A 115343-nucleotide genomic window follows, 5' to 3' on the forward strand; every position below is an offset into this window, starting at 1 on the left:
GTTATGCGTCAATTGTCTATATTGATTCAGACAATTGACTATATGGAGGTGGACTTGGAAAACGACCTGAAAGCCCTGCTGAGCCTCAGCGGCGGTGTGGTGTCCGGACTGCATGTCGGGGAGCAGATCGAAGAGGGGTTGTCCGCCGGGGTGATCGACCGGATCAAGAAAGCCCTTGGCATCCCCGACCGGCAGCTCTCGGCGACGCTCGGGCTGAGTTCACGGACCATGACGCGGCTCCGGAAGAGCAAACGCCGGCTCCCGCTTCCGGTGGGTGACCGCCTGTACCGGCTGGCGCGGACCTTCACGCTCGCCCTGGATGTCCTGGAAGATGCTGACCGCGCACGGGAATGGCTGCACACCCCGCAGATCGGGCTGAACCACCGTATTCCGCTGGAGGTGCTCGCAACGGAAGCGGGTGCGCGTGAAGTGGAGGATCTGCTCCGCCGCATCGACCTCGGAGTGCTCGCATGACCATCGCGTGGCGGCTGGTCAAGGCTCGCCACCAGGCCGGGGCATTCTCCGGAGAAGGTGCGCGCATCGTCGGGGGGCGCTGGAACCATCCCGGGACGAGGGTTGTGTATGCATCGGAGAGTCTTGCGCTTGCTGCGCTCGAGACCTTCGTGCACCTCGGCCATGCCGCCGTCGCGATCCGGTTCGTTGCCTTCCGCATCACCATCCCCGACGCCGTCAACGTAGAACACGTGGCCCCACGCGCGCTTCCGCGCCGCTGGCGGTCCGAACCACCCCTTCCCGAGAGCATGGACCTTGGCACGCGATGGGTCGACTCAGGCCGGAGCGCGTGCTTCCGTGTGCCCTCCGTGGTCATTCCGCGCGAGTCCAACCTCATACTGAACCCCGCTCACCCCGACTTCAAACGGATCACCATCGATCCGCCCGAAGCATTCACCTTCGATCCGCGGCTCTGGAAGAACACCGGAGCAGCCTCAGCTTAACCCTTTGGAGAACAGGTTCTCCCTGGCCTGACGGGGCGTTGAGAAGGGGAGGACCTTCGGATCGACCAGCCGCTCATAGTCGGGATACGCCATTCGCACCATGTCGCGGTGTGAGCCGGCGTTGAAGGCGATCTCTTCATCCTCCGTGAGTGGTGGCGATACGATGACGTCCATGCTGAACAGGTTGCCGAAGGGCGGCATGGCTCCCACCTCGCACTCGGGGAAGAGCGCATTGAGCTCCGATTCACTCGCCAGCCGGAGATCCGGCTGCTCGATGAGCTCACGCAGCAACGGAAGGTCGATCATCTCGCTCGCGGGAAGGACCGCGAGGAAGTACACCCCGTGCGTTGCCAGCACCACGGTCTTGGCCACTTCCCGGAACGGCAGGTGGGCCGATACTGCCACCTCGCGTGCAGTGAACGCCGGCGAGTGATGGATATGGACGTACTTGATGTGGTGGCTGTCCAGGAATTCGGTGAGTCGCTTCTGTATCATCGCTGCCTCCATGTGATGGTGAGGGGAATCCGCTCAACATGGCCGGCTCCGAAAGGGGGGTCGGACGGTATGGCACGACGCAATGAACGACTCGGGGCGCTGCCCCGGGAGGGATCGCGGAAGAAAGTACGAACGCCCGATGACAAGCGCAAATGGCAAGGGGGTATGACTGACGCAGGATGATCCCCGCACCCGATCTTGAAAATGGCGAATATGTGCTGGAAATGGCACGTTTTGCCCATCCCGAGAGATTTAACTTGACTTCCTCCCCCCGCCTTTGTACCCTTGAACTGCTTCCAGCGTGGCCCGACCTCCAGACGTTCCGCTCGCGATAAGGTCAGCACGCAGTCCCGACGGATGTTCCGGCTTCACCACATCTTCGTACATGCCCTGGCGGAAGAGATCTTCCGCCGTCAATGCACACACAGCCAAAGTTGTCGCCTGCCCGTGGCGACGTGTTCACTGTATCATGTGAGGAGGTTGGTTCATGAGGACAAAGATACAAAGCAGGGAAGAGCGCCGTCAGGCGATCCAGAAGGAGATCGAGGCGATCTCGACAGATATCGAACGCGTCCGGCTGCTCGTCACCGATGTCGTTCGCAATGTTGAATGCAGCCCGGAGATCCATCCGGAGCAGAATCTGGCCCATGCCGCAGCACCCCGGACCCCATCCGCCAATTAGTTGACCTGAGTTGCACTCCTTTCCTGCCGCCCGTACCAGGGGATCGACGGCAGGAAGCTGAAGCATCACGATACCGCAGACCGTTTCCAGCCGCCCGGCTCCCCGGCGGAGGCGCGGCATTGCGTTTGCTTTACCGCCTTCCGTTTGGTACCTTTTATCATGCCTGTATCCATCCACGTCCTCACTTCGAAAGGGCTCCCCATGAAGGTGTTGCGCATTCTCGGAATCTCCATCCTGTGTCTTGCTCTCGGCCTCGCTAGTGCCTTCGCACAGCCCAAGAAGCGCATCGCCGTGTCCCGTTTCGACGATGGCGCGCACTATCACGGATGCGGCACAGGCATCTCTGACATGCTCGCGACCGCCCTGGTGAAGTCCGGCAAGTTCATCGTGATCGAGCGCAAAGACCTCGACAAGGTTCTGGAAGAACAGCGACTCGGAGCATCGGGCGTCATCACGGCCGAGACTGCTCCTGCCATGGGCAAGGTGCTTGGGGTGGATCTGATCGTTGTCGGCAGCGTCTCGGAACTCGGGACCAAGAAGTCCGACATCGGCGGCGGTGCTTCGCTCTTCGGCGTCGGCATCTCCTCCAAGGGCGCGCGCGCCGTGGTGGATATCCGCCTGGTGAACACCACGACCGGCGAGATCATGGCGGCGGAATCGGAAGAAGGGACGGAGAGTTCGATCGGGTTCCATGGCCGGTATGAGGACATCAACTTCAGCGATATGAATGCCTGGGACGATACGGACCTCGGCAAGGCCGCCCGCGAAGCCATCAACGGTTGCGTCGAACTGATCATCGAGAACATGGCGTCGATCCCGTGGTCCGGCCGCGTCATCAAGGCGAATCCGGACGGAACGGTCCTGATCAAGCCGGGGTCGGAAGGGAATGTGAACGTCGGCGATGAGTTTGACGTGTTCCAGGCAGGCGAGGAGATCAAGGATCCCGATACCGGGCTTTCCATGGGCAGCGAAGAGACGAAGGTGGCGCGGATCAAGGTGACCGGACAGATGCTGAATGGCAAAGCGGCAAAGGCGAGCGTCGTGTCGGGTACGGGCATCAAGACCGGCGACATCGTCCGCCAACCGGCGGAATAACCACCGCAGGGGAGCTGGAGACGCCGGCCCTACTGCAGGAAACCGGTGTCTCCCGATCCCTGGCGGATGATCACAGGTGCATCTCCCGTCAGATCCAACACCGTGGATTGCTCGGCAACGAGCGGTCCGGCATCGAGGATCAATTCCACACTGTTGCGATACGTTGCGATCAGCTCTGCCGAGTCGCGCAGCACCGTCCCGCCTTCACCGGTGGCACTGGTGCTGAGGATCGGATGGCCGAGTTCGCGCACGATACCGAGTGTGGTGGGACTGTCCGGGACGCGGATCCCGACGGTCTTCCGTTTCGAAAGAAGGAGTTTGGGGAGGTTCTTCATCCGTGCCGCCGGCAGGATGAACGTGTAGGGCCCCGGGATCAGATGCTTCATGATCTTGAAGGCCGCGTTGTCCACCGTCGCATACTCGCTGATGTGCGTGAGGTCGGAACAGACGAAGCTGAACGGCCTGTCCGTGCGCTGTTTCTTGATCAGGTAGATGCGCTCGATCGCGGACTTATTCAACACGCTGCACCCCAGTCCGTAGACGGTATCTGTAGGATAGACCACGATACCGCCAGCAGTGAGGATCTCGGCCGCTTTGCGTATCGCACGCGGCTCCGGATTGTTCGTGTGGACGGTGAGTATCATGATTCGAAAAAAGTAACAAGAATAGTGAAGAATGGCAACTGAAGCAAGATGGCTCGTTACATTGGTCGGCCGCCCGAATGTGGGGAAGTCGACCCTGTTCAATCGTCTCCTCGGGCGCCGTCATGCGATCGTTGACGATCAGCCGGGCGTGACGCGCGACCGGCACTACAGCGATACCGAGTGGGCCGGGAAACATTTCACCCTGGTGGATACCGGAGGCTTCGTCCCCGATTCCGTCGACACGATGGAGTCGGCCATCCGCGAACAAGCACAGCTCGCGATCGAACAGGCAAACCTGATCCTGTTCATTGTCGATGCCGAGGCCGGCGTTGTCCCCGCCGAACGCGAGATCGCGGAGATCCTGCGGAAGACGGACAAGCAGGTCATGCTCATCGCGAACAAGAGTGACGGCGACAAGAAGGAATACGGCGCCTCGGAGTTCTATGAACTGGGCCTCGGCGATCCCATCCCCATTTCCGCTCTGATCGGGCGCAAGATCGGCGATCTCCTCGACCTCATTACGAAGGACATGCCCACCAGCGATGGCACCGACGGCGATACGCGACTGAAGATCGCCGTCATCGGCAAACCGAACGCGGGCAAGTCGTCGCTCGTGAATGCCCTGCTGCAGGAAGAACGCCACATCGTAACGGACATCCCGGGGACCACCCGGGACCCGATCGATGCCATCCTGAAGCACTACGGGGAAGAGATCGTCCTCATCGATACCGCCGGCCTCCGCCGGAAGAGCAAGGTCAAGGAGTCCGTTGAACTGTACAGCGCACTCCGCACGATCAAAGCCATCGAACGGTGCGACGTGGCCATCATCCTGGTGGATGCACAGGATGGTGTCGAACATCAGGACCTGCGGATCATCGAAACGGCGATGGAGAAGCGGACGCCGGCGATCATCGCGGTGAACAAGTGGGACCTCGTGGAGAAGGACGACCGCACCGCGGCAGCCTACGAAAAGGCGATCCGCGAACGCCTCCGCATCTATGATTTCCTCCCGATCATGTTCGTCTCCGCACTCTCCAAGCAGCGCATCTATAAACTGATCGAGATGGCGAAGGAAGTGCGTGCGGAAGCACAGAAACGCATCTCCACGAGCCAGCTCAACGACCGGCTGCTCCCGGAAGTGACGGCACACCCGCCGCGCAGCAGGTCCGGGAAAGAGATCAAGATCAAGTTCATCACCCAGGTGAAGTCCGAACCTCCCGTGTTCGCGTTCTTCGCCAACGAACCGCAGCTGATCGAGGATTCCTACATCCGCTTCCTCGAGAACCGGCTGCGCGAGCAATTTGGCTTCACCGGCGTACCTCTCGTGATCTCTCTGAAGAAGAAATGACCCTCCCGCAACGCACGATCGTCGTGGTCGGGGGACTCGCGGCAGGTCCGAGTGCGGCAAGCAAAGCCGCGCGCACGGACCCGGATGCCCGCGTGGTCCTGCTGGAGCAGTCGGACACGATCTCCTACGGGATCTGCGAGCTGCCGTACTACGTCGGTGGCATCGTGCGTGCGGAAGACCTTGTCGTCCATACCGCGGAAAGCCTGAAGCGCGAGAAGGGCGTTGACGTCCTCCTGCATCACCGCGTCGAGGAGATCCGGACCGGCAACCGCCGCCTCATGGTGCGCGATATCAACGCGGGGAAGGCCGTGGAGATCGGTTACGACCGGTTGATCCTGGCAACCGGTGCAACGCCACGGCGGCTGGGGCTCGAGGGTGAAGATGGCGCGAATGTCTTCCACATCCGCTCGCTCGACAGCGCACACCAGCTCCGTCACTTCGTGGACGGCGCGCGGCCGCGCACGGCAGTGATCATCGGCGCAGGATTTGTCGGCGTCGAGATGGCCGAGGCTCTCCGTGAACGGCAGATCGATGTGACCCTCCTCGAGCGCGGGGAACTGCCGCTTGCCGGGATGGCACCGCAAGCCCGCGCTGCCATGCGCGATGTCCTCGTGAAACATGGCGTGCGGTTCTGCGGGAACGAATCGCCCGTCGCATTGGGGTCGCAGGATGGGAAGCGCGTGACCCATGTGCTCACGCCGCATGGTACGTATCCCGCTGAGGTGGTGGTTGTCGCAACAGGGGTCGTCCCGAACGTCGGCCTGGCCCGGCACGCGGGGATCACCATCGGCAGGTACGGCGGCATCCTCGCCGATCAGTGGCAGAAAACATCGGCGCACAATATCTATGCAGCGGGCGACTGCTGCGAGGTCCGCAATGTCGTGACGAACGGATGGTGTTACGTTCCGCTTGCCACGATCGCAAGCCGGGCAGGGTGGGTGGCGGGAACGAATGCAGCGGGAGGGCGGGCAAAGTTCGCCGGCGCACTCCGCGCGACGGCGGTCAAGGTATTCGACCATGAGGCCGTGCGCATCGGCCTGACGGAGGACGAAGCGAAGGGCGCGGGATTCATGCCTGTTGCGCAGACGGTGACCACGCCGTCGCGCGTTGGTATGATGCCGGGTGCATCGAAACTCACCGTGACGTTGATCGCCGATCGTTCATCCGGCCGCTTGCTGGGCGGGACGCTCTACGGGAAAGAAGGCGCCGTCCACCGGAGCCACGCTCTTGCCGTTGCTTTGCACCAGAAATTGACCGTGGATGCGTTCCGCGAGACCGACCTTGCGTACGCCCCGACGTTCAGTCCGCTGTGGGACCCGTTGCTTGTTGCTGCCAATGCTCTCTCCCGGGAGCTCCAATCCTCAGGACGCTCATGACCAACCTTACCATCATCGATCATCCGCTCATCAAGCGCGACGTTGCGATCCTCCGGGATGCAACAGCGTCGAACCATACGTTCCGTACCACCCTCAGGCGCATCTCCTCGATCATGGCCTTCACCGTCACGCATGACCTCCGCGTCCGGAAGACCAGAGTCCGCACTCCTCTGGAAGAGACGACCGGCTATGTGCTGGCCGACGATATCGTGATCGTACCCGTCCTGCGTGCCGGACTGGGGCTCATTGACGGGTTCCTGGACGTGTTGCCGGAGGCGCGTGTGGGGCATGTCGGGCTCTACCGGAACGAGCGGACGCTCGAGCCGGTGGATTACTACTCCAAATTCCCTCAAGGGCTTGCGAAAAGCCTCGTCATCCTCCTGGATCCCATGCTGGCAACGGGGGGGAGCGCATCGGCGGCCATCACGTTCCTGAAACGCCGTGGTGCACGGCGGATCCGCTTCGCCGCCCTCGTCGCCGCACCGGTCGGGGTGAAGCGCGTGGCCGCCAACCATCCCGATGTTTCGATGTATGCCGCGGTCCTCGACCGCAAGCTGAACGACCGGGGGTATATCCTGCCCGGACTCGGTGACGCGGGCGACCGGCTGTTCGGCACGGAATGACACCACTCCGGGGGCATCCGGCCCCCGGCCCTGTTCCCGTGTATCTTCCTTGACTCTCGCACACCGGCATCCTATATTTTTGAAGGTACGCTCCGCCTGAACTTCCGTTCCGGGCGGGCTGTTCTTGAAGATAGAACCCCCGTGTGTCCGCGGATGGGCGAACCGGGCCAGGAGCCATGAACAACCCCAAGTACAAAAAGAAGCTCGATGACCTGCTGGCGTTGTGCCAGAAGACCCTGCCGCGGCTTGATGAGAACCTGATCCGGCGGGCGTTCGACTTCGGCTTCAATGCCCATCGCCATGATATCCGCGCCTCGGGCGAGCCCTTCTTCGACCACCCCTTCGCCGTCGCCAAGATCGTTGCCAAAGAGATCCCGCTCGATGACGTCTCCGTCGCCGCGGCGCTTCTCCATGACGTGGCCGAAGATACCGAATACACCGTTGCCGACATCCGCGAGGAGTTCGGCGGCACGGTGGCGGACATTGTGGACGGCGCGACGAAGATCTCCGACATCTTCAAGAGCCACGATGTGACCCAGGCGGAGAGCTACCGGAAGATGTTGCTCTCCATGGTCAACGACATCCGCGTCATGCTCGTGAAGTTCGCGGACCGCCTGCACAATATGCGGACCCTGGAATATCTGCCGGTCGAAAAGCAGCGGCGGCTCGCCAAAGAGACCCTTGATATCTACGCCCCCTTCGCCCATCGGTTCGGCCTCGCGAACATCAAGTGGGAACTCGAGGACCTGTCGTTCAAGCATCTCCACCGCGAAGCGTACGACCAGATCGCCCGCGACCTGAAGTCGCGGCGCAGGGAGCGCGAGCACTACATCCGGAAATTCTCCCAGCCGATCGAGAAGCGCCTCAAAGATGAGGGGTTCAAGTTCGAGATCAGCGGGCGACCGAAGCATATCTTCAGCATCTATAACAAGATGATGAAGCGGAACAAGCCGCTGGAAGAGGTGTACGACCTCTTCGCGGTCCGCATCATCCTGGACACCGCGGAGCCCAACGATTGTTTTGCGGTGTATGGTACGGTGGCCGATATCTATATTCCCAACCCCGAACGGTTCAAGAACTACATCTCGGTACCGAAGAAGAACGGCTACCAGTCCATCCATACCACCGTGGTCGGGCCGGAAGGCAAGATGGTCGAGGTCCAGATCCGCACCCTGAAGATGCACGAAGTGGCGGAGAAGGGCGTCGCGGCGCACTGGATGTACAAGGAACACCCGGGGAATGTGGACCCCGAGATCGCGAACTGGGTGAGCTGGGTGCGCGAGATCTTCGAGAACGCCGCCGAGGGAACGGTCCCCACGCAGCAGTTGATGGAGAGCTTCAAGCTCAACCTGTATCAGGACGAGATCTACGTCTTCACGCCGAAAGGCGATCTGCGGATCCTGCCCAGCGGGTCGACCCCGATCGATTTTGCCTATGAGATCCATTCCAAGGTCGGTGACCACTGTATCGCCGCGAAGGTGAATGGCCGGATCGTACCGCTCGATACGCACCTCAAGAGCGGGGACCAGGTCGAGATCCTGACATCGAAGAACCAGACGCCGAACCCCGACTGGGAACAGTCGGTCGTGACGCACAAGGCGAAGGCGCACATCCGCCGGTGGATCAAGGATGAACAGCGCAAGGCGATGGATGAGGGGAAGGAGACGTGGGAGCGGCGGCTGAAGCGGGCGAAGGTCGCGATCAATGACGATGACCTCCTGCGGTTCGTGCGCGAGAAGAAGATGGAGAACACCTCCGCGTTCTACCTCGGGATCCACGAGGGAAAGATCGACCCGGACGAGGTGATCGCGCTGTATCAGGACGAGCAGAAGCACCCGCAGCCGACCGGAGTGGAAGAGGCGCGGATCGACGGGCTGTTCAACCGGTTCATCACCACCGCCCGTGGCGGGAGCGGGGGCATCGTGCTCGACGGCACGCGCGACAATTTCATGCACAACTACGCGAAGTGCTGCCAGCCGATCCCGGGCGACGAGGTCGTGGGCTTTGTGACCACCGGTGAGGGGATCAAGATCCACCGGAAGTCGTGCCACAATGTGCGTTCGATGATCAATGCGCACAGCAACCGGATCGTGGATGTGCAATGGCCCGGAGACAATACCGTGTTGTTCGTGGCTGGCGTGCGGGTGTCCGGCGACGACAGGCCTGCGATGTTGAACGACCTGACCCATGCGATCTCCACCTACAAGAACACGAACATCCGGAGCGTCAATATCGAGACGGCGGATGGGCTGTTCCAGGGCGCGTTCATCCTCAATGTCGAAAATACGGACCATCTCATGCGCATCATTGAGAAGCTCAGGAAGGTGCCGGGGGTGAGGACCATCGATCGGTTCGAGGAGTAGCCGGGATGGCCGGAGAACCGGGGCGGGTGCTGGCGCTGGACTACGGGGCGAAGCGTGTCGGTGTTGCCATGAGCGACCCCCTGCGTATCCTCGCGAGCGGTGTGGGTACATGGGCCAACGATGCCGGCCTGCTGACGGCCATCGCGAAGCACGTGCAGGATGAGATGGTCGTGCTCATCGTTGTCGGCATGCCCTATGCGCCCGACGGCGGCAAGGGCGCAAAGGCACGCGAAGTGGAGGCGTTCATGGAGCGCCTGCGGGGGGTGGTGCAGGTGCCGTTGACCACATGGGACGAGAGTTACACCAGCGTGGAAGCGCATCAGGCCTTCCGCGATGGGGGGATGAAGAAGAAGCAACGGCGCGACCGTGCGGCGGTGGACACCATGGCGGCCCGGATCCTGCTTCAGCAGTTCCTTGATGCGCAGCCCGCGCGTCAGGGGTGACCGCACCAGCCGATCGATCACTACATTCTGGAACACCGTTGTCACTACCTGAGACCGAAACTCCCGCACCGCAGTCGTCACGGCCGGCCGCATTTCTGAAGGCGGCATGGGGGTGGGTGCGCACGCACAAGTTCAAGACCCTTCTGCTCCTCATTGCGGCATTCGTCGTCTATGTCATCCTCAGCATCCCGTACTTCGGGGTTCTCTCGTTGGGCAATACGAACCCCGACGAGACCGCGTTGATGCGGCAACGGCTTGCGGAGGCAGAGGATGATGGCAGGCCGTTGAAGATCACCCGGACGTGGATCCCCATCGGGAAGATCCCGAAGTATGTCCTGGACTGCATCGTCGTTGCCGAAGATGGGACATTCTATGAGCACGGGGGTATCGACTGGTTCGAGATCCAGGAGTCGCTGGAGAAGAACCTGGAAGAGGGGAGAGCGGCACGTGGAGCGAGCACGATCACCCAGCAGCTCGCGAAGAACCTCTTCCTCTCCACGTCGAAGGACCCGCTCCGGAAACTGCGCGAGGTGATCATCACCGTCATGATGGAACGGACGCTGGAGAAGCGGCGTATCCTGGAACTGTATGTGAACCTGATCGAATGGGGGCGCGGTGTCTTCGGGATCGAGGCCGCGGCGCGCACCTACTTCGGAAAATCCGCGTCCGCGCTCACGCTGGATGAGGCTGCACGCCTCGCCGCGGTCATCCCGAGTCCGCTCCGTCACCGTCCGGACACCGACTCGCGGTACGTTCTGCGCAGAAAAGCGATCGTCCTCGGGCGCCTCACGGCCCGCCGACAGGTCCCTGTCCTTGAACAGGAGGAGGAGCCGGCACTCCCGGCCGAACAGGTACTCCCGGATCGCGATACCGGCGCTTCTCCGGCTCCGGGAGCGGAACCGTCCGCGCCTCCGGCCCCGATCGAGGAGCCGGAGGCGCCACCGGATACCAGTGGAACAGACCAGGGCATGTGAGATGGACTACAAGGATGTGAACGCGCTGATCGAGGAAGGCGAGGGGTTCGAGGTGGAGTTCAAGCGTAAGTTCTCCACTCCCGAGAAGATCGCCCGCGCCCTGATCGCCTTCGCGAATACCCGGGGAGGGCATATCCTGTTCGGGGTGGACGACGACGGTTCGATCGTCGGTGTGGAGAGCGAGAAGAGTGAGGTGGACCTCATCCGCGAGGCGGGACTGCATTTTTGTGTGCCGGAGATCGAACCGGGGATCGATATCGTGGCCTTCAGCGGCCTGGATGTGGTGGTGGCAACCATTGCGGAGAGCGACCAGAAACCGCACTACTATGCCGGGGAGGCCAATGGCTTCCCGAATGGCGAGGGAACCAGGGTCTATATCCGGGTCAACGATAAGACGGTGATGGCCAGTAAGGAAGTGGTGAAGATCCTCAAGAATGAGCGGCCGGATGCTCCCGCCATCAAGATCGAGATAGGGGAGAACGAAAAGAGGCTGTTCAAGTACCTGGACGAGAACGAGCGGATCACGTCAAAGGAGTTCTTAAAGCTTGTGAATATCTCCCAGCACCGGGCTTCCAGGATCCTGGTGGGGTTGGTCCGGGCCGGGGTGGTCAGGATCCATACCCTGGAGAAGACGGATTTCTTCACCCTGGCGTACGATGTGACGAAGTAGGGGGTGTCTGTTGGAGAACCCGGACCATTTCGAACACCGCGATCCCGTACGCAACGGCGACGTTCAGGGACTGCTTGGCGCCGAACATGGGAATCTCGATCGCCATGTCGGCGGCCTCGACCAGTGCTGGAGATATTCCGGTTAACTCGTTGCCTATCAACAAACAAAGTGGGAATTCCTCGGGTTGTACCGAGGTGTGCGGGCGGCTTCCATCAGTCTGTTCCACGAGACAGATCCTCACTCCTTCTCCCTTCAACCTTGCGATGGCTTCCAGAGGGTCCTTCGCGTAGGACCAGGGAACCGTGTCGGTAGCCCCCAGAGCCGTCTTACTGATCTCCTTCCGGGGAGGGTAGGGTGTAAAACCCGTCAGAATGACCTCCTTCACCCTGGCGCCGTCCGAGGTCCGGAATATGGAACCGACGTTGTACATGCTCCGGATGTTATCCAGGAGCACGTAGATGGGGAACCTGGGAGCACGCTGGATCTCATCGCCGGCGAGCCGGTGGGCGGAGATCTGGTCGTGACTGAGCTTTTTCAGGGGAGGCTGCATAGGTGGGTCAAGATACGGCTTTCCACCGAGGATTTCAAAGAAGTTGCCGCTTGGATCCTATTTTCGTATATTCTTTTCTCACGAGAAATCGATCAAGTGACTGAACGCCGGTTGGTAATCGCAATAGATGGCCCTGCCGCTTCCGGGAAGAGCACGACGGCACGATTGGCCGCCGGTCGGCTGGGGTACATACATGTGGACACGGGGGCGATGTACCGTGCGGTGACCCTCAAGGTCCTGCGCGCGGGCATCGTGCCGGAGGATGCTTCCTCCATTGCGGAGTTGCTGCCCGGGACGCATGTGCAGTTGATACAGTCGTCGCAGGGTCTGCGCATCCTGCTCGATGGTGAGGACGTTTCGGAAGCCATCCGGACGCCTGCCGTGACCCGTGCCGTGAGCGCGGTGAGCAGTCAGCGCCTCGTGCGCGAAGCGATGGTGCGCGAGCAGCGTCTGATGGGCAAGGATGGCGGGATCGTGCTGGAAGGGCGTGACATCGGGACGGTGGTCTTTCCCGATGCCGACCTCAAGTTCTTCATGGTGGCAGGCATCAACGCGCGGGCACAGCGCAGGCAGGAAGAACTCGCCGTGCGCGGTGAACACATCGCTCTCGATGTTCTCGAAACCGAGATCGCCGAGAGGGATGCACGTGATGCATCGCGGGCCGAGTCGCCGCTGCGTCGTGCGGATGATGCCATCGATATCGATACCTCGGACATGTCGATCGAGGAGCAGGTTGCGTTCGTGGTGAAGACGGTGGAAGCCCGCAGGGGCGGAGGAGAGGGACGATGAAGGTGACGATCGACGGCAGTGCGGGATTCTGTTGGGGTGTCGTCCGCACGATCGATATCGCAGAAGAAGAGATGAAGGCCGGTGATGCGCTGTACTCGCTCGGGCCGGTGATCCACAATCCGATGGAGATCGAGCGGCTGCGGGAAAAGGGCCTTGCGACGATCACGCATGCCGACCTCGCCTCGTTGGCGGGCAAGAAAGTATTGATCCGGGCGCACGGCGAACCGCCGTCGACGTACCGCGAGGCGAAGAAGCAGGGCGTGACGCTCATCGATGCCACCTGTCCGGTGGTGACGAAAGTGCAGGAGCGGATCCGCAAGTTCCATGACAATGGCTATCAGATCGTGATCTTCGGCAAGAAGGACCACGCTGAAGTGATCGGGTTGCTGGGCCATACGAACAATGAAGCCATCGTCGTGAAGTCGGTGGCCGAAGCGGAAAAGGTGGATGCCGGGAAGAAAACGGTGCTCTTCTCGCAGACCACCATGGACAAGGCGACGTTCTATGAGATCGCCGGTGTCCTGAAGAAGAGGAATCCAGGAATTCGTCGTCGGCACGTTCGAAGAGTCGGCGATCGATTTCCACGCGAAGGACACCATCTGCGGCCAGGTGTCGGGGCGCGACAAGAAACTGAGGGAGTTCGCCGCGTCGCAGGACGTCATGATCTTTGTGGCGGGGCGCGACTCGTCGAACGGCAAGGTGCTGTACGATATTTGCAGAGAAGCGAACCCGCGCTCGTATTTCATCGAACAGGCGGGGGAGCTGCAGGCGTCCTGGTTCCGCGGCGTGGCCACGGTCGGGATCAGCGGTGCAACATCGACGCCGCACTGGCTGATGAGCAGGGTCAAGGACGCCATCGAAGGAATTGAGCGGTAACGAACGTCATCATTAAACCAATAACCACTAACTCAATGCTCTTCCTGCTGCGGGGCAATGCAGGGCCGACCTGATGACGACGGCCCGGGCAACCACAGCAGGAACGTCCCGCCTCCATACGGGACAGTATGTCGCACAATAGGAGGATGAATGGCAGGATTCACAAAAGGCGCGCAGACATCTTTGGATGAGCGTGACTATAGCGAGGCCCAGTACGACGAGATGCTCAAGTTGTACGAGGGAACGCTCGGCAAGATCAATGAAGGGGAGATCATCAAAGGCCGGATCGTAACGATCGGCGATAACGAAGTGTCGGTCGACATCGGGTTCAAGTCGGAAGGCGTCGTTCCCCTTGCAGAATTCTCCCGCCCTGACGAGCTCAAGGTCGGAGAAGAGATCGAAGTATTCCTGGAAAGCGTTGAGAACAAGGAAGGGCAGCTTGTCCTCTCACGCAAACGCGCCGACTTCATGCGCGTGTGGGAACGGGTCACGAAGGCATTCGACACCGGCGAAGTGCTGCAGGGCCGCTGCGTGCGGCGCATCAAGGGTGGTATCGTGGTGGATCTGATGAGCATCGACGCATTCCTGCCGGGCTCGCAGATCGACGTTCGCCCGGTACGCGACTTCGATGTCTACATTGGCAAGACCATGGACTTCCGCGTGGTGAAGATCAATCACCCGTCCGAGAACGTCGTCGTCAGCCACAAGGTCCTCGTTGAGGAAGAGATGGCCGGCCAGCGCAAGGCGATCATCGAAAGCCTCGAGAAGGGCCAGATCCTCGAAGGGTCCGTCAAGGCCATCACCGATTTCGGCGTGTTCGTCGACCTCGGCGGCGTGGACGGCCTCGTGCACATTACGGACCTCTCCTGGGGCCGTATCAATCATCCGTCGGAGATCGTCAAGCTCGACCAGACGATCAACGTCGTGGTGCTCGACTTCGATCAGGAAAAGAAACGCATCTCCCTGGGCTACAAGCAGCTCCAGCCCCATCCGTGGGAGAATATCCAGGACAAGTACCCGGTCGGGACGAAGGTCACCGGCAAGGTCGTGTCACTCGCCGACTACGGTGCATTCGTGGAGATCGAGAAGGGCATCGAAGGCCTGATCCACATCTCCGAAATGAGCTGGACGCAGCACATCAAGCATCCGTCGCAGGTCGTGTCGATGGGCCAGATGGTCGATGCGGTCATCCTCAGCCTCGACAAGGACGCCAAGAAGCTGTCGCTCGGCATCAAGCAGCTCGAGCCGGATCCGTGGCTCACGCTCATGCAGAAGTATCCGGTGGGTTCGCGCCACAAGGGCATCGTGCGCAACCTGACGAACTTCGGCGTGTTCGTGGAACTCGAGCAGGGCGTGGATGGCCTCGTGCACATCTCCGACCTGTCGTGGACGAAGAAGGTCCGCCATCCGGGCGAGATCGTGAAGAAGGGCGACGAGATCGAGGTCATCATCCTCGGTGTGGACGTCGACCAGCGCCGCATCTCGCTCGGCCACAAGCAGATCGAGGACAATCCCTGGGACCGTTTCGGCGACAACTACAAGGTCGGGACCGAAGTGGAAGGGAAGATCGTCCGGATCATCGAGAAGGGCGTCATCGTCGAACTGCCCCTGGGCGTCGACGGCTTCGTGCCGATCTCGCAGCTTGCGTTGGGCCAGATCAAGAACATCGCCGATAAGTTCAAGGTCGGTGATGCGCTTCCCCTGAAGGTCGTCGAATTCGACAAGGACTCCAAGAAGATCGTCCTGTCGGCCGCCGAATTCCTGAAGGGCAAGGAAGGCAAGGTGGTGACGGATTACATGGCGGCCCACAAGCTGCCGACGCACACCGTCGCCGACCTGGCTACGATCACGGGCCAGACCCCGACGGGCGATACGTCGATCCCGCAGGGTAACTGATCCATCTGAGGTCTCTCGTTACGGCGCCACGGCGCAGGTGATGGAACCCCATCCCTGCGCCTGCGTGCCTGTCGCGGGAGCGACCGTAGAACAAGGAACACAGAAGTTGTGAACTGGGGTTGAAGGCTGTATCACGCCATCAACCCCTTTCTTTTGATACCATGGCCAGAGTCGCACTCCATACCCTCGGCTGTAAACTCAACTTCGCAGAGACCTCGACGCTCGGCGGTCAGTTCCTCGACCGCGGCTTCGACGTCGTGTCGTTCAGCGAGGCCGCGGACGTCTATGTCCTGAACACCTGCAGCGTCACCGAACGGGCCGACCGTGAATGCCGGCAGCTCATCCGTCGCGCACTCCGCCGCTCCCCCGGCGCCGTCGTGGTGGTCACGGGCTGCTACGCGCAGCTCGCACCCGAAGAGATCGCATCGATCGACGGGGTGGATTATGTGCTCGGCACGCGTGAGAAGTCGTCGATCTTCGATCATGTGCATGCGATGGAAAAGCAGGCAGCGCCGCAACTGCATGTCTCCGATGTGAGGGAAGACAATGATTTCGGTGCGGCGATGTCCGGCCCCGCCGCCGACCGCACGCGAGCGTTCCTCAAGGTGCAGGACGGCTGCGATTACACATGTTCGTATTGCACCATCCCGCTGGCGCGCGGCGCGAGCCGGAGCCAGGACGTGGACGCATGCGTCACGCAGGCACACACCCTTGTCGATCAGGGATACAAAGAGATCGTGCTCACCGGCGTGAACGTCGGCGACTACGGACGGAAGATCGGATCGAGCCTGCTGGCCTTGCTGCAGGAACTGGTGACGGTGGAGGGGCTGCACCGGATACGCATCAGCTCCATCGAACCCAACCTTCTCACCGACGACATTCTGTCGTTTGTAGCGGACCACCCGCAGGTGTGCCGCCATTTCCACATCCCGCTGCAGAGCGGGAGCGATACCGTGTTGCGGAGGATGCGCCGGAGATATGCCGCGGAGATGTACGCCGGACTTGTGCGCCGCGTCCGGGAGCGGTTCCCCGATGCCGGGATCGGTGTGGATGTGATCACCGGGTTCCCCGGTGAGACGGATGCAGAGTTTGGAGAGACGCACCGGCTGCTCGCCGACCTTCCGGTGTCGTACCTGCACGTCTTCACCTATTCGGAACGGCCGAACACGCCGGCGGCGGAGATCCCCGACCGTGTTGCGCCTGCTGTGCGCGCGCAGCGCAATGAAAGTCTCCGGATCCTCGGCGACCGGAAGCGGATGCTCTTTGCGGAACGACATGTGGGGCAGACCCTCGAGGTGCTCGCCGAGAGTACCGTGCACGATGGGGTGCGTTCAGGATTCACCGGGTCGTTTCTCCGCGTCGGGTTCCCCGCGGACGCCGCGCAGGAGAACCAACTCGTGCGGATACGCGTTACAGGAATGACGGGAGACCATTGCACCGGGATCGTGGCCGGTGAAGGAAGGCAGCAATGAAGATCATCGGGACACAGGAAGGCAGTATCGCAGGCGAAGCGGGCATCCTTCCGGGCGACGAGCTGCTGGAGATCAATGGCCAGCGCGTACAGGACAATCTCGACGTGCGCTTCTACGAGGGTGATGAGGCCCTCGAACTGAAGGTCGCCCGCGATGGGGAGGTGCTGCTCTTCGACATCGAGAAGGATGACGGGGAGGCGTTGGGGCTCGAATTCGAAGAGATGAAGATCCTCTCGTGCGGGAACGACTGCATCTTCTGTTTCGTGGACCAGAACCCGAAGGGGTTGCGGAACCAGTTGTACTTCCGCGACGGCGACTACCGGCTCTCGTTCATGTATGGCAACTACACCACCATGACCAACGCCGGGCCGGCGATCCTGCGGCGCATCATCACGCAGCGCCTCTCGCCGCAGTACATCTCCGTGCATGCCACCGACCTTCCGACGCGCATCCGCCTCATGGGGCTCAAGAAGGACGACCACATCCTTGAGAAGATCGGGGTGCTGCATGACAATGGCATCGCCATGCACACGCAGATCGTGCTCTGTCCGGGGATCAATGATGGCGCGGTGCTGGAAAAGACCGTGGAGGATCTGTGGCAGTACCATGAGCATATCGTGTCGCTCGCCGTGGTGCCCGTGGGCCTCACCGACCACCGGTTCGGGTTGACGGAACTCAGGCGCGTGGACAGGCCGTATGCGCGGAAGCTGCTCGACAGCATCGAAGCCTGGCAGGCGCGGTTCCGGAAGGCGTGCGGCCGCGGATTTCTCTACGCCTCGGATGAATTCTACATCGTTGCCGGACGGCCGTTGCCGGCGGCGAAGGCGTACGACGGCTTCCCGCAGTACGAGAACGGCGTGGGGATGACCCGCACGTTCCTGACGAAGTTTCATGCCGCGGCCCGGCGGCTTCCCGCGGCGTTGCCGAAACGGCGGACACTGACGTTGGTGACGGGCCGGCTGGCTGCAGGGTTCATGGAAGAAGAGGTCGTCCCGGCGTTGAAAAAGGTGAAGAACCTGAAGGTGGAACTGGTCGTTGCAAGGAACACCCTGTATGGGAAGAGCGTGACCGTATCTGGACTTCTCTCGGGGAAATGTGTATATTCTGCTGTACGGAGGAAGGGAGCCGGGCACCTGGTCCTTCTTCCTCCGGACATTCTCAATGCGGACGGGTTGTTCCTCGATGATATGTCCGTTCCGCAGCTTGAACGATCGCTCAACGCCCCGGTCCACGTCTTCGACGGCAGGTGGGGCAGCGTGATGCGGTCACTCTCTCAGAACAGCAGGAGCTGACGCCCGCGGGCTTTGGTACTGGTTTCATAAACAAAGGAGCCTGAAGATGGTGCGCATGTGCTGGGCGTTCGTTGCTGGCCTGTTCCTCGTTGTTCCCCTTGTTGCCGGTGAGCCGGAGAGTCTGACACGCTATGAAGCGCGGTTGGACCTTCTCTCCGCGGTTCCCCATACCCCCATGCTTCAGGATCAAGCGGCCGCTCCTTCGAAGAAGTCCGTCGGCCTTGCGGCGATCTATTCGCTGTTGCTGCCGGGCATGGGTGAGTTGTATGCGGAAGGCTTCTCCAGCGGCAAGTACTTTCTCATCGCCGAAGGGGTGCTCTGGCTCGGCTACGCCGCCGTGGAGATCCACGGCAACGGCCTGCGCGATGATGCCCGATCGTATGCCGTCGCCCATGCGGGTGTGGATGTTGGCGGAAAGGATGACGACTTTTTTGTGGACCTCGGCAACTTCATGACGGTTGAGGAATACAATGAGAAGCGTCTGCGCGACAGGGAATTGGAGCGGGTCTATGACCCGGCCGCGGGCTATAGCTGGCGGTGGGATGCCGACGCGTCGCGCCTGTCGTACAAGGACCAGCGCATCGCGAGCGAGAACATGTACAACAACCGCAAGTTCGTCGGCATCGCGATCCTGGTGAACCACATCGTCAGTGCGATCAATGCCGCCCGGTGCGCCATCGCGCACAACAGGGCTCAGGACGATGCGTTGGGAGAGCTGCATCTGTCGTCGCGGGTGATGGGCGATGCCCTCCGTCCGCATGGCGTTGCTGTCACCATCGCACATTCATTCTAAGGGTACCGGGATCGCGGTTGCAGAGGTGTCCCGCACGCGGGCACCTCTGCAGTAGACCACTCCTGCAGATCCTGGCATCCTGGAATCACCACAATGCGCACGTTAAAACTCGTACTCGAATACGACGGGACCGACTTCGTTGGCTGGCAGAGCCAGCAGAACGGACGGGCAGTGCAGGACGAGGTCGACCGGGCACTGCGGCAGATCACGGGTGAAGAGATCCGGATCACCGGTGCGGGGCGCACGGATGCCGGGGTGCATGCGCGCGGCCAGGTGGCGAGCTTTCGGACGGTCACGGTGCTGACGTGCGAGAAGATCCGCGCGGCACTCAATGGCCTCCTTCCCGAAGATGTCTGCGTGCACGCCGTTGACGATGTCGCCGATTCCTTCCACGCACGGTTCGATGCCATCCGGCGCGAGTACAGCTACACGATCCGATTCTCTCCCACAGCCCTTGAGCGGCGGACCGCCTGGTTCGTCAAGTATCCGCTCAGCAAAGAACTTCTCCGCGTTGCCGCGACAGCCCCGATCGGGACGCATGACTTCACCTCGTTCTGCAAGAACGAGGCAGAGGTGGAGAACCGCGTGTGTGCCATCGTCCGTTCCGAATGGGAAGAGCGCCCCGGTGGCATGGTGTATCATGTAGCGGCCGACCGGTTCGTGCACGGCATGGTGCGGACGCTTGTTGGCACCATGGTGGACATCGCGCGCGGGTATTTCCCGCCTGACGCGTTCCAGAAGATCATGGACAAGCGCGACCGGAAAGCAGGCGGGACGACGGCTCCGGCGCACGGACTGGTGTTGGAGAGGGTAGTGTACCCCTGACCGTCCACCGTTGAAACCTGGACCCTGTCATGCTTACGTAGGGGCGGTGCATGCACCGCCTACACTGACGTCTGCCCTGCACCGCCCGCACCGCCCCTACGTTGACCTTGAGACCAGTTTGTGGCGGCCCCTGCCTTGCACCGCCCCCGCCTCGGAAAACCGAGCCGTCGTGTTGTCACACGCCCCGGACTGCGACGCCCCCGCGTCTGCGTCCTCCCCGTCATCCACATCTCATGGATCCGCATGCTCTCCAAGGTCCTCTCCGGCTCCACGTATGGCGTTTCGGCCTACATTGTAGAGGTCGAGACACACCTCGAAAAGGGCCTCCCCGGGTTCGCCATCGTCGGGCTGCCGGATAATGCCATACGCGAAAGCCGGGAACGGATCAGCGCAGCCATCCGGAACAGCGGCTTTGAATTTCCCCTCCGGCGCATCACCATGAACCTCGCACCGGCTGATATTCGCAAGGAAGGGTCTGCCTTCGACGTGCCCATGGCCATCGGCATTCTCGCCGCGACCGGACAGGTTGAGGCGAACGTCCTTCAGGACTATGTGATGCTCGGGGAGGTGGCGCTGGATGGCACCCTGCGGCCGGTCCATGGCGTGCTCCCGATCGCACTGGAGACCCGGCGCATGGGGATCCGTGGCATGCTCCTGCCGCGGGAGAACGGCAAAGAGGCAGCCATGGTCTCAGGTGTTGCCGTGTACCCGGTTTCTTCCCTGAAGGAGATCGCGGAATTCCTGAACGCAGACCATGCCCGGCTTGCACCGCTCAGCCTGGACATCAACAGCCTGTTCGGACAGGATCAGGGTTATCTTGCCGACTTCGCGGACGTGAAGGGACAGGAAACAGTTAAACGAGCACTTGAAGTGGCGGCTGCAGGTGCTCATAATATTATACTTATCGGCCCGCCGGGTTCGGGGAAGACCATGCTCGCCAAACGGCTTCCGAGCATCCTCCCACCTATGACCTTTGACGAAGCGCTGGAAACCACCAAGATCCACTCTGTGGCGGGGATCCTTCCTCCTGAAGCCGCGATCGTTGGTACGAGGCCCTTCCGTGCTCCGCATCATACGATCTCGGATGCTGCTCTGGTTGGTGGGGGCATGGTGCCACGCCCCGGTGAGATCTCGCTGGCCCACCACGGGGTGCTCTTCCTTGATGAGCTCCCGGAGTTCGCGCGGAACGCCCTGGAGGTGCTCCGGCAGCCTCTGGAGGATGGCGCGGTGACCATCAGCCGGACGCGCCTGTCGGTCTCGTACCCGGCCAATTTCATGCTCGTCTGTGCGATGAATCCGTGTCCGTGCGGCCACTACGGCGACCCGAACAAGGAGTGTGCGTGCCAGGCCGGGAGCGTGCAGAAGTACATGATGCGCGTGTCCGGCCCGCTGATGGACCGTATCGATCTGCACATCGAAGTGCCGGCGGTGAAGTACCGGGAGCTCGCGAGCAGGGAGAGTGGCGAGCCGTCGGGGAGAGTCCGCGAACGAGTGACGCTGGCCCGCGAGGCGCAGGCACGGCGTTTCGATGGGCATTCCGGGTTGTTCGCGAACGCTGATATGCAGTCCAGGGAGATCCGGCAGTTCTGCCGCATCGATGACGCAGGCGAGGAACTGCTGAAATTGGCGATACAAAGCTCGGCCTCTCTGCCCGAGCTTACGACCGGATCCTGAAGGTCGCTCGGACCATCGCCGACCTCGGGTGCAGCGAAGCGATCCTGCCGGAACACATCGGCGAAGCGATACAGTACAGATCGCTCGACAGGACGCTGCTATGAACAAACTCCGCGAGCAGCCCACAACGTGTCGGAATGGACCGGACCGCGGAACTACCGGCGGGAACTGAAGTTGTACACGCCACTGCCGACAGCATAGACCTCTGTCTGATCGCGCCTGCCAAGATACCTCACACCAGGTGCCATCGCTGCTTGCACACCGCTCTCAAGGACTGTCGCTGAGGCGTCAACCGGTACGTGCACTTCCGCTTCTGCGCCGACCGGGACTTCCACCTCAAGTGTGAAGTCCGTTCCCTGCCGGTGCCATGCGGACCGGATGCGTCCCCTCACAGTTTCGATGCTGACGCGCACCCACGACAGCGGATCGGTCACGGTTGGCTTCACCATGAATCTGCGATAACCGGCTCCCACCGGTTGTATGCCGCCGAAGCGCGAGTACAACGTTGCCGATGCGCCGCTGAACATGGCGTGATTGTGCGAGTTCATTCCTCCCACGGGATCCCACTGTTCCCAGGTGGTCGTGGCGCCAAGTCGGACCTGATGACCGAACCCGGGGTAGGTGTCATTCGTGAAGACCCGCACCGCCAGATCGCCATACCCGTGATCGCACAGGACATCGCCGATGATCTCCGTGCCGGTGATGCCGGTGTCGAGATGGCCGTCATTGTCCACGACGATCGTCCGCGCCAGATGATCTGCGATCTTCTCCCTGCGGTCGGGTGGCGCGATGTGCAACGCCAGTGGGAGGATGTCCTCGGTCTGCGAACCGTTGCCATAGGTGTCCTGGTCAGGATGGAAGAACGCGGCGTTGTATGCGAGACGGATCGCCTCGGCCAATGCACGATACGCTGCCGCACCCGATGTGTCGCCCAGCACCGACGCAGCGTTCGCCACGGCATCCGCGCATTGGAAGAACACGGCAGTGTTCACCGGAGCCACGTTGCTGAAATACGATTCCCATGTCCCCTTGTTCGGTGCGCACAAGTCGCCATAGCCTCCACGATAGATCAGATCGGGAGTGCGCCGTGCGATGGTATCCACGTATGCCCGCATCGTGGCATAGTTCTCACGGAGGATGGCGGTGTCCCCATAGCACCGGAACAAACGCCATGGCAGCAGCACCTGATCTCCGTCCCAATCCGGATTGCCATACACACCCCGGCTGTTCCTGAGCCAGGTGCGGTAGTAGCGGTACATGGGGAAGAGATACATCGCGGCGTCTTCGTAGACGCGGGAATCCATGGAGCATGGTGTCCGTTCGTTCCGCATCGGACAGTCGGTGGGGAAGGACATGAAATTGCTCACCATGCTCCACCGGAAATTCTGCGCCACCCGGTTGAGCATCGTGTCCGAACACGTGAACGAGCCCTCGTTGCCGAAGTCGGCGTGCACCACGCGGCCTTCGACCATTGCAGCCGTTGGTTTGTTGCGTGGCCCGGTGATCTCCACATACCGAAAGCCGTGGTAGGTGAACCGTGGTTCGTAGCTTTCCGTCCCCTCGCCCTTGAAGACGTAGATGTCCGTTGCTCGTGCGATGCGATTGGTCCAGGGGTCGATCATGCCCGTGGAATCGATCAGTTCGCTGTAGTGCAACCGCACGGTGTCGCCCCGCTGTCCCTGCATGTGAATGCGTACCCAGCCGGCGAAATTCTGCCCCATGTCGGCAACGAACACGCCCGGCCGGGGTTCGGTGATGCTGACAGGCGTGATGGTCCGTATAACGCGGAGGGGAGGGAGCGTGTTGGCGACGAGGCGTCCACCCGGTGGCATGGCCACCACGACCGGTGTCCACGACCGGTCATCGAAGCCAAACGTGGTCCAGCCGTCCGGGTCCTTGCGGGCATCGTAGGTCTCACCGCTGTAGATGCCGCATGATGTGATCGGGCTTTCATGGGAACGCCACTGCCCGTCCGAGATGATCTCCTGGTACGAGCCATCCGCGAGATCGATGCAGATCTGGACGATGAACTGTTTGGAGCCTTCCCATTTCCAGCCCCACCTGGAATAGGAGGAATCGTATCCACCACCGAGCATGAGGCCCACAGCATTGCCGTGTTGCCTCAGGACCGCAGTTACATCATGGCTATCGTAGAAATTGAGGCGATCGTAGTGGGAGTTGGGCGGGGCCAGCACCTGATCGCCCACCTTGTGCCCGTTCAGATACAGTTCATGCCATCCCAGGCCGTAGACATACGCGGTAGCGCGCACGACCCTTGCGGGCAGGGAGAACTCGCGCCGGAAGAGAGGTGCGGCTGCGGTTTCCGCGGGCGCAGCCGAGATCCATCGGGCATGCCAGTCCGATGGATCCAGCAAACCCACCTGCCACCATCCCGGTTCGCTCCATGCCGACGGCCGGCCGGCCTCGTCCCACACGCGGACCTGCCAGAAGCACCGTGTGCCTGAGGAGAGCGGCAGACCCGCGTACATCACATCCGTGGAGTTCTCCGAAGACATTTTTCCGCTGTCCCAGAGGTCTCCGATACCACTCCGGAGTGAACTCTGGTCCCGGCTGACCAGTACCTGATATGCGCTCTGCCGCGTGCCGCGCTGCTCCGATCTCAGGACCCATCCGAGCACCGGCTTCGGGTGATCAACGGCAATGGGGTTGACGGCGTGGTCGCAGGAGAGTCTGGCGACCCGAAGGGGAGAGGGCGCGGTGGCCGCGCCGGCCGGGGCGGCCATGACCAGACAGCACAGCGCGACGGCAAGCGAACCACGTCGGTGTATCGATTTCATATGGGTCCTGAGTAACAGCGAAGTGCCTGAGGAACAGCCCGGTGGGGATCCCGGACGATCGTTCCATGAAAGTAGAGAAAGGGGGAGAGAGATACAACGGCGCCCCGGCGCGCCTCTTGACAATGCGGGTGGATGAACCTACCTTTTTTACTCCTGTCCTGAACGGTCAATAATTGTAAGGCGTGATCCATGCTGTACACTATCCCTGCGGTTGTCCTGGCGGTCGGGTTGTTCGTCGGCATCAACCTGGCCTACATGGCCGGGCTCAAGGTGCGCAACTACCGGATCAAGCATGACCCTGCATTCGAACCAGGCGGCCTGGGGCCACTCGAAGGGGCGCTGCTGGGGCTGTTTTCTGCTGCTCCTCGCATTCACCGTCAATCAGTCGGCAACGGATTTTGCACGTCACCGGGACCTGCTCGTGACCGAGAGCAATGCCATCGAAACGGCGATCTGGCGGGCGGATCTGTACCCCGATTCATTGCGGGCGTTGTTCCGCGCAGACTTCAAGGAGTATATCGAGACGAGGGTTGCCTATTACGAAGCGCAGACGGATGAGGACCTGATCAGAGCCGCGCGTCAGCAGGCTGACGCGATGGCGGGCAGGATCTGGCGCCGCGCGGCGGAGGCCGCACGCTCGAGCGGGGAGTCGCTGCGGTCCAGCCAGATGCTTCCCGCGATCAATGCCGTGATCGATGCGGAGGCACGGCGTGAGGATGCGCGCAGGGGACACGTCCCCGATCCGATCCTCGCCTTGCTTTTCGTGCTGTGCTTTGCCGGCAGCTTCATCGTGGGGTATGCGAACAAGTCAAGGAAGATCGACTGGGTCGTGCTCCTGAGCTATTCGCTGATGACCGTCATGACCGTGTACATCATCCTGGACCTCGACCGCCCGCGGCGCGGGCTCATCGAGACCAGTGCTGCACATCAGAACTTGTTGTCGATCTACGAAGAACTCGAAGGGTCCGGCCGCTAGAGCGGCCGATGGCGTCGCGCTGGAAGAGGTGGTGGACCAACGAAGTGAGTTCTGGCGCAGGCGATCCGTTTTTCGTTGACAAAACGTACCACTCGGGGTATATTGCGTTGCAGATGCCCGTCCTGTATCTGTTGTGAATCTTCAGCAACGGTTGGGGTTACTCACGCGGAGTCCGGGGTGTGTCGCGAATGTGCACCCCACAAACCATCACTCCGATCTGTTGGAGACGATGCCCTCCGCTGTGTCTGTCCGGCCACATCCCATCGATCCACGCACATCGAAACTCCAGCAAGGAAGTAGCACGTCATGGCCGATCCCACCCAGAAGACCCTCCTCCTTGTCGAGGACGAAGTCCTCATTGCACAGGCCGAGCGGTTGGCGCTTGAGGGCTATGGCTACAGAGTCCTGATCGCGGGCACCGGTGAGAAGGCGATCGAGATGGTACGGGTAACTTCCGGTATCGATCTTGTCCTCATGGACATCGACCTTGGACCGGGGATCGATGGCACAGAGGCTGCTGCCCGCATTCTGAAGGACCACGACCTGCCGGTCGTCTTCCTTTCCTCGCATACGGAACCTGTCGTCGTGGAGAAGGTGGAACGGATCACCTCCTACGGGTATGTCGTCAAAGACTCAAGCTACGTTGTCCTCAACGCGTCGATCCGTATGGCGTTCCGGCTCTTCGAGGCAAATCGTGCGGTCCGGCTCTCCCACGAGACCTACAAAGGGATGATCAACAGCGTGACAGAAGCGATCTATGTGCAGGACGAGAGGGGCGTGTTCCTCGATATCAATGAACGATCGATGGACTTCTATGGTATTCCCGAGCACACAGGTCATCGGTCGCACACCGGACTTCCTTGCCGCGCCCGGCATGAACGACCTCGCCCAGCTCCCGGCCATCCATGCGCGGGCGTTCCATGGCGAACCACAGACGATCGAGTTCTGGGGCCGAAGGGCCGATGGTACCGCATTCCCGAAAGAAGTGACGCTCTCTCCCGGGACCTACTTCGGCCAGAAGGTCGTCATCGCGGTTGCGCGCGATGTCACGGGGCGTAAGGAGCGCGAACAGGAACTCCGCGCGACGGCCCAGCTCCTCCGGGAGCGCGAAGCATATTTGAAAGCGATCATCGAGAATTCGCTCGGCAGCATCTGGGCGATCGACCGGGAGTACAACATCCTGTACGTCAATGAACTCTTCGCCCGGGAATATCTCAAGACATTCGGTGTGCAACTCCGGGTCGGTGTGAATATCCTCGAGCTCTTGCCTGCCCCGTTGCGCGAGACCTGGAGGCAACGCTATGAACGGGCGATCAACAACGAGCATTTCGTCTTCGAAGATAAGGTCGAATTCGGGGGCGCAGGGATCTACATCGAGGTGGCCGTCAATCCGATCGTTGTCGATGGCCAGGTCGTCGGCGCGTCATTCTACGGCAGCGACATTACCGGGCAGACGCTGGCAAAGGGGCGTCTCCGTCACGAGACCCGGCTCCGTGAATTGCTGATCGAGCTTTCGACAGGTTTCATCAATCAGCCGTTGCACACGCTCGGCGCCACGATACAGGGTTCTCTTGCGAAGCTGGGGGAGTTTGTGGGCGCTGATCGCGCCTATGTGTTCGGATTCGATCGTGCCGCCTATTCCGGCAACAATACCTTCGAATGGTGCAGAGAGGGGATCACCCCCCAGATCGGCATACTGCAGCAGGTGCCGTTCAGCGTGGTCGATCCCTGGGTGCAGGCCCTTGACCGTGGCGAGATCGTGCATGTGCCGTTCGCCACGGACCTCCCGCCGGGCAGCCAGAGGGATCTCCTTGCGTCACAGGACATCAAGAGTCTCCTGAATATCCCGCTGATGAGGGGGGGCGCGTGCATCGGCTTCGTGGGTTTTGATTCGGTGCGGACGCCTCATACGTACTCCCGGGACGAGCAGATGCTCCTGCATGTCTATGCGGAGATGCTGGTGAACGTTCTGGATCGGCAGGACGCGGGAAGATCCTGCGCGAGAGCGAGGAGAAGCACCACAGCCTCTTCTCGCTCCTCCGGCTGATGAGTGATACGATGCCGGATATGCTCTGGGCAAAGGACCTGGACAAGCGATACATCTTCGCCAACACCGCCGTCTGCAAGCATCTTCTGAATGCGAAAGATACCTCCGAACCGATCGGCAAGACCGACATGTTCTTTGCGCTGCGTGAGCGGGCAAGCCATCCCAGGATGATCCCACCTGGCATACCTTTGGCGAGCTCTGCGCCGATTCCGACACGGTCACACTGAACAATATGAAGGAGATGCAATTCAACGAATACGGCAATGTCAAGGGGATCTTCCTGTATCTGGATGTCCACAAGGCACCACTGCTCAATGATGAAGGAACCCTCATCGGTGTGGTGGGGTCGGCACGGGACATCACGGCGCGCAAGCGTGCGGAAAAGCGGATCGATCAGCAATTGGCCGAGAACGTTGCTGATCAAAGAGGTCCATCATAGGATCAGGAACAACATCACCTCGATCGCCAGTCTGCTCACGATGCAATCCCGCTCGGTGACCGATCCGGCTGCGATCGCCATCCTGCAGGACGCGATCGCCCGCGTCAGCACGATGCGGGTCCTCTATGAGAAACTGCTCAACAGCACTGACCACGTTGCTGCGTCCGTGAAGCCGTTCGTGGAAGGGCTCGTCGGCGCGGCTGCCGCACTCTTCCCCGATGATCAGAGGATCAGGATCGCCACCCGGATCGACGATTTCGACCTCGGCTCAAAACAGCTCTTCCCGTTCAGGATCATCATCACCGAACTGCTGACCAATGCCTTGAAATATGCCTTCCGTGGGACGCGATGGCGGTGAGATCCTTATCCGTATCACGCGGGATGTCGGCCTGGTGACGCTCACCATGACGGACGATGGCATCGGCCTTCCCGGAGTCGCCGATCGCCCCGCGTCGGAAGGGTTCGGACTCTTCCTCGTCAACGTCCTCAGCGAGCAACTGGGAGGGAAGTTCGTCATGGAAAGCGGTGGAGGGGACGAAAGCGTGCTGACATTCAGCTGTTGACCACGAGATGCCTCCCGGCGTGTGCGGGAATCAAAATCCCACGAGCGGTGTTCTCGATACAACGGGGATCCCGCATCAACCGGATGCCCCGGAGAGGAACCCCGGGGGGTGGAAGACGGAGGGGCGGGGATGGTGCAGCAGGGGCCACACGGATCAGCAGGGAGGGAAGCACCGATGCTCATCGTTCGGGATGTGTTCACGGCAAAACCCGGTCAGGCGACCAAGCTCGCCCGGTTGTTCAGCAAAGTCTTCGGGAATGAACCCCAGGCGCGGGTCATGACCGATCTGATAGGGCCGTACAACACCGTCGTGCTCGAAATGACGGTGAAGGACCTTTCCGAGTTCGAGCGGCACATGGAGGAGTACCGGACAGGGAAGATGAACCCGACCATGGACCCGAAGGTCGCCGAGGAGATGTCCAATTACACCGAGATGTGGCAGACCGGGAGGCGGGAGGTGTTCCAGCTGCTGGAGTAGTTGCATGCGTTGCTTTCCCTCCTGGTAACCCGTAGATTCCTTCAGTATCCTGCCGTTCGCGGATCACCGGTGCCCCGTGAACGGCAGGATGAACGTATCCTCCATGTCCCCCGTCACCATGTCATCGCCATCCGTCGCGGAATACAGATCCCGCATCAACCGGGTGCTGCACTACGTCGAGCAGCACATCGCCGATGATCTTTCCCTCAGCGTGCTCGCGCGCGAATCCTGTTTCTCGCCGTTCCACTTTCATCGTGTCTTCCAATCGATCGTCGGCGAAACGCCCCTGAGCTTTGTGAAGCGTGTGCGCATTGAACGCGCAGCATCACTGCTCCTGGTGAGCCCGTCACGGTCCATCACCCAGATCGGTCTTGCATGCGGGTTCCCGTCGCCGGCCGCGTTCTCGCGCTCATTTCGCGAGCGGTTCGGTACGTCACCGCGTGCGTTCCGGACGAATCGCAAGAACTGCACAATCGATGGCAAGAACGGCAAAGACGCGGCCGAAGCCAATGCGTATCTTGCTCCTGTCGCCAACATCAGACAGGAGAGGCCTATGAATGTCACGGTGAAAGACGCACCATTGCGTCACGTTGCATACGTCGCCAACCTCGAGGGGTACGGCACGGAAGCGATCGGTAGGGCGTGGGATCGGCTCTGTTCCTGGGCCGGACCGCTCGGATTGCTTGATCGGGGTGAGATGATAGGTGTTTCATTCGACGACCCGGAGATCACACCGGTGAACAAGTGTCGCTACTATGCGTGTGTCTCGATCCCTGCAGACCTCGACCCGCCAGGAGACATCGGCGTGATGGATCTGCCGGGCGGAAGGCATGCCGTTGCACCCTTCGATGGGACGGCCGCGGAGATCCAGGGGGCGTACAAGGAACTCTATGAGGGGTGGCTTCCGCAGAGCGGGTTCGAGCCGTCCGATTCGCCCTGCTTCGAGATCTACCATTCGACTCCGGATGATGACCCCGAGGGGCATTTCGTGATGGACATCTGCATGCCTCTTCAAACCCTGGGGGGAGCGGACGATGAGAACGATAGATCTGAAGTTGAAGGTGAAGCCCTACTACACCCAGCGTCGTGGGATTGTATCCATCATCGATGTCCCTGCATTCACCTTTCTCATGGTGGATGGGGAGGGTGATCCGAACACGTCGCCCGCGTTCAGCGAGGCGTGCGAACTCCTTTTCTCGCTGTCGTACACGCTCAAGTTCATGTTGAAGTTGGACAAGAAGACGTATGACTATCCCGTGATGGGGCTCGAAGGGTTGTGGTGGACGAAGGATATGGCGCAGTTCTCACTCGACCGCAAGGACCTCTGGGAGTGGACGGTGATGATCCTCCAGCCGGAGGTCATCACGCCGGCGTTGCATGCCGAGGCTGTGGTGAAATTACGGAAGAAGAAGCCCCTTGCGTCGATTGGCCGGGAGCGGCTGGAGGCCTTCGAAGAAGGGAAGAGCGCTCAGATCCTTCACGTCGGCCCGTTCAGCACCGAAGGTCCGACGGTCGCGCAGCTGCACGACCATATTGCCCATGAAGGACTGCGCCTGCGCGGCAAGCACCATGAGATCTACTTCGGCGATCCGCGGCGTACCGCCCCGGAGAAATTGAAGACGATCATCCGCCAACCCGTGGTGTGACCTGGAATTTACGGGTGCACCGCCGTCTATAACGCCAGCCCCGCAAGGAATGTGAGCCGGTTCGGAGCGGGGCCGATCGCCGGAACAACACCGTTCGGCGTCAACGTGTCGATCAACCGCGGAAGAAGTGTTGCGAGGCGGGTCAGCGCAGCGTCATCGGTCAGGCCCGTCTGCATGGCGATGCCCTGCACCGCTGTTTCACCGAGACCCGTCCGGATCTGTTCCTTTGTCGCCGTATTGGCACCGGTGCCTATCCACGACCCCATGAGCTCGCCGAGCCCGGCTTCGTTGAACTGCGCTACGACACCGGCCAGCCCACCCGGGTGCCTGCCGATCATGTCCATGATGGCATTGTAGAGTGCGACCTGTGATGCGCCGCCACCCAATACCTGCCACGTGAGACTGTCGAGGAAACCCATTGCGATCCCTTTATGGCCGGTTGCGGCCTCAACCATCATAGTATTCGTCTGCTCGCCTCTGAATCGAACAACCTGTCCGAAGTCCGATCGGGCGATAGGAATACGCTTGCCAAAGTCGTGCCACGGTCCGGACGAGCGTGATCGTTCTTTTCACCTGTGATTCAAGGTGATTGCGGGGTGGCCTCATGTCGCGGCCGCGATGCTCACGGGTGTCTCACGACATACCGTGGAGCCGCGAGAGGCAGAGGGCGTCCCGGGGCCGGTGGGTTCTCCTGATCCGTTTGGATATTCGTACCCTCCATCGTATCTTTGTGAACCTCGTTCGTTGGTCCTGGTTATCCACGCCCTGGGCGGCCAGGTCATCATCACTGCCTGAGAGGTTACCCCATGCATACCATCCTCGGCTCTGGCGGAGCCATTGGCACCGAACTCGCCCGGGCCCTTGCGGACCATAAGAAGAGTGTACGGCTTGTGAGCCGTAACCCGAAGTCCGTGAATCCCTCCGATGAACTCTGTCAGGCCGACCTTCTGGATCCGGCGCAGGTGGACCGGGCAGTGAAGGGGAGCGAGGTGTGCTATCTCACGATCGGGTTGCAGTATGCGGCGTCGGTCTGGAAGGTTCAATGGCCCGCCCTGATGACGAATGTGATCGATGCCAGCGCGCGGTACGGTGCGAAACTGGTCTTCTTCAGCAACGTGTATTCGATCGGCGGCGATAACGTCAGGAGGATCACGGAGGATTCGCCCGTCAGCCCGACAAGCCGGAAAGGCGAGATCCGTGCGGGGGTCGAGCGGATGCTGCTTGATGCGGCTGACAAGGGGCGCGTGCGGGCGATCATTGCACGGGCACCCGACTTCTACGGTCCGGTGAAGCATACCAGTGCGCTGATGATCATGGTGTACAGCAATCTGGCCGCCGGAAAAAAGGCCCAATGGTTCTGCAATGCCAACGTCGTGCACACGATGGGATATACGCCTGAGCTTGCGCTCGGAACGGCACTCCTGGGTATCTCGGATGATACCTACAACCAGATCTGGAACCTGCCTGTGGACTCCGGGGTGCTGACCGGCAAGCAATGGGTGGCGTTGTTTGCCCGAACACCTCAAGGCCGAGCCAGCATTACAGGTCATCCCTGCGTGGGGAGTACGGGCCCTCGGACTCTTCATGCCTGTCCTCAGAGAGAGTGCGGAGATGCTGTACCAGTATGACCGCGAGTACGTGGTGGATTCGTCGAAGTTCAACAAGCGGTTCGGGTATGTGCCGAGGACGAATGAAGAAGGAGTGCGCGAAACGCTGCGGCGCCTCGGGCATCAGCTCTGATAGCACTCCCCGGGATATTCCACAGCGTTCGCGTGCGCGCTCATCGGAGGCCACGTCCACGCTCATGGCCGGGGACTTGAATATCAGATAAAAATGTCTGATATTGACAGCGTGAACCTTTGCCCGGAGGTGGCCCATGCACCCGTCCCTTGTTGACCGATCCCGCGCGGTTCTCCGCGCGCTGCTTCCGCCGCCCCAGTGGAAGCTTCCGGTGATCCTTTCCCTCGGCGTCCTGTGCGGCATCGGGCTGTTCGTGCTCCATACATCGAACGCGACGTCCTACCTCTCCAGCGATCCCGTCACCTGCGTGAATTGCCACGTGATGTCGCCCCAGTACGCAACGTGGCAGCACAGCAGTCACGGGAGATTCGCCACATGCGTCGACTGCCACGTGCCGCACGACAATGTCTTCCGCACCTACGCCTTCAAGGCCCAGGATGGGATGAGGCACGCCTACGTGTTCACATTCCGGCTCGAACCCCAGGTCATCCAGATACGTGAAGCAGGCAAGACCGTCGTGCAGGAAAATTGCATCCGATGCCACGAGCATCTCCTTGACCGCGTGGCAGTCGGTACCGTGACCTTCGATGGTTCCCGTCATGGCCAGGGCTTGCTGTGCTGGAGCTGTCACAGGGAGACCCCCCACGGCACCGTGAACAGCCTCGCCTCCGCGCCGTACGCACGGGTGCCCCGATTGTCGCCTGTCGTCCCGCCATGGCTTGTAGGCGGCGCAGGGCAGGAGAGGAAATGAAATGATGTCATTGATCCATTCATGGAGGTAGATATGTCGACGCTCAGGGATTTGGTCAGAATGAAGCCATGGACGGGCTGGGTGTTGTTCGCGGCCACGGTGGCCGTCGTGTTCCTTGCGGGACTGTTCGGTGCTTCGATCATCGAGCGCCGCGCTGAACAGGGGATCCAACTCCAGCCGGTCCGCGCCATCCCCGAGTGGGAACCGAGGAACAGCGTCTGGGGCGAGAACTATCCGCGCGAATATGAATCCTACATCGCCACGCGGGACACGGGGTTCTCGAGCAAATACGGAGGGTCACGGATGCGTGATATCCTTGCCGAGGACCCCCGGCCGGTGATCCTCTGGGCCGGGTACGCGTTCTCACGCGACTACAACCAGGCGCGGGGACACTACTATGCCATCGACGACATCCGCAAGACGCTCAGGACCGGAGTTCCTCAGCCGGCCACCTGTTGGACCTGCAAGAGCACCGATGTTCCGCGCGTCATGAGCAGGATGGGGGCCGCGGCGTTTTATAAGTCGTCATGGGCAGACCTTGGCCCGGAGATCGTGAACCACATCGGCTGCCAGGACTGTCACGACCCGAAGACCATGAATCTCCGGATCACGCGGCCTGCCCTCGCCGAGGCATTCCAACGGCAGGGAAAGAGTATCGAGGAGGCGACGCACCAGGAAATGCGTTCGCTCGTGTGCGCACAGTGCCATGTCGAGTACTACTTCAAGGGGAAGACGGAGAAGTATCTGACCTTCCCATGGGACAAAGGGTTCTCGCCAGATGCGATGGAGGCATACTACGACTCCATCGGCCATGTGGATTTCATCCATGCCCTGAGCCGCACTCCTGTGCTGAAGGCCCAGCATCCGGACTACGAGTTGTTCCGTACGGGGATCCATGCGCAGCGCGGGATCTCCTGCGCCGATTGCCATATGCCGTACAAGAGTGAAGGGGGCGTGAAATTCTCCAACCACTGGATGCGGAGCCCACTGGCAAATATCGCCGGCTCCTGCCAGGTATGCCACCGCGAGTCGGAAGAGGAACTCACACGCAACGTCAATGATCGGCAAGACCGTGTCCGGGAACTCCTGATGCTCGCCGAGGATGCGCTGGTGCGGTCGCACCTGGAGGCCGAGTATGCATGGAAGAAAGGCGCCACGGAGGATGAGATGAAGCCCGTCCTCACGCTGATCCGTCATGCCCAGTGGCGGTGGGACTGGGTGGCCGCCGCCAACGGTATGGGATTCCATTCGCCGGCGGAGGCGTTGCGGGCACTCGGGACCTCCATCCAGAAGGCGCAGGAAGCTCACGCAGAACTCGTGCGCATTCTTGCCCGCCGGGGAGTGCTCGAACCTTTTGCCCTTCCCGATGTTGCGACCAAGGAGAAGGCCCAACGGTACATCGGTCTGGATATCGCCGGGGCACGGGCAGAAAAGGACGCGTTCGAGAAGAACGTCCTCCCCGTCTGGGACGCACGGGCACGTGAACGCGAAGCGGGGTATACCGGAGAGAGGTAGGGGAACGAGGACGATCCCCGCGCAGAGTGCCCGAACACACGAAGGCCCGCCCCGCAGAGCGGGACGGGCCTCGTTGCTTACGGTACCTGACGACGTCCTATTTCATCAAGCCCTTCAGCAAAGACATACCTTGCGACATGAGGTCACCCTGCGGCAAGGCACCGTTCGGCGTCAGCTTGTCGATGACCTGGGGGAGGACCTTCGACAACTGCGACACGACATCGTCCTTCGACAGTCCGGCCTGCTGGGCGATCTGTCCGATGGCGTTGGCGCCGAGACCCTTCTGCAGCTGCGCGGGGGTGACGGGCATGTTGGCACCCGTGCCGACCCACGAGTTGATGATGTCACCCAATCCCGCACCCGAGAACTGCTGTACGAGTCCTGCGATGCCGCCTTCCTGGCTGCTGAGGACCTTCATGACTGCGCTAATGAGAGCGTCCTGGGATTTGCCGCCGCCGAGGACCTGATTGGTGATCGAATCGAGAAGACCCATGGTCGTTCCTTCCAAAGAGATATCTGTGTGTATTGATTGAGTTCGGCGAGGACGCCGCCATGTGGGCGGCGCCCCACCGGCACATCTTACTTCACGCGGAAGAACTCGATGCGGCGGTTCTTCGCGCGGCCTTCCGGCGTACCGTTGTCTTCGATCGGGTGCTCTGCACCGAGGCCCTTCACGCCGATACGGGAGGCAGCAATGCCCTTGGCCACGAGCCACGCCTTCACGGCTTCGGCACGGCGCAGCGACAGCTTCTTGTTCGCGGCCGCCTTGCCGACGTTGTCCGTATAGCCGCGGATCTCGACAGCGATCTCCGCATTGTTGGCCAGCACGTCGTACGCCTGGTTCAGGGTCGCTTCGGATTGTCCTTCAATGACCGCCTTCGACGTCTGGAAGACGATGCCCTCGAGCACGATGGCCTTGCCGACTTCCACCGTCGGGACCACCGGCTTCGGAACATCGTCACCGGCAACGAGCGGATTCGAGCCGCGGGCAACTTCCGCGCCGTCGTTCACCGTGCCGCCATCCGTGTCAGCCTTCATCGGGTTGGTCTTGTGCGTGCGAACCTCAGCAGCGTCGTTGAGGCCATCGCCATCAGTATCGGCTTTCAGCGGATCGGTCTTCGTCGTGCGGACTTCTTCGGCATCGCTCAACCCATCGCCATCCGTGTCAGCCTTCAACGGATCGGTGCGCAGCGACGCAACTTCCTCGCCGTCGCTCAGGCCGTCACGGTCTGTGTCCTTCTCCACCGGGGAGGTGCGATACGTGATCACTTCCTCGCCGTCCTTCAGGCCATCGCCATCCGTATCGGCCGTGGTCGGACCGGTCTTGTACTTCACGACCTCTTCATAGTCGTTCAGCCCATCGCCATCGGTGTCGGCCAGGTCGATCGAGGTGCCGATGCGTTTCTCGTATCCGTTGGTCAGGCCGTCGCCGTCATTGTCGTCGTCATCGCTCGAACCGAGATAGTAGGCGAGACCGACACGTGCGGTCGGATACCAATCCGTTCCCAGCATGTTGTTGCTGCCCGTGGGCAGGAACTCTGTGGTGTTGTCCAGGATGCGTGCCCCGACCTCGGCCGACAGGGTGGCGGTCTTCGACAGCGCGAACTCGGCACCGACCCCGATCGGGACGTGGACGGAATGGAATGTGCCGTCGTTCGGGACTCCTGCGTCGCCTTCCGCTGTGCGCTCATAGTAGAACCCGCCGATGCCGGCATAGGCATACGGTGAGAAGGTGCTGCCAGGGGAGAAGTGCACCCACCCGATGACGTCCGCGGCGAGTCCGCTTGCCTTGATCGTTGAATGCTTCAGGACGAGATCCGCCGCATTGATCTTTCCGTTCTCCGAGCTCAGGGTCACATACTCACCCATGACGCCGAGGGAGAAGTGCCGGGTGATGTGGTGGCGGATGAAGATATCGCCGCCGATCGAGATCTTGCGCTGATCGAGATCATTGATCCACATGTTCGCTGCACCATGGAGTCCGATCGCCGTACGGCCGACCTGGTTGAAATCGCCGGGGCGCGGCGGAAGTGCTTCCTGCGACATCGCAACGTGCGTAGCGATGAGCAGAAGGAGTGAGAATCCGAATCGTTTCATGAAGAAGCTCCGTCGTGGTTGAGAAGTGTGTTGAGAGCTATTGCGAAGACCGTGCCAACGTCTCCATCCTGGAAAGCAACTGCAAATCCCCTGTCAGATACCCTCTGCGCAAGGAATCGTGACCGCACATCCTGTCACGCGCCGCCTCCTGTCCACGGTATGTCGTGGAGCCATGATGTGCTGTGGAGGTCTCGCGGGGAAGCGAAAGGCCCGTCCCGCGTTCACGGGACGGGCCTTGTTGCATGCATCTCCCGACCATGTTCGGGATCACCCTGCGCCACCGTGATCACCCGGTGGTGCGGAGGTTACTTCACGCGGAAGAACTCGATGCGGCGGTTCTTCGCGCGGCCTTCCGGCGTACCGTTGTCCTCGATCGGGTTCTCGGCACCCATGCCTTTGACGCCGATGCGGGAGGCAGCGATGCCCTTTGCGACGAGCCAAGCCTTCACGGCTTCTGCACGGCGCTGCGACAGCTTCTGGTTCGCGGCGGCCTTACCGACGTTGTCCGTGTAGCCGCGGATCTCCACGGCGATCTCCGGATTGTTGGCCAGCACGTCGTATGCCTGATTCAAGGTTGCTTCGGACTGCCCTTCGATGACCGCCTTCGATGTCTGGAAGACGATGCCTTCGAGCACGATCGCCTTGCCGACTTCCACCGTCGGCGCTGCCGCCTTCGGGACATCGTCTGCCGGGTCGAGCGGGTTGGAGGCGCGGGTGATCTCCGCACCGTCGTTCACGGTACCGGCATCGGTGTCGGCCTTGAGCGGATTGGTCTTGTGCGTGCGGAGTTCGGCCGCATCATTGAGGCCGTCGCCGTCCGTATCGGCCTTCAGCGGATCGGTCTTCGTCGTGCGGGCTTCTTCGGTGTCGGTCAGGCCATCGGCATCCGTATCGGCCTTCAACGGATCGGTCCGCAGCGACGCAACTTCCTCGCCGTCGCTCAGGCCGTCACGGTCCGTGTCCTTCTCCATCGGGGAAGTGCGATACGTGATCACTTCGTCCCCGTCCTTCAGGCCGTCCTCGTCCGTGTCGGCGGCGAGCGGCTTGGTCTTGTACTTCACGATCTCTTCGTAGTCATTCAGTCCGTCACCGTCCGTGTCCGCTTTGTCCATCGACGTACCGATGCTCTTCTCGTAACCGTTCGTCAGTCCGTCCCCGTCGTTATCGTCATCGTCACTGCTGCCGATGTACAGGGCAACACCAACGCGCGCGGTGGGATACCAGTCCATGCCGAGCGGGGGCTTCTTGCCGCCATCCGTGAGGAAGTCGGTCTTCTTGTCCATGATGCGCGCGCCGAGCTCGAAGTTGAATGCGCCGGCCTTCGAGAAGGCCCACTCGCCGCCGATGCCGACCGGGATGTGGATGGTGTGCTGGGTCTCGTTGTTCGGCACACCGGCTTCGCCTTCGGCGGTGCGCTCGTACCAGAACTGGCCGACGCCGGCATACAGGTACGGGGAGAACGTGCTGCCGGGACTGAAGTGCAGCCAGCCCATGACATCAGCGCTCCATCCTTCGGCCCTGATGAAGGAGTGGCTCAGAGCAACATCCGTCGGGACGATCGTGCTGTTCTTTGCCTTCAGCTTCGAATATTCGCCCATCACACCGAGAGAGAAGACGCGGGTGATGTGGTGACGGAGGAACAGGTCTGCTCCGCCCGTGACCTCTCGCTTGTCAAAGTTGTTCATCCACAGGTTCGCTCCACCATGGAAACCGACGGCCGTACGGCCGACGCGGTTGAACTTGCCGGGGGCCTGGGGGAGGACCTCCTGCGCCATCGCGGTATGTGCCGCGAGCAGCACCAGGAGTGAGTAGACGAGTTTTTTCATGTATGTACTCCGTCAATAGTGGAGAAAGTAGTGTGAATGGAGGACCGGGTGACCGGTGCCAACCGCATCATGGGCCGATCGGTGTTCCGTACATGTTCCCACGAAGCCAGGATTCGTCAGCGGGGAACGGTCGTTGAAGCATGGATCACCGGGGAAGGTTATACACCCTCTTGCGAATGGCATGCCAGAGTCACGCGGGTGGAGAACAGGAGTGCTAATCCCCTGCCGAATAACGCTTTAGTATGGTGGGAAGTTCCGCCAAAGCATTGGGAACAAGAGAAACCAGCCGTGATATATCGTGGGTCCACGATATACAGCGGTGGATTCGTGGTGGGAGGAAGAAGATCAGCCGGACCGTGGCCCTGTAGTGAACCCGGCTCTTCCCCTGGAGATCCCCAATTTTTTCATCCGGCTCCGCAGGGTGGCCGGTTTCAATCCCAGCCTCGCCGCCGCCCCATCAGGCCCCTCAATGACCCCTCCGCACTCTTCGAGGGTCTGCAAAAGATGGCGGCGTGCGACCTCGTCAAAGCTCGCCGACCTGTCCTCGCGGGACCGCACCGTTTCCACGAGTCCGAAGTGACTTGCCTCAAGCGTCGTGCCCTCACACACGATCATAGCGCGTTCGACGACATTCGCAAGTTCGCGCACATTGCCCGGCCAGCTGTACGTACTGAGCGCGCGGGCCGCGTCGGGATCGATCGATGTGATCGTGCGGTTCGTGCGGCGCGAGAACGTACTGAGGAAGTGGCGAGCAAGCAGGGGAACATCGTCCGTGCGTTCCCGGAGCGGTGGGACCCTCAGCGGGAAGACGTTCAGGCGGAAGAGAAGGTCCTCGCGGAACGTGCCTTTCTTCACTTCCTCCAGCAGGTTGCGATTCGTTGCCGCGATCACCCGGACGTTCACGGTGATCGCATCCGTTCCGCCGACCCGTTCGAATGTTTGCTCCTGCAGCACGCGCAGCAGCGTTGCCTGTGCGGGGAGCGGGAGTTCTCCGATCTCGTCGAGGAAGACCGTTCCGCCATCGGCGAGCTCGAAGCGGCCGATACGTTTGGCGAGGGCTCCCGTGAACGCGCCCTTTTCATGGCCGAACAATTCGCTCTCCACGAGTCCGGAAGGGAGCGCGGCACAGTTCACCGTGACCAGCATCGCATCCTTCCGGCTGCTCAGGCGGTGGATCTCCCGTGCGATGAGTTCCTTGCCTGTTCCTGTCTCTCCCGCGATCAGCACGGTCGTGTCCGTGACGGCCACTTTCCCGAGATCACGCATGAGCGCATTCATCGAAGGTGAAGACCATACGATCGCGGCACCGGGGAGGTTCGTTTGCAGCGCCTCCTGGAGTGAGTGGTTCTCCGATTCGAGCCGTGAAATGCGCTCTTCGGCACGCTTCTGTTCGCGAAGGTCGCGCCCGAGGAAGACCACGCCGTGAATGACATGCTCGCCGGCCCCCAGCGGCGACCGCGTGAAGCTCACGGGGATCATTACGCCATTCTGTGCGCGGCAGTGCCGCTCCACCGGTATGCCGTTCCCTCCCGATGCCGGGGGAACCGTCGGTTCATCCGGCAGCAGGAAGGTGATGGGCTTGCCGATCAGGTCCGGCGTGGCATATCCGGTCAACACCGATGCGGCACGGTTCACAGCACTGATGGTCCCCTCCGCCGAGGTGACGATCAGCATGTCCGCCATCGCGTCGAGGATGTTCTCGATGTAATCTTTGGATGCCGTCATCGCCTGGATGAGAAGCACCGCATCATTCGACGTCTGTGCCTTCCGCTGGATCTCCACCATCCACGGGGTCACATCTTCAATGGTCAGGACCAGCAGGGGATCACCGATGCCCGGGCCCGGAAGAATGCGCACATCCACGTACAGCGGCTCCGCCCCGGCACTGTGGCGCGCGATCGATCGCACGGTGCATGACCGGCGCACTCCCTGTGCGATGTGCAGGATCTCCTCTTCCGATCCCACGAGCTCCGGGAAGCCTTCACGCACATCGCTCCCCGGCACAACAGAGGAGGGGTCTGCCGCGAGGCCGGCTGCATGGGCCGAGATCTCCCGGATGCAGAAGTGCGTGTCGAACATCACGAACTCCGGTGACCCTCGTGTGAGCAGGTGGTCAGGTGACAATGCCATGACCGGTGTCCGTCAGGAAGTGGTGGGCGAGTGCAACGAACGCACCATCGACCCCGTCGCCGGTGCGTGCCGACGTATGGAACGTATGGAGCACCGCGTCCAGGTCGCGGAGCGATGCGGGGACGAGAACGTCCCGGTCATGGTCGAGATCGGACTTGTTCAGTGCGAGGAGAATGACGCCGTTCGGATTGATACGGAGGAAGTGGCGCGCATGACGGTCCAGCGCTTCGATGGTCTGTGGGCGCGTCACATCGCCGACAATGATGGCTCCCCGCGCACCTTTCAGGTATGCCGATGCGATCTCGCCGAATGACTCTCCACCCTCGAGGTCCCACAGCACGAGCTGGATGCCGTCGGGGTGTGCGTCTGCGTTCTCACAGGGTGGCACGTGCTTCCGGCTGATCTTGACGCCCACGGTGGTCAGATAGGCATCGTCGAACGAGCGGTCCACGAACCTGCGGATGAGGCTGGTCTTACCGACCGACATTTCGCCTATGATGCAGACCTTCGCGAGCATCATGGGGTCGGGCCGGAAGAAGGTGGAATGAGCGTGAACACCACGCACCTGTTCAGACTGTCCGCATACTGCACTTCAGTACCGGCCGGTGCCGCGCCGGCACCGGTGCTCACGAGGCGGCCGGCGGCGATGCCGCGGACGACCAATGCCGATGCTACGGCCTGCGCTCGCGACAGGGCGATCTTCTCCTTCGACCCGGGATCGCCGGCACTGTCGCTGTGGCCCGTGATCCGGACATGGATCCATGGCGCGCGTTGCATCAGGGCCGTCAACGACTCGATGGTCTGCATTGCTTCCGGCGTAAGTTCCGCCGATGCCCGGGAGAACAGGACCCTGTCCGCAACCGCTGGTGCGCCTGGCTGCAGCCGGTTCGTGATCTCACGAAGTCCGGGCAGCGAGGCGTATGCTTCGACGACACGCAGGGCGGTGGGTGCATCCGGGACCTGGCCACTGAGCGTCAGGGCACCGTCGCGATAGACGGCTTCGATGAGGACTCCGGGGATCCGGTTCAGTGCTGCTGCGATCCCTTCCGCCTGTGCGCCCGCCAGCTCCGGGAAGGGGGGTGGAGGTGGGAGCTCGATCTCATGTGTCATCGGTCCGCCCTGGGTGTATCGGCTGAGGAACTCCGTGATCGCCGAACGCCGGTAGGCATTCTCGGCATTCCCCTGGACGTGGATGTGTCCCTGCTCCACGCGCAGGGAAATGTTCCTCGATGTACCCGGGAATGCCCCTCCAAGAGCTGCACGCAGCCTGGCCTCCAGGTCCCGGTCCTGGCCGGTCCGGTACATCCATATGCCGGCCGGGATGAGCGCAGCGAGGAGAATGATCGCACCGATCCACAGCACTCCTGTGGGGGCCTTCCGTCGTGATGCCGTACCTGCCGGCAGAGGATGTTCCACGATCGACCGGAGCAGATCGACGACGTGCACGGGGATGCTCCCGGTGTCGCCGGAGAACGATTCCGGTGAGAATCCTTTGAGCTGGATGATCTCGGAGAGCGTGGTGCGGAGCCGTGAACGCACCGCGTCATCGGGGACGCCACGCACGACGGCCGCAAGATAGCAATAGCCCGCAACTTCAAGGATAAGGGTCGATTCGCCGTAGGAGATCTGATCCAGCTCCTGTGGCCGCCCCGGAGTTTGCATGGAATCGTTGAACAGGCTTCGGATCGCGGTGAGCATGCCCGAGAGCAGATCCGGATCGAGCAGGGGGATCTGGGGGCCTGTGCCTGTGCCATGACGAGTCCGGATGAGGCATGGATGAGAAATGCCGCATCGATATGCACGGGAACGGATTCGCGGAGAAGGAGTTCGGCCTCGGAGACGCCCGTCAGGCGTGCGCGGATCTTCCGCGTCAGCGAGCGGACACTGAGCCGGGATTCGATCCGCTCGTTCATCTGGCGGACGAGTGAAGCGAGGGTCTCCGAGACGTACTTTGAGATCGTGCTGCCGATGACCGGGTACAGAGCGTCGATCATGGCATCGCGTTCCCCGCGTACGGTCTCCTTGATCGCTGAACTCACGAGCGGCGCAAGGTCAGCGGAAGCCTGATCGGGTTCGACCGCATAGTAACGTGCGATCGCCTGCGTGCTGGTGGGGGCAAGGGCCGTTGCCAGTGCCGTGGCGCTGATCCGTGTGTTCTCGCGGATCGCGCGCTCCAGGACGGGCACGAGCGCGTTGAGGAGTGCCAACCGGAGTGGGGCATCCTCGCGTCCTGCCACATCCGCGAGGAGGGGTTCTATCAGCCGGGCAAGTTCCGCGGGATCATGGAGCTGGCGCCTGAGAGCGTCAAGATCGCCGGCGAGTTCGCGGAGAGACAGGGCTTCCGGGGCAAGGAGAAGCTCCCGGAGTTGATCATATTCTGTGGAAAGGGGGGGCACCCTTACGACCCTTCGCCCGGACGCATGGCATTGCTGAACTCTTCGAGCACAGCATCATTGCGCAGCTTCAGGGCCACCTCCTGCAGCAGTTCAGCGAGTCGCTCACGCGCCACGGTGGTATCGCGCAGGGCCGTGATGTTCCGCTCGAGCTCGCCCGCTAACTGTTCGCGGGTCGTCCGGAGGTCGTTCTGGAATTTCGTGCGTAGCGCAGCCAGTTCCTGGCGGTGGTCCTCCTGGACCGACGCTAATTCGCGCACCTTTGTCGCGAGCGCATCTTCGAGGTCCGCCCGGTTCTGCTGCATGGTCTTGGAAAGCCGTGCAACCTCGGCATTGATCTGCGAACGGATCTCGTCGAGATGCGTCGTCGTGTCGTCCTGGTGCCTGCGCAGGTCCGCCGCGAGCCGGTCATGGCGCTGGTCCATATCGCGCTTCTGCGGGCCCATGATGATGTCGCGGATCTGGTCAATATGATCCGGGTTGCGTTGCACTTCGTCGTTCGTCGGCTTTACCATGATGCCTCTCCCTTCAGGCGGAAAACTTGTCTGGATGCGAAAGCGGAATTCGCGAATATCAGCGGTCTATAATTGTAGAGAAAAACCACGATAGTATCAAGCATCGCCGGAGCTGTGCGTCACCTTATCCGGGAAATCCCCCCATTCCGGGCCACATCGACCGGTTCTGGAATCTGACCACCGGAATATGTACCTTGTGCGGGCAAAACGAACATATTCTTCATTCAACCGAGGTGAAGCGCATGCATGAAGTGACCCTTATCCCGGGAGACGGCATCGGGCCCAGTATCGCGGACGCGACCGTCCGGATCATCGAAGCCACGGGCGTGAAGATCCAGTGGGAAAAGGTGGAAGCGGGGATGGCGGGCATCGACAAGTACAAAGACCCGTTGCCGAAGCATGTCATCGACTCGATCGCGCGGACCCGGTGTGCACTGAAGGGCCCCTGACCACCCCGGTGGGGTCAGGGTTCCGGAGCGTCAACGTTGCCCTCAGAAAAGAGTTCGACCTGTATGCCAACGTCCGCCCCGCGCACACCTTCGAGGGGGTCCGTTCCCAGCATGAAGATCTGGATATCGTGACGGTCCGCGAGAACACCGAAGAGTTCTATGCCGGCATCGAACACTATATCGATCCGCAGCGGAGCGCGGCAGAGACGATCGGGATCGTGACACGCTCCGGGTCGGCGCGCATCCTCCGCTATGCCTATGAGTATGCCCGCAAGTACGGACGTAAGAAGGTCACCACGGTCCATAAGGCGAACATCCTGAAGTACACCGGCGGCCTCTTCCTCGATGTCTCACGCGAGATCGCGAGCGAGTATCCGGAGATCGAATCGAACGACCGCATCGTCGACAACATGGCGATGCAGATGGTGATGAACCCGCATCAGTTCGATGTGATCGTGACGACGAACCTGTTCGGCGACATCCTGTCCGATCTTGCCTCCGGACTCGTCGGAGGGTTGGGTCTCGCTCCCGGCGCGAACATCGGCTACACGGCATCGATCTTCGAGGCGGTCCATGGCAGCGCGCCGGATATCGCCGGAAAGAACATCGCGAACCCGTGCGCACTCGTGCTGGCGGGCGTGATGATGCTCCGTCACCTGAATGAGGCCACTGCCGCGGACCGGATCGAGAAGGCCGTGCGCGCCGTGGTCAAGGAAGGGAAGAATGTGACGCGGGATCTGAACCCCACGCAGCCCGTGGGCACGATCGCGATGGCCGATGCGATCATTGCGGAGATGGGTGCGTAAGGACATCGCCGTCAGGTGAGGCCCGGCGTACCGGAACGGATACGGCCTGCTGAACGGAAGGAAGGATCGCTCCTGCGTCACCGACGATGACGGTGGTCATCGTCGCCGGGTCCAGAAAGGTCCGTGCCACCCGCAAGACATCCTCGCGCGTCACCGCGCGCAGCCGCGAGAGATACGTCACGAAAGTATCTGCGGGCATATCATACAACTCCCGCACCTGCAGGGCCAGGGCCACCTGACCCGATGTTTCGAATGCCAGAGCGTACGCCCCGGCAAGGCTGTCGACAGCGAACCGGTGTTCATCTTCCGTGATCCCGCTCTCCCGCATCCTCTCCAGTTCGCCGAGGATCTCGCGTACGGCTTCTTCCGTCTTCTCGGTGTGGAATGCCCCGCCCGCGATGAACGGCCCTTCCGATCTGTAGGCCTGAAACGCTGACCATGCTCCGTACGTCAGCCCGCGTTTCTCCCGGAGGTTCGCATTGAGCCGGCTGTTGAACTGTCCGCCGAGGATCCTGTTCAGCACCAACGCCGCCTGATAGTCGGGCGCGTTCCTCCGGAGCGCGATCGCCCCCATCCTGATCTCCGACTGCACCGCGCCGGGCCGGTCCACGATCAGAACGTCGGGAGGGCGGGTGGAGAGCGCAGGGAAGGGCGGCACCTCCGTCTTCGCCGGGTTCAACCAGTCACCGAATTCCCTGGTGATGATGGACTCGAGCCGCGTCATCGAGAGATCGCCAACGCAGGCCACGAGCAGGTTTCCGGGAGCGATATGCGCGGACTTGAACGATGCGACATCCTCCGTCCCGATCCGCTGCAGGGAGAGTTCATTCCCCTCGGACTCGGTGCCGTACGGATGGATGTCACCGTAGATGGTCCTGTAGAAGACCGAACTTGCGATGTGCGACGGCCGGTCCTTCTGCTGGAGGAACGATGTGATCCGCTGTTTCCTGAGCCGGTCGACTTCCGTTGCAGGGTACGATGCATTCCTGAGAATGTCCGCCATCACGCCGGCCATCGCTTCGAGATGCGTCGTGAGCGTGGAGACGGAGAAGACCGTTCCGTCGTGCGTCACACTGGCCTGATAGTACGCCCCGGCGAAGTCGAACGCTTCCGCGATCGCGGCAAGCATGCGGGTGGGTGTGCCCGCGTCCAGCGCATCGCCCGCGAGTGTCGCGAGCCCTGCCTTGCCGGCCGGGTCGGCATTCGCCCCGGACCGGAAGACAAAGGAGAGATGGACCAGTGGGAGGGCGGTCCGTTCGACCAGGAGGAGGCGGATGCCGTTCCGGAGACGCGCTTCCTGAATGACCGGTATCATGCGCGCCCGTCCTTCTGCGGTACAACGGTGAGTGTGACCGCGGGGTGCGAGAGGACGCGATCCGCGCAGAGCCGTACCTCTTCCGGTGTGATGCCCAGGTATCGTTCGGGATAGGTGTTCAGCAACTGCGCCGACCCGCCCAGTGTATGATACGTTGCCATCGCATCGGCACGGTGCAGCATGCCGGAGAGCCCGTGGATGTGCTGGGAGAGGTTCATCGTGATGGACTTCTCGACCTCGCGTTGCTCCGGGCCATGGGCGAGGATCTCGTGAACAACGGCCATGGCCGACGCACGCACGTCGTCGATGGTGTGGCCGGTCCGCGGCGTGATCTGGATGACCAGGCGGCCGGTGCGTTCAAGGCCGTGGTGATAGGTGATCACCGACTGCGCGCATTGCTGATCCACGACCAGCGACCTGTACAAGCGCGAGTTCTTTCCGGAACTGAGGACATCGGTGAAGACATCGAGAAGGATATCCTCGCGCGTGTTCCAGGGGGCGCCATGCCATGCCATGTAGAGGCGGGGGAGCTGCACCGCATCCGGCAGTTCGATCGTGCGTGGCGATGCGAGCACGCCGGGCCCGATCGCCGGCCGCGGCGGTTCGCCATGCGATGGTATCGGACCGAAATATCGCTCGATCATTGCGCGGGCCTGTTCGGCCTGGAAATTACCTGCCAGCACCAGGCATGCGTTGTCCGGTGCGTAGTACGTGTGAAAGAAGGCCCGCACGTCGTCAAGGCTGGCGGCAGCAAGGTCGTCCATCGATCCGATCACCGGCCAGTGATGGGGATACCCGGGCGGATACAGTGCCGCCATCAGTGTTTCGTGCGCAAGCCCGTACGGCTGGTTCTCGTAGCTCTGCCGCCGTTCGTTCCGCACGACATCACGCTGGTTGTCGAGCTTCTCCTGGGAGAGTGCAGGCAACAGGGCACCCATCCTGTCCGATTCAAGAAAAAGCGCGAGCTCGAGCTGGTCGGCCGGCACGAGTTCGTAATAGTTCGTCCGGTCCTCATTGGTGGAACCGTTTACCTGTCCACCCACCGCCTGCAGCCGGTGGAAGTGCTCACCGTCCGGAACATGCTCCGACCCTTTGAACATCATATGTTCGAAGAGGTGGGCGAGGCCGGTGTGTCCGGGAGATTCGTTCTTGGATCCGACGTGATACATCACTTCGACGGCGACCACCGGGACGGAAGGATCGGGATGGAGAATGACGTGCAGTCCGTTGGAAAGGCGGTATTCGGTTATCGGGAGGTCGACGCGCAGTGTCTGCATGGCGCAATATCGCACTTTGTGGCGCGAAAAGCCACAATTGCATCTTTCTCCGAACAACCGTTTCTTAGAGAATGATCCAGGTGACGTTCATGCATCGTCGCAGTGCCGCCATGCTCCTCTGCGTGGCATCGTTCCTTGGAGGATGTTCGAACTGGTATGATACGGGAACGACGCCTCGCTCGGCGGGATACCGGCCGGGGTATCCGTCGTTCGACGTGGAATGCGTGCCCCAGGTGACGGAAGGGCGATCCGGGTTGGACGTGCATCTCCGTACGGTCACCCCGACCCTCACGTTCCTGAAGGTCGAGGGCGGATTCTCGGCGCGGCTGCTGGTCCAGGTCCGGGTGATGGAACTGGACGGTGAGACCCAGGTGGCGGAAGCCGCCTGGCCGGAAACGTTGACCGTAGCCAGTTATCCCGAGACCCAGTCTCATCCGCCGCTGCACATCCGCAGATTTGTCCCCGTCGCGGCGGGGGAGTACAGGGTCAGGGTACAGATCGAAGACCTTGCGACCGGGAAGACCGGAGACCGTGTGCCCTCGGTGGTGGTGCCGCGGGTGATCGAAGGTGATCCATCCCTCGGTGGTCTCGTGTTGTCCCGGCGTGTCGCAGGGGGAGACCTCGAACCGGTGGTCGGGTTTCATTTGCCTGCTTCGCGTGAGACGCTGTTCGCGAGCGCTCCGGCGATCAATGTACCCACAGGGACGCCGCTCCGGGTAGAGTACACGATATGCCGTTACGTGACCGATACGCTCCGCGCGACCGCGCCGTATCTGTTCATGCCGACGATGACCGCGATGGAGCGGAAGCGGATCTTTCCGCAGAGCATCGACACGGTTCTGGTCGCGCGGGAGACCAGGAACCTCGGTGCGGATGGACGTGTTCTTGATGACCCGCTTCCGCCTCTTGGCCGCGGCGTGTATCAGATGGCGCTGTATGTCCGGGGGCCAGGGCAGGACACCACGGAGGCGTCGGCCGCAGGCGCGATCAAGTATTTTGCAGTTGTCGGCCCCTCGTTTCCGCGGCCGGTGCTCGTGAAGGACCTGGTCGATGCATCAGGATATCTCGCGTACAGGCACGAACAGGCGGCATTGGACACCCTGCGCGACCAGGAGGAATTGCGTACTGCCTTCGATCGGTTCTGGTTGTCGATGACGCGCGACAAGCGCCGCGCAGTGCGGCTGATGCGCACATTTTTCGCAAGGATCGAGGAGGCGAACCGGCTCTTCTCGAGTTACAAAGAGGGATGGAAGACGGACCGGGGGATGGTGTATGCCGTCTTCGGCCCGCCGGAGAGTGTGGAGAAAAGACCGGAGTCGGAGGTGTGGTATTACAACTTCCCCGGGCCCTACCAGGGGAATGTTTTCGAATTCCGCCGCGTCTTCTTTGCGCCGGCGAAGCTGGCGATCGAGGAGTACCTCCTGCGGCGGAGCCCGGTGTATGAGGCCTCATGGGATCGAATGGTGCAGAAGTGGCGAGAGGGAGAGGTGTACTGATGAAGATCGGTAATGTGATGATCGAGCGCGGGCTGTTGCTGGCTCCCATGGAGGATGTGACCGACCTGCCGTTCCGGCTCATCTGCAAGGAGATGGGCGCGGACCTGATGTACACGGAGTTCGTGAATTCCGATGGCCTCGTGCGCGGGAATGAGAAGACCCGGAAGAAGATGGCGTTCCTGGAGCAGGAGCGCCCGATCGGGATCCAGATCTACGGCGGCAACATCGATGCGATGGAGGGCGCGGCGCGTGCAGCCGAGAGTTTCAACCCCGATCTCATCGATATCAATGCCGGATGCTGGGTGCGTGATGTTGCGCTGCGCGGTGCAGGAGCAGGGTTGCTGCGCGATCTGCCACGCCTGGAGCAACTCGTCAACACCGTCGTGAAGGCCGTGCGTACACCGGTGACCCTCAAGACGCGCCTTGGATGGGATGCGCAATCCATCCGGATCGTCGACGTGGCGAAGATGTGCGAACAGTCGGGTATCGCTGCCCTTACCGTGCACTGCCGCACACGCGACCAGGGGCACAAGGGAGGCGTTGACTATTCCTGGATCCCGCGTATCAAGGAAGCGGTGTCCATTCCGGTGATCCTCAACGGGGACGTGGTCACGCCGGAGGACGTGCAGAATGCCTTCACCTCGACCGGTTGCGATGCCGTGATGATCGGCCGTGGTGCCATCAACAATCCCTGGATCTTCCGCCAGGCGAAGCACTTCATGGCCACGGGCACGCTGCTGCCGGAGCCGACGCTGGAAGAGCGTGTGGACCTCCTCAAGAAGCACCTGCACCTTGCCGTCGAGCACAAGGGTGAGCGCACCGGTGTGATCGAACTCCGGAAGCACTACTCCGGCTTCCTGCGCGGGCTTCCGCACGTGTCGAAGATCCGCACGGAGCTCATGCAATTCACCGAGGCCGAACCGATCCTGCAGCATTTGACCGCATTCCTGGAGTATTACTCGCCCGGAGCTCCCGCCGGCCCTGCTTGAACGCAGAAGAACCGTTTTGTATATTGAAAAGCTAGTCACCCGCTTGGCGTGACCTACCTGTCCTTTGGGAGGATTCCATGGTTGTGCAACGTTCTGTGCGGCTGCTTCTTGCAGCCGTCGTTGGAGTACTATGTGTTTCATATGCGATGGCGGACGAAGGGATGTGGACATTCGACAATCCGCCCCGCAAGCAGTTGAAGGAACTCTACGGTTTCGAACCGACGAAGGAATGGCTGGACCACGTCCGGCTGTCCAGCGTCCGTTTCAATGACGGCGGCTCCGGCGCGTTCGTGAGTGCTGATGGCCTTGTCATCACCAATCACCATGTCGCCCGCGGGCAACTGCAGAAGATGTCGTCGCAGCAGAAGAACTATGTCGCCGATGGCTTCTATGCCCGTACCCACGCCGAAGAACTCAAGTCGTCCGACCTGGAACTCAACGTGCTGGTGGGCATGCAGGACGTCACCGCCCGCGTGATCGCGGCGATGAAGCCCGGCATGTCGACGAAAGAAGCGGTCGCTGCCCGCAAGGCGGTGATGGCGGCGATCAGCAAGGAAAGCAAAGAGAAGACCGGCCTCCGCGCCGACGTCGTGAGCCTGTATCAGGGCGGTGAATACTGGCTCTATACCTACAAGCAGTACACCGATGTCCGCCTGGTGATGGCGCCGGAAGAGAAGATCGCGTTCTACGGCGGCGATGCGGATAATTTCACGTTTCCGCGCTACGACCTGGACATGGCCTTCTTCCGTGTGTACGAGAACGACACACCGGTGAAGGTCGAGCATTTCTTCCGCTGGAATGCCGCAGGTGCGGCGGATGGTGAACTCGTGTTCGTGTCGGGACATCCCGGATCCACGAACCGCCTGCAGACGTACGCACAGACGGAATACCAGCGCGACGTCGCGTATCCGATGACGTTGAAGACGCTCAAACGTCGCCTCGCGGTGCTCAACGCCTATGCTGTGCGCGGTGCCGAACAGGCACGCCAGGCCCGCGGATCCATCTTCGGGCTGGAGAATTCGTTGAAGGCGATGACCGGCGAGTTCGGCGGGCTGAACGACCGGGAAACGATGGCAAAGAAAGCGGCCGAGGAGAAGGACTTCCGTGACCGTATCATGGCGAATCCCACATGGCAGGCGCAGTATGCCTGGGCATGGGATTCCATCGGTGTGGCGCTCGAACGCCAGCGGGCACAGGCAAACACACGGTCCTTCCGTTCGGTGCGCAGCCGGCTCCTGAGCTTTGCGACGACGCTCGTGCAGTATGTGGAAGAGATCAAGAAGCCGAATGGCGAACGCCTCGCGCCGTACCAGGATGCGAATCTCGAAGGGACCAGATTCCGGCTCTTCTCTCCGGCCCCGGTGTATCTGGATCTCGATGAGGAACAGTGCATCGACGGGCTCCGCGAGTCGCTTGAAGCGCTGGGCGCGGATGAACCGTTCATGAAGGCCGTGCTGCGCGGAAAGACACCCGAAGCCCTTGCAAAGGAACTCGTGCGGGGTTCGAAACTCGCCGATCCCGCTGTGCGCCGTCAGATGCTCGAAGGTGGGGAGAAAGCGGTCAGGGCGTCGGAAGATCCCGCGATCGTGCTTGCCCGTATCATCGAACCGATGAACCGGGAGACCCGGAGCTGGGAAGAGAAGAACATCTCCGGACTGCTTACCAGGGCGAGCGAGAAGATCGGTGAAGCACGTTTTGTGGTGTACGGTAAGACCGCATATCCCGACGCCACGTTCACGCTGCGCCTGTCGTATGGTACGGTGAAGGGGTATCCGATGAACGGTACCGTGGCGCCGGCGAAGACCACGCTGTTCGGCCTCTACGACCGCGCCTACAGCTTTGACTTGAAGGGGGCCTTCGATCTGCCGCAGCGGTATCTGGACCGCATCGGCTCGTTGGACCTGAAGACACCGGTGAACTTCGTGAGCACGTGCGATATCATCGGCGGCAATTCCGGATCACCGGTGATCAACGCGAAGGGTGAATATGTCGGCCTGATCTTCGATGGCAACATCGAGAGCCTGCCCGGGCGCTTCCTCTACGCTGAGAAGGCGAACCGCGCGGTCTCCGTCCATTCGGCGTACATCATCCATTCGCTGCGGAAGCTGTATGATGCCGCGCCGCTGGCGGACGAGCTGGAAGGCAAGTAGCAGTCCGGCGAACCGTAAAAGGAGAAAAGAAAAGGGGCCTGACGTTCAGGCCCCTTTCTTTTTGCGGGGTACTCCATGCCCTCGCTTCTTTTCAGAAGGGCCACTGTCCCTGCCGCTTCAACCGCTGCTCCATCCCCGACTTCCTGAAATTCTCCAGGCGCTCCTCAAGAGATTTTCTGCGCAGCGGGAGCGCGGTCCCGTTCGCGAGTTCCCGCACGAGGAGCGCCGCCACTGCGCTCGCATCGACCAACGCCCTGCGATCGACCTTGTCGAAGGTGTCCCCCATGTCGTGATAGTGGAAGACCGATTCTTTCTCGAGATGTCCCATGAACGTGAAACTCGGAATACCCTCGAGCAGAAACCACTGGTGGTCGCTGTTGGTCCACGGCACGCTGATCACGCTGTCGGTGAATGCATACCCCTGGAGTCCGCCAAGGAACGTGCGCGCGAAGGGGAGCAGGGCATCGTGACCCATGACGTTGATCCCTGTGGGCCGGCCGGGCATGTCCAGGTTCACCATCGCGACGATGCTATCCTGCGCGTGGGCTTTCACGTAGGCGCCCGCACCCCAGATGCCGAGTTCCTCGCCGTTGAACCACACGCAATCCACCGTATACTCATTGGAAGGGGAGAAGCGCGCGAGGAGACGCGCGATCTCGTACACCGCCGCCGAGCCGACCCCATTGTCCACCGCCCCCTGTCCAATGTCCCAGCCGTCGACATGCCCGCCCACGACGATCCGCGCCTTGCGCTTGCCGGGGAACGTTGCCACAAGATTCGCGGTGGCAACCGTCTTGCACCGTGAGGCGGTGGCAATGCGGACCGTGACCGATCGGTTGCCGGAGAGGAGCCGGCGGAGACGCTGGCCTTCTTCGTAGGTGATGCTATACGCAGGAAGAGCCGACGGTGCGCCAAGGAAGTTGCTGACGCCCGCCAGGAGGAGCCCGCCTGGTTTGTCGTTGATGAACAGGACCGCCCGCGCCCCGGCCGCGGCGGCACGAGCGATGATCTCATAGCGCAGAGGCGATTCTCCCTCCTTCGGCGCTTCCGATGTTACGAGAGCGACCGACCCGCGGATCCCACCACATTCTCCGTCACGCCCGTGTGCGGCCCAGGTGAGCGGGGCTTCGAATGCCGGATGGGCATCGACATATCCGAGCGCGATAGCGCGCAGCGTGCGCGGTTCGGGTGTGAGAACCGTAACGGCATCGTCCCCGCGTTCCCACCCCGGCATCGTAAATGCCTCACGATGCGCCGTCACGCCATGCTTCCGCAGCTCCTGTTCAAGGATCAGGAGGGTCCGCTCGTTGGCCGGCGAGCCCGGCAGCCGTCCGCCGGCCTCATCACAGATCCGCTGCAGGACCGCGTATCCTTCGTGGGAACTATACGCCGAGCCGAGGATCGCCTCCCGGATCGGGTCGCCAGCAAAGGCGGACACGGTGCACAAGGAAAGCGCAAGAGCAACGATCTGGATGCGGAGCACACGGAACATACGAAAGGCCTCGAACGATGGTTCCTGAACGGATCTGCAACGGATGTTCAGTGTAGGGAAGTCGGATGAGAGAGTCAATCCACCGGTGATACAGCGTTGATTGTCCAAACGGATTGTTGTACATTTCTGCACTACACCATGCGCGACACAATCCAATTCTTGTTGAACGGCGAACCCGCGCGGATCGAACTCGGCCCGGGCTCGCCCTGGCGGCCGACAACGACGGTCCTGCACTATCTCCGGGCCCATCCGGAGTACCGTGGCGTGAAAGAAGGGTGCGCGGAGGGCGATTGTGGTGCGTGTACCGTGGTACTGGCTGACGAAGGCCCCGACGGTTCGCTGCAGTACCGGGCTGTGGACTCCTGCCTCCTGTTCCTTCCAACGCTCGACCGGAAGAACCTGATCACGATCGAAGGATTGCGTGCAACGGATGGCGCCCTGCACCCTGTGCAGGATGCGATCGTGCGGCACTCCGGCAGCCAATGTGGGTTCTGTACGCCCGGCATCGTGATGTCCCTGTTCGCTCTCTATCATACAGCAGGAGCCATAGACCGTCCCGCGGTCCTTGATGCACTTGCCGGAAACCTCTGCCGGTGCACGGGCTACAGGCCGGTGGTCGATGCCGCATTTGACTCCTGCTCGAACCCCGGGCCGGACCATTTCAGTGCCGCCGGGGCCGGGGTCCTCGCCAGGCTGCGCGCGATCCCTGCTGACGACATTCTTATAGAGGCCGACGGGTATGCGTATTGCCGCCCGGCGACGCTTGCATTCGCCCTCCGGTACAGGAGCGTTCAACCCGATGCCGTGATGATCAATGGGGCCACGGATGTCGCCCTGCGCGTGACCAAGCGCCACGAACACCTGGCATCCGTCCTCGATCTGTCAGGCATTGCAGAACTCCGGTCGCTTCGCGTGTCCGCGGCGGCCATCGACGCAGGCGCCGGCGTGACGATCGAAGAACTCCGGCGCGCGGCGATCGGCAGGATCCCGGCACTGGCTGATATGCTGTCGGTGTTCGGGTCGCGCCAGATCCGGAATGTGGCGACGCTGGGTGGCAATCTCGGGACCGGTTCGCCGATCGGCGACACCCTGCCCGTCCTGCTGGCGCTCGGCGCCACGGTGACGGTGACGGGGCCCCGCGGAGAGCGTGTGGTCGCCATCGATGACTTCTTCACCGGCTACCGGACCACGGCCTGCGGGCCCGACGAGTTCATCGTTGCCATTCACATCCCGGTTCCCCCGGCGGGAACGGATGTGCGTGCGTTCAAGGTGTCGCGCAGGAAGGAACTCGACATCTCCACCGTAAGTGCGGCGATGCGGCTCCGGACCGCCGGCGATGGGCGTGTCGATGAGATCGTGCTGGCGTACGGCGGAATGGCTGCAACACCGAAACGCGCATCGGCGACCGAGGAATTCCTTTCGGGGAAACCCTGGTCACGTGCGACGGTGGAGGCGGCGATGGCAACTCTTGCAACGGATTTCTCGCCGCTCACGGATGTGCGGGGCTCGGCGCACTACCGGATGCTTGTCGCGCGCAACCTGCTCTTGAAATTCTGGAACGCTTCGCAAGCGAAGGGGGGTGCAACGTCATGAGCACGCATCTCCTCCATGAGAGCGCTGTGGGGCATGTGACCGGGGAAGCGCAGTACATCGACGACCTCCCGCATCCGGAACGGCTGCTCGTTGGCCGCGTCGTGTGCAGTCCGCATGCCCATGCCCGTATTGCCTCCTTCGATCTCACTGCAGCCCGTGCCATTCCGGGGGTCCATGCGGTCCTCTCCGCACGGGACATCCCCGGCGAGAATCAGGTCGGCCCGGTCGTGCATGATGAGGTGCTCCTTGCAACGGAGGAAGTGACCTTTGCCGGGCAGGCGGTCTTCCTTATCGCCGCGGAAACGGAAGAGGAGTGCCGGGCTGCCGCGCGCGCGATCCGTGTCGAGTACCGAGAACTGGATGCGATCCTGGACCTGCCTGCCGCGATGGCGGCAGGAGCATTGATGGGTCCGCCGCGGAGGATCCTGCGTGGCGATCCGGCCGCTGCGATCCGGAGCGCAGCACACCGCATCACCGGCGAGCTGGAGACCGGAGCGCAGGAGCACTGGTACCTTGAAACGCAGGCGGCGCTCTGCATTCCCGCGGAAGACCGCCGCATGAACGTCTTCAGCTCCACGCAGCATCCCTCCGAGACCCAGACACTGGTCGCTGAAGTGCTCGGCTGGCCGCGCAATGCGGTGGAGGTGGAGGTGCGCCGGCTCGGCGGTGGTTTCGGCGGTAAAGAGACGCAGGCGAATCATACGGCATGCTGGGCGGCGGTACTCGCGCATGCGACCGGACGGCCGGTGAAGATCCGGCTGTTCCGCGACGATGACATGATCATGACCGGCAAGCGCCACCGGTTCCTTTCGCGCTACGAAGCAGGGTTCGATGCGGAAGGCGTGGTGCAGGGCGTTGCCATCGAGCTGAACAGCGATGGCGGAGCCACGACGGACCTTTCGTTCGCGATCCTCGAACGGGCGATGCTCCACGCGGACAACTGCTACTTCTCGCCCGCGTTCAGCGTCACGGGTTCCGTATGGAAGACGAACCTCCCATCGAATACCGCCTTCCGCGGTTTCGGGGGGCCGCAGGGGATGGCGGTGATGGAAACCATCATCGACAGGATCGCGCGTACACTCGGGCGCGATGCGGCGGAGATCCGCAGGAAGAACTTCTACAGAGCGGCACCGGCCGATACGACCCACTACGGGCAGGTGGTCGAAGATGACCGGCTTGCGGTGATCTTTGACCGGATCCTCGTTTCATCGGCGTATACGCAACGCCGCGAGGCTGCGGCCGCGTTCAATGCAGGAAGTGAATTCGTCAAACGCGGGATCGCACTCACCCCGGTGAAGTTCGGCATCTCCTTTACGACCACCTTCCTCAACCAGGCAGGTGCGTTGGTGCACATCTATACGGATGGCACGGTGCTGGTGAGCCATGGCGGCGTGGAGATGGGGCAGGGGTTGTCCACGAAGATCCGCGGTATCGCGGCCGCGGAACTCGGGATCGATCCTGAATACGTCCGCGTGGGTGCTACGAACACCGCGAAGGTCCCCAATACCTCTGCGACGGCAGCGTCGTCGGGTGCCGATCTGAACGGTATGGCCGTGAAGAATGCGATCGATGCGATCAAGGTGCGGATGACCGCAGCGCTTGCGGAAAAACTCTCCGGAACCGCGGGAGCGGGCCCGTCCATGCCGGCGGATCTGGAATTCGCCCATGGGCACATCACGGACACCCGGCATCCCGGCCGCACGATCTCGTTTCGGGATGCGGTTCGCTGGCTCTACCTCCAGCGTGTCAGTCTGAGTGCTACCGGATTCTTCAGCACACCGGGCATCGGTTGGGACCGTGAGGCCGGACGGGGGAAGCCGTTCCTGTACTATGCCTTCGGCATGGCGGTCAGTGAAGTGAGCGTCGATGTGCTCACGGGAGCACACACGGTCGAGCGGGTGGACATCCTCCATGACGCCGGGGCGTCGCTCAATCCGGCCATTGACCGCGGTCAGGTGGAAGGCGGGTTCGTGCAGGGGCTGGGGTGGTGCACCACGGAGGAGATCCTCTGGGATGCCCGTGGCACGCTCATGACGCATTCACCCGATACGTACAAGATCCCGACGGCGGGGGACGTTCCGGAGGATCTCCGTGTTGCATTGCTGGAGGGGGTTCCGAATCCCCGGGCCATCCGGAACAGCAAGGCGGTCGGTGAGCCGCCGTTCATGCTCGCCCTGTCCGTGTGGCTGGCCATCAAGGATGCACTGTCCTCGATCACCGGGCACAGGATCGAACCACAGTTTTCGCTTCCCGCCACGCGCGAGCGTATCGTGCTCGAGGCGGATCGTCTGCGCCGGCTGGCATGATGCCCCCCGGTGGAGTCCATGTTCATGAACCACAGGAGTCTATGAAGACCGCAAAGAGCATACAGGATGCGATCCGGGCAGCAGGGGTGGTGGGTGCCGGTGGCGCCGGATTCCCGTCGCACGTGAAAGCCGGAGCGACCGTGGATACCATCATCGCCAACGGCGCGGAGTGCGAGCCGCTGATCCACAAGGATTTTGAGATCATGACGCGGCATGCCGCGGAGGTCGTGCGCGGTGTGCGGTTGCTGATGCAGGCAACGGGTGCAGCGCGCGGGATCATCGGGATCAAAGAGAAGAACGCCGCGGCCGTGAAAGCGGTGACGGCGGCGCTGGATGGCAAGGATATGACCGTGCATCTCCTGGGCGACTTCTATCCGTCCGGCGACGAGTACATCCTCGTGTACGAATCCACGGGCCGGCTGATCCCGCCGCAGGGGATCCCGCTCGACGTGAAGGTCGTCGTGAACAACGTAGAGACCCTGCTCAATATCGCCCGCGCAGCGGACGGGGAACCGGTCACGGAGAAATGGGTCAGCGTTGCCGGCGCGGTGCATCATCCGGTGTGCTTCAAGGCGCCGCTGGGCACGCCGTTCACCGAACTCGTGAAGGTCGCGGGCGGGACGACCACGAACGACTTCGGATTCTTCGTCGGCGGGATCATGATGGGCTCTCTGGAGTTCGACCTGAACCGTGTGGTGACCAAGACCACGGCCGGCCTGATCGTGCTGCCCAGGGAACACACGCTGATCACACGCAAGAGTCGTCCCGCGAAGGCGATGCACAAGATCGGGAAATCGGCGTGCGACCAGTGCACGTTCTGCACGGAACTCTGTCCGCGCTATCTCCTTGGCTACGACGTGCAGCCGCACAAGGTGATGCGCAGTCTCGGCTTTACCACGACCGGTGAGGCATACTGGAACCAGTTCGCATCCCTGTGCTGCGCCTGCGGACTCTGTACCCTGTATGCCTGTCCCGAAGGGCTGTTCCCGAAAGAGGCATGCGACAAGGGGAAGGACGATATGAAAGCAGCGGGACTGAAGTGGGACGGCAAGAAGGAAGTGAAGCCGCATGCGATGTATGAAGGCCGGCGGACGCCGCTGAAGCAATTGATGAAGAAACTCGGCGTGCTGCCGTACGACCACCCCTCGGCGTACACGGACGCGAACGTGGCGCCACGGACGGTGTCCCTTCCGCTGGCGCAGCACATCGGCGCCCCCGCAGTGCCAGTCGTCACGCCCGGCCAGCGGGTTGAACGCGGTACATGCATTGCGGACATCCCGGAAGGAAAACTCGGCTCCCGTATCCACGCCAGCATCACCGGGATCGTCCGGAGTATCGATACCACCATCGTCATTGAGCAAGGATAACACATGCAGAAGAATTCGATCGGACTCATTGAACTCTCCAGCATCGCTGCTGGTTTTCTCGTGGCCGATGCCATGTTGAAGGCCGCGGAGGTGGAGATCGTGCTCTCCCGCAGCATCTGTTCCGGGAAGTACATGGTGCTCGTCGGGGGCGATGTCGCCGCGGTCACGGCCAGCGTCGAGGCCGGCACGACGGCGGGTGAAGGCTCGGTGATCGACACCTTCGTCATTCCCAACGTCCATCCCTCGCTGTTTCCCGCGCTGGGCGGTTCCGCAACAGTGACGACCCTGGAGTCGCTCGGCATCATCGAATCGTTCTCCGTGGCCTCGATGATCGAGGCGGCGGATGCCGCGGCCAAGGCCGCGAACGTGCAGATCATCGAACTCCGCCTGGCGATGGCGCTCGGGGGGAAGGCCTTCGTGACGCTCACGGGTGATGTCGCGGCGGCGCAGGCCGCCGTCGATGCCGGTGCCGCTGTCGTCGCAGCGAAAGGCATGCTCGTGAACAAGGTCGTCATTGCCGCACCGCGCCGTGAACTCCTGACGGAGATCGTGTGACCCCAACCATGCGCTCCCGCGCCGGCTTCAGTGCCGGCATCGTCCTTCTCGCATCGATCCAGATCTCCTGCGGGTCCGACAGTCAGCTCACGCGCGCCTCACGGTCCGCGTCGGCGGCCGGCGCGGCCGCCCATGTTGCCTATCTGGCATCGGATGCATTGCTCGGCCGGAACACGCCGTCGCCCGGACTTGACACTGCTGCAGCGTATATCGCCCGTCAGTTCCAGCAGGCCGGACTGCAGCCGGTGCGTGGCGCGTGGACGCAGGAAGTGCGGATGCAGACGGTCGCACTCGGCGATTCGAACGCCCTGTCGCTGACGGTCAGCGGGAAAGACACTGCATTCGCGATCAAAGATGACTTCGTTCCCTTCGACATGACGGCGGACCGCCTCGTGCAGGGGGATCTGGTGTTCGCGGGGTACGGTATCACGGCACCGGACCTCACCTATGATGACTACGATGGCGTGGATGTGCGCGGCAAGATCGTCGTCATCTTCCGTCATGAACCACGGGAGAACGATACGACATCCCGGTTCAACTCTCGCAAGAATGCGGATCGCTGGGGGATGGCGGCCAAGGTGAAACGCGCCAGGGAACATGGCGCCGTGGGCATGCTCGTCATGAACGAGCCGCTCTCCCATATGTCGCTGACCCCGCGCGGATACCCCTGGCCATCGCTGTCACGCATCATCCCGAAGGATGCGCTGCCGATGACGCTCATGGCGGACGACACGGAGAAGATCCCGGTGGTCCACGTGGGTGAACGCGTCATCACGGCGCTGTTCGGGAGCGTGGATTCCCTCAAGCAGCTCCAGCAACGGATCGATACGGGACTCCGTCCCGCCTCGTTCACGTTCCGGGGGGTGACGGGCACGGTACGCACCTCGACGGTGGTCACGGTCCACCGCGCACAGAACGTCGTGGGCATGGTCCCGGGTGCGGACAGCACGTGAGCGACGCGCCGGTGGTCATCGGTGCGCACTATGACCATGTCGGGTACAAAAAGAACTCGCCCGCGGGGACGGATTCCATTTTCAATGGGGCCGATGACAATGCATCGGGGACCGCCGGGTTGATCGAAGTCGCGAAGGCGGCGGGTGCGATGGGGACCCGGCCCGCCCGGCCGATCCTGTTCATTGCCTTCGCCGGCGAGGAGAAGGGGCTCTTTGGGTCCGAGTGGTATGCGCGGCATCCGTTGTTCCCCCTGCCCAGCACCCGTGCGATGCTGAACATGGATATGGTCGGCATGAATGCCCCCGATTCACTCCTCCTGATCGCCCAGGAGCGTCACCGCTCGCTGGAAGACGTGGCCCGCTCGGTGAACGACGGCTCCGGCTTCACGCTCGTCACCTCCAACCTCGAGTCGGGCGGGAGCGATCATATGAGTTTCACCAAGCGCGATGTCCCCGCGCTGTTCTTTCACTCCGGCTTGACCCCGTACTACCATAAGGTCGTTGATGAAGCATCATTGCTGAACCCTGACAAGATCGCCCGGGTCGCCGGACTCGTGTTCCGGACGGCATGGATCCTGGCAGGATCCCCGCACCGCTGACATCCCACTTCCACTCAAGGAGAATCATGAAACACCGCACCGCATTGTTCCTCGTCTGCGCACTCTGTTGCGCAGCACTCACCTCGCAGGCCATGGCCGGCGGCCCGTATACGCTCCGGTTCGGTTTGCAGCAGGGGAAGACCTACCTGTACGCGGATGTGGTCCACGCGGATGTGACGCAGGAGATGATGGGACAGGAAATGAAATCCGCGACCATCTCGACGAGCCTCAGCCGCCTCGTCATTGAGAAGTCCGGTGCCGATGGTATCTCCGCCATCACTTCCCTGGATTCGATGACCGTCTCCGTGAAGAATGCCCGGATGGATACCACGATGGTCATGCCTGATCTTCTCGGCAAACGCTCGCGCATCGTCCTCTCGCCGCTCGGCAGGGTGCTCAGCAAAGCGGTCATCGACACGGTCGGCAAAGCCGGTTCCCCGATGCGCGGTGCGTCTGCCCGCGACGCGATGCGCGTTCATGTGTTCCCGGAAGCCCCGGTCGCCGCCGGCGGCACGTGGACCGGGGTCATCGCAGACACGAACGAAGCAATGGGCGGGAAGATCGTGACGGTCTCGACCCTGACCTACACCCTCGCGGGTGAGGAGCAGAAGGCCGGACGTGCATGCGTGAAGATCACGTATGCGGGGACGATGGCGGTGGAAGGGAAAGGGAGCATGATGGGTGCGGAGATCTTCACGGAAGGGAAGGGGACGGTGAGTGGCGTGCTGCACTTTGATGCCGCGGCGGGCGTGACGGTTGCCGATGAATCCAGGATGGAGACGGACATGACGGCCGCCATCACCGGTGCACAGAACATGACGATGCCGATCTCCACGGTTGGCTCGAGCACGCGGACTCTTCGCGCTGTTCTCGATACGGCGCACTGACCATGCGGCCTCTCCATGCACTGATCATAGCGTGTGCCGCGGTGTTCACGGCACACCCTGCCCTTGCCGGCGCGGGGCCCGCAGAGCTTGCCGCCCGGCGTGCCCGCGTCCTGGCTGCCCTCGATCCGACGGCGGCCATGGTGCTGCGGGCCCCCGACGAGCGTAACCGTTCCGGTGATACGGGGTATAAGTACCGCACGGACAGCAATCTCCTCTACCTGACCGGCGAAGACCGGCCGGGACTCACGCTGGTCCTGGCACCCCGGGGCGTCCGCGTCGGTGATACGACCCTTCAGGTGGTGCTCTTCGCAAAAACCGAAACGAATGACGGCGTGCCTCCGGTCCCGGCGCTGGCCGACGGCATGATACGGCCGCCGGAGGAGCTCAAGGCCGCGCTGGAGACGTTGCTTCCGTCGCTCCAGACGCTCTTTACTGCCCCGATCTCTCCGGTGTTCGTGAGCGACTGGTTGAACAACAGGCCCTTGTTCCTTGAGCGGGATGTGAGAAAGGAACTCGAGAAGAAGTTCCCGCAATTGAAGATCAAGAGTCCATCACTGATCGTGGGGCGCTTGCGCGCGGTGAAGAGTCCGGTGGAAGTCGGACAGATCAGAAGGTCCATTGCTGCAACCGGAGAAGGGTTGGGCGCCGCATTCAGGATATGCCGTCCGGGCATGAAAGAGTATGAACTGCAGGCGGCGATCGAGTACCCGATGTACCGCAACGGGGCTACCGCTCCGGCGTTTTCCTCGATCGTCGGGTCGGGTCCGAACTCTCTGATCCTTCACTATGAACACAATCAGCGGACGATGCAGGCGGGTGATGTTGTGGTGATGGATGTCGGGGCCGAGATCGAGGGGTATGCCGCGGACATCACGCGGACGATCCCGGTCTCCGGGAAGTTCACGCCGGAACAGCGGAAGGTGTACGAGACGGTTCTGCGCGCGCAGGAAGCCATCATCAAGGCGATCAGGCCGGGAGCATTGTGGTCGGATATGGACCGTGCGGCGAAGGCCGTCATCGATGCTGCCGGGTATGGGAAGTACTGGCGGCATTCGGTGTCGCACCATCTGGGGATCGATGTCCACGATGCCGGGCCGATGGACACGTTGCGGGTGGGGATGGTCGTGACGATGGAGCCGGGCGTGTATATTCCGGTTGCCGATACCACGGTGGCGTCGGGGTTCCGTGGCGTGGGCATCCGGATCGAGGATGATGCCCTGGTCACGGAAACGGGGTGTGAAGTACTCACCGCTGCGGTACCGAAGCAGCCTGCCGACATCGAGAGGATCATGAAGAAGAAGTAGTGATGCGTCCCGTTCCGCAGCTCCCGGATCGGGTGACCGGTCGCGTGCGGCCACCCGGTACCCCGGCATCACAGCCGGACCTTGCCGCAGGGGGTCGTGCGTGAACCTACTGCTTCATGTACAATGTCCTGCTCGGGTACGCGAACCGGATCCCTTCCACCGCCAGGCGCCGGAGGACGGACAGATTGATGGACTGCTGGGTGTTCATGAAGAGTGTGTAGTCCGGCTCCACCATGAAGTACACGACCTCAAAGATGATCGCCGACTCGCCGAGTGTCTGGAGATGGGCGCGGTCGAACCGCACCCGGTCATGCGATACCACGATCTCCTTCAACATCGTTGGCACCTGTTCGAGCTTCTCGGGTGGCGTGCCATACTCCACGCCGATCGAGAACACGGCGCGCCGTTCCTGCATGCGCTTGTAATTCCGGATCCGGCTCTTGAGCAGGTCGGCATTGGAGACGATGATCTGCTCTCCCGAGATGCTCCGGATGCGCGTCGTCTTCAGTCCCACATGCTCCACCGTGCCCTGCACCGCATCGACCACAATGAAATCCCCGATCACGAACGGCTTGTCCAGCACGATCGACAGGGACGCGAACAGGTCTCCCAGGACGTTCTGGATCGCCAGAGCGACGGCGATACCGGTAACGCCAAGGCCGGCAACGAGCGCGGTGATATCGAACCCGAGGTTGTCCAGTGCCAGCAGCAGCACAATGGCCCAGAGCAGGATCTTTCCGACGAAGCCGAGTGCGGAAAGCGTGGTTGCGCTGGCGGCATCTTCGCTCATTTTCTGCCTGGTCGCCTTCGCGATCCCATACACGATGAGCCCGTTCCCCCAGATGGCACCCTGCAGGAGGAGGATCAGAATGATCGCCGTCCTGATGAACTCCGTGACCTCCGGCGCCCGGTGGATCATATGCGAGGCGCCATAGGTTGCGATCGCGATGAGGAACGACAGGCGCGTGCGGCCGAGCAGGTCCACGATCAGGTCATCGATATCGGTCTCGGTCCGTTCGGCGAGCATGCGGAGCCGGTGGACGATGATACGTTTTGCACCCGTGAGGATGACGGTGGTGATGATGACGGCCGCCAGTGCGGTCATCCAGAGACGTACGGTATTGCCGAACCAGATCTCGTCGAACATATCACATCTCCACTGCTTCGCCGGGGGTCAGGGTGAGAACTTTCTTTCTCATCGCTTCCGACAGGTGATCTTTCAGTTGTTCCGGGGTGCCTTCAAGCACCGGGTAGGTCCCGTAGTGCATCCCGATGATATGCTGCGGTTTGAGCAGTTTGCACGCGTACGCGGCCTCGAGCGGACCCATCGTATACGCGCCGCCGATGGGCAACATGACGATCTGCGGCTTGTAGAGGTGCCCGATGAGCTGCATGTCGCCGAACACTCCCGTGTCCCCGGCATGATAGATGGTCTGGCCGTTCTCGAGGCGGATGACGAATCCAGCGGGATCGCCCCCGGAGATGATCGGCCCGCCCGGTTCCAGCCCACCGCTGTGCTCGGCGTGCGTCATGGTGAAATGGAGGCCACGGAAGGATCCGGTGCCCGATTTATTGAGGCCGTGAACATTCTGGACGCCCTGGCCCTGCAGATAGACGGAGATCTCGTAGATCGCGAACACATGAGCGCCGGTCCGTTTGGCCAGTTCGACGGTGTTCCCGAAATGGTCCCCGTGTCCGTGGGTCACAAGGATCACATCCGCCTGGGCCCGGGCGAGCGCGTCCGGCGGTGCCTTCGGATTGTCCAACCAGGGATCCACAAGCACTGTGACCCCCCCGGGTGAGCGAATGGCGAATGCGGAATGGCCGTACCAGGTGATGCTGACCGGTGTCGGGTGTGCCTGCCGCGAATGATGTGGCATGGGGGGCCTCTCGCAAGTTCTTTGAAACAAAGGCTATAGTACCAAATTTCCGCCAATCTTCCTATATTGAAAGGATCTCAATTCCCCTGACACCTGGAACGGTCCCATGCGCCTTCGTATCCTCCGTTTGCTTGCGGTAGCTCTGCTCGGGTCTGTGCTCGCAGCATGTGCACAGCCCCTGCCGCTCACCGTCCTCCACACGAACGACATGCATGCATCGTTCGTCCCGCGCGAGGCCATCTGGACAAAGCAGACACCCATCCCGATGATCGGCGGGTTCAAGCAGGTGCAGTTCGCGATCGACTCGATCCGCAGCGGGCGCAACGACGTGCTCGTCCTCGATGCAGGCGACGTCATGACCGGCAACCCGATCACCGAGCGCGTGTACCGCGATGCCCAGGGTGGTGCGCTGTTCGCCATGATGAGCATGATGGGGTATGACGCATGGTGTGTCGGGAACCACGACCTGGATATTTCGCAGCAGAACCTTGCCGGACTGATGAACGTGGCGAGTTTTCCGACCGTCTCCGCCAACCTCGTCAATGAGGCCGGCCAGCCCCTCCTCAACAACCGTCCGTATGTCATCATCGAACGCGGCGGGATGAAGATCGGCATCATCGGGATCATCTCCCAGGAGCTGTACAGCCTGGTGTTGCAGACGAATCTCATCGGTGCGCGGGTCCTCTCGCCGGTGGAGACGGCCCGGAAGTATGCTGATGAACTCGGCCCGAAGACCGATCTGGTGATCGCGCTGACGCACCAGGGTGTGGATCAGGATTCCGCGTTGGCGGCCGAGGTCCGGGGGATCGACCTCATCGTTGGCGGCCATTCCCACACGCGTCTGAAGTCCCCGTTGATCGTGAATGGCATCCCCATCGTCCAGGCCGGCTCCAATACCGAGTACCTCGGCGTCGTTGACCTCCTCGTCGAAAAGCACAAGATCGTCAGGATCAACGGCAAGCTGCTGCCGCTCTGGGCGGCTCAGACGCGTCCACAGACACGCCTCGGGGCATTCGTGGATTCGCTCCAGACGGAGATCGATCGCGAGTACGATGAAGTGATCGGGACGCTGCGCGGGAACTGGGAGCGGAAACCGACCGCGAACACGATCGGCGGCTACGTGACAGAGGCCCAGCGCCAGGCGGTGCACGCCGATGTGGCTTTTATGAATCTCCACGGGATCCGGAGGGACATTCCCGCCGGCCCGTTGACGAAGCGTGAGCTGTTCGAAGCACTGCCGTTCCGCAATGTGCTCACCACCTTCAAGCTGACCGGCACCGAACTGGAGTCCATCCTTGCCCACGCCATCGCGCAACGGGAGCCGATCATTGTCACCGGCGTCACCGGTGAATGGTCCGCCGGCGCCGACGGCATTATCACCTTGCACAACGTCCGGATCAACGGCACGCCGTTGGAGGGGGGACGGTCGTACATCTGCACCGCCAACGATTACCTTGTCGGCGAGGCAAAGCGGTATCTCGGGATGCAACTCCCGGATGTGATCTATCTCCAGCGCACACTGTTCACGACTGTTGAAGAGGCTATCCGCAGGGACCGCGAGATCACTCCGGCCGTCCTGCCTTCACTGACACGTTCACACTGATCCAGTTGGGAGTAAGTTATGAGCACCGCTGCGCCGCATTTTCCGATCCTTATCATCACCGGCCGCCCCGCTGCGGGCAAGTCCGAACTCATCGACTTCCTCAAGAAATGCGATCCCGCCGAGCGTACGCGCCGTTTCAATATCGGCGAATTCGAGGAACTCGACGATTTCCTCTATGTCTGGGAGACCTTCGAAACGGACGACATCCTGTCGCGGCACGGCAAGCCCCGGGTATGGACGGACGAGAAGTACTGGTTCAAGGAGCATTTCATCTGGAACCTGTACATCGAGCGCATCAGTCTGGAGTACAGGAAGAAGGCAGCGCGCGACCCGCAGTACCACGACACGATGACCACGCTCATCGAATTCGCGCGTGGTGGGGAGAATGGGATCGAGGAAGCGCTCGGGTACATGCACGAGGACATCCTCAAGCGCGCGAAGCTGATCTACATCCGCGTGTCCTATGAGGAATCCGTGCGGAAGAACCATCGCCGTGCGCGGAAGGGGCAGGAGGATTCCATCCTGTATCATTCGTTGCCGGACGAGAAGATGGACTATTACTACAAGACGAACGATTGGGACAAGCTTGAGGCCCGCGATCCGAAGTACATCACGGTGAAGGGGTTCAAGGTCCCGTATGCGGTGTTCGAGAACATGCCGGAAAAGACACAGGATCCCCTCCTGATCGGGAACGAGTTGGAACGGGTGACCTCCATCCTGCGTACTGCGTAGAGAAGCGGGACGCGACCGGTGCAAGCGCACGAACGCCAGGGTGGTTCTCACCCTGGCGTTTCATATTCTGAGCGTCCCTGTCGTCGCTGGCCCTGCGTTCTTGCCAGCCCACCTCAGTGCGCCGCACCTCTCCCTTTGGGTATCGCGTTCCAGATCAACCTGGTCATCGCAATGCCGGCGATCGCGAAGGGGATCAGGAACACGGGCCAGTAGCTCCAGTTCCAGCTGGTGATATACCCGAGAGCGAGCGATTGAACCCCGGTGCCCAGGTACACGAGCCCGTCGATCAGTCCCACCGCTGTTGCGGCCGCTTTCCTTCCGCCGAAATCCATCGTTGCCGTCCCGCTCAGCATGCCGTGGGTGCCGATCACCGTGACGGACACGGCGGACACGAGGATCCCGAGGAGCAGGGGATTGCCATAGAGCGTCACCGTCATGCCGGCGACCGCGAGCAGGAGTACGGAGTAGAGGATGCCTGCGACCGGGGCACGGCGTGACCCGAAGAGGTGATCGGACATCCAGCCTGCCAGCATCCCTCCGCTTGCGCCGGCGAGCATGAGCATGAGTCCCCAGTTGTTCAGCCAGAACCTCCATGCCTCCGACGTGACGGGATCGGCGGCGATCTGTTCCTTGGCGAAGATCGGGAACCAGTGCATCACGCCATTCCGCAGCACGCCCGTGCAGAATTCGATGAGGCCCACGATGATGAGGACCCTGTTCGTGAAGATCCTGAGAAGGATCTCCTTGAGGTTGAAGGGGGCATCCTGCTCGCCCGATGATGCATCGCCGGTATCGAAGTCCGTGAACCCTGCCTGCCCGGGGGTATCGCGCAGGAAGAGCATGTCGAGCAGCACCCAGAAGAGGAGGATGGCGGCGGGGATGAAGAAGACGAGCCAGTATTGCGGGCTCGCCGGGTTCATGGCCTCGGTGAAGTTCACGACCGCCTGGCTCCAGTCGAAGGCGAAGTAGAGACCGAGCGAGATCAGGATCCCGAAGATCCCTCCGAAGATCCCGCGTTCGCGCACATGGAACCATGCAGCATTCACCTTCACGATCGCGACGGCGCCGTAACTCTGGAAGTACATGTTCAGGGAATAGATCACCGCGAAGGCGACCGTAAGATTGAGGGCCCAGTGCTCGACGAGGATCCCGTACACGACGATGCCCAGGAAGACATTCATCACGGCCGAGCCGATAGCTCCGATGAGCATCGCCCGTTTTCCTCCGATCCGGTCCGTGAGCGGGCCGTTGATCAGAAAGGAGAAGGCGTAGGTGATGGTGCCGGCGGCGAAGATGATGCCAAAGGCCTCCTTGGACATCAGGTCACCGAGCGCGTTCTTCGATACGGTGAGGTTGTACCTCGCCATATAGAGGAAGGCGTAGGTCAGGCCGAGTGGCAGCCAGTTGAAGAGCCGGCGGCGGCGGAAGGCCGCGGAGTGTACCGGGCGGTCAGAGACTGAGGTCATGGGATGTATGTGCCGATGGTGGCGGAACAGGATGGTGATGCTTCGTCCACCAATATACCAAATCCGTTCGAAACTTGCGCCGCGGAAAGGTTATTGTTCGCGCAGGCTTGACCAAGTGGGCGTCGTTTTGTATGTTCTCATGTCCCACCGGCCGTCTGTGCGAGGCAACCGTTCATCATGCCGGCGGACACACCCCGGGCCCGTCGGGGGGCCCACACCGGAGGACGCATGGTCAATATCTATCAGTTCCTGAATGGCGAGATCCGCAAGCTGACGTTCAAGGAGTTGCGGGCCGCCATTCTGGACCATAACAGCATCCTCTGGGTGGATATGGAAGACCCCATGGAGGCGGAAGAGGAGACCCTGTTGGTCTCGATGTGCGACTTCCACCACCTGGCGATCGAGGACTGTCAGCGCGGACGGGGAGAGGAAGGGCACCTTCCGAAGGTCGAGGATTTCGGCGACTATCTCTTCGTGATCTTCAACCCGGTAGAAGGGATCGCGACGGATGACCAGACCGACGCGATCGCCCGCCTCGAAGTGACCACATCCCAGCTCAGCGCGTTCCTCCTGAAGAACATGCTGGTCACCCACCATTATAAGCCCCTGCGGTCCATCTCGTACGTCGCCGGCCTTTGCTCGAAGAACCCGCAGGTGATGGGGCGCGGGCCGGACTATATCTTCCACATGATCATCGACGATGTCGTGGACAACTACACGCCGATGCTGGATAACCTGGATGACGCCATCGACCGTACGGAGGACGAGGTGTTCCACCAGCCGACGTCGGACACGATGATGCGGATCCTTCAGTTGAAGCGCAACATCATGACCATCCGGCGCGTTGCCGTGTACCAGCGTGAAATGCTCAACCGCCTCTCCCGCGGCGAGTTCCCGCTGATCACGACCGACGAGATGCTGTACTACCGGAATGTCTACGACCACCTCGTCCGCATGACCGACATGACGGATTCCTATCGCGATATGGTGTCTTCGTTGCTCGATGCGTATCTGTCCGTGACCTCCAACAGATTGAATCAGGTGATGAAGGTCCTGACGATCATCTCCACGATATTCCTGCCGTTGAGTGTGATCACGGGCTTCTTCGGGATGAACTTCACGCATCTCCCGATCGCGACGTGGGAGCACGGCGTCCTCGTAACGTCGCTCTTCATGCTCATTGTCGCAGGGGGGATGCTCGCCTTTTTCCGCTGGAACGACTGGATCTGACCCGTCCGCAGTGCGTTGCTTCTGCGGGCCGGTTTGGGTATATTTGTCGGCATGTCGACCGTCCCTCACCCCCGAACATCCATTCCCTGTGATGCGATCCGCCGGGCGCTGGTGATCAAACTCCGCGCGGTGGGCGATGTTGTGCTGTCATCGATCGTCCTGAACAACCTCCGGCAAGCGCTGCCGCACGCCGAACTGGATGTCCTGACCGAACGGGCGAGTGAATCGGTCGTGCGCACGCACCCCGCGGTCTCCTCCGTCGTCGTGTTCGATGCGAAACGGATGTCGGGCCTCGATCTGATCCGGGACGTCCGCCGCCGCCGGTATGATCTCGTGATCGACCTGTTCGGCAATCCGCGGACAGCGCTGGTGACGCGCCTGAGCGGCGCGCCGTACCGCGTCGGGTATCGGTTCCGCGGACGGACCTACGCCTACAATATCGTTGCCGAGCCGCGCGGGGGGTCGGTGCACAATACGCAGTTCAATCTCGATGCACTCGAACGGATCGGCGTCCCGATCATCGACCGGGCGGTCCATCTCTTTCCCTCTGCTGATGACCGGGCCTACGTCGACGCCTTCCTGCGTGATGCCGGCCTCGGCGATGCAACGCTGGTCGCCATCAACACCGGTGGCGGCTGGTATACGAAGAGGTGGGGGATCGACAGGTTTGCGGCACTTGCGGACCGGATCGCGACAGCGACAGGGTGGAAGATCATCCTGCCGTGGGGGCCCGGCCAGAAGGAAGAAGTGGAGGCGCTGAAGGCGCAGATGACCTCGCCCGCATTCATCCCTCCGCCCACATCACTCATGCAACTGACCGCGCTGTTCGAACGCACCGGGTGGGTCGTGAGCAACGATAGCGGTCCGATGCACATCGCCGCCGCGGCAGGTTCACGCGTGCTGGGCATCTTCGGTCCGACCCGCCCCGAACTGCAGGGGCCCTATGGTGAAGGGAACCAGACCGTCCGCCGCGAGGGGCTTGATTGCCTTGGCTGCAACCTCACCTCCTGCACGATCGGGAACATCTGCATGACCGAATTGAGCGTGGATGCGGTGTACGAAGCGTTCACCCGGCTCACGCGGCACTCATCATCACAGAGTATGCGCCCATGAAAACTCCGCTCACCATTCCTTCCTGCAAGCATTTCAACGGCTACAAGCCGTGCTTCCCCGGCGTGAACTGCCTCGAACAATGCCGCGAGGATGATCCGGTCGGGACGCGCATCCTGATCGTGAACCTGGATGCTATGGGAAATGTGCTGGTGACCACGAGCATCCTCCCCGCGATCAAGCGGAAGTATCCACAGAGCACGATCTCCTGGATCACCCTCAAGAACGCCGCGCCGCTTCTCAGGCACAACCCGCTGATCGATCGGGTGTGGCTCTGGGAACCGGAGAGCTGGCTCATCCTTGGCCAGATGTCCTTCGATGTCGTCCTGAACGTGGACAAGTCGCGGCGCTCCGGCGCGTTCACCATGGGCCTGAAGGCGCCGACGAAACTCGGCTTCGGCATCAATGCGAACGGTGCGATCATCCCGCTCAACCCGGAAGCGGAAGAGAACTACCGGCTCGGCCTGGACGATCACCTCAAGTTCAAGGTGAACACCAAGACCGTGGCGCAATTGCAGTGCGAACAGTTCTCCCTGGAATACCGCCGCGATCCGTACGTCCTCGTGCTTTCGCCCGGGGAACAGGAGTTCTGCGCCGCGTATCGTGCGGAACACGGGTTGGACCGCGCCGAACTCGTGGTCGGGTTCAATACCGGATGCTCGGAGCTGTATCCGAACAAGAAACTGACGATCGACCAGCACGTCGCGCTCATCGAGCGGCTTTCCTCCGTTCCTGGTATCCGCCTCGTCCTCCTGGGGGGGCCGGAGGATACGGTGCGCAACGCCGAGATCGAACGGCGGGTAGGGAAGAAGGTCCTGAACACGCCGACGACGGACGGCGTGCGGAGGGGGCTGTGCTACATCAACGTCGCCGACCTTGTCATCTCCGGCGATTCCTTCGGCATGCATGCGTCGATCGGGCTCGGGAAGCATGTGCTGGTGTGGTTCGGATTGAGCACGTGGACCGAGATCGATCTGTTCGACCGCGGCGCGAAATTCATTCCCGACGGGCTCTTCTGTGCTCCGTGCTGGAAGCGTGCCTGCCCCTACGGGTTGGAGTGCATCACGATGGTGGACCTGGACAGCATCGTGCAGCATGTGCTGGCGTTCCATGAGGCCCACCGGAACACCCCCGCCGCATGAAGCGCGTGCTCATCGTCTGCCTGCTGCTTGCCGGACAGGCATGGGGGCAGGATTCGCTGACCGTACGGCAGCCGCTGCCGGCGCAGCGCTTGAAGCCGATGCCCTTGCAGCCCACCACGCCCGCCCGCCGGTACATCGCCACCGGCATGGTCGGTGCGCTCCTCGGTGGTTCCCTCATCAGTTCCTACTTTGATTGGTGGCAGGGTGCGGACAGAAAATTCCACACCTCCGACGACGGGATGTTCAACAACTACTCCCTGGGCATCGACAAGGCCGGCCACGCCTACACCTCCTACTTCTACTTCCATACCTTTCATAATGTGATGCGGTGGGGAGGGTATGACGAACAGACGGCGCGGTGGTGGGCATTCGGGACCGCCGCATTCTTCGCGGTCTCCATTGAGGTCGGGGATGGGCTGAGCGATTTCGGATTCTCCTTCGGCGACCTGGGCTTCAACATGGCGGGGTTGGGCTACGGGCTCGCGCAGACCTACGTGCCGTTCCTGCGCAATTTCAATCTCAAATGGAGTTATGTGCCGCAGGAGGGGTACCGATGGCCGCCGAGATTCACGGAGCACTACGATGCGCACATCTATTGGCTGACCGTGAATGTGCATAACCTGCTGCCCGACGATGCGCGGCCGTGGTGGCCGGAGTTCCTGCAGCTGGCGGTCGGGTATGGTGTGGATGAGAAGCAGACCCGTCGGGAAGGGTTCATCGGACTCGATCTGAATCTTCGCGTGTTCCGTCCGACGCAGCCGGAGCTGCGGTTGCTTGTACAGACCGTGGACCTCTTCCACATCCCCATGCCGGGCATAAAAACGACCGGGGGCCGAAGCCCCCGGTATCAATGGATCGTGTGGAACTGAACTGACGATGCGCCGGCGATCTACTTGTCCTTCTTCACTGCCGACGTCTCGCTGAACACGCGGGAGACCGCGCTCACCATGCCGGCGACGTCCGCAAGGTTCGACGGAATGATCATCGTGTTGTTCGTCTTGGCGAGTTTGCCGAATTCGCCCAGGTAGGCCTCGGCGATACGAAGGTTCACCGCATCCATCCCCCCTCTGTCGCTGATGGCATTGGCGATCTCACGGATACCCTTTGCCGTGGCGAACGCGACCCGCTCGATCTCCGAGGCGCGGCCTTCCGCTTCGTTGATCCGCTTCATCTTCTCGCCCTCGGACTTCGCGATCGCTTCCTGTTTGTCGCCTTCCGCCCGGTTGATCTTGGCCTGCTTGTCGCCTTCCGACTCCGCGATCAATGCGCGCTTTTCACGCTCGGCGCGCATCTGCTTCTCCATAGCGTCCTTGATGCTTGCAGGAGGGACGATGTTCTTGATCTCGTAGCGGGTGACCTTCAGGCCCCACGGCTCGGCCGCCTTGTCCACCGACCTGACGATCTCGTGGTTGATCTTCTCGCGTTCTTCAAAGGTCCGGTCCAGTTCGATCTTGCCCACCTCGCTGCGCATCGTTGTCTGGGCGAGCTGGATCGAAGCGAACGCATATTCGCTGATGCCGTACGAGGCTTTGACGGGATCCACGATCTGAAAGTAGAGGATGCCGTCGACCTCCACCTGGATGTTATCCTTGGTGATACATGCCTGGGGCGGGACATCCATCGCGACCTCCTTCAGCATGTGCTTGTACGCGATACGGTCCACGAACGGTACGAGGATGTGGAACCCGGCTTCCAGAGTCCGGCTGTACTTCCCGAGGCGCTCGACGATGAACACGGTCTTCTGGGGAACCACGCGCGCCGTCTTGAGCAACATGATGAAGGCCAGAAAGATCAGGCCTATGATGATGATGGTCTCGAACATGGGCTGCTCCATGGGCTTGTCTGGTTATGAAAGAGGTTTGACATGAAGTGTGAGATTGTCCTGGCCGGTGATCTCGACGGTCTGGCCGGCAGGGATCATGACATCGGCTTCCGCGGTCCATGATGTTCCATGGAATTCGACGCGACCGCCCGCCACTCCCGGCGTGATGGCCTGCAGGACGACCACACGTTGCCCCTGCACGTCATCCATGGACGAACCGGGGTTCAAGACGCGGCTGACCTTTCCCTCGAACAGGTGCTTGCCCTTCCTGCGGAAGACGGCGAGACAGGTCACGGAGGAGATCAGAAAGACGAGGAGTTGCGCATTGAACGAAGGCAGAAGCCCGAAGCCGACGAGCAATGCGGTGATCCACGCGCCGAACCCGAAGAAGATGATGACGAAGCCGGGGAGCGCGAGTTCAGAGACGAGGAGAACGAGGCCGACCAGGAACCAGAGGAGTTCGGCGCTTGCATTATCGAGCATGGTGTTCATTCCTGTGAAGTGTGCTGGATGATACGACAGGGCAGGAACGGTGTTGCAAACTACGCGGAAGTTGTGAAAATGTCAACAACGAGGGGTTTTTGCTGGGCTTTCCAATTCAGATATCAGAATTCAGCCATCTGATATCTGAATTGAAAAGCGAAGATCACAACGACAGTCCGACGGCAATAGTGTGTCCGTTGCCAAGTGCGGTGGCGAGTTTGCTGTATGCGTAGTCCACGGAAACGATCCCGTACCGCACGCCTCCGCCAAGGCTCACGCCACGCCCTTCGGATCCGGATTGGTAGCCGGCACGCACTGCGACCATGTTCAGGAACACGATCTCGCCGCCGAGCGCGGCGAGCGTTCTGCCCTCGCGGAACAGATGAAGGCCATCCACTGCGAGCGTGGCCTGCGCATCGATCGATGGCAACGCCAACGGGTACGCCACACCGAAGCGGGCGAGGAATGGCAGGGTGACGCTCTCATTGCGCATGGCATTCATGCTGCCGATGTTCGCAAGGGCAACGCCGGCCACAAGCCCCTCGACCGGTGTGTCCATCTGGACGCCGATGTCTCCGGCGATCCCGGAGGCGTTATCCACAAGGATCTGTTCGTAGAGGTAGCGGACCGAGACGCCGGCGCGGATATGTTCCGCGAGCTGGCGCGCATAGGAGACGCCGACGGCCAGATCGCGTGCGGTGAACGTCCCCTGCGCCTCACCGGGCCGGGTACGGATCTCGATGTCGGACACGGTGGTGGTATTCACCGACACACCGAGTGCATCGCTCTCGCCAAGGCCGAATGCCGTGCCGATGAATTGCGTCCGCGTGTCCTGGATCCATTCCTTGTGCATCACCATGAATGTCGGCGCTGCCGGCGTTCGTGTGAGGATCCCCGCGGGGTTATAATACGTTGCGGCCGCGCCTGACGCAGAGGCCGTCATGGCGTCGCCCATGGCGACACCCTGCGAGGAGACCCCGAGTTTCAGGAACGCCATCCCCGATGCGCCGGTCCCGGCTGTGGCGGGAACGGCCTGGAGGAGGGCAGCCCCTGCAAGGGCGGCCACACACATGCTGTGCGCAAAGGGTCGTCGGATGGTGATGGTCACGGTCTTCTCCTTCTCAGAAAGCGACTGCGAGCGAGATCATATGGAGCGGCGACGGGGAGAACGGCTCCAGAACGAGCGCGTAATGCACCGCCGGCATCCATGAACCCAGCGCTGTACGCGCGGTGAATCCGAATGATGGCCGCACCCCGTTCCCCTGTTCACTGACGTCCATGCGGTCGATGCCCGCGCGGATGGTGAATTCAGGGACGAGCGGCACTTCAACGCCTGCCCGTGCGATCGTGGACGACCGGTTGGAGTGCTCGAGTTCCACGGCGACGAGCGCGATACTGTCGGGCAGCATGTAAGACACTGCGCCCGTCACAAGGAAGGGGAACTTGTCTTCGGTGGTCTGGCCGTTCTGGCCGAACAGCGTCGATGTGTCCCACTTGTATCGCGAGTTGATGTCGCGGGCGGTAAGTGCGACCGTCACGCCGCCTCCCGCATGGTAGAGAGCACCCACGTCGATACCGACCGTCGTTGATGACACGTCCGTATACAGATGAAAATAATAGAGCTTCAGGGCGATGCCCAGTTGCAGGGCATCGGAGACCCGCACGCCGAATCCGAGGAACGCCTGATTCTCGGACGTGCGCAGCGCGCCCGTCTGCTTCCCGTCGCTGTCCCGGCCATCGATCCCGCTGACCCCGGCATTGATGAGCCCGAGGGAGATGCCCGCCTTGGGGCGCAATGCCTGGGTGTACGAGACAAAGTTCAGGCTGCGATCCAGACTGAGGATGCCAAAGGATGCCGTGGCGTTGCGCGACGCGGCAGACGGGGAGAGGGCAGGGTTGTAGTACGACACGACGTCGCCTGCAGTCACGGCCGACATCGCATTGCCCATGGCCATGCCACGGGCGCCGAACCCGAGGCGCGAGAAGGCACCGGGTTCGCCACCGATCTGTGCGAACACGCCCGATGATATGGCGGCCACGCTCATGAGGACGGCCGCTGCCGTCCGCACGCAACGATTGTGCACGGCTGGTAGTCTCATTGCAGCACCATGATCTTGCCCCACATCGGTTCACCGCCGTCGATGATGACGCGGTAGAAATACACGCCGTTCTTCACACGATCGCCTGTATCATTCAGGCCGTTCCACGTCTCATCATGTTCTCCCGCGCCCGTCCGCTGTGCATCGTTCAGGACCGTCCGCACGCGGTTCATCCCGAAGTCGAAGACCTCGATCGTCACGGCGCCTGACGCAGCGGTCAATGCATAGTGGATGCGCACGGTCTCGATCCGCGGCGCGAAGGGATTGGGATATGCGTACACGCTCGAAGGTGAGGGAAGCGGGGCAAAGGAACGGAGAATGCTCCATGACGTCCCGAATGCCGTTCCCGGCGCGTCCACGGTCTTCACGAGTCCTTCCGAACTGCCTGCAAAGACCGTATCGCCGAGGATCCCGACCGCATAGAAGCGGCTCGCGGTGATGCGTTCCCTCGTCGCCGCATCGATCACATCGCCGGACCGTTGCCAGCTGTTGCCGGCATCCGCGGACCGGTACAGGCCGCCTTCTGCCGCGGCATACACGATGGAGTCACGGAACGCGAAATCGTAGACCTTGATCCCGTGCAGGAAATTCTTCCACGTGCGCCCGCCGTCCTCCGTCATCGACACGCCGTACTCCTGTCCCGCGCCCTCCGCAGGCCAGTTGGTCGTCCAGACACGTACGCCGCTGCTCACACGCTGGCTCCCGATCGCGATGACCCAGTCGCTGAGGATGTGCTCGACCTGGTTGTCGCGCGTGAACTTCGTCCAGCTCTTCCCGCCGTCCACCGATCTGTTCACGCCACCCGCCGTCCCGGCCCAGATCGTGTCGTCGCTCTGCACATGCACAGCAAAGCCAAGATAGTTGTTGTCCTGGCGGGGATCGATCTTGTAGTTCACCAGTGTATCCGTCGGCGCAATGGAGGAGAGCAATTCCGAGGGAAGAACGGTCCGCTGCCAGGTCGCGCCACGGTCGGTGGACTTCCGGATACCGCTGGACCAGCTTGCGATCCAGACTGTGCCGTTCCCCAGGGAGATGTCGAATGTGACATTCTGCTCATCCACGACGATCGGGAGGAACTTGACCGTGTTGATGCCGTAGGTAACAAGGCTGTCCGACACGTTGTCGAGCGCCTGGGGGATGCCCGTCCACGACGCACCGTTGTTCAGCGTGTAGGTGTATCCCGCACCCGTCTGCACCGATGAACCTTCGAGGTCCTGTGAGAATCCCGTGGACGTCCACAGGGTATCATCGTTGAGCGCAATCGAGAAGATCCCCTTCCGGGCGAACCGGGCGTCGTTCGCGTAGCTCTCCCAGGTGCGGCCGCCGTTCGTGCTGCGGGCCAGGCCGCTGCTGGTGCCGATCCAGAGCGTCGTCCCCCGCACAGCGATGTGCGAGACACTGTTGCTCGGGATCGTGGAGGTGATCTCCCCGGCAGTGGCATCGAGGGTGTATGCGGAAAGGAACCTGGACTGTCCGTGTGCAGGCATCGCAACCAGGCCCATGACAGCCGCGAGGACGATGATCGGGTACACTGTTCGGCGTGTCATGGCGGTCAGTTGATGGTGATGATGCGTGTGGAATCCGCCCGCGCCCCGGCGCGGTCGGTTGCGGAGAACCGGAACGTCTTGGCTCCCGTCGAGGTCGCTGCATCGATCGAAAGGCGGCGGGACCAGATGCCGTCCGCGGCGACCGAATCGCCGTGGGTCGTCACATCGCCGTCGTCGTACATGGAAATGATCGTCGGACTGGTCGAACTGAGATTGATGAAATACACCGAGTCAATGTCCGACCGTCCGTTCGCATCGGTGACCGCAGCGAAGAAGGAGACGGGGATGGACCCGCTGCCCGGTCGGGTGATGGTCGCGGGGACCGTGAGGGCGGCAAACCGTGGCCCTTCATTGTTCGCCGACCGCAGGAGGACGTTGCTCTGCCTCCCACCGGCATCAACACCGGTGTATTCGAAGAGAATAGCGGAGACGACCGTGGTGGGGCGGACCCAGCGGTATGCGCTGAAGATACCGTCGCCGGCAATGGCGTCGCCATGCGCCCGGGTGCCGTCGTCAAACAACTGCGTGGCGGACGAATCCTTGCTCGCGCGTGCGCGGACCGTCACCCGTGCGACATCGCCCAGGCCGTTGGAATCCGATGCCTGCACGCTGAGCGCGAAGAGGGCGGAGTCGCCGGACATGCTGATCTGCCGGGCGCCCGCAAGGGCGAGGGTGGGTGAGGCATTACCGATGCGTACGTTCAGGGAGATGCTGGTGGTCGTGCTGCGGAAGCCGGAGCCGTCCGTGGCCGTGAGCTCCACGCGGTACGCACCTCTGAGGGCGCGGGTGGCGTCGAATGTGATCGCGGTGCTGTAGTCCCGGGTCAGGCCGTTGTTCCCGGTCACGCCGGCCTGCATCGTTCCGGTGGCGATCACCGATGTGCCGGAAGGGGAGTACAATGTCCATCGCACCTCACGAATATCGGAAACTCCCTGGGGATCGGAGACCAATGCGGCGATGTACGCGGAGAGGCGGTACACGCCACCTTGCTGCGGCAGGGCATCCAGATCGAATGCCGCCGGTGTGGCAGAGGCCGATTCCAGAACAGGGGAGGTTCCCGTCAGGTCTGCAACAGTGGACGGGTTTTCTTCGCAGCCCGAAAGGGCCGCGACAAGAAGAACGAAGAATGCTTTTCGCACGTGCTTCACCGAGCGCTGGTGATGTGATTCTTTTGGACCTTGAACAGCTGCAGTACCAACGCCGAGTGTGCCGGTTCCTCTTCTATGCGTGGGTGTGTGAGTAGAGTAACCAAAGAGTACTCAAAACCTCCGACAAAGTCAAGGTCCTGCCCGGGCTTCCGGAGCTTACTTGCATTCGCGGATGAACATTCGTTTCTTTAAGGATATTCCGCATGCAGCTCGCATCACGTGAAGAGGCCAGGTATGTTCAGGGATGGGTTCGGCAGGGTACTCTGGTGTGTCATGGTGTGCATGACCTCGGCCGCGATCGCGGGTGCGCCCGCGCGCAGCGGCAGGGAGCCCGGCACAGCAACAGGTGTCGTGCCCGGTGTCGTTATCGTCGCGATGCGTGAAGGCTCGTCGGCCACGACCACCGGTGTACAGGGAGGTCGGGCCGTGCCGGGCAGCGCTCTCCGGAAAGCCGGCGTTGTCTCCGCCCGCCAGATGTTTCCCCAGGTGCTTGCAACTCCCGACAGCCGGCGTGCCGCGTCCCTCGCGCCCCTCGGCCGCATCTTTGCCTGTGAGATCCCGGCGGATGCCGATCCCCGCGACGTTGCCGCACGCCTCGCGCGCTCACCCGATGTCGAGTATGCCGAACCACGCTATCTCCATACCCTGTACGATACACCGAACGATCCGCTGCTTGCAAGTCAGAATTCCGCCTTCACCCAGTTGAACGCTTTCGCGGGATGGACGGCGGCCAAGGGGCTGTCGACGGTCCTTATCGCAACCGTTGACGGCGGGACCTACTGGCAGCATGAGGATCTTCTCCCGAACGTCCGCATCAACACGGTCGAGGATGTGAACAAGAACGGCCTCTTCGATGCCCCGGACAACAACGGGATCGATGACGATGGGAACGGATTCGTCGACGATGTGGTGGGTTGGAACTTCGCGAACGGCACGAACGATCCATCCGGCCTGAGTGCGATGCCTCAGAGCCATGCGCACGGCACGGCGACGGCAAGCCACTTCGGTGCCGCGTCAAACAACGGCGTCGGCATGGCCGGGTCGTCCTGGAACTGCGCGCTCCTGCCGGTCTGTGCCGCCTCGTCAACCGCCGACAATTCGATCGCGTACGGCTATGAGGGCATCGTGTATGCCGCGGCACGCGGTGCTACGGTCATCAATTGCAGCTGGGGACGCCTTGGTGGATATTCGCGTTTCGAACAGGAGGTGATCACCTCGGTGACCGCCGGCGGTGCGTTGGTGGTCGCTGCGGCAGGCAACGACAACGTGAACCTTGACTCGACCCCGCACTACCCGGCCTGCTATCGCGGCGTACTCGCCGTCGGTGCCACGGCATCCGCCAGCGATGCCCGTGCCTCGTTTTCGAATTACGGCACCAACGTGCCGGTGTTCGCGCCGGGAGTGAACATCGAGAGCGCGTTCGTCGGTGGCGGGTACGGCAATGGCGGGAGCGGAACGTCGTACTCGAGTCCGCTCGTGGCGGGCCTCGCGGGACTCCTGAAGTCGTCTCGTCCAACACTCACACCTGAACAGATCGCCGCGCAGATCCGTGCGACCGCCGACCCGATCGATGCCGCGAACCCGGGATACGCCGGCCTTCTCGGCAAAGGCCGTGCGAACTTCGCCCGCGCACTCACGGAGAACAACCCTGCGGTGGGAGTGACCGAAGCAACGGTCCTGTCGATGAGTGGCCGGACATTCTTTCTCCCCGGTGATACGATCCTGCTGTCGCTCACGCTGAAGAATCCGCTCTTCCTGACAGCATCCACTATCTCGTTCGCTTCTGCTTCATCCCATGCGCTCGTGACCCCTCTCGACGCTCCGGGCCCGGTCTCGTCCCTTGCGTCGGGCCAGACCATCCAGCCAGTGCCATTCCGCTTCACGGTCGGCGCTGTCACTGCTGCGACGAACGTTGTCCTGACCGTGCGGTGGACGATCGACGGTGCCAACGGTGACGGGTTCGCTGCTTCCGCGATGCTCTTCCCGGTGTTGCCGCAGTGGGTGATGCAGCTCGATGGCGCAGATGCGGCGTTCTTCAGCGTGTGCGCGGTCAGTACGTCCGTCGTGTGGGCCTCCGGCGGCAGCGGCACAGCGACACTGCCCATGGTCGTGCGAAGTACGGATGGGGGCGCGAATTGGTCGGACCGGACCGGTAATCTTCAGAATGTGGATCTCTATTGCCTGTCCGCTCTTGATGCGAATCGTGCGTGGGCTGGCACCAGCGATGGGAAGATCTTTGCCACAACGAACGGCGGTGCGAGCTGGGACCGGCAATCCTATCCGGGCAGGCAGAGTCCGTTCATCAATGGCATCCGCATGTTCCCGGATGGAACGGGATACGCGCAGGGTGATCCGCCCGGCGATGGCAAGTTCGTGGTCCTGAAGACCACGGATTTCGGCGGGACGTGGGCACACCTGGCGGCCGAGCCGCAGGGGACCACGGGTGAGGCGGGTTGGAACAACTCCTTCGTGTGGACGGACACGCAGCACGGATGGTTCGGGACGAATCATAGCAAGGTCTGGAGGACCACCGATGGTGGTGCGTCCTGGTCGTCGGGATCCACCGGCTCCAACAACTCGTTCGGCGTTGCCTTCCGCGATACGCTCACCGGGTACGCGATCCATGACGGCGGCTACGTGGTGCGCACGACGAACGGCGGACAGAACTGGGCCGCGCTACCGTCTGCGACCACGAACAACATCTATGCTGTCGCGGCGCCGGCCGGCACACAGTCCGTGTGGTTCATCACCGCGGCCGACCCGTTCCGCTCGCGCAATGAGGGAAGTGCGTGGACGACCGAGTCGCTGTTCCCGTTCCTGGGCTCACTCAATCATCTGTCGTTCGTTGATACGACGGCCGGATGGGTGGTCACCTCGTTCGGCGAGATCCTGAAATATACAGCCCCCGTCGTGACCGGCATCGCGCACGGGCCTTCCGGCGACGTGCCGTCGGGCTTCGCCGTATTGCGCAACTATCCCAATCCCTTCAACGGGAGTTCACGCATCACCTACCGCGTTCCGGGAGCATCCGCATACCGCATCGGTGTCCGGGTGTTCGACATGCTGGGGAGGGAAGTGGCTGTCCTTGCTGATGGCGTGCAGGGCCCGGGCGAGCACACGGTGGAATTCGATGCGCGTGGCCGCGCGAGCGGTGTGTACATCTGTGTGCTTGATGCAGTTCCTGTCTCCGGCGGGACAACCGTCCGGCTGACCCATCCCATGATCCTTGTACGGTAGACCCATGCGATCGCTCGCGCTTCTCCTGATCATTGCTGTCGCTCATGTGCACGCCGCTTCGCAGTTCGAAGGTACGATCGTCAGTGCGAACCGGAGCATGGATGATGGCGGATCGCCGCAAGTATACCAGATGACCATCCATGTGAAGAAGTCCATGGTGCGTGTGGAGGTGCCCTCGTTCGCCGGCATGCCGGCATCGACCGCGATCTTCCGCCGTGACCGGAAGGTCACCTGGATGCTCGATGCTGCCAGCCGGACGTACTTCGAGATCCGCGTCCCGCAGGGCGGCGTGAACGATGAACGGGCCAGGGAGAAGAAGGACGCGCCGGTGGTCCAGCGGACGAAGAAGACGAAGAAACTCCTCGGCTTCATGTGCGAGCAGGTGATCGTCACGCGCAGCGACATGCGGACCGAGGTCTGGGGTGCGCGGGGGCTGGAGGACCTGGCAGCGGTGCTCGCCGATGCATTGGACAATGGCCAGGGGCCCGCATCGGATGACGTCATCGCGGCCATCGGACTCTTTCCATTGTTCTCCACGACCACCTACGAGGGCCGGGAGCTGGAATCGCAGGAGGTCACCAGGATCGAACGCAAGGTGTTGGATCCCGCGTTGTTCGAGATACCCCAGGGCTATGCGAAACAGAAGGCTGCCGATGTAGAATAGCTGCACCATCCACCGCAACGATCCAACCGCCACACGCTCAAGGAATCCGGTCCCATGTCCACCCCGACTCCCCACACCCCGATCGTTCCACCAGAATCCACCATGAAGGAATTCAGCGCCCGGTCCGTTGTGCTCGGCGTGTTCCTGGCCATGATCATGGGCGCAGCCAACGCGTACCTGGGCCTCAAAGCCGGCATGACCATCGCCGCCACCTACACCACCGCGGTGGTCGGGATGGCCGTGCTGAAGACGGTGAAGGGCACCCTGCTCGAGGAGAACACGACCAGAACGGTCGGATCGATCGGAGGGAACGTCGCCACCGGCGCGATCTTCACGCTTCCCGCGTTCTTCATCGCGTCCGTCTGGAATCCGTTCTTCTCCATGAACCATTACGTGATCTCAACGATCGTGCTTGCGGTGGCCGGCATTCTCGGCATCATGTTCGTGACGATCCTCAGGCGCGTGCTGGTGGAGGACCGCGAGCTGCCCTTCCCGGAATCCATCGCTGCGGCCGAGATCCACAAGTCCGGCCAGGGCGGCACCCAGAATTCGCGCTTCCTCTTCAGCGGGATGGGACTCGGGGCGCTCTTTGGAGCGCTCGTGGAATTCAAGGTCATTGCCTCCGGCTGGCAGTGGATCCTCAAGTTGACGAAGGGGACGCTCCTGTTCCGCGCGCCCGGTATGAACCCCGCGTTCTTCGGGGTCGGATACATCATCGGGCCGAAACTCGGCGCAGTGAACTTCAGCGGCGGCGTGCTGGCGTGGGGCCTGCTGACCCCGGTCATTGCCTACTTCATGCACCGGGAGAACCCGGGCGCGGTCACGGATTGGGCGGCGGAGATGACCGCAGTGTGGAAAGGGACGGTCCGCTATATTGCCATCGGCGGCATGCTCACCGGTGCGTTCTACACGCTCTACAAGATGCGCGGCAGCCTCGTCAGCGGCATCACGCGCTCCGTAGGCTACCTGCGGCATTCGGCAGGTGGCGGGGCCGTCCTGCGGACCGACCGTGACATCTCGCTCCGGTGGTCGCTGCCGGCATTCGGCGCGATCCTGGTGGTCATGTTCTTCATCTTCCAGCATTTCGCCGGAGCGTGGATGCCGGCAGGCGTCGCCTCCGTGGTGATGCTCGTGCTCGGCTTCGTGTTCGCCGCGGTGTCCGGTTACCTCGTCGGCATCATCGGCGTGAGCAACAATCCCACCAGCGGCCTCACCGTGTCGGTCCTCATCGTGGTCGCGTTCCTGATGCTTGCCCTCGGCATGAGCGGCGAGCCGGCCGTGGCCGCGGTCCTCGGCGTTGCAGCCTTCACCTGCACGAGCGTATCGGTGGCAGGCGAGATGATGCAGGACCTCAAGGCCGGACACATCCTGGGGTGTACGCCGTGGAAGATGCAGGTGGGCGACATGATCAGCGTCACGGCTGCATCACTGGTGATGTTTCTGGTGCTGTCGCTGCTCCATCTGGGCGATCTGAAGCGCGCCGTGGGGGAAGAACTGGAACGGCTCCAGCAGGCGGGCACGACCACCGTGATGTACAAAGGAAATGAACCCACGATGATGGGCAAGATGTTCACGCTGGATGAAGTGCGGACACTCACCCCGGAACAACAGAACGATGTACTGGGGACCCAGGCCGGGTTCGGCGGCGAGAGACTGCCGGCCCCGCAGGCCAGCCTGATGGCCGTGGTGACGCGCGGGATCGTGGAAGCGAAAGCGGAATTGATCCTGATCCTCACCGGCGTGTTCTTTGGCCTTGCCCTCATCCTCATGCAGGTGAAGAGCCCCATGCTCATCTCGGTGGGTATGTACCTGCCGATCGACACCACGTTCGCGATCTTCGCCGGCGGATTGATGAAAGGGGCGTTGGAGAAGTTGCTCGCCGCCCGGAAGGTGGAAGGGGCGGCAAAGGAACGGATCGACAATATCGGCGTGCTGCTCGCCTCCGGCCTTATCGCAGGCGAGGCGTTGCTCGGATTGCTCTTTGCCGGGCTCGCGTTCGCGGAGGTCGGGCTCCCGCATCTGTTCGCACAGCCGTCGTATCTGCTGAGCCTCGTCGCCATCGGGATCCTTGCGCTTGTCCTTGTCCGGGTCCCGCTGAAGCAGGCGGACTAGCCGCTGCCCGGGGGCTGTTGCCCATCATTCATGAAGGAGGATGCGGTGCATCTCACCTATCTTCTCAGGAACCTGCGGTACCGCATCATACCCGGCACCACGGAGATCGTTCGCAGGCTGCGACGCGAGCAGGACCCCGGGTACGTGTACGAACGCGACCGGCATCCGGTCCGCGAAAAACACCACGGTAGTGGGGGATGGAAGGAAGAGCACGCGGGGGATCTGCACTACCGCGACTACGCGTCCTACGATGAATACGTGGCACACCAGCAGCAGAAGTTCACGGAGATGCTGAAGTTGAAGGGCGGGTTCACCGGGAAGCAGATCCTCGAATACCGGGAGAGGTTCTATCGCCGTTTCCGGCATCTGCCGGCGTATCTCGCTCCCGATGCCGTGATCGTGTGCGCGGGGGCCCGGCAGGGGACCGAGGTGGAAGTGCTGCGCGATATCGGCTTCCGGAACGCCTATGGCATCGATCTGAATCCGGGGCCGGACAATCCGCTGGTCCGCCCGGGCGATTTCATGAAAATGGAGAACGCACCGGGCACGGTGGACCTCATCTACAGCAATTGTCTCGATCACGCGTTCGATCTCGATGGCTTCCTGCGCGAGCACCGGCGTGTGCTGAAGCCCGAAGGGTATGCGTTGTACGACTTTGTTCCTGCAGGTGGGACGGGAGCATTCGAGGCGGTGGAATGGGATTCCGAAGAGGCGCTGCTCAAACCACTCCTCGCATCGTACCGGTCGGTCGTGAAGCTTGAATCCGAGGAACACTGGAAGTGGATACTGATGCAGGGGCCGCGGCCGGACGATACGATCGACCGCCTCCTGCAACGCGCGCGGAATGTGGGGGAACGGCATGGCTGATGAACGCGCCGCAGAGGCCGGACCGATCCTGGTTCCACTCAGCGTCTATGACAGCTACCGGCCCATCCGGGAACTGTCGCACTGGCTCATCAATTTTCTGATCGGCATCGCCGTCCTGTCCGTCGTGTCGTTCGGATCCGGATTGCTGCAGCAGCGGCTCCTTGCACAGATCCAACAGGGCGTCCAGGTCCCCCAGGAGATCGTGGAGGCGAATGACAACCGTCAGTTCGTGATCGGCATGATGGAACTTGGGTCCATCGTGACCACCGGGATCCTGTTCCTGACGTGGATGCGGCGGGCCTACAACAATGTGCCGGCATTCGGGATGGAAGGGCCGGCGTATTCACCCGGGTGGGCGGTGTGGGGATTCTTTGTCCCGTTCCTCAACCTCGTGCGTCCCTACCAGGTCATGAAAGAGTTGTGGCGTGCAAGTGACCCCGGGGTGAGGCCGGGCCCGGGCTGGGTGAACGCCCGCGTTTCACCGCTTGTGGGGTGGTGGTGGGGAATGTACCTGATCATGAATTTCATGGCGACCATCGTCATGCGCGTGGTGCTTGACGGGGGCACGACAGCGGCGGATCTTCGTTTGGTGACACAGCTCGATGCACTTTCAAGTGCGCTGACCATTCCCGCTGCGGTTCTGGCAGCGGGGGTCGTGCACGAGATCATGGTAAAGCAGGCCCAGAAACGGGATATTACTGCGCCAACACACGGGTAAGGTATCTCTTCCGTATACGATCGTGTTGCTTCCCTGGCCCGGTGTGATCCGGGCCAGAGTGCTTTGGAGCGGTACAATTCTCTTCTTGACTTTGTGCTCTATAGAGAGCATATTTAACCCTATTAGTTGTTTGGAAAGACAAATTAATCCCGGTGCGTCATTCGCTGAAGCGCTCTGATTTCCGGGGCGCTCCCGTCATTTCCCCGATCGCGGTCACGCATCATCCCCGAAAGGCTGGCACATGTCCCACACCTCCGTAGAGAGCGGATCACCCGTGCGTTGGGTCCCGACCCTCTATTTCGCTGAGGGGCTGCCTTTCGTTGCCATTGCAACCGTCTCTACTCTCATGTATAAAGGTCTGGGGGTCAGCGACGCTCAGATCGCCTTCTGGACCTCGCTGGTGATGCTCCCATGGACCCTGAAGCCGTTGTGGGGCCCGCTTCTCGAGATGTTCCGCACCAAGAAGTGGTTCGTCGTCCTCACGCAGTCGGTCATCGGTGTTTGCTTCGCCCTGCTCGCGTTCTCCCTCCCTCTCAGCGCATTCTTCCAATACTCGCTGGCGCTCTTTGCGATCATCGCATTCAACGGGGCCACGCACGACATCGCTGCCGACGGGTTGTACATCTCCGTCCTCTCGGAGAAACGGCAAAGTGAATTCGTCGGGTGGCAGGGGGCATCGTACAACACCGCGAAGATCTTCACGCAGGGACTCCTCGTCTATATCGCCGGTCAGCTCGAGACCAGCATCGGCGTCGTGAATGCCTGGATGATCGTCATGGGTGTGTTCGGCGCGATCATGCTGATCCTCAGCCTGTACCACTCGCGCTTCCTCCCTGCAGGTGCCGATGCGGGCGTGCGGCCGACGGCGGCCGATGCAGCGCGGACCGTCAGGGATGTGATCCGGACGTTCTTCACGAAGAAGCACGTGTGGGCCGGGATCGCCTTCATCATCCTCTATCGCTTCGCCGAAGGGCAGGCGGTGAAGATCGTGCCGCTCTTCATGAAGGCTGCGCGTGAGCAGGGTGGATTGGCGCTCTCGACCTCGGAGATCGGTATCATCTACGGGACCTTCGGCGTTGCCGCATTCGTCCTCGGATCGATCCTCGCCGGGTACTTCACCGCACGGCGCGGCCTCCGGCGTTCTCTGATGATCCTGTGCGCGTTCTTCAACATCCCGTTCGCGGTGTATGCCTTCCTTGCCATCCTCCAGCCAACGGATCTGCTTGCGATCGGCGCGGCGGTGGTCTTCGAATATTTCGGCTACGGGTTCGGGTTCGTGGGGCTGACGTTGTTCATGATGCAGCAGATCGCCCCGGGAAAGTACCGCACGGCGCACTACGCGTTCGCGACCGGCATCATGAGCCTGGGCATGATGATCCCCTCGATGCTCAGCGGGTTCATCAGCGATTGGCTCGGCTATCGCGAGTTCTTCATCTGGGTGGTGATCGCAACGATCCCATCCTTTGTGGTCACATGGCTGGTGCCGTTCCGCGACGTCGCGGCTGAAGAAGGGACTGCAGGGGGAGAGGTGTGATGTGCAGGAAGAGATCGTGGTGCGCGCCTCTCCGCCGCCGCAACTGAACATAGTGTAAGGATCGCTTATGCGTTACGGTTACTTCGATGATGACAGATGTGAATATGTGATCGAGAAGCCGGATGTTCCGGTCTCCTGGACGAATTACCTCGGCGTGAAGGACCTGTGTACCGTGATCTCGCACAATGCGGGCGGGTACTCCTTCTACAAAAGCGCGGAACATCACCGCATCACGCGCTTCCGCCAGAATGGTGTCCCTCTCGACCGCCCGGGACACTACGTCTATATCCGCGACGATGATACCGGTGAATTCTGGTCCGTGTCCTGGCAGCCGGTCGGCAAAGACCTTGCCAGCGCGAAGTACGAGGTCCGCCACGGCCTTTCCTATACCCGCTTTTCCAGCCAGTACCGCGACATCAACGCACGCCAGACGGTCTTCATCCCCGTGGACGACGATGTCGAGCTCTGGGATGTCGTGATCGGCAATACCGGGTCCACGCCGCGCCGGTTGAGTGTCTTCGCCTACGTCGAGTTCTCGTTCCACCACATCGAGATCGACAACCAGAACCTCCAGATGTCGCTCTATGCCAGCGGGTCCAGCTATAAGGACGGCATCATCGAATATGATTTCTTCTACGAGCCGTGGACCTTCCACTACTTCACGACCGACGGCACGCCGGACAGCTTCGACTGTCTGCGCGACCGGTTCATTGGCGTCTACCGTACGGAGACCGATCCGCAGGCGGTGGTGAAGGGGGTGTGCAGCGGCAGCAGTGAACTCGGCGGGAATCATTGCGGTGCGCTCCATCGCCGCATCACCCTGGCCCCGGGCGCGGAGCAGCGGCTGCTCTTCATGCTCGGCGTGGGCCCGAGGGCGGCCGGGGCGACGATGCGCGAGAAATATGCGCAGCCTGCTGCCGTGGATGCGGCATTCGATGGCCTCAGGAAGTACTGGGCAGCCAAGAGGGCCATGTTCCAGTGTTCCACCCCGCATGCCGGCATGAATGCGATGCTGAACACATGGACGCTGCTTCAGGCCGAGACCTGCGTCGTGTGGTCGCGCTTTGCATCCTTCATTGAGGTCGGTGGGCGCACCGGCCTGGGGTACCGTGATACGTCGCAGGACGTCATGGCGGTCCCGCATACCAATCCTGATGCCGTGCGGGGGCGGATCCTCGAACTCCTGCACGGGCAGGTGAGCCAGGGGTACGGATTGCATCTCTTCGATCCGGACGTCTTCAAGCCGCGCGAGGAGAAGCTCCCCGGCGTGAAGCTGCCTACCGTGGTGCCGACACCGAACATCTCCGACATCATCCATGGCCTCAAGGACACATGCTCGGACGATGCGCTCTGGCTTGTGCCGTCGATCTGTGAGTATGTGAAAGAGACCGGCGACCTTGCGTTCTTCGATCATGTGGTGCCGTTCGCCGACACAGGCGAAGGGACGGTGTATGAGCACATGAAGCGGGCCCTGGACTTCTCGGCAGAACAGATCGGTGCCACCGGCATCTGCAAAGGCCTGCGCGCCGATTGGAACGACTGTCTGAACCTGGGCGGCGGCGAGAGCGCCATGGTCTCGTTCCTGCACCACTGGGCACTCGTGTATTTCATCGAAGCAGCGGCGTTCCTGAAGCGGCCGGAGGATGTGACAACGTACACGGCGATGGCCGAGACGGTGCGCGCAACCTGCGAGCGTGAACTGTGGGATGGCGAGTGGTACATCCGCGGTTTCACCCGCAAGGGGATCAAGATCTGGTCGAAGGAGAATGCGGAAGGGAAGATCTTCCTCGAGAGCAACAGCCTCGCGGTCCTCTCCGATGCCGCTTCCCCGGAGCGCGGCAACATGGCTGTGGATGCGATCTACCGGCACCTCTTCTCGAAAGAACACGGCATCCATCTCGTGTGGCCGGCGTTCACGAAGCCGGACGATGACATCGGCTATGTGACGCGTGTCTACCGCGGCATCAAGGAGAACGGCGCCATCTTCAGCCATCCCAACCCCTGGGCCTGGGTGGCGGCGTGCAAACTCGGCCGCGGGACCACGGCGATGGAATTCCACGATGCGTTGCTGCCGTACAATCACAATGATGATGTCGAGGTGCGCGAAGCGGAACCGTACTCCTATGTGCAGTTCGTCATGGGGCGCGACCACACGGCGCATGGCCGCGGGCGTCATCCCTGGCTGACGGGAAGCGGCGGGTGGGCGTACTATGCCGCCACGCACTGGATGCTCGGCGTCCGTCCGGGGTACGATGCGCTGACGCTCGATCCGTGCATCCCGGCGGCATGGCCCGGTTTCGAAGTGACGAGGCAATGGCGCGGCGCCACGTACCACATCGCCGTGAAGAACCCCTCGGGCGTCGAAAAAGGCGTCAAGAGCGTGACGCTCAACGGCCAGAAGGTCTGCTGCGCGGTCCCCGTGCAGGCACCCGGCACGGTGAACACGATAGAAGTGGTTATGGGGTGATGAATTAAGAATGAAGAACTAAGATTTCTTAGTTCGTAATTGAAAAGCCCGGAATCTCTTCCGGGCTTTTTTTTCATGCCACAGGGCGGTGCATGCACCGCCCCTACAAAGGCCAACACCGGATGCGCCACGACAACAGCCAACACCGGATGCGCCACGACAACAGCCGACACCGGATGGATAGCGCTCCGCCGGTGCCGCCTATTTTTCACACCGCAGTGTCATGATCCCGAACGCCGGCAATGACAATGCTTCGCCGGCCTCACCCTCCTTCGTCTCGAACACTGAACTCCGGTACACCTTCGACGGCCGCAGTCCCTTCCACTGAAGAGAGAAGTTCTCGGGTTTGCCGCTGCAATTGAAGAGGCGCACCATCACCGCTTTGCCATCCGCGCTCGGCTTGACGGACGTTGCCGCGACCCCCGGAACCGACACGCTGAACAGGGTGAGAGGAAGGGGGGACGAAGCCGCTGTTGTGCGCACGATGAGAGGTTGGTTCTGCTCGACGCCGCGGCGGTACGCATCGGCAGCATTGAAGATGCCGTGCGTGTACAGGGCGAACGTCACCGTCGCCGGCCCCGGCTGATCGGCAGCGTAGTTCGTATGCCAGTAGTTGTTCATCACGTAGGAGTAGAAATTCGTCCCGGCGGGCAACGTGGTCCTCCACTGACGCAGGCCACGGGCATCCGGCGACTCATCCACCATCGCGCCGAGCTGCACGAGGGGCGATTCGACCGTCACCCAGGTGAGTCCGCGGTCCTGGTTCGAAAGGTCCAACCATCTGCCCGTCGAGAAGTACTCCATGTTGGATCCCGGAAGCTGGTCCGCTCCCGGCCGCATGATCCCCCAGCTGCCATCCAGCCGGAACGTCCCTTCCGCGGGTTGCGCCGGGAAGCCGAAGTGGACCGCTTCCTTCTCCCGCACCTTCTCGCGGTCCATGGTGTTCACCATCACCACGCGTTCCAGTCCGTCCACGATGCGGTATTCCTGCACCAGCGAACGGCATCCGGGGGCAGACGAGGTCACACGCACCGTGGCAACCAGCGGACCGTTGTCCACGATCTGGAAGGATGTACCCACCGACGTGCGTGCCTTCGCGGGATCCTTCCCTGGCACATACAGATACTGATTCAATCCGGAACCCTCGCCGGTCTTCACGTATTCCATTCCGAAGCGGTCCTTCAGACTCGTGATCGTCCCGGCAGTGCGGTCGATGGTCACGGTCAGGATGCCGTTGCTCACGACGTTGCCGGTGACCCGCACGCCACCCGCGGCTGGTGCTTTCCCTTCAACAATGGTGTAGCGGAAGGAGCCCAGTGACGGCACGCTGCGCGCGAGGAAGGCGAGGTCGCCGCTGGCCAAACGCTGCGAGGGGACAGCGCGGCCATCCGGGCCGAGGACGACGTCGCCTGCAGCGCTTTGCTCACGCGAGACGGTCACGACGTCGGTGCGTTCCCAGGACGAGGTATTCAGCACATCCACGGCATTGCCCGCGGTTGCACCGAGCACCTGGGAGAAGATCGCGCGCGACTTCTTATCAGCGTCCGTCATATACGCCATCTTCACGCGCAGCTGCTCTACTGCGAACGGGTTCTCCGGATCGCTCACGCTGTTGTGGGCACCCCAGGTGTGCTCGGTCGAGAGGTGCACGTTCCTCCATGCATCGTCCCATTGGGCCGCAGGGGGGACCGGCGTACCCGTGATGCATGCGAGTGCCTCTGCCTGCACAAGCCGTTCGGACGAGCGCCGGACAAGCGCCAGCTCGCGGAACGTGGAGAGTGCACCATCTTCCCAGTACGGCGTGATATCGCCGGCGAACGACGGGAGCACCGATCCCCAGCGGCGCTCGAATTCTTCGAACATCTGACGCGATGTGGAGACGACGAATTTCGGGGACACGTACTTCTCATTCCATTTCTTCACGAACTCCGGCAGGTCCGGGTCGGTCGGCCCGTTGTCCGCGATGATCGTGTACCGCATCTGGACCATGTCATAGGGGTAACTCTGTGCGTCGAGTTCGCGCATGTACGCGAAGACCTTCGTTGCGGGTTCGGCATCCGACTTCCCGACGGTGCCGCCATGGAATGCCGAGTAGCCGTGTCCGGCCACCCAGAAGAGGACCTTGTCCTGTCCGGAAGGTGAGACCCAGTAGAACGGCCGGTCGCCCCACGTACGGTTGAAGTGCCCGACACGGTCGCCCCCACCCACGAGGCCGGGGATGAAATTCGGGCCGCTGGAGAAATACTTGATCCCGGCCTGGGCGAGTCCCGCTACGGTGGCCCACGTGCCGCCGGGGATGTCGCTGATCATCGCATCATTCACCGTCACGCCGTACTCCGTGGCGATCTTCCGGGCGAAATCGGTGATCCTGATGAGCTCCTCGGGCCGCGCGATCCCCCGTGAGCGGATTGGTATAGAACGCGTTCAGTCCGATCCCGCCTTCCTTCACGATCGCGATGAATTCCTTCTTCTCTGCCTCCGTTGCCGTCTCCAGGAAACTCTGGACGGCCCACATGATCTCGGAATTCCACTTGAAGCGCGCCTCCTTGGGATACGATGCGGTCTTCCGGTAGAGCGCCATCGCGTCGCGGAGGTTCTTCAGCTGCTTCTTCTCGACGTCCACCTGGAGGTCCGAATAGCCGATGTCATTGTGTGAGTGGTGGACCATCCAGAGTTCGCGGTGGGCGACGGGCTTGAGGATGACGTCCTGCGCGAAGGTTGGGTGGCCCGGCCGTGTGATCATGACGCGCACCGGCGTGGGGACGGTGACCGCGTCCACCGTGAACTGCACCTGGTTGAAGCCGAGCTTCAACTTCACATTCATGGATTCCTGCCCGGGCACCGAGATCTTCGCAGAGGATGCGGGCTCGATGACGTCGAACAGCACATCGATGATCTGTTTATTCCCATTCGTTCCGGCGAGGATGGCCGGCTGGGGCTGGATCGCGAGGGAATCCCGGATGGCATACTTGAATGTCATGTACCAATCGCGCCGGTTCGCGTTCTCGCCGGTGATACCGAATGTGACGGGCTGCCCCTTCGTGAGCAGCTTCATGGGTACGGTACAATGCATGTAGCCGTACAGGTCGTTCACGGAATCTTCCCACTTCGTATCGAAGGAGAGCGTGACGCCATCCCTGCCTTTCACGGTCCATTGCCGGAGCGGCTGTTCCTTCTTCGTCGTGAAGCTGAGGGTCTCGGAGCCGTTAAGGCTCAGATGGAACGTGGCGTCGGCGGCGCTCGTGCCGCTGGAATGTGCTGCTACCCATACGAATTCTATGGCGTCGCCGGAGGCGTTCGCGGGCACCGGATCGGTGTCCCAGCGGATCGTGCTCTTTCCGTCAACGCAGCGTGTGAGGAGTGACGTGGTGGCATAGGGATGGAACGAGCGGTAGCCCAGATGTTCGCCGCTGACCTCCCGGGCGTACCCGTTGACAACGGTGTTACCGGTGTATGCGGTCACGGCTCCGGCACACAAGAGAAGGGTGAGACAACAGATGAAACGCATAAGGTGCTCCTGGATGGAACGGGTGATGGGTCTGTGAATGAAAGAATTATTGGCTTCGTCTGCAAGAGCTATTGTTTTGCGCGCCGGGCTCTTCGGACATAACGATATGGTAACATTGCCGCCACAACCCGGTCATGGCAGTTCCGTATCTCAAGGTGAACCTCACGCGATCAACTACAGAGGAGGTGAGCATGGATACGACCTGCTGGAACACCCCCACCACCCTTACCTGGCGCGAATCTGCGACTTCATCTCATGAATTCTCTCTCCTGGCCCCCGCCGGGGAAGCTGCCCGCCTTTCCCGGGGTGGATGGTGCAGCCAGGAGGCGACCGTGGCGACGACCTTCGGCTCGTGGATCATACGCGCCGAGGGGTTCTGGAAGCCACGGGTCCTGGTCCGGGATGGTTCCACCGGGGCTCTCGTTGCAGAGTGTTCCGGCCCCATGATGTCCTCGGATCGGATCATCGCATGGCATGATGGACAGCACTATCAATGGCAGCGATCCGGCTGGTGGACCGACGGGGCGAAGCTGATCGACCCGGCCGGGCGTTGCCTCATGATGACACACATCGGGGGTGAAAAGGCGACGCTCCGGGATCTCTTCAAGACGCATGGGAGTGTGGAGATCCGCTTCGGGGAGCCTGAGAGGATGCGGCTTGCCCTGCTGACGGTGGTGTCATGGTATCTCCTTCTGATGCAGCGGGAGGAGATGGCCAGCGTTGTGGTGATCGGCTGACCTCTCTGGAACGTCGAAGCCCGGCAGTGCCGGGCTTCGACGTGAAGTCTTCGCGTCTTCCCTCGTCTTCTGTCAGGTATCCGTGGTTGTTTTCAGGGAGTATGGTACTGAACCGCCAGGGGACAGTCAAGTGCTCCTGGGAGCAGGCGATGGTGCTGCGGATCGGCCGTTGCCGTTCCGAATGTCCGTCAGCATTGCACCCGTGACCGGATAACCGCGGATCATTCCCACCGATACCAGCGCGATCGCCGGGCCGACGAGGAGGGTCCACGCGCACAGCTTCCACAGAGTCGGTGCCGACTGGAGCACTTCGGTGCCGGGGATGAAGCCGATGAATTCGAGCACATACCCACTGCCCAGCACCGCAAGAGAGATGGCAACCTTCTGGGCGAAACTGAACACGGCAGCGTACGCGCCATCCTTGTTGACGCCAGTATGGATCTCGTTGATCTCGGAGACATCGGCCATCATGGAGAGGACCGTTGGAAAGATGATCCCGTTGCCCATCCAATACGTCATGTGGAACATGGCGAAGGCCACGAATGATATGGGGATGTCCAGCGAGAATACGGTGGCATGTTGACCGGGGACGAGGATCCCCGGGAGGAAGAGTACCGTCAAAACGGCATTGGCCCCGATCGTCTGGAGTGCGCCCCAGAGGACGCCGCCGCGCTTCTCAAAACGCGTGGTCAGCCATGTTGCGATGAGAGAACCGACGCCGAATCCGGCCATCGACCCTCCATGCACGATCGTCTTCTCTATGCCGGTGAATCTCATGAAATGTTCGTAGAGGTACATTTGCAGGGAGCTGCCGAAGGCGATACCGGCCCAGACGACGATCGTGAAGAGGAGGACGTACCGTGCGAGGCGGTCAGACGTGATCTCCCGCATGTCCTTGATGAATGCTGCGATGGTGTTCCCGTCGGTGGATGCATCCCGGCTGTCCTTGATGTGCTTGCGCGTGACGAACACGACAAGCAGGAAGGCGACCAGGGAGACCGCGGCGAAGCTCATCCCCATGGTGAGGTAGTTGGCCGGGACCGATGTCGCGCGGACCCCTTCGTTGTTCGCAAAGAAGATCGCCCACGCGAGGCCGGGGCCGAGGAGATTGGAGAGCATGTTGATGGCCGAGCGGATCCCCTGGAGGGTCACCCGCTCCTTGTAGTCCGTGCAGATCTCGAATCCAAGCGCAACGTAAGGGACGTAGAAGACCGTGATCGCGGTACGCTGAAGCAGGTTGATCACGACAAGATACCAGAAGAGCATCTGGGTGTTCGCGGTGAACGCCGTGGGGACATGCCAGAGGAACACGTACGTGAGGATCGTGGCGATCCCACCCCAGAGCAAATGCGGGTGCCGCCTGCCGAACCGGCTGCGCGTATTGTCGGAGATGTGCCCCATCACCGGGTCGGTGATGGCATCCCAGAAGACGGCGACGGCCATGGCGAGTCCGGCCTGCGCATGCGGCAGTCCGAGCGCGTCGGTATAGTACATCATCGCGAACCCGAACAGTGAGTTCATGACGAGGGAATTGCCGCACTCGCCGATGGAATAGCCGACCATGGTGGTGCGTGAACAGGAAAGAGCTGGAGTGGACATGCAGGGATTCCGGAGTGATGCACAGGGGGTGAGGCGTTTGGGACGACGGCACAATATAGAGCACAATGATGAGGAATGCGAGGAGTATTCGTTCTCCCTGCTGTTTCATCGCAGGCCTTCCCCGGCGCACGCCAGAACCCGCCCCCATCGGGTGGTTTCTCGTTGTGGATGGTAGGAGGATTCGGTATGTTCATTCGCACAAACCACATCTCCGTCCAGATACCCCGGCGGCTCTCGATCTGTTCCCCGATGACATCAAGTACCACATGGCCGACGGGTGGAACGTACGGGCCGGTCGCTGAGCGACGGCCGGGCGGCGGGCGGCAACACCAGAGAGCGAAGGACTCCCACCAGTGTACAGCAATGGATCGATGACCCCCCAGGAGAGAATTCTGAACCTCCTGCAGGGCAAGCGGCCCGATCGGGTCCCGTGGTTCGGCGACCTCGACTACTGGGCCTCGGCACTCATCGCACGAGGAGAGAAACCTGACGGCTTCAAGGAGTCGGCAGCGTACATCGACTGGCACCGCTCTCTCGGTGTGGGATTCTACCTCCAGGGGTATTTTCCGTTCCGTGCGGTGTATGACCTCGAAGAACGCCTCTGGCGTGAAGGCAACCGCCGGTTCCGCGAACTCGTTACCCCCCACGGGAACCTGCGGGAGATCTGGGAGTATCTTCCCGAGTCCTTTGCGGAAGCTCCCATCGAACATCTGGTGAAATCCGAAGATGACCTGCCCGCGTTGCGCTACGTCTACACCCATACGGCATGGGAACCGGATTACGACTTCGGGAAGAGGCGCCTTGAGCATATCGGCGACCAGGGCGTTCTCCTGTGCTATCTCCCGAAGAGTCCGTTCATGCACCTGGTTGCCCTCGAAGCCGGTATCGCGGCGGTGACGTTCGCGGAGGCCGCGGATCCCGACGGTTTCGCGGAGACACTTGCGGTGATGAAGGCCTCGTTCGACAGTGCTGCGCGCATCGCCGTCGAGAGCCCGGCGGAAGTATTGATGATCCCGGAAAATCTGTCCGCAGAAATGGTCGGGCCACGGCTCTTCGAGAAGTACATGCGGGCGTATCAGGAAGAGTGGTTCGGGGAGATCGCGAAGGCAGGGAAGTCCTCATTCATACACATGGACGGTACCCTGAAGGGACTGTTGCGTGAGGAAGCGTCGACCGGTGTAAGGGTCATCGAGGCGATGACTCCCGCGCCGGTGGGCGATCTGCCCATCGGAGAGTGGGCAACGCTGGCAGCCAATGCGGGGACGGTCCTCTGGGGAGGCGTTCCCGGCATCTACTTCACCGCCAAGGTGAGCGACGAAGAATTCGACCGTCACGTGCGCGAAGTGCTGCAGGTGATGCGGTCGTCGCCCCGTTACGTGCTGGGCGTGGCCGATCAGGTCCCTCCTGATGCGCTGGAGTCCCGGGTGCGCCGTGTGGCAGAACTCGTGGGCGAAGAAGGATCGTACGATCGCCGGTGAGCTCGCGGGGTCGCGTCGTTGAAGTGCAGGTGCGGCCTCTGCGCTGCGATACTACGCATCTCTTGCATGATCGTTCACCCCGAACGCGGGATCGGAATCATGGCTATGCAACCGGGACGAACCGCTGCTCCACACACTGGGCTGGATGAATCGACCGTCCACACTGTCTCTCTCGTGATCCTCCTGTTTTCCACGCTGATCTTTCACACCGCGTTTGCCGGAACGGCGGGGATACTCGAAGGCACGGTGAAGGATCTCCGCTCCGGTGAAACCATCCCGGGGATCGTCGTAGAACTCCGCGCTCTCAGGCGTGGTACCATCACCGACGGCGACGGGAGATTCGAATTCCAGAATGTCCCGGCCGGGAACTACGAGGTGCGCTTTTCTCATGTGGGCTATCGCGCCCTCGTCGTCAAAGGAGTTGTGGTGAACGCCGATCTGCGCACCAGGCTCGCCAAAGCGCTGGAGCCGACGGAGATCCCTCTCGGAGAGGTCGAGGTGTATCAGGAAGCCCCTCTGGTTCGTCAGGATGTGACAAGTTCCTCCTATTTCATCAGCGGTGCCGACCTGAAAGACCTCCCCCTCACAACCCCAACGGAGGTCGTTGGCCTGAAGGCAGGCACAACGCTCGAAGGGAATGTCAGAGGTGGGAAGAACACAGAAGTGAGCTATTTTGTCGATGGGGTCCTTGTCCAGGACCTCATGGGCGGAGGACTCGGGCTCACATTGCCGACGAGCGCGGTCACTGGCTTGAGCTTCTATACCGGGGGGTTTGAAGCTGAGTATGGCAACTCGCTGTCAGGGGTTGTCAATATCGTCACGAAGACCGGCACGAATGCACATCAGATGCTCCTCCGGGCATCGGCGGATGATCTCCTCGGGGCACGCAGGTGAGCAAGGAGAAAGAGATAGAGCTCACAGCGTCCGGCCCGATCCTCACGGACCAGCTGTTCTACACCGTGAGCCTTGATGGCATCGTGAGCGGAACGAGGTGGTGGCAAGACTTCGAGCGATTCTACGAGGAGCCTATCGATCAGCAGATCAGCGGCTTTGGCAAGCTCGAGTATCTCTTCACGCCGACGCTCCGGCTGAATGTGCAGATGCTGTACTTCTACCATGACTGGTACGACTATGATTTCAGCTGGCGGTTGAACCTCAATGGCCTGCCGCCGGAACAGAAGACCACCTACCGGCTTGCCGCCATCCTGTCGCACTCGGTGTCCTCCAGCTTTTTCTATAACCTGATCCTCAGCCATTACTCTGCCCGGACCCGCATCGGGGACATCGCCCGCGAGGATGTGCCGGTGAACGACCCCTTCCAGTATGACTTCTTCCTGCAGTACGTGATCGGCGGGCAAGAAGCTCTCCGGGCCCGCCTGGGTCAGAATACCACGACGGTGAAATTCGACGGGACGTGGAAGCCTTCTCCGGACCATCTCTTCAAGATGGGTGGAGAAGCGAGCTTCCATCGTCTGACCTCGGACATCATCAAGTTCCAGCCGCGGAAGACCTACTTCGGACGTCCTCTCGTCGACCTGCCCCAACTGGACCTGAGTTCATCGTACGCATATGCTCCCGCCAACGGTGGTGTGTATGTCTCCGACAAGATCGACGTCATGGAGAAGGACGGTTCCTTGCTGAATCTCGGCGCCCGTTTCGACTTCCTCGATCCCCGCGCGAGTCGCCCTTCTATCAATGCGACGCTCAGCGGGGACACCCTCGGCGCGGCGACGGGCGTTGCGTTCATTCCTGCACAATGGAAATTCCGGTTCAGTCCACGCGTGGGGTTGGGGATCCAGGTGACGGAGAACAGCTACTGCTTCTTCAATCTCGGATTCTACTTCCAGAATCCGCTCTTCGACTACATGTACACGGGCATCGACAGGATCGCGCTCAACAGGGGCTTCTCTGCACTCACGGGAAATCCCGACCTCGAACCCGAGCGGTCCACACAGTGGGAACTGAGTTACCGGTATGCGCTGCCTCATGGTGTCGTCCTTTCGGCGGCGTATTTCAAAAAGGAAACATCCAACCTCATCGATACGCAGACCTTCATCACGGGCGACAGCAAGCTCGCCGGGACATTCGGCTTCGCGGAGTTCGTCAATGTACCTGAGGCAAGCGCGTCGGGACTCGAGATCGTGGTCACCCGCGAGCGGGGAACGTGGCTCACGGGGGAGATGTCGTACACCTACATGGTGACCGAAGCCAGCAGCGGAAGCGCTTTCGATGGGTTCTATCTGGCGCAGTATGGCTTCAAGCCGTATATACGGACCTATCCCCTGAGCTGGGATCAGCGCCATACGGTCAAAGCAACAATCATGTTCGCGTCGGATGATGGCTTCAAGCTCGATCTCGTGGCCCACTGGCATACCGGGCGTCCCTACACGGACTATCCCACGGCGACCGGTTTTGCACCCGTGCGAGGAGGGGATTTCGTCCCGAACAACGCGCGCATGCCGGAATTCTTCAACATCGACCTCAAGATCCAGAAACGATTCCGGCTCGCGTGGTGGCCGGACGCCGAAGTGAGCGTGTATGCGGACATGCGGAATGTGACGAACGAATACAATACGGTCTGGATGGACTCGAATGGCAGAGAAGGGGGAGAGTTGTCGGACCCTTCAGGGCATACCATAGGAAGGAGGATCAGGTATGGATTTCAGGTTTCGTTCTGAGGTCCGCGCGTCCTCGGTCCTCCGGGTCCTGCTTCTCCTCACGATTGGACTTGCCGGCATACAGTGCGACGAGTCGTTACCGCCGGTTGTGCAACCGGCAGAGGTTCTGACCGGTACCCTCGCACTCAGGGTGGGTGCGAACGGCTTTGTGCTGCTGTCGAGGGATGGCGCGCCGGTGGGAACCGATGGCGCAGTGGAGATCATGATCACGAACCAGTATGATGAGGTCCTTTCTGATTCTGAAGATGTCCAGGCTGAGGTGGTCATCTTTCAGTCAAGCCACCCCGGGCGGCGCGACACGATCCATGCGACGAAGGACGACATCCAGGACCCCTCGATGCTGATCAGGTACCTTCTGGCCATTCCGCCGACGAAACCGCTCGAGATCCTGCGTCAATGGCCCCACAGGTTCTCCGGCGACAGCACCTTCATCTCTGCAGCGGACGAAGACACGGTCTTCCAGGAGAAGGGGGTGGAAGTGACGGCATACAAAGTGCGATTCACGATCTCGGCACGAGTGAAGCTCTTCAAGAAACGACAGTCCGTGATCATCGAAGAGACTCCGTTCACGGTATTTTACCGGTGGGGCCGTACCGGTTTGCGTGGCCGTCGTGTGCACGGTCCATCGTTGCAGGGCTTGCAGGAGGATTGATGGGCACATCGATCGTGGCGGTCATCATGGTACACGCCTTCTTGTGGTGAGTCGAACAGGCACACGGAATGCTCCAAGGGTGGTTCATCATCTCCATGCGAAAGGTCGCTGCACCTCATGCACACGAAAGAGTTCATCCTCGCTGCTCTGCTGATCGTCATCGTATTCATCTTCATGACCACGCCGGCCATCTGCCAGATCCGGGTTCCTGTGATCCGCGCGAATGATCCCCTTGTGGATATCAGGGATGGGGGAGAGTTGCGCAAGGGGCAGTGGCGCATCAGTCCCCACCTCACACCGGATGTGTACAAGACACACGCGAAGAATGAGCCGGTTACGTTCATCACGGACATTGACTCGATCTCATGCGTGGTATGGACCGATACTCCTTTCACCTTTGTCATTCTTTTTCAGGGGAAGGACTCAGCGCTGACCGAGGTCCGGTATGAGCCCACCTACCTGGAGGTGTTGATCGCCGGCGGGCCGTACGCGAAAGACCCTGCGCGCACGACCATTCCTTTCCTCTACAGGTCCGCCGATACCCCCGAGCTGCGATCGCTCCGTTCACGTTTTGCTCTCGATTCTGTCGCCGGCCACGGACCCGACGATGTCCGGGTGATCAACATCCTTCATTGGGTGCATACGACCTTCCCGCACGACGGCACAAAGGATGCGCCCGCCTCTTCAGGAACCGGGGATCTCATGGGCAAATGCATCGCAGACAGCAACGCTACCGTTGATTGCGGCTCTCTTGCGACGATCCTTGCGGACTGCTACACCGCGCTGGGATTCCGGGCGCGCCGGATCGTTTGTCTGCCGAAGGACTCGACCGATTACGACTGCCATTCGATCAACGCGGTCTATCTTCCGGGTATCGGCCGGTGGGTATGGATGGATCCCACGAATGACGCGTATGTGAGGGATGAACAGGGGCAATTGCTGGGGATTGGTGACGTGCGGCAACGGTTGATCGAGAACAGGCCGCTCCGGCTGAACGAGGATGCGAATTGGAATCATCGCAGCCCGGTGACCGCGGCCCACTACCTGTACAATTATATGGCCAAGAACCTGTTCGCTCTTCTTTATTACGGCAAGACAGCAGAAGGCAGTAGACCGGTTCTGCTCACCCCCGCAAGCTACGCCGGCGCGATACCGCGGACGCGCGCAGCTGCCCCGGTGTGTACCCATGACCCTGAGGTGTTCTGGGGGAAGTGAGTGGTGGCGCGTGCTATTTCTCTTGACTTTTTGAATGTCCACTTGTATCTTGGCGGTGAAAAGTATGGGGGATGTGTGACCGTCACGGCTCTACAAGACTCGCCTCATTTGATCTGCCCGCTGTCAACCTCACCTTCGCGGGGAACCCAGGTATAGACACTTCGCTATCGATTGCTCAATAGGACCAGGTGCACCGCGTCGATATTGAGGCAATCCGTATGCTCGCACAAGCTCGTGCAGGCGTTGACGCAGTACGGCCTTTTTAAAAGGAGCGTATGATCCGGTGTGCTCATTTTTGCTCGCTCTATCACACACTCTCATCGATGCGGGCCACGCCGGCGAGAGGTCTCGGACACGTATCCAGTAAGAAGCGCAACCACCAACACTTGGGGGCAAGTATGAACCGGTTCTCGTTGCCGATCACAGTGTATCTCCTTGCAACTCTGGGGGCCGTATCGTTGGTATCAGCAGGCACTCCAGATCGTCCCACACCTTCAGCACTCTCCAGGACCGTCCTGAACCTCTCCACCACAGGCGATGTTCGCACCTCACCCGCTTTCGTGCCGCACCGAGCGAAACAACTGGCATCGTTGAAGACGGTGATCCAGAACTCCAGTCTCGGGCCCCAGCGATATCTGTTCACATACTATCCCAACGGATTGATCGAGTCGCAACGCATCCAGTGTCACAAGAGTGGAGTCTGGAACGACTCCATTCGCACGACGTGGACGTACACGGCTGTGGGGAAGACGAAGAGCGTGTACGTCGAGCAGTACCTTCAGGGGGCATTTCGCTCGCTGAGCAGATTGACGTACGAACACAACGATGCCGGAGACGTCATCAGCTATGTGTCTGAGCAGGGCGGCTGGCAGCTCGCTCCATACTCCAGAACGCTCTTCACGTACGCCTCGCCGGGAAAGCAGCTAACTGGGACGGTCCAGTCCTGGACCGGGTCGTGGACAAATTCCTGGCGGTGGAGCTATGTTTGGAATGCCGCAGGACAGCGGATCGTTTCCGTCGACGAGGAATGGGCCCACGGGCAGTGGGACACGACAGCGATGACCACGTCGACCTACACCGGAACATCGATCATCGAGGAGAATCACCGGAGCCGGTACCGGAGGGATGGGGTCTGGGGCGACTCCGCGACTATGGTTGCACGAACGGATGGTGCTTTCAAGATGTATTCGATGGAGTGGAAGGAATGGTCGAAGGGCATACTCAGCTGGGCGACCCGGACCACGAACACGTTCGACGTCAATGAATGGCTTGTGCGGAGTGAAGATGAGGAATTGTTGCAGGGGGTCATGACGCCATCGTGGCGCGTGACCTTCACCTATGATTATCAGGGCAACGAACTGAAGCGCGTACGGGAGTCCTATGGGAATGGCACCTGGCATCCGGCATGGCAGATCTCGTCAGCGTACGACGGTTCCGGCAATATGCTGACATCCAAAGCCGATGAGTGGGCGGGAGCGGCCTGGATCCCCTCCGTCGGGACCACTTTGACTGACGGGTATACAGGTGTCCGTATCATGGATGCCGCTGGCAATATCACCGATTTCCACAGATATGCCTCGCTGGCTTTTGAGTATGGTGCGGTGGCAACGGGTGTGCCAGGTGGGATCGCGGAGCAACCACGTATCTGGGAGCTCTCGCAGAACTATCCGAACCCGTTCAACCCGACCACGGTCATTCGTTATGGCCTTCCCGTTCAGGCTGATGTGCGTCTCACGGTATTCGACGCCCTCGGTCAGCGCGTGGCGATCCTTGAAGAAGGAACGCGTGGTGCAGGCTACCACGAAGTGACGTTCGATGCAACGAACCTCCCGAGCGGGGTGTACTTCTACCGCTTGAGCGCGGAGTCGTTCACCGAAACGAAGCGCTTGCTGCTTATCCGTTGAACGTCGCGTGTGGATTCAGCAAGAGACCCGGTCCGTTCGCGCAGGAGCTTGATGATGTCAGCATTGTGAAGGACGGATCGATGGCACGCGGGACCAACGCCCCGCCGTGTGGACACTACAGGAAGGAAGAGACCATGAGGATCCATCGATGGAGGGTGTGGTTGTCGGCCCTCTCCGCGCTGAGCATCGTTCTTATTGTTCCACCGCTTCACGCCGTTGATCTCCACAGCAAGGCGAACCAGGCGGACTACCTCGTTATCTCTCCTGCACCATACCTTGCCGATGCCGAACGCCTGGCGGCTTTCCGCCGCGAGCACGATGGCATCACTGCGCTGGTCGTCCATCTCGATTCCATCCTTACACAGTTCACCATACATAGTACACCGGACTCTGCGATCAAGGATTTCCTTGAGTGTGCGCTCACGGAGTGGGCTCCTCCCCGTGCAGCCTATGTGCTCCTCGTCGGCAACGTGAACTGGATGCCCACACATGTTGAGCCGGAGATCCCTGGCTTTGTCTACCTCGGATATGCGGACACCGTATGCATTGATCACTGGTTCGTCGAGGGGCCTCTGGACCAGTGGGGGACCGGTCGCATGCGTTGTGCCCTTGGCCGGCTTCCGGGGTGGAATAGCCCGGAGATCGCAGCGATGGTCGATAAGACCATCGGCTATGAGGGAGCAGCCCCGGCACCGTGGTGGAGCACGTGCCTCGGGCTGGCGGACCAGGATGAGCTCGATGGGCAGATCTTCGTGGACGACCTCCGACGCTTTCAGAACCAGGTTGCCCCGGTATGGACTGATACGATTTCGGTGGTCATGGATTCACTTTCCGCGCGCTATCGGGATTCCCTTTCGTTCCGGCACCTCTGGGATGAAGGCGCTGCGCTGGTCGTGTATTCCGGACATGCGAATGCCTACAACTGGTCTGCGCGGCATTACTTCACCGCTGTGAGTGCAGATTCGTTGCGGAATGGGCCACGTCTTCCGCTTGTACTCTCGGTCGGATGTGCAATGCGGTTCGACGCCCCGGGGCCTTCCATGGCCGTGCGACTGCTCCGTAACCCGTTGGGTGGGGCGATTGCCTGTATCGTCTCACAGGGCATCACATACTCGTCCATATCCGCCGAGATGGTCGGCGGCACATTGCAGCGGCTCCGGACAGGGCTGACGGCGTCTGCAGGCGTGGCGTTCCAGCAGACCAAAGACTCGTTGTCCTCTTCGCTCTGCAGGAGGTTCACATATCTTGGAGATCCGGCGATCCGGCTCAAGCGCCCACGTGCGATCGCATCGCATCCTCCTGAACTGGCCGCTCCGGACGGATTCCGTTTGGAACAGAACTTCCCCAATCCGTTCAATCCGAGCACGATCATCCGATATGCCCTGCCACGCCGCGCGCGAGTGACGCTCTCCGTGTTCAGCGTCCTCGGGCAACAGATTTCCCTCCTGCAGCATGGGGACCAGGATGCGGGATCTCATGAGGTACGCTTCGACGCAAGAGACCTTCCGAGCGGGGTGTACTTCTATCGCTTGAGCGCGGGGTCGTTCACCGAAACGAAGCGGTTGCTGCTGATCCGCTGAACGTGGCGTGCGGCTTCAGCAAGAGGCCCGGGCTCTTTGCCGGGCCGTTGATGTTGAATGCAATTCCGCGACATTACTTTGAGTTTGAAGAGGGGGTGTGTGTGTGCACATAGCGCTCACCATTCGCAGTGTGCGATGTGACGTGGAGGCGGGGGAGAATGTCAAGCGTTGATTCTGTCGCATGGCCGTCGTACATTAGAGGTGTCACGCGGCTGGGGGGACGCACGATGTTCTGTGAGGAAGGGCTTCTTCATCTGCTGCGATGAAGGAGCCCTTTGTCGTTTGTGAAAGCACGTGCGGTGATCTTTAAAGCGTCACCCCGGTGAAGAGACCCTTCTGTGGTCTACGGAATACGAAAGGAGCGGCACCGTATGCTCAGATCAACGTTGCTTCAAGTTGTCGCTGGATTTCTTCTCTTGACGGCGCCGGTTGCCCAGGCACAATGGGAATACGCGTGCGGCGTGCCGGCACAAAGTATAGGCGCTGTGGGCAGGTCGGGGCATTGGCTCTTTGTGAACGGTGTCTACCCGGATGAGCAGCTGGCGCTATCGACCGATGGAGGCGGAAGCTGGCGGCAGTCGACGCTCTGGAATGGTTCGCACGCGTACGCTGTGGTCGAGACAAGCCAGGATACCATTCCCGTGATCCTCTTTAACCGGAAAGTCCGCCGGTCAACGGACCTCGGGATCACCTGGGTAACGGTTCCGGGAGCGATCGAGAGTGAGACTGTCGTGGGGCTCGCGTTTTCGCGGGGCACAGGAAACCCTGCCCATGGGATCCTGATCGCTGCGACAACAACACACGGGGTCTACCGGTCCGTGGATGCCGGCGTGCAATGGGTCCCGTCGAACGCAGGGTTGCCTTCAACGTCGCTGACAACGGCGCTAGCGATCGATTCGGTCTTTCTTGTTGCGACGTCGGACAAGAAGGTATTCCGCTCCGTGGACAACGGGGTATCGTGGACGTCTTCGAGCACCGGCATCACCGACACGAATGTCACGGCTCTTGCCGCGGTAGGGAGGGATGCGTTCGCCGCGAGTGGCACGCGTGTGTACCGTTCCTCGGATGCGGGTGCGACGTGGGCGAAGTATGAGCAGGAAGTTCCGTCGGAGATCAAGTCACTGGTGCCGATAACGACATCCGCGACCGGTGCTGCACCGATCCTGTTCGCTGTCTGTTCCGGCGAGTACTATCGCCGGGCGCCGGGTGATACGGGGTGGACACCGGGCACCACGTCATGGCTGTCGTACAGTCACGTAGGAGGGATTGCGTCCGTTGACACCGTCCTGTTGCTTGCCAATGGGACGATGTTGCTCCGCTCCCTCGATGCTGGTACCACGTGGTATCCTGTGGGTCCGCTCGGCGATACTCAGGTTCTGGCCAATGGACATACCTCCAGCAAAAATGCAACGCCACGGCTGTATTCGCGCTTGTTCACATCAACGGATCGCGGTTCGAGCTGGATCGGCATGCGCCAGCATACTTCCTGGCCCAACGTCACAGCCATTGCCGTCTCTTGCGATACGAGTCTGACCGGACACGACCAAATCGTGATCGGGACCGATTCCGCTGAGGTGGACCGCAGCACCGATGGCGGGGCCTCCTGGACCCGCTTGCGGGTGTCGGATGGTCCGCTGACGCCCCATGTCGTGCTCGGGGTGGCGGAGATCGATGGCCGGGTCTTCGCTTCGATACAGAGCTCGCGATACTACCATGCGGCTGGCGATACGATCGCTGGCATCCACCGGACAACGGATGGCGGTGCTTCGTGGACCAAGATGAACACTCCCGGATTGACGGATACTCTGATCATTTCGCTTGACGCGTTCCGCGGGAAGACGGGAGGGCGTGTCCTCTTTGCTGGCGGGTGGGAGACGCTCTTCCGCTCGACGGATGACGGAGCGACATGGCAGGACATCGCCAGCGGCGTCCTGCACGCCGGCCGCAAGTTCATGCGTTCGCTGGGTCCCGACCTCTGGCTGTGCACACAGGGAACGCACTTTGTGGAATATCTCGATGACGGAACGCTTGTTGTCACGGACGACAGTGCACGTGTGTATCGGTCGACCGACGATGGTGTTACGTGGCAGGACAGGACGGGTGATCTCAACGCGGTCTTCGTGCGTGGTTTTGCCGTGACCCGGTCACGCATCGACCCCGCACATGTCTCCATGGCAGTGTGTACGGATAACGACATCCTCACTTCCACTGAAGGGGGAACCCATTGGGACCCATTCTGGGAGGGATCGTATCGATTCTCCTTCGGAGCACCTCTGACGGCAGATGAAGAGTACGTGTACGCCGGGCCCGGGTGGTTGCGCCGGCGTCCATGGTCCCAGGCGGCGGTGGCCGATGTACTTCCTTCGACCGGAATCCCATCGGCATACGGGCTCGAGCAGAATTATCCCAACCCGTTCAATCCATCGACGATGATCACGTATCAACTCCCGGCCCGCACGCATGTACACCTCGCAGTCTTCAACATCCTGGGACAGCAGGTGATGGTATTGCAGAACGGAGAGTACGCTGCCGGACCCCATGCGGTCCGGTTCGATGCGTCGGGACTTCCGAGCGGGGTGTACTTCTATCGTCTTGACGCAGGAGTCTTCAGGCAGACCAGAAAGTGCGTTCTGGTGCGTTGAGAATAATTGTCAGCGGCCGGGAGGAGGCGGGTCCGGTCTCTCCGCCCACGCGCCCGGCCGAATTGTGCATCGCAAATTGAGAAAACGAGAACATGATCTGGATACATCGCTGGTTGATGGTATGTGCAGGCACACTCGCAATTGGGGTCTCGACCACATGCTCACAGGATCTCCTTAGACTCTACGAGCCGCTTTTGCCGGCGGCGGTCCGGGACTCCGTCTCTCTGGCCAGCATGGCGCGGACGAATATTAAGATGTATGCAGCGATCCACCCTGAACTGATCTCGTACTACATCGCCATGTTGCAGCTCCGGTTCTGTGATCACGACGAAGTGTCCGCCCTCACAGCCGGCCGTCGACTCCGTGATCTGAAGTATGCATACCTTGAGCAGCGCCGCGATTGGGCGTTGCATGAACTTCACCTTCTCACACAGGACGTCAACGAATACTCCCTTGTGGAAAAAGGGCGTTCCGTCGTCGACGAGATGCTCTCCTTCCCGCCCCCGGCCTTTGTCGGACCTCTCATGGCTCAGGCCGACGACCCTGACCCCATCCGCCCGGGATTTCGCGACAGCGTCATCGCGATGTTCTATGAGAGCAGGGGGTTACACCGGACCGGTGTGCACGGTGATGCGGCGTCGCGGCGTGTACTTGCCGAAGATGCGATCCGCCAGAGATTCCTGTCACTCTCCCGTCACTTCGAGGGGAGACAGGAAGACACGGAGCGCTATCCATCATCGGTGATGACGGAGTACGCTTCACTTTGGTATGTCATCGATAGGACGACCCTCCAGGATTCCCTCCGGTTCCTTTCACGCTACCTGACCTACCGGTATGCCGGTGATCGGCCAGGCTCTTCCTTTGGTATCTCATTCGGCGGCCTCTACCTGTCGAGTCCCGTATTCTCGAGGTCCATAGGACTGTCGCCCCCCGTTTCTTACTCGATCGATGCGAAGGCGAGGTTCGATCGATGGATGTATATGATCGGCACTGCGTATGCGTTCACTCTGCGCGATGCATTGGTGCCGTTGAACCGGCTCCGGGTCTCCGCATCGTATGCATGGGCAACCGGGGACGGTCGGCAGCCGGCTGATGAGATCGTGGCCAACAGTATTCAACCCGCCGCGTCGTTTACGATGATGGAGGCCACCGTGCATTCCGTATCGACTCTTCAGATGAGCACAACGATACCCCTGTGGTATCCTATTGACGCAGTGTCGTTGTTCGCAGGTGGAAGCCTCGGCCTGGTCCGGGCAAGATTCTCTCGCGTACAACTATGTGTACGCAACGATCGCCCCGGATAGCCTCGAAGACATACCATGCCGTGTCCGGGGAGAGAAGTGATCAGAGCCAATGGGGGTTCAGACTGGAGCCTTTGATCGGTGTCGATGTCCAATGCGGAGAGCATTGTGCGGTCGTCCTCACCGCATCCCTGAGGCGGGCGTCGCTTGAACTGGCGTGGTATCCATGATAGACCGATGGATTCACACCGGATTTGACAATCCCGATTCCATTCTGCATCTTTCTCTATCAGTCTCGGGGGAGACACGATGCTGACGCCGCCCCCCGATGGCTGGGGAGGCTCTTCTTTTTTTTACTCAGCAGATGTTCTACTTGCTGATCTCCCGCCGGTGGAGTTCTCTCGATCAGGGGGTACACGTATGGAAAAAATGAAGCTCATCATCTTCATGCTGGTGATAACTTTCTGTGGCACGACGCGGACAGAGGCCCAGTGGGAATCAGCTGCGCTCGGGCAGAAAGTCACTTCGCTGGTTTCGACTGCTACTACGGCGTATGCTGGAACAATCGGCAACGGAGTCTGCCGCTCGACTGACGGGGGTGCGAGTTGGAGCCCGGCGAATACGGGGTTGACAACCCTGCGGGTTCATGCTTTGGCTGCCACCAGCTCACATATCTTCGCCGGCACTGATTCGGGGGCATTCATCTCTTCGAATGACGGTGATTTCTGGTCGGAGATCAATCAGGGCCTCTCCCGGGTCCGGGTGTACGCCCTTGCTGCACGGGATTCTCTCGTTTTTGCCGGGACCTTGAATGGAATATTCCGGTCGTCAGACAACGGCACGAATTGGACCAAAGTGACACTGCCTTCAGGGTATACCCGTCTGACATACTCATTTTTACTGGATGGAGCCACCGTTTGGGCGGGGACGGAGGGGTATCACGGCATGCTCTATCGTTCAACGGACGATGGAATTTCCTGGGGTGCAACGACGAACCTGGGGACTGTGTGGAGCCTTGCAGTAATGGGTCCGCATCTGATCGCAGGAACGTACAATGGTGTCCGCCTGACATCGGACAGCGGGACAACCTGGCAGAGGATGAATGCCGGACTCACGAATTTGGCGATACGGTCTCTGGTCGCGAAGAATGGATATCTGCTGGCCGGAACAATGGGTGGCGTGTCTGTTTCGGTCGACAGCGCGGGAAGCTGGATGTCACTCAATGCGGGATTGACCGATACTGCCATCTTTGCGATGGCCGTTCACGGGCAGACGATCCTTGCCGGCTCAGACGGAAGAATCTGGAGACGAACTGCGATGGATTTTGTACAACCGCCGGGGCCTCCTGTTCTGCGTTCACCTGCGATCAACGCAACCGCACAAGGAACCTCTCTTTTACTCAAATGGGAAAGACCTGATCTGACCAGCTTCTTCCATGTCCAGGTTGGAACAGACTCTACCTTCATGAGTGGTGTGCTTGTTGACAGCGCCGCATATTCCGATACCGTCCTTCAACTCAACAATTTGAATGTGAGTCAGAAGTACTTCTGGAGAGTGGCTGCGTGGAATACTCATGGCCCAGGTGCCTACAGCGACGTATGGTCCTTTGAGGTGACCGCAGACGCCCCTCCGGCCCCTGTTCTCATTTCGCCGGCTTTGAATGGATCTGTCTACTGGATAACTGCCGAGCTCAAATGGCACCCGGCGCCAGGTGCCTCATCGTACAGGTTCCAGGTTGCTCCCGATCCATCCTTTGCGTCCCCGTCGATCGATTCGACAGTCGCGGATACATCGGGACAGATATTCGTCGCTCTCATGACGAGATGTTATTGGCGGGTCCAGGCAAAGAACGATTTTGGATCCGGAGCATTTTCTGACATCTGGCATTTCACCTCAATGCAGTCACCCCTGTTGGATGCTCCCCGTCACGGTGCGACCGGCGTCCCCCTGAGAGCAGTTCTCAAGTGGCATCCGGTCCCGGGGGCGACAGGGTATCGTATCATGGTGTCGAGGGGTGCCACGTTTGCCGTGCCGAACGTTGTCGATGATACCGTCCTCGTGGACACGTCGCGAACCACTATCGCGCTGAATCCGAATACATGGTACATCTGGCGCGTGCAGGCGCTCTTCGATTCTTTGGAAGGGCGGGCTTCACAGGCGCGGAGCTTTGACACGCGAACGAACGGAACGGTGGAGTTCTTTCCCCTGGGAAAGGGGATACGATATCTCTATGCGTATTCCCGCTCGTACTACTATGCATATGGGGGAAAAGAATGGGATGTCGATTCGGGAACCGTATCATATGATATCATGGATGGGTCCTATTCGAACGACACGACAAGGGTCTGGACCATCAGTGAGAAGACCTCCTTGATGCACCATCATTGGAGCGAAAACGTGCTCGGAACGGTCCTGCACGACTCGACGTACTGGCAGACCTCGACGTCGCCGATAAGCCTCACAGAGTCTCTCACAGGAAACCATGAATTGCTCTGTCAATCACGAGTGTGGTTCTTTCCGCAACTGCCGGACTCTCAGCCCGTCCCCCAATGGTCGGGTCGTGAACCTGTGTATCGATTCTGGCAGGATACGTCGCGCACTCTGAAGCAGTATCAACAACCTCCTGACCCGGATAGGTATCAGAGCCTGCATTTCGTCGAGCAGAAGGGACTGGCTGACAGAACGTATTTCTTCAGAAGCAGCGGAAATCATGTGACCATCATCTCAGAAACCGCAGTCCACGTGCCCATCCTTACTGGCGCGGATCACCTGGTGCCTCCCACACACCCGGAAGCGAGCATTCTTTCGCAGAACTACCCCAACCCTTTCAACCCATCGACGACGATCCGCTATGGGCTGCCGGCACGATCACATGTGACGCTGACTGTCTTCAATACCCTTGGCCAGCAGGTTGCCGCGCTGCAGAACGGGGAACAGGACGCGGGCTACCACGAAGCGATCTTCAATGCGGATCGACTGCCGAGCGGGGTGTACTTCTACACGCTGCAGGTCCGCCCTTTGGATGCCGTCCCTGGGCGCGACTCCAACGGGGGAACGGAAGTGTTTACAGAGACGAAGCGATCGTTGTTGATCCGCTGATTCCGAAAAGAGAAGATGACCATGCCGAAGATCAATGCTGCCTAGCATCGGGCGCACCGTATGCCCGCTCGTGCCACATTAGACGAGCGTGTAGCATGGCATATTGCCCACCGCAAGGCATGTGCATGCCGGACAGACCTGCCCGCATCCATCGAAGCGGAACTCAAACGTCGCGGAATCACACCCCCGAAGCCACCGGGGCGTGAAGGTCCGTCTTAAGTGGTCCATCGATCCCCAGGCCCCGGCTGTTCGCCGGGCCTTGCTTTGAACTGCAGTTCACGTTGATACTTTGGGTTTGAAGAAGGGGGGGGATGTGTGTATCTAGGGGCACAAAGCAATTATCCATTGTCCATGGATCATGGATAATGGATAATTATGGAGAGTACCAAAGGAGGGACTCGAATCCTCACCCGGTGTGAGCCGGACTGGATTTAAGGTCCGTCTTCCAACGGAATAGCTGGTGGTTTTTGCAACTCGATCTGTGTCGGACAGCAGAACCGGTGTGCGATGTGGGCTGAAGCCGCCAGATTCACTCACAAAATTGACAACCCCGCTGCCGAGCTGTATATTCGGGTAGCACTATCGGGGGAACGATGGAAATGCATATGCCTCTTGTCCTGAGTTGAAGGATGGGAGGCATTCGTGTTTCATCCTGAATCCGATACAACCGCATGATAACCGGGGAAATTCTTATGACCTTCAATGCTTCTGGCCATTGTGTGAGAACGCTTCTCTGCATCCTTCTGCTGTTCTGTCCGGTATCAAAGAGTCCTGCCCAATGGCAGGCGACCAATGGACCATACCTGGGCATTGGCTCTGCCTACAATCTTACTGTGCTGGGAGATCGTGTCTGGCTCACGACCAGCCCGTATCCGTATACCTCCGCTGATAGCGGAAATCATTGGACCAGGCCCGATACTCTGGGGAACTACGCGCAATTCGTGGCGAGCGGGAACGATCTGTATGCCGGTGGATTCTCCGGCCTGTGGCGCTCCACTGACAATGGCCATTGGACGAACATCCATCCTGCAACATCATTCTACGGACTGAATGCGTTGGTCGCGCAGAATGGCATGATTTTCTTTACGAGCGGTGGCGGAGGATCGAATCATTTGGAGCGGCTTTCCGCCAATAACACGGTCCGGACTGATCTCTCGACGCCAGAGGGTGTGCTGGCGCATGTGACAGCACTTGCGCGGAAGGATTCATTGCTCTTTGCTGGATCGTATGGAGGACCCGCGGTGCTTGTTTCATCGGATAACGGCACTACCTGGGAAGAACGGAGTTTCGGTTTGTCGACAGCAGCGAAGGTCGCGGTTTCTAGCTTTGCCGTGAAGGGTGCCAACATCTATCTCGGCACCGCGGAGGGTGGAGTGTACAGATCCTCAAATAACGGAGTACGCTGGTACTCCGTTGACAACGGACAGGTTCCGCGGGGGGCGTTTGTGTCGCTCATGGGAGATGTCCTGTTTGTTGCCGGTGGGTCAGAGGCCCTCCGGTCAACAGATGGGGGTATCTCCTGGTCGAATGCGACAGCGGGGCTGCCTGGGGAATCCAGGAAACCCCTGGTGGTTTCAGGGACGACGCTATACACGGCAACCTCCGATGGGCTGTATTACTCTGTGGACAGCGGGTCGGTCTGGCGCAAGCCGATGAACAGCGGCACTCCCGGAGCGGATATCATGCGATTGGGGTGCGGCGCTTCCGGTGGAACCGCAGGGCGGGGAATCGTGTATGCAAGTTCAGTGGGGATCGGACTGTGGTGCACAACGAACCGCGGGAGTAGCTGGAGAGATGTCATCCCTGGACGCGAACTCCGCAGAACAGCCTTTCTCCTCGATAGCACGCAATGGAGCTTGACG

90 protein-coding genes and 6 pseudogenes (1 of these 96 running past the window's edge) are annotated in these 115343 nt (G+C 61.2%); 69 read left to right on the forward strand and 27 right to left on the reverse strand.

All coding sequences use genetic code 11. From position 1 onward, the window contains the following. Window positions 1-54: 54 nt before the first annotated feature. On the forward strand, window positions 55-474 hold the full coding sequence (locus IPI01_18860; protein MBK7259820.1) for a DUF2384 domain-containing protein: 420 nt from the start codon (window positions 55-57) through the stop codon (window positions 472-474). Further along, window positions 471-956, forward strand: coding sequence for an RES domain-containing protein (locus tag IPI01_18865; protein ID MBK7259821.1), 486 nt, complete (start codon window positions 471-473; stop codon window positions 954-956). Before IPI01_18860 ends, IPI01_18865 begins: the two co-directional genes overlap by 4 nt. Here IPI01_18865 and IPI01_18870 read toward each other — a convergent pair. Further along, window positions 948-1451, reverse strand: coding sequence for a deacylase (locus IPI01_18870; GenBank protein MBK7259822.1), 504 nt, complete (start codon window positions 1449-1451; stop codon window positions 948-950). The two genes, IPI01_18865 and IPI01_18870, sit on opposite strands and share 9 nt — an antisense overlap. Before the next feature lie 487 nt (window positions 1452-1938). Between IPI01_18870 and IPI01_18875 the strand changes: the two genes are divergently transcribed. Together IPI01_18875 and IPI01_18880 are read left to right on the forward strand one after the other, a co-directional pair. After that, a complete protein-coding gene (locus IPI01_18875; protein ID MBK7259823.1) occupies window positions 1939-2133 on the forward strand; it encodes a hypothetical protein in 195 nt (64 codons plus the stop codon). A gap of 159 nt (window positions 2134-2292) precedes the next feature. Beyond that, complete coding sequence (locus IPI01_18880; protein ID MBK7259824.1) at window positions 2293-3228, forward strand: hypothetical protein; 936 nt, start codon at window positions 2293-2295, stop codon at window positions 3226-3228. Between the two features lie 29 nt (window positions 3229-3257). Here the strand turns inward: IPI01_18880 and IPI01_18885 are convergent, their stop codons facing one another. Further along, a complete protein-coding gene (locus IPI01_18885) occupies window positions 3258-3872 on the reverse strand; it encodes a threonylcarbamoyl-AMP synthase (protein ID MBK7259825.1) in 615 nt (204 codons plus the stop codon). A gap of 31 nt (window positions 3873-3903) precedes the next feature. Between IPI01_18885 and der the strand changes: the two genes are divergently transcribed. The 7 genes from der (at window position 3904) to IPI01_18920 (ending at window position 11669) form a co-directional block, all read left to right on the forward strand. Then, on the forward strand, window positions 3904-5220 hold the full coding sequence (der, locus tag IPI01_18890; protein MBK7259826.1) for a ribosome biogenesis GTPase Der: 1317 nt from the start codon (window positions 3904-3906) through the stop codon (window positions 5218-5220). Continuing rightward, window positions 5217-6596, forward strand: a complete 1380-nt coding sequence (locus IPI01_18895) for an FAD-dependent oxidoreductase (GenBank protein MBK7259827.1) — start codon at window positions 5217-5219, stop codon at window positions 6594-6596. The genes der and IPI01_18895 overlap by 4 nt, the downstream gene beginning before the upstream one ends. Beyond that, window positions 6593-7219, forward strand: a complete 627-nt coding sequence (upp, locus tag IPI01_18900) for a uracil phosphoribosyltransferase (GenBank protein ID MBK7259828.1) — start codon at window positions 6593-6595, stop codon at window positions 7217-7219. The genes IPI01_18895 and upp overlap by 4 nt, the downstream gene beginning before the upstream one ends. A gap of 176 nt (window positions 7220-7395) precedes the next feature. Then, window positions 7396-9582 (forward strand): bifunctional (p)ppGpp synthetase/guanosine-3',5'-bis(diphosphate) 3'-pyrophosphohydrolase, encoded by a 2187-nt coding sequence (locus IPI01_18905; GenBank protein MBK7259829.1) that lies wholly within the window; start codon window positions 7396-7398, stop codon window positions 9580-9582. Window positions 9583-9587: 5 nt separating this feature from the next. Beyond that, a complete protein-coding gene (gene ruvX, locus IPI01_18910) occupies window positions 9588-10025 on the forward strand; it encodes a Holliday junction resolvase RuvX (GenBank protein MBK7259830.1) in 438 nt (145 codons plus the stop codon). A gap of 38 nt (window positions 10026-10063) precedes the next feature. Next, window positions 10064-10999: a monofunctional biosynthetic peptidoglycan transglycosylase gene (gene mtgA, locus IPI01_18915; protein ID MBK7259831.1), complete on the forward strand. Its 936-nt coding sequence runs from the start codon at window positions 10064-10066 to the stop codon at window positions 10997-10999. Further along, on the forward strand, window positions 10977-11669 hold the full coding sequence (locus tag IPI01_18920) for an ATP-binding protein (GenBank protein MBK7259832.1): 693 nt from the start codon (window positions 10977-10979) through the stop codon (window positions 11667-11669). The genes mtgA and IPI01_18920 overlap by 23 nt, the downstream gene beginning before the upstream one ends. Here the strand turns inward: IPI01_18920 and IPI01_18925 are convergent. After that, the gene (locus IPI01_18925) at window positions 11641-12219 is read right to left on the reverse strand and encodes an RNA methyltransferase (GenBank protein ID MBK7259833.1); all 579 of its coding nucleotides are present in this window, start codon (window positions 12217-12219) and stop codon (window positions 11641-11643) included. The two genes, IPI01_18920 and IPI01_18925, sit on opposite strands and share 29 nt — an antisense overlap. A gap of 96 nt (window positions 12220-12315) precedes the next feature. On the opposite strand from IPI01_18925, the gene IPI01_18930 reads away from it, so the two are divergent. From IPI01_18930 to IPI01_18965, 8 genes and pseudogenes are all read left to right on the forward strand, one after another. Then, the gene (locus IPI01_18930; protein MBK7259834.1) at window positions 12316-13008 is read left to right on the forward strand and encodes a (d)CMP kinase; all 693 of its coding nucleotides are present in this window, start codon (window positions 12316-12318) and stop codon (window positions 13006-13008) included. Further along, a pseudogene (locus IPI01_18935) lies at window positions 13005-13884 on the forward strand (4-hydroxy-3-methylbut-2-enyl diphosphate reductase). The gene IPI01_18930 and the pseudogene IPI01_18935 overlap by 4 nt, the downstream one beginning before the upstream one ends. A 150-nt stretch (window positions 13885-14034) precedes the next feature. Further along, window positions 14035-15780, forward strand: coding sequence for a 30S ribosomal protein S1 (gene rpsA / locus IPI01_18940; protein MBK7259835.1), 1746 nt, complete (start codon window positions 14035-14037; stop codon window positions 15778-15780). Between the two features lie 161 nt (window positions 15781-15941). Beyond that, window positions 15942-17252 (forward strand): tRNA (N(6)-L-threonylcarbamoyladenosine(37)-C(2))-methylthiotransferase MtaB, encoded by a 1311-nt coding sequence (mtaB, locus tag IPI01_18945; protein ID MBK7259836.1) that lies wholly within the window; start codon window positions 15942-15944, stop codon window positions 17250-17252. Further along, complete coding sequence (locus IPI01_18950) at window positions 17249-18544, forward strand: DUF512 domain-containing protein (GenBank protein MBK7259837.1); 1296 nt, start codon at window positions 17249-17251, stop codon at window positions 18542-18544. Before mtaB ends, IPI01_18950 begins: the two co-directional genes overlap by 4 nt. Before the next feature lie 46 nt (window positions 18545-18590). Beyond that, the gene (locus IPI01_18955) at window positions 18591-19337 is read left to right on the forward strand and encodes a hypothetical protein (GenBank protein ID MBK7259838.1); all 747 of its coding nucleotides are present in this window, start codon (window positions 18591-18593) and stop codon (window positions 19335-19337) included. Window positions 19338-19430: 93 nt separating this feature from the next. Further along, the gene (gene truA / locus IPI01_18960) at window positions 19431-20162 is read left to right on the forward strand and encodes a tRNA pseudouridine(38-40) synthase TruA (protein ID MBK7259839.1); all 732 of its coding nucleotides are present in this window, start codon (window positions 19431-19433) and stop codon (window positions 20160-20162) included. A 243-nt stretch (window positions 20163-20405) separates the two neighbouring features. Next, a pseudogene (locus IPI01_18965) lies at window positions 20406-21940 on the forward strand (YifB family Mg chelatase-like AAA ATPase). 51 nt (window positions 21941-21991) lie between these two features. On the opposite strand, the gene IPI01_18970 reads toward IPI01_18965, so the two are convergent. Further along, entirely contained in the window at window positions 21992-24634 is a 2643-nt protein-coding gene (locus tag IPI01_18970) for a family 78 glycoside hydrolase catalytic domain (protein MBK7259840.1), read from the reverse strand. Between the two features lie 292 nt (window positions 24635-24926). Between IPI01_18970 and IPI01_18975 the strand changes: the two genes are divergently transcribed. The 9 genes and pseudogenes from IPI01_18975 (at window position 24927) to IPI01_19015 (ending at window position 30782) form a co-directional block, all read left to right on the forward strand. Next, window positions 24927-25610, forward strand: coding sequence for a hypothetical protein (locus IPI01_18975; protein ID MBK7259841.1), 684 nt, complete (start codon window positions 24927-24929; stop codon window positions 25608-25610). Between the two features lie 306 nt (window positions 25611-25916). Further along, a pseudogene (locus IPI01_18980) lies at window positions 25917-26300 on the forward strand (response regulator). Window positions 26301-26424: 124 nt separating this feature from the next. Then, complete coding sequence (locus tag IPI01_18985) at window positions 26425-27657, forward strand: PAS domain S-box protein (GenBank protein MBK7259842.1); 1233 nt, start codon at window positions 26425-26427, stop codon at window positions 27655-27657. Continuing rightward, a pseudogene (locus IPI01_18990) lies at window positions 27657-28096 on the forward strand (PAS domain-containing protein). The gene IPI01_18985 and the pseudogene IPI01_18990 overlap by 1 nt, the downstream one beginning before the upstream one ends. Continuing rightward, a complete protein-coding gene (locus tag IPI01_18995; protein MBK7259843.1) occupies window positions 28071-28454 on the forward strand; it encodes a hypothetical protein in 384 nt (127 codons plus the stop codon). The pseudogene IPI01_18990 and the gene IPI01_18995 overlap by 26 nt, the downstream one beginning before the upstream one ends. Continuing rightward, window positions 28426-28659 carry a sensor histidine kinase gene (locus tag IPI01_19000; GenBank protein ID MBK7259844.1) on the forward strand — a complete coding sequence of 78 codons (234 nt, stop codon included), beginning with the start codon at window positions 28426-28428 and terminating at the stop codon, window positions 28657-28659. Before IPI01_18995 ends, IPI01_19000 begins: the two co-directional genes overlap by 29 nt. 174 nt (window positions 28660-28833) lie before the next feature. After that, on the forward strand, window positions 28834-29136 hold the full coding sequence (locus tag IPI01_19005) for a hypothetical protein (protein MBK7259845.1): 303 nt from the start codon (window positions 28834-28836) through the stop codon (window positions 29134-29136). A gap of 103 nt (window positions 29137-29239) precedes the next feature. Continuing rightward, window positions 29240-30286 (forward strand): AraC family transcriptional regulator, encoded by a 1047-nt coding sequence (locus IPI01_19010; protein ID MBK7259846.1) that lies wholly within the window; start codon window positions 29240-29242, stop codon window positions 30284-30286. Continuing rightward, window positions 30171-30782 (forward strand): GyrI-like domain-containing protein, encoded by a 612-nt coding sequence (locus IPI01_19015; GenBank protein ID MBK7259847.1) that lies wholly within the window; start codon window positions 30171-30173, stop codon window positions 30780-30782. Before IPI01_19010 ends, IPI01_19015 begins: the two co-directional genes overlap by 116 nt. 26 nt (window positions 30783-30808) lie before the next feature. Here the strand turns inward: IPI01_19015 and IPI01_19020 are convergent, their stop codons facing one another. Further along, complete coding sequence (locus tag IPI01_19020; protein ID MBK7259848.1) at window positions 30809-31240, reverse strand: DUF937 domain-containing protein; 432 nt, start codon at window positions 31238-31240, stop codon at window positions 30809-30811. A gap of 348 nt (window positions 31241-31588) precedes the next feature. Here IPI01_19020 and IPI01_19025 point away from each other — a divergent pair. The 3 genes and pseudogenes from IPI01_19025 to nrfA all read left to right on the forward strand — a co-directional run bounded on the left by IPI01_19025 (window position 31589) and on the right by nrfA (window position 34788). Next, window positions 31589-32522, forward strand: a pseudogene (locus IPI01_19025) (NAD-dependent epimerase/dehydratase family protein). A gap of 136 nt (window positions 32523-32658) precedes the next feature. Further along, window positions 32659-33273: a cytochrome c nitrite reductase small subunit gene (gene nrfH, locus IPI01_19030; GenBank protein ID MBK7259849.1), complete on the forward strand. Its 615-nt coding sequence runs from the start codon at window positions 32659-32661 to the stop codon at window positions 33271-33273. Between the two features lie 33 nt (window positions 33274-33306). Beyond that, a complete protein-coding gene (nrfA, locus tag IPI01_19035; protein MBK7259850.1) occupies window positions 33307-34788 on the forward strand; it encodes an ammonia-forming cytochrome c nitrite reductase in 1482 nt (493 codons plus the stop codon). A 97-nt stretch (window positions 34789-34885) separates the two neighbouring features. Here the strand turns inward: nrfA and IPI01_19040 are convergent, their stop codons facing one another. The 6 genes from IPI01_19040 to IPI01_19065 all read right to left on the reverse strand — a co-directional run bounded on the left by IPI01_19040 (window position 34886) and on the right by IPI01_19065 (window position 42539). Beyond that, complete coding sequence (locus tag IPI01_19040; protein ID MBK7259851.1) at window positions 34886-35281, reverse strand: DUF937 domain-containing protein; 396 nt, start codon at window positions 35279-35281, stop codon at window positions 34886-34888. A gap of 86 nt (window positions 35282-35367) precedes the next feature. Next, the gene (locus IPI01_19045; GenBank protein MBK7259852.1) at window positions 35368-36885 is read right to left on the reverse strand and encodes an OmpA family protein; all 1518 of its coding nucleotides are present in this window, start codon (window positions 36883-36885) and stop codon (window positions 35368-35370) included. 305 nt (window positions 36886-37190) lie between these two features. Beyond that, the gene (locus tag IPI01_19050) at window positions 37191-38711 is read right to left on the reverse strand and encodes an OmpA family protein (protein MBK7259853.1); all 1521 of its coding nucleotides are present in this window, start codon (window positions 38709-38711) and stop codon (window positions 37191-37193) included. 345 nt (window positions 38712-39056) lie between these two features. Then, window positions 39057-40841 carry a sigma 54-interacting transcriptional regulator gene (locus IPI01_19055; protein MBK7259854.1) on the reverse strand — a complete coding sequence of 595 codons (1785 nt, stop codon included), beginning with the start codon at window positions 40839-40841 and terminating at the stop codon, window positions 39057-39059. Further along, window positions 40825-41361, reverse strand: a complete 537-nt coding sequence (locus IPI01_19060) for a GTP-binding protein (protein ID MBK7259855.1) — start codon at window positions 41359-41361, stop codon at window positions 40825-40827. Before IPI01_19060 ends, IPI01_19055 begins: the two co-directional genes overlap by 17 nt. Next, on the reverse strand, window positions 41358-42539 hold the full coding sequence (locus tag IPI01_19065; protein MBK7259856.1) for an OmpA family protein: 1182 nt from the start codon (window positions 42537-42539) through the stop codon (window positions 41358-41360). Before IPI01_19065 ends, IPI01_19060 begins: the two co-directional genes overlap by 4 nt. 78 nt (window positions 42540-42617) lie before the next feature. On the opposite strand from IPI01_19065, the gene IPI01_19070 reads away from it, so the two are divergent. After that, window positions 42618-42908 carry a hypothetical protein gene (locus IPI01_19070; GenBank protein MBK7259857.1) on the forward strand — a complete coding sequence of 97 codons (291 nt, stop codon included), beginning with the start codon at window positions 42618-42620 and terminating at the stop codon, window positions 42906-42908. 331 nt (window positions 42909-43239) lie between these two features. On the opposite strand, the gene IPI01_19075 is transcribed toward IPI01_19070, so the two are convergent. Then, the gene (locus IPI01_19075; protein MBK7259858.1) at window positions 43240-43749 is read right to left on the reverse strand and encodes a hypothetical protein; all 510 of its coding nucleotides are present in this window, start codon (window positions 43747-43749) and stop codon (window positions 43240-43242) included. A 242-nt stretch (window positions 43750-43991) separates the two neighbouring features. Here IPI01_19075 and IPI01_19080 point away from each other — a divergent pair. Continuing rightward, window positions 43992-45004 (forward strand): annotated as a pseudogene (locus IPI01_19080) (NAD-dependent isocitrate dehydrogenase). Here the strand turns inward: IPI01_19080 and IPI01_19085 are convergent. Further along, a complete protein-coding gene (locus IPI01_19085) occupies window positions 44982-46319 on the reverse strand; it encodes an insulinase family protein (GenBank protein MBK7259859.1) in 1338 nt (445 codons plus the stop codon). The pseudogene IPI01_19080 and the gene IPI01_19085 sit on opposite strands and share 23 nt — an antisense overlap. After that, a complete protein-coding gene (locus tag IPI01_19090) occupies window positions 46316-47596 on the reverse strand; it encodes an insulinase family protein (GenBank protein MBK7259860.1) in 1281 nt (426 codons plus the stop codon). Before IPI01_19090 ends, IPI01_19085 begins: the two co-directional genes overlap by 4 nt. Before the next feature lie 89 nt (window positions 47597-47685). Between IPI01_19090 and IPI01_19095 the strand changes: the two genes are divergently transcribed. The 3 genes from IPI01_19095 (at window position 47686) to IPI01_19105 (ending at window position 52231) form a co-directional block, all read left to right on the forward strand. After that, complete coding sequence (locus IPI01_19095) at window positions 47686-49092, forward strand: GWxTD domain-containing protein (protein ID MBK7259861.1); 1407 nt, start codon at window positions 47686-47688, stop codon at window positions 49090-49092. Next, complete coding sequence (gene dusB, locus IPI01_19100; GenBank protein ID MBK7259862.1) at window positions 49092-50081, forward strand: tRNA dihydrouridine synthase DusB; 990 nt, start codon at window positions 49092-49094, stop codon at window positions 50079-50081. The genes IPI01_19095 and dusB overlap by 1 nt, the downstream gene beginning before the upstream one ends. A 77-nt stretch (window positions 50082-50158) precedes the next feature. Further along, entirely contained in the window at window positions 50159-52231 is a 2073-nt protein-coding gene (locus IPI01_19105; protein ID MBK7259863.1) for a S46 family peptidase, read from the forward strand. A 91-nt stretch (window positions 52232-52322) separates the two neighbouring features. Here IPI01_19105 and IPI01_19110 read toward each other — a convergent pair whose 3' ends face one another. Next, window positions 52323-53723: a M28 family peptidase gene (locus IPI01_19110; protein MBK7259864.1), complete on the reverse strand. Its 1401-nt coding sequence runs from the start codon at window positions 53721-53723 to the stop codon at window positions 52323-52325. Window positions 53724-53861: 138 nt separating this feature from the next. On the opposite strand from IPI01_19110, the gene xdhA reads away from it, so the two are divergent. The 8 genes from xdhA to IPI01_19150 are packed head-to-tail and all read left to right on the forward strand — an operon-like array spanning window position 53862 to window position 63287. Next, window positions 53862-55316 (forward strand): xanthine dehydrogenase small subunit, encoded by a 1455-nt coding sequence (gene xdhA, locus IPI01_19115; GenBank protein MBK7259865.1) that lies wholly within the window; start codon window positions 53862-53864, stop codon window positions 55314-55316. Next, window positions 55313-57622, forward strand: coding sequence for a xanthine dehydrogenase molybdopterin binding subunit (gene xdhB, locus IPI01_19120; protein ID MBK7259866.1), 2310 nt, complete (start codon window positions 55313-55315; stop codon window positions 57620-57622). Before xdhA ends, xdhB begins: the two co-directional genes overlap by 4 nt. A 41-nt stretch (window positions 57623-57663) precedes the next feature. Beyond that, window positions 57664-58989, forward strand: coding sequence for a 4Fe-4S dicluster domain-containing protein (locus tag IPI01_19125; protein MBK7259867.1), 1326 nt, complete (start codon window positions 57664-57666; stop codon window positions 58987-58989). 3 nt (window positions 58990-58992) lie between these two features. Continuing rightward, window positions 58993-59544 (forward strand): BMC domain-containing protein, encoded by a 552-nt coding sequence (locus IPI01_19130; GenBank protein ID MBK7259868.1) that lies wholly within the window; start codon window positions 58993-58995, stop codon window positions 59542-59544. Further along, window positions 59541-60497, forward strand: a complete 957-nt coding sequence (locus tag IPI01_19135; protein MBK7259869.1) for a hypothetical protein — start codon at window positions 59541-59543, stop codon at window positions 60495-60497. Before IPI01_19130 ends, IPI01_19135 begins: the two co-directional genes overlap by 4 nt. Beyond that, window positions 60494-61096, forward strand: a complete 603-nt coding sequence (locus IPI01_19140) for a M20/M25/M40 family metallo-hydrolase (protein ID MBK7259870.1) — start codon at window positions 60494-60496, stop codon at window positions 61094-61096. The genes IPI01_19135 and IPI01_19140 overlap by 4 nt, the downstream gene beginning before the upstream one ends. A 26-nt stretch (window positions 61097-61122) precedes the next feature. Next, window positions 61123-61983, forward strand: a complete 861-nt coding sequence (locus IPI01_19145; GenBank protein ID MBK7259871.1) for a hypothetical protein — start codon at window positions 61123-61125, stop codon at window positions 61981-61983. Window positions 61984-61985: 2 nt separating this feature from the next. Beyond that, the gene (locus IPI01_19150) at window positions 61986-63287 is read left to right on the forward strand and encodes an aminopeptidase P family protein (GenBank protein ID MBK7259872.1); all 1302 of its coding nucleotides are present in this window, start codon (window positions 61986-61988) and stop codon (window positions 63285-63287) included. Window positions 63288-63393: 106 nt separating this feature from the next. On the opposite strand, the gene IPI01_19155 is transcribed toward IPI01_19150, so the two are convergent. Together IPI01_19155 and IPI01_19160 are read right to left on the reverse strand one after the other, a co-directional pair. Beyond that, window positions 63394-64434, reverse strand: coding sequence for a mechanosensitive ion channel family protein (locus IPI01_19155; GenBank protein ID MBK7259873.1), 1041 nt, complete (start codon window positions 64432-64434; stop codon window positions 63394-63396). Window position 64435: 1 nt separating this feature from the next. Further along, on the reverse strand, window positions 64436-65167 hold the full coding sequence (locus tag IPI01_19160) for a metal-dependent hydrolase (GenBank protein MBK7259874.1): 732 nt from the start codon (window positions 65165-65167) through the stop codon (window positions 64436-64438). A 106-nt stretch (window positions 65168-65273) separates the two neighbouring features. Between IPI01_19160 and IPI01_19165 the strand changes: the two genes are divergently transcribed. Together IPI01_19165 and IPI01_19170 are read left to right on the forward strand one after the other, a co-directional pair. Beyond that, window positions 65274-66770 carry a bifunctional metallophosphatase/5'-nucleotidase gene (locus IPI01_19165; protein MBK7259875.1) on the forward strand — a complete coding sequence of 499 codons (1497 nt, stop codon included), beginning with the start codon at window positions 65274-65276 and terminating at the stop codon, window positions 66768-66770. A gap of 18 nt (window positions 66771-66788) precedes the next feature. Beyond that, window positions 66789-67502 (forward strand): hypothetical protein, encoded by a 714-nt coding sequence (locus IPI01_19170; protein MBK7259876.1) that lies wholly within the window; start codon window positions 66789-66791, stop codon window positions 67500-67502. A 113-nt stretch (window positions 67503-67615) separates the two neighbouring features. Here the strand turns inward: IPI01_19170 and IPI01_19175 are convergent, their stop codons facing one another. Then, window positions 67616-68968 (reverse strand): MFS transporter, encoded by a 1353-nt coding sequence (locus IPI01_19175; GenBank protein MBK7259877.1) that lies wholly within the window; start codon window positions 68966-68968, stop codon window positions 67616-67618. Window positions 68969-69196: 228 nt separating this feature from the next. On the opposite strand from IPI01_19175, the gene corA reads away from it, so the two are divergent. From corA to IPI01_19195, 4 genes are read left to right on the forward strand one after another with little or no spacing between them, the layout of a single operon-like run. Next, window positions 69197-70198 (forward strand): magnesium/cobalt transporter CorA, encoded by a 1002-nt coding sequence (gene corA, locus IPI01_19180; protein ID MBK7259878.1) that lies wholly within the window; start codon window positions 69197-69199, stop codon window positions 70196-70198. A 51-nt stretch (window positions 70199-70249) separates the two neighbouring features. Further along, window positions 70250-71311, forward strand: coding sequence for a glycosyltransferase family 9 protein (locus IPI01_19185; GenBank protein MBK7259879.1), 1062 nt, complete (start codon window positions 70250-70252; stop codon window positions 71309-71311). Next, window positions 71308-72450 (forward strand): glycosyltransferase family 9 protein, encoded by a 1143-nt coding sequence (locus tag IPI01_19190; protein MBK7259880.1) that lies wholly within the window; start codon window positions 71308-71310, stop codon window positions 72448-72450. The genes IPI01_19185 and IPI01_19190 overlap by 4 nt, the downstream gene beginning before the upstream one ends. Further along, window positions 72447-73319, forward strand: coding sequence for a DUF2279 domain-containing protein (locus tag IPI01_19195; GenBank protein MBK7259881.1), 873 nt, complete (start codon window positions 72447-72449; stop codon window positions 73317-73319). Before IPI01_19190 ends, IPI01_19195 begins: the two co-directional genes overlap by 4 nt. Window positions 73320-73339: 20 nt before the next feature. On the opposite strand, the gene IPI01_19200 is transcribed toward IPI01_19195, so the two are convergent. From IPI01_19200 to IPI01_19225, 6 genes are all read right to left on the reverse strand, one after another. Then, complete coding sequence (locus tag IPI01_19200; GenBank protein ID MBK7259882.1) at window positions 73340-74272, reverse strand: SPFH/Band 7/PHB domain protein; 933 nt, start codon at window positions 74270-74272, stop codon at window positions 73340-73342. A 24-nt stretch (window positions 74273-74296) separates the two neighbouring features. Then, entirely contained in the window at window positions 74297-74755 is a 459-nt protein-coding gene (locus IPI01_19205; GenBank protein MBK7259883.1) for an NfeD family protein, read from the reverse strand. A 163-nt stretch (window positions 74756-74918) separates the two neighbouring features. Beyond that, window positions 74919-75863: a PorV/PorQ family protein gene (locus IPI01_19210; protein MBK7259884.1), complete on the reverse strand. Its 945-nt coding sequence runs from the start codon at window positions 75861-75863 to the stop codon at window positions 74919-74921. Window positions 75864-75876: 13 nt separating this feature from the next. Next, window positions 75877-76854 carry a hypothetical protein gene (locus IPI01_19215; GenBank protein MBK7259885.1) on the reverse strand — a complete coding sequence of 326 codons (978 nt, stop codon included), beginning with the start codon at window positions 76852-76854 and terminating at the stop codon, window positions 75877-75879. Further along, window positions 76851-78401 (reverse strand): hypothetical protein, encoded by a 1551-nt coding sequence (locus tag IPI01_19220; GenBank protein ID MBK7259886.1) that lies wholly within the window; start codon window positions 78399-78401, stop codon window positions 76851-76853. The genes IPI01_19215 and IPI01_19220 overlap by 4 nt, the downstream gene beginning before the upstream one ends. A gap of 5 nt (window positions 78402-78406) precedes the next feature. Then, on the reverse strand, window positions 78407-79540 hold the full coding sequence (locus IPI01_19225) for a hypothetical protein (GenBank protein ID MBK7259887.1): 1134 nt from the start codon (window positions 79538-79540) through the stop codon (window positions 78407-78409). Between the two features lie 243 nt (window positions 79541-79783). Between IPI01_19225 and IPI01_19230 the strand changes: the two genes are divergently transcribed. The 7 genes from IPI01_19230 to IPI01_19260 all read left to right on the forward strand — a co-directional run bounded on the left by IPI01_19230 (window position 79784) and on the right by IPI01_19260 (window position 91148). Continuing rightward, the gene (locus tag IPI01_19230) at window positions 79784-82786 is read left to right on the forward strand and encodes a S8 family serine peptidase (GenBank protein MBK7259888.1); all 3003 of its coding nucleotides are present in this window, start codon (window positions 79784-79786) and stop codon (window positions 82784-82786) included. A gap of 4 nt (window positions 82787-82790) precedes the next feature. After that, the gene (locus tag IPI01_19235) at window positions 82791-83450 is read left to right on the forward strand and encodes a DUF4412 domain-containing protein (GenBank protein MBK7259889.1); all 660 of its coding nucleotides are present in this window, start codon (window positions 82791-82793) and stop codon (window positions 83448-83450) included. Between the two features lie 54 nt (window positions 83451-83504). Continuing rightward, complete coding sequence (locus IPI01_19240) at window positions 83505-85562, forward strand: oligopeptide transporter, OPT family (protein ID MBK7259890.1); 2058 nt, start codon at window positions 83505-83507, stop codon at window positions 85560-85562. A gap of 45 nt (window positions 85563-85607) precedes the next feature. Next, window positions 85608-86429 (forward strand): methyltransferase domain-containing protein, encoded by an 822-nt coding sequence (locus tag IPI01_19245; protein ID MBK7259891.1) that lies wholly within the window; start codon window positions 85608-85610, stop codon window positions 86427-86429. Beyond that, window positions 86422-87147, forward strand: coding sequence for a DUF4328 domain-containing protein (locus IPI01_19250; GenBank protein MBK7259892.1), 726 nt, complete (start codon window positions 86422-86424; stop codon window positions 87145-87147). The genes IPI01_19245 and IPI01_19250 overlap by 8 nt, the downstream gene beginning before the upstream one ends. Before the next feature lie 241 nt (window positions 87148-87388). Continuing rightward, window positions 87389-88681 carry an MFS transporter gene (locus tag IPI01_19255; protein ID MBK7259893.1) on the forward strand — a complete coding sequence of 431 codons (1293 nt, stop codon included), beginning with the start codon at window positions 87389-87391 and terminating at the stop codon, window positions 88679-88681. Window positions 88682-88748: 67 nt separating this feature from the next. Continuing rightward, window positions 88749-91148: a N,N'-diacetylchitobiose phosphorylase gene (locus tag IPI01_19260; GenBank protein MBK7259894.1), complete on the forward strand. Its 2400-nt coding sequence runs from the start codon at window positions 88749-88751 to the stop codon at window positions 91146-91148. 201 nt (window positions 91149-91349) lie between these two features. On the opposite strand, the gene IPI01_19265 is transcribed toward IPI01_19260, so the two are convergent. Both IPI01_19265 and IPI01_19270 read right to left on the reverse strand, forming a co-directional pair. Further along, window positions 91350-93476 carry a hypothetical protein gene (locus tag IPI01_19265; GenBank protein ID MBK7259895.1) on the reverse strand — a complete coding sequence of 709 codons (2127 nt, stop codon included), beginning with the start codon at window positions 93474-93476 and terminating at the stop codon, window positions 91350-91352. Continuing rightward, complete coding sequence (locus IPI01_19270; GenBank protein MBK7259896.1) at window positions 93463-94656, reverse strand: hypothetical protein; 1194 nt, start codon at window positions 94654-94656, stop codon at window positions 93463-93465. Before IPI01_19270 ends, IPI01_19265 begins: the two co-directional genes overlap by 14 nt. A 191-nt stretch (window positions 94657-94847) precedes the next feature. On the opposite strand from IPI01_19270, the gene IPI01_19275 reads away from it, so the two are divergent. Next, complete coding sequence (locus IPI01_19275; GenBank protein MBK7259897.1) at window positions 94848-95393, forward strand: hypothetical protein; 546 nt, start codon at window positions 94848-94850, stop codon at window positions 95391-95393. Between the two features lie 126 nt (window positions 95394-95519). Here IPI01_19275 and IPI01_19280 read toward each other — a convergent pair whose 3' ends face one another. Continuing rightward, window positions 95520-96992 carry an MFS transporter gene (locus IPI01_19280; protein MBK7259898.1) on the reverse strand — a complete coding sequence of 491 codons (1473 nt, stop codon included), beginning with the start codon at window positions 96990-96992 and terminating at the stop codon, window positions 95520-95522. Window positions 96993-97363: 371 nt separating this feature from the next. Here IPI01_19280 and IPI01_19285 point away from each other — a divergent pair, with 371 nt between their 5' ends. The 11 genes from IPI01_19285 to IPI01_19335 all read left to right on the forward strand — a co-directional run. Next, window positions 97364-98470, forward strand: coding sequence for a hypothetical protein (locus tag IPI01_19285; GenBank protein MBK7259899.1), 1107 nt, complete (start codon window positions 97364-97366; stop codon window positions 98468-98470). A gap of 99 nt (window positions 98471-98569) precedes the next feature. Then, window positions 98570-99364, forward strand: a complete 795-nt coding sequence (locus IPI01_19290) for a TonB-dependent receptor (GenBank protein ID MBK7259900.1) — start codon at window positions 98570-98572, stop codon at window positions 99362-99364. Beyond that, window positions 99361-101148, forward strand: a complete 1788-nt coding sequence (locus IPI01_19295; protein MBK7259901.1) for a TonB-dependent receptor — start codon at window positions 99361-99363, stop codon at window positions 101146-101148. Before IPI01_19290 ends, IPI01_19295 begins: the two co-directional genes overlap by 4 nt. Continuing rightward, entirely contained in the window at window positions 101126-101800 is a 675-nt protein-coding gene (locus IPI01_19300) for a hypothetical protein (GenBank protein ID MBK7259902.1), read from the forward strand. The genes IPI01_19295 and IPI01_19300 overlap by 23 nt, the downstream gene beginning before the upstream one ends. Window positions 101801-101917: 117 nt before the next feature. Next, window positions 101918-103015, forward strand: a complete 1098-nt coding sequence (locus tag IPI01_19305; GenBank protein ID MBK7259903.1) for a transglutaminase domain-containing protein — start codon at window positions 101918-101920, stop codon at window positions 103013-103015. Between the two features lie 398 nt (window positions 103016-103413). Next, a complete protein-coding gene (locus IPI01_19310; protein ID MBK7259904.1) occupies window positions 103414-104919 on the forward strand; it encodes a T9SS type A sorting domain-containing protein in 1506 nt (501 codons plus the stop codon). A gap of 80 nt (window positions 104920-104999) precedes the next feature. Then, a complete protein-coding gene (locus IPI01_19315; protein ID MBK7259905.1) occupies window positions 105000-106499 on the forward strand; it encodes a T9SS type A sorting domain-containing protein in 1500 nt (499 codons plus the stop codon). A 371-nt stretch (window positions 106500-106870) separates the two neighbouring features. Then, complete coding sequence (locus IPI01_19320; GenBank protein MBK7259906.1) at window positions 106871-109141, forward strand: T9SS type A sorting domain-containing protein; 2271 nt, start codon at window positions 106871-106873, stop codon at window positions 109139-109141. Between the two features lie 92 nt (window positions 109142-109233). After that, window positions 109234-110445 (forward strand): hypothetical protein, encoded by a 1212-nt coding sequence (locus IPI01_19325; GenBank protein MBK7259907.1) that lies wholly within the window; start codon window positions 109234-109236, stop codon window positions 110443-110445. Window positions 110446-112383: 1938 nt separating this feature from the next. Further along, window positions 112384-113481: a T9SS type A sorting domain-containing protein gene (locus IPI01_19330; protein MBK7259908.1), complete on the forward strand. Its 1098-nt coding sequence runs from the start codon at window positions 112384-112386 to the stop codon at window positions 113479-113481. A gap of 719 nt (window positions 113482-114200) precedes the next feature. Further along, window positions 114201-115343: the 5' portion of a T9SS type A sorting domain-containing protein gene (locus IPI01_19335; protein MBK7259909.1), read on the forward strand. It continues 960 nt past the right edge of the window; the window shows 1143 of its 2103 coding nt (coding positions 1-1143); it begins with the start codon at window positions 114201-114203; its stop codon lies off the right edge, out of view.

The sequence above is a fragment of the Ignavibacteriota bacterium genome, assembly GCA_016707525.1.
In the GTDB taxonomy this organism is placed as follows: domain Bacteria; phylum Bacteroidota; class Ignavibacteria; order UBA10030; family UBA6906; genus JAGDMK01.

Excerpts from the sequence above, each read along its gene's own strand:
- IPI01_19220 (MBK7259886.1), bottom strand. The coding sequence starts at position 78,401 with ATGACACGCCGAACAGTGTACCCGATCATCGTCCTCGCGGCTGTCATG.
- IPI01_19145 (MBK7259871.1), top strand. The coding sequence starts at position 61,123 with ATGAAACACCGCACCGCATTGTTCCTCGTCTGCGCACTCTGTTGCGCA.
- IPI01_19020 (MBK7259848.1), bottom strand. The coding sequence starts at position 31,240 with ATGATGGTTGAGGCCGCAACCGGCCATAAAGGGATCGCAATGGGTTTC.
- IPI01_19040 (MBK7259851.1), bottom strand. The coding sequence starts at position 35,281 with ATGGGTCTTCTCGATTCGATCACCAATCAGGTCCTCGGCGGCGGCAAA.
- IPI01_18975 (MBK7259841.1), top strand. The coding sequence starts at position 24,927 with ATGACCCTGCATTCGAACCAGGCGGCCTGGGGCCACTCGAAGGGGCGC.
- IPI01_19065 (MBK7259856.1), bottom strand. The coding sequence starts at position 42,539 with ATGCTCACCGCGATCCGAAGCCTGTTCAACGATTCCATGCAAACTCCG.
- IPI01_19185 (MBK7259879.1), top strand. The coding sequence starts at position 70,250 with ATGTCGACCGTCCCTCACCCCCGAACATCCATTCCCTGTGATGCGATC.
- IPI01_18870 (MBK7259822.1), bottom strand. The coding sequence starts at position 1,451 with ATGATACAGAAGCGACTCACCGAATTCCTGGACAGCCACCACATCAAG.
- xdhB (MBK7259866.1), top strand. The coding sequence starts at position 55,313 with ATGAGCACGCATCTCCTCCATGAGAGCGCTGTGGGGCATGTGACCGGG.
- IPI01_19260 (MBK7259894.1), top strand. The coding sequence starts at position 88,749 with ATGCGTTACGGTTACTTCGATGATGACAGATGTGAATATGTGATCGAG.
- IPI01_19255 (MBK7259893.1), top strand. The coding sequence starts at position 87,389 with ATGTCCCACACCTCCGTAGAGAGCGGATCACCCGTGCGTTGGGTCCCG.
- IPI01_19240 (MBK7259890.1), top strand. The coding sequence starts at position 83,505 with ATGTCCACCCCGACTCCCCACACCCCGATCGTTCCACCAGAATCCACC.
- corA (MBK7259878.1), top strand. The coding sequence starts at position 69,197 with ATGGTCAATATCTATCAGTTCCTGAATGGCGAGATCCGCAAGCTGACG.
- ruvX (MBK7259830.1), top strand. The coding sequence starts at position 9,588 with ATGGCCGGAGAACCGGGGCGGGTGCTGGCGCTGGACTACGGGGCGAAG.
- IPI01_19050 (MBK7259853.1), bottom strand. The coding sequence starts at position 38,711 with ATGAAAAAACTCGTCTACTCACTCCTGGTGCTGCTCGCGGCACATACC.
- IPI01_19290 (MBK7259900.1), top strand. The coding sequence starts at position 98,570 with ATGGCTATGCAACCGGGACGAACCGCTGCTCCACACACTGGGCTGGAT.
- IPI01_19285 (MBK7259899.1), top strand. The coding sequence starts at position 97,364 with ATGACCCCCCAGGAGAGAATTCTGAACCTCCTGCAGGGCAAGCGGCCC.
- IPI01_19060 (MBK7259855.1), bottom strand. The coding sequence starts at position 41,361 with ATGATGCTCGCGAAGGTCTGCATCATAGGCGAAATGTCGGTCGGTAAG.
- IPI01_19160 (MBK7259874.1), bottom strand. The coding sequence starts at position 65,167 with ATGCCACATCATTCGCGGCAGGCACACCCGACACCGGTCAGCATCACC.
- IPI01_19235 (MBK7259889.1), top strand. The coding sequence starts at position 82,791 with ATGCGATCGCTCGCGCTTCTCCTGATCATTGCTGTCGCTCATGTGCAC.
- upp (MBK7259828.1), top strand. The coding sequence starts at position 6,593 with ATGACCAACCTTACCATCATCGATCATCCGCTCATCAAGCGCGACGTT.
- IPI01_19075 (MBK7259858.1), bottom strand. The coding sequence starts at position 43,749 with ATGGTAAAGCCGACGAACGACGAAGTGCAACGCAACCCGGATCATATT.
- IPI01_19325 (MBK7259907.1), top strand. The coding sequence starts at position 109,234 with ATGATCTGGATACATCGCTGGTTGATGGTATGTGCAGGCACACTCGCA.
- IPI01_18885 (MBK7259825.1), bottom strand. The coding sequence starts at position 3,872 with ATGATACTCACCGTCCACACGAACAATCCGGAGCCGCGTGCGATACGC.
- IPI01_19045 (MBK7259852.1), bottom strand. The coding sequence starts at position 36,885 with ATGAAACGATTCGGATTCTCACTCCTTCTGCTCATCGCTACGCACGTT.
- IPI01_19215 (MBK7259885.1), bottom strand. The coding sequence starts at position 76,854 with ATGAGACTACCAGCCGTGCACAATCGTTGCGTGCGGACGGCAGCGGCC.
- IPI01_19190 (MBK7259880.1), top strand. The coding sequence starts at position 71,308 with ATGAAAACTCCGCTCACCATTCCTTCCTGCAAGCATTTCAACGGCTAC.
- IPI01_19270 (MBK7259896.1), bottom strand. The coding sequence starts at position 94,656 with ATGCGTTTCATCTGTTGTCTCACCCTTCTCTTGTGTGCCGGAGCCGTG.
- IPI01_19320 (MBK7259906.1), top strand. The coding sequence starts at position 106,871 with ATGCTCAGATCAACGTTGCTTCAAGTTGTCGCTGGATTTCTTCTCTTG.
- dusB (MBK7259862.1), top strand. The coding sequence starts at position 49,092 with ATGAAGATCGGTAATGTGATGATCGAGCGCGGGCTGTTGCTGGCTCCC.
- IPI01_19310 (MBK7259904.1), top strand. The coding sequence starts at position 103,414 with ATGAACCGGTTCTCGTTGCCGATCACAGTGTATCTCCTTGCAACTCTG.
- IPI01_19195 (MBK7259881.1), top strand. The coding sequence starts at position 72,447 with ATGAAGCGCGTGCTCATCGTCTGCCTGCTGCTTGCCGGACAGGCATGG.
- IPI01_19300 (MBK7259902.1), top strand. The coding sequence starts at position 101,126 with ATGGATTTCAGGTTTCGTTCTGAGGTCCGCGCGTCCTCGGTCCTCCGG.
- IPI01_18955 (MBK7259838.1), top strand. The coding sequence starts at position 18,591 with ATGGTGCGCATGTGCTGGGCGTTCGTTGCTGGCCTGTTCCTCGTTGTT.
- IPI01_19130 (MBK7259868.1), top strand. The coding sequence starts at position 58,993 with ATGCAGAAGAATTCGATCGGACTCATTGAACTCTCCAGCATCGCTGCT.
- nrfH (MBK7259849.1), top strand. The coding sequence starts at position 32,659 with ATGCACCCGTCCCTTGTTGACCGATCCCGCGCGGTTCTCCGCGCGCTG.
- IPI01_19305 (MBK7259903.1), top strand. The coding sequence starts at position 101,918 with ATGCACACGAAAGAGTTCATCCTCGCTGCTCTGCTGATCGTCATCGTA.
- IPI01_19070 (MBK7259857.1), top strand. The coding sequence starts at position 42,618 with ATGAGAAATGCCGCATCGATATGCACGGGAACGGATTCGCGGAGAAGG.
- IPI01_19315 (MBK7259905.1), top strand. The coding sequence starts at position 105,000 with ATGGCACGCGGGACCAACGCCCCGCCGTGTGGACACTACAGGAAGGAA.
- IPI01_18905 (MBK7259829.1), top strand. The coding sequence starts at position 7,396 with ATGAACAACCCCAAGTACAAAAAGAAGCTCGATGACCTGCTGGCGTTG.
- IPI01_19205 (MBK7259883.1), bottom strand. The coding sequence starts at position 74,755 with ATGCTCGATAATGCAAGCGCCGAACTCCTCTGGTTCCTGGTCGGCCTC.
- IPI01_19200 (MBK7259882.1), bottom strand. The coding sequence starts at position 74,272 with ATGTTCGAGACCATCATCATCATAGGCCTGATCTTTCTGGCCTTCATC.
- truA (MBK7259839.1), top strand. The coding sequence starts at position 19,431 with ATGCGCACGTTAAAACTCGTACTCGAATACGACGGGACCGACTTCGTT.
- IPI01_19090 (MBK7259860.1), bottom strand. The coding sequence starts at position 47,596 with ATGCAGACACTGCGCGTCGACCTCCCGATAACCGAATACCGCCTTTCC.
- IPI01_19330 (MBK7259908.1), top strand. The coding sequence starts at position 112,384 with ATGGTGTCGAGGGGTGCCACGTTTGCCGTGCCGAACGTTGTCGATGAT.
- IPI01_18880 (MBK7259824.1), top strand. The coding sequence starts at position 2,293 with ATGCCTGTATCCATCCACGTCCTCACTTCGAAAGGGCTCCCCATGAAG.
- IPI01_19085 (MBK7259859.1), bottom strand. The coding sequence starts at position 46,319 with ATGATACCGGTCATTCAGGAAGCGCGTCTCCGGAACGGCATCCGCCTC.
- IPI01_19230 (MBK7259888.1), top strand. The coding sequence starts at position 79,784 with ATGTTCAGGGATGGGTTCGGCAGGGTACTCTGGTGTGTCATGGTGTGC.
- IPI01_19095 (MBK7259861.1), top strand. The coding sequence starts at position 47,686 with ATGCATCGTCGCAGTGCCGCCATGCTCCTCTGCGTGGCATCGTTCCTT.
- IPI01_18970 (MBK7259840.1), bottom strand. The coding sequence starts at position 24,634 with ATGAAATCGATACACCGACGTGGTTCGCTTGCCGTCGCGCTGTGCTGT.
- IPI01_18895 (MBK7259827.1), top strand. The coding sequence starts at position 5,217 with ATGACCCTCCCGCAACGCACGATCGTCGTGGTCGGGGGACTCGCGGCA.
- nrfA (MBK7259850.1), top strand. The coding sequence starts at position 33,307 with ATGTCGACGCTCAGGGATTTGGTCAGAATGAAGCCATGGACGGGCTGG.
- IPI01_18950 (MBK7259837.1), top strand. The coding sequence starts at position 17,249 with ATGAAGATCATCGGGACACAGGAAGGCAGTATCGCAGGCGAAGCGGGC.
- IPI01_19170 (MBK7259876.1), top strand. The coding sequence starts at position 66,789 with ATGAGCACCGCTGCGCCGCATTTTCCGATCCTTATCATCACCGGCCGC.
- IPI01_19165 (MBK7259875.1), top strand. The coding sequence starts at position 65,274 with ATGCGCCTTCGTATCCTCCGTTTGCTTGCGGTAGCTCTGCTCGGGTCT.
- IPI01_19155 (MBK7259873.1), bottom strand. The coding sequence starts at position 64,434 with ATGTTCGACGAGATCTGGTTCGGCAATACCGTACGTCTCTGGATGACC.
- IPI01_19110 (MBK7259864.1), bottom strand. The coding sequence starts at position 53,723 with ATGTTCCGTGTGCTCCGCATCCAGATCGTTGCTCTTGCGCTTTCCTTG.
- IPI01_18925 (MBK7259833.1), bottom strand. The coding sequence starts at position 12,219 with ATGCAGCCTCCCCTGAAAAAGCTCAGTCACGACCAGATCTCCGCCCAC.
- IPI01_19015 (MBK7259847.1), top strand. The coding sequence starts at position 30,171 with ATGAGAACGATAGATCTGAAGTTGAAGGTGAAGCCCTACTACACCCAG.
- der (MBK7259826.1), top strand. The coding sequence starts at position 3,904 with ATGGCAACTGAAGCAAGATGGCTCGTTACATTGGTCGGCCGCCCGAAT.
- mtaB (MBK7259836.1), top strand. The coding sequence starts at position 15,942 with ATGGCCAGAGTCGCACTCCATACCCTCGGCTGTAAACTCAACTTCGCA.
- IPI01_19280 (MBK7259898.1), bottom strand. The coding sequence starts at position 96,992 with ATGTCCACTCCAGCTCTTTCCTGTTCACGCACCACCATGGTCGGCTAT.
- IPI01_19275 (MBK7259897.1), top strand. The coding sequence starts at position 94,848 with ATGGATACGACCTGCTGGAACACCCCCACCACCCTTACCTGGCGCGAA.
- IPI01_19000 (MBK7259844.1), top strand. The coding sequence starts at position 28,426 with ATGCCTTCCGTGGGACGCGATGGCGGTGAGATCCTTATCCGTATCACG.
- IPI01_18875 (MBK7259823.1), top strand. The coding sequence starts at position 1,939 with ATGAGGACAAAGATACAAAGCAGGGAAGAGCGCCGTCAGGCGATCCAG.
- rpsA (MBK7259835.1), top strand. The coding sequence starts at position 14,035 with ATGGCAGGATTCACAAAAGGCGCGCAGACATCTTTGGATGAGCGTGAC.
- IPI01_19005 (MBK7259845.1), top strand. The coding sequence starts at position 28,834 with ATGCTCATCGTTCGGGATGTGTTCACGGCAAAACCCGGTCAGGCGACC.
- xdhA (MBK7259865.1), top strand. The coding sequence starts at position 53,862 with ATGCGCGACACAATCCAATTCTTGTTGAACGGCGAACCCGCGCGGATC.
- IPI01_19055 (MBK7259854.1), bottom strand. The coding sequence starts at position 40,841 with ATGGCATTGTCACCTGACCACCTGCTCACACGAGGGTCACCGGAGTTC.
- IPI01_19010 (MBK7259846.1), top strand. The coding sequence starts at position 29,240 with ATGTCCCCCGTCACCATGTCATCGCCATCCGTCGCGGAATACAGATCC.
- IPI01_19250 (MBK7259892.1), top strand. The coding sequence starts at position 86,422 with ATGGCTGATGAACGCGCCGCAGAGGCCGGACCGATCCTGGTTCCACTC.
- IPI01_19105 (MBK7259863.1), top strand. The coding sequence starts at position 50,159 with ATGGTTGTGCAACGTTCTGTGCGGCTGCTTCTTGCAGCCGTCGTTGGA.
- IPI01_19125 (MBK7259867.1), top strand. The coding sequence starts at position 57,664 with ATGAAGACCGCAAAGAGCATACAGGATGCGATCCGGGCAGCAGGGGTG.
- IPI01_18865 (MBK7259821.1), top strand. The coding sequence starts at position 471 with ATGACCATCGCGTGGCGGCTGGTCAAGGCTCGCCACCAGGCCGGGGCA.
- IPI01_19175 (MBK7259877.1), bottom strand. The coding sequence starts at position 68,968 with ATGACCTCAGTCTCTGACCGCCCGGTACACTCCGCGGCCTTCCGCCGC.
- IPI01_18985 (MBK7259842.1), top strand. The coding sequence starts at position 26,425 with ATGGTATTCCCGAGCACACAGGTCATCGGTCGCACACCGGACTTCCTT.
- IPI01_19150 (MBK7259872.1), top strand. The coding sequence starts at position 61,986 with ATGCGGCCTCTCCATGCACTGATCATAGCGTGTGCCGCGGTGTTCACG.